Source organism: Aestuariicoccus sp. MJ-SS9 (assembly GCF_032586235.1).
GTDB lineage: Bacteria > Pseudomonadota > Alphaproteobacteria > Rhodobacterales > Rhodobacteraceae > Aestuariicoccus.
Genome location: NZ_JAWHTD010000003.1, coordinates 54,669 through 166,019 on the forward strand (window position 1 = coordinate 54,669; position 111,351 = coordinate 166,019).

The following is a 111,351-nucleotide window of genomic DNA, read 5'->3' on the forward strand; positions in this document are numbered from 1 at the left end:
GGGCGCTGCTCGATTACACGCTCGAACAGACCGGGCCGCGCCCGCTGCTGATCGAGTGGGACACCGACGTGCCCGACTGGCCCACGCTCGCCGCCGAGGCAAGGCGCGCCGAGACCGCGCTGAACCGGGTGACCGCATGACCGACCAGACCGCCTTTCGCGCCGCGCTGCTGGACGCGGCCCGGCCGGTGCCCGAGGGGCTGACCGATGGCGCGGGCCGCCCCGCCGGGCGGCGCTATGCGGTCTATCGCAACAACGTCGCCGTGTCGCTGCGCGAGGCGCTGGCCACCGGCTTTCCCGCCGTCGAAAAGCTGATCGGACCCGAGAATTTCGCCAATCTGGCCGGGCTCTACCTGCGCAACGCGCCGCCGGTGTCGCCGCTGATGATGCACTATGGCGAAGGCTTCGGCGATTTCATCGCCGATTTCCAGCCGCTGGCGCATATCGGCTATCTGGCCGACGTGGCACGGCTGGAGATGGCGCTGCGCCGATCCTATCACGCCGCCGACGCCGCACCCGCGGATGCCGCCATCCTTGCCGACCTGACCGAGCCGCAGCTTATGGCAGCGCGCCTGACGCTGGCGCCTTGGGTCGAGGTGCTGCGCTCGCCCTGGCCGGTCGTGTCGGTCTACGCCTTCACGCTGCAGCCCGGCGCGCCGAAACCCCAGGCGGTGGCCGAGGACGCGCTGATCCTGCGGCCCGAGTTCGACCCCGCGCCGCATGTCCTGCCCCAGGGCGGGGCGGATTTCATCGAAGCGCTGCAACGGGGCGAGACCTTCGGTGCGGCGCTGACAGCGGCAGGCGAGGGCTTTGACCTCGCCCAGACGCTCAACCTGATCCTCGCCAATGGCGCCGTGACAGACATCATCCCGGGAGACACCTGATGGACCGCCTGATCGACCTGCATAACGGAATTTTCGACCAAGTGGCCAAGCTTGACGGGCTGATCCCGCTGCTGGCCCGGCTGGTCTTCGCCGGAACGCTGCTGGGCTATTTCTGGGCCTCTGGGATGACCAAGCTCGGCGATGGATTTTTCGGGTTTCTTGCCCTCTCCACCGGGGCCTATGCGCAGATCTTCCCGCGCCAGATGGAGGCGGTGCTTTACGACACCTCCCAGCTGGGCGTCTTTCACTGGGCCGTCGTCACGGCGGGCACCTGGGCCGAATTCATCCTGCCGCTGCTGATCGTGCTCGGGCTGCTGACACGGTTGGCGTCGCTCGGCATGATCGGTTTTGTCATCGTGCAGAGCCTGACCGACCTTTACGGCCACGGTGGCATTCAGCACCCCGAAACGCTGGGCGCGTGGTTCGACAAGGTGCCCGACAGCGCGATCCTCGATCAGCGCGCATTCTGGGTGCTGGTGCTGGCCATCCTTGTGATCAAGGGCGCGGGCGCACTGTCGCTCGACCGCATTCTGGGGCGGCAGGTTCTGGGCCAGACCGCCCCGGTCTGAGGCCTCAGAAATGCGCCTTGGGCTCGTCCGGCTTTCCGGCGGCCAGCGCCACGATCCCGCCCAGCCCGGCAAAGACGATGGGGAACATCGTGAAGACGTTGAAGCCGAAGGCGAAATACATGCCCCCGGCGGACAGGATCAGCAGGATGCCCCCCCACAGCGCTCGCGCCTTTGCCATGGCCCCGCCCGCAATCGCCAGCACCGGCGACAGGATCGAGGCGACGCGTACCGCCTGGGGGTCGTCGAACATGCCGAAAAGCTCTTCGACCTCTGTGACGTTGCGGGCAAGCTCGGTGTAACCGTAGCCGAAGAAGCCGACGATCATCCCGATCACGCCGGCGATGATGCCAAGGGTCAGCGCCGCGTTACGCATCGCTCACCCCCAGCGCGGCCTGCGTTTTCGCATCCCAGCCCAGATAAATCCGGTCGCTGTCCCGGATCAGCGGGCGCTTCATCAGCGTGGGATAGGCCGCCAGCAATTCCATCGGCGCGCGGGTCTTTTCGTCATCCGACAGCCCGCGCCACGTGGTCGAGCGGGTGTTGAGCAGCATCGGCCCGAACCGCGCAGAGGCGGCGCTCATGATTTCGGGCGGGACACCGTCGTCGCGCACGTCGACAAATTGCGCCTGCGGAAGCGCACGGCGGGCCTTCTTGCAGGTGTCGCAGCTCTTCAAACCATAGAGGATCATGGGCACTCCTTTCGCTTCGTGCTCAAATAATCGCCAAATTCGCCGATTGCGAGAGGTGCCGCTTGCTTTTTGCGCCGGTCGTGCAATCCTGACTTGCGTGACCTTCGACATTTCAGATCCGGCCCGGCCCTTTTCGACCGCCAGCCCGCCCTGAACGCCGAAAGTGACGGGGCGCCGCCCTGGCGGTGTCAGGACGCAAGACACGAAAAGGAGCACGGGGACTATGCCGACAGGCACCGTGAAATGGTTCAACACCACCAAAGGCTATGGCTTCATCGCGCCGGAAGACGGCGGCAAGGATGTGTTCGTTCATATCTCGGCCGTGGAACGCTCGGGCATGACCGGACTGGCCGACAATCAGAAAGTCAGCTTCGAGTTGCAAGAGGGGCGTGACGGCCGAATGATGGCGTCCGATCTCAAGGCACTTTAGAAAACGGGGCGCTCAGGCCGATTGCAGCTTGCGCGCCTCCTGCCCGGCAAGGCGGATCAGCTCCGTCACAAAGGGCTTTTCCAGATCCTCCGTCCGCGTCGCCGCATAAAGGCGGCGCGTAAGCCCCTTTGCCGTCAAAGGCCGGGTGACATAGTCGGAACTGTACTTGACCTCGCGCACGACCCAGTCGGGCAAGACTGACACGCCGCGGTTCGAGGCCACCAGAAGCAGGATCACCGCCGTCAGCTCGACCTGACGAATCGCGGCAGGTTCGACCTTGGCCGGGGTCAGAAGCTGGCTGAAGACATCCAGCCGCGAGCGTTCCACCGGATAGGTGATCAGCGTCTCGCCCCGGAAATCGGCCGCCTCGACATAGGGTTTCGCCGCCAGCGGATGGCTGGCAGAGGCCACAAAGACCGGCGCATAATCGAAAAGATGGGTGAAGGTGACGCCGGGGATATCCTCGGGGTCGGAGGAGACCACGAGGTCGACCTCTTCCTTGACCAGCGCGGGCAGCGCGTCGAAGGCGAGGCCCGGGCGAATGTCCACATCCACATCGGGCCAGCTTTTGCGGAAGGCCTCGAGCACCGGAAACAGCCATTCGAAACAGGCGTGGCATTCGATGGCGATATGCATCCGTCCGCTCGAGCCCTCGCGCAGACCTTCGAATTCGGCCTGCAAGGCCTCGACCTGCGGCAGCACCTGTTCGGCCAGGCGTAGCAGGCGCATTCCCGCAGCAGACAGCCGCATCGGCTTTGACCGGCGCACGAACAATTCCACGCCAGCCTGATCCTCTAGCCCCTTGATCTGGTGGCTGAGCGCGGATTGGGTGATGTTGAGCTGCTCGGCCGCGCGGGCCACTCCGCCCGCATCGTGGATCGCCTTGATCGTGCGGAGATGACGGAATTCGATGTGCATACTACGGTCGGGCTCATGTTGTTGATGAGAATTATGAGTTTGTCTCACATTGGACTTCGTGAGACAAGCAGGCAAACCACATCACAGGATTGCGCTTCATGGCACGCCCCGACATCTCGTTTGAGTTTTTCCCGCCTAAGAACATCGAAGCGACGTTTCGGCTTTGGGACACGGTTCAGGTTCTGGCGCCGCTGGCGCCGCGCTTTGTGTCGGTGACCTATGGCGCCGGTGGGACGACGCGGGATCTGACGCGAGAGGTGGTCGCGACGCTGAACAAGCATTCGGGCCTGCGCACCGCGGCGCATCTGACATGTGTCGAGGCGACGCGCGAGGAAACGCTGAAGATCGCGCAGGATTTCGCAGCCGCCGGCGTGCGGGACATCGTGGCGCTGCGGGGCGATCCGCCGAAAGGGGCCGACGGCTTCACCCCGCATCCCGACGGTTTTGCCAGCAGCGTCGATCTGATCGAGGCGCTGAGCGACGCGGGCGATTTCAACATCCGCGTGGGCGCCTACCCGGATGTCCATCCCGAGGCGCGCGACATGGCGGCGGATGTGGAATACCTCAAGCGCAAGTTCGATGCGGGCGCGTCCGAGGCGCTGACCCAGTTCTTTTTCGAGGCCGAGACTTTTTTCCGGTTCCGCGACGCCTGCGAAAAGGCCGGGATCGACAAGCCGATCGTGCCGGGGATCCTGCCGATCGAGAACTGGAAAGGCGCGCGGCGTTTTGCGCAGGGCTGCGGGGCCACGATCCCCGCCTGGGTCGCGGACGCCTTCGAGAAGGCCGAGCGCGACGGGCGCGAGGATCTGCTGGCCACGGCGATCTGTACCGAGCTCTGTTCGGACCTGATCGACGGCGGGGTCGACAGCCTGCATTTCTACACGCTCAACCGACCCGAACTGACGCGCGACGTCTGCTTCGCGCTTGGCGTCACGCCTGAGGTCCGGCTGGAGAAGGTGGCCTGATCCGAGTCTGATCCAAAGGCGCGCTGACGCGCACAGTCTTGATTGCGTTCAGGCCACGCGGGCCTTGAGGGGCGCTGCCCCTCAAACTCCCCGGGATATTTCCGGATCGGTGAAAGCAGGGGGTGTGCCGCCTATGGCGATGGTCAGGCTTTCTGCGGCGGCGGCGACCTTTGCGCCGAACGCCGGGATCGCCGCATCGGGGATGCGGGCCGCGGGGCCCGAGATCGAGAGGCCTGCCACCGCCTCGCCGTGCATGTCGAAGACCGAGGCCGCGATGCATCGCATGCCGAGGTTCTTTTCCTCGTAGTCGATGGCGTAGCCGCGCGCCCGGGCGGCGGCCAGATCGGCGAACAGCCGGTCGCGGTCTGTCAGCGTGTGCTCGGTGAACCGCTCGAGCCCGTGGCGGCCGGCGACGGCGGCGACCTCGGGTTCGGTCATCTGCGCCAGCAGCGCCTTGCCGATGCCCGACGCGTGCATGGGCGACATCGTGCCCGGCGGAAAGAAGGCCCGGATCGAGGCGTGGGTTTCGACCTGGCTGATGAAGAGCACCTTGCCGTCGCGCGCGACGCCGAGGTTGGCGGTTTCGCCGGTCTGGCCCATCAGATGGCGCAGAACCGGGCGCGCGCGCTCGACCAGCGAGGTGCGGCGGAGGAATTGCGAGCCGATCCGGAACGCGCCCGCGCCGATGTCCCAGGTCTGTGCGGTGGCGTCGAAATCGACGATACCGCGCGCCTCGAGCGTGTAGAGCACGCGGTAGACGCTGGCCGGGGGCTGGCCGAGGTCCGCAGCCAGATCGCTGAGCGTCGCGCCGCCCAGCTCGCTCAGCCGCTCGAGCACCTGCATGGCGCGGTCGAGCGACTTGATCGTGTTCTGATCGGAGGTGTCGCCCCAGGCGCGCGGACGGCCCCGCGCCCGGCGCCCGGGGGGCGATTCTTGTGGTTGTTCAGCCATGCCGCTTCCTTTTCGAAAAATTTTTCCGCATCGTGAAAAACTCAAGTATCTGATGATATTGAATTTTTATCAGTAGCCTATTTCTGGAAAAACATTTCAAAAAAATTGCCCGGGCGTCAAGCGCTCTGTAGAACCGCTCGCAGAGTGAGGAGACACGCCGATGAGCATCCAGAACCCCGTTTTCATCCCCGGGCCGACCAATATCCCCGAGGCGATCCGCAAGGCCTGCGACATGCCGACGATCGACCACCGGTCGCCGCTGTTCGCCACGATCCTGCATCCCGCGCTGGACGGCGTGCGGCAGGTTCTGCGTCAGACACGGGGCGAGACCTTTATCTTTCCCGCGTCGGGCACCGGCGGCTGGGAGACGGCCATCAGCAACACGCTGAACCCGGGCGACGGCGTGCTGGCGGCGCGCAACGGGATGTTCAGCCACAAGTGGATCGACATGTGCCAGCGCTTTGGGCTGGACGTCACGCAGGTGGACGTGCCCTGGGGCGAGGGTCTGCCGGTCGCGCGGTTCGAAGAGATCCTGCGCGCCGACACCGCCGGCAAGATCAAGGCGGTTCTGGCCACCCATAACGAAACCGCGACCGGCGTCGTGTCGGACATCGCCGGGCTGCGCCGGGCGATGGATGCGGCGGGGCATGGCGCGCTCTTGCTGGTCGACGGGGTGAGCTCGATCGGATCGATGGACTTCCGGTTCGACGATTGGGGGGTCGATGTGGCCGTGACCGGTTCGCAGAAGGGCTTTATGCTGCCTGCCGGCCTGGCCATCGTGGGCTTCAGCGAAAAGGCGGTTGCGGCGTCCAAGGCCAACACCCTGCCCCGCACCTTCTGGAGCATCGACGACATGCGCAACGGCTATGCCGCGAATGCCTATCCCTACACGCCGTCGGTCGGGTTGATGAACGGGCTGAAGCTGGCCACCGAAATGCTGCTGGACGAGGGGTTGGAGAACGTCTTTGCCCGCCATGCCCGCATCGCCGACGGTGTTCGCGCGGCCACTTTCGCCTGGGGCATGACCCCCTGCGCGGTGTCGCCGGACCTCTATTCCAACACGGTCACGGCGATCCGCACGCCCGAAGGCTTCAACGCGTCGGACGTCGTCAGCCACGCAGCGACAGCCTATGGCATGGCCTTCGGCACCGGGCTGGGCGACGTGGCGGGCAAGGTGTTCCGCATCGGCCACCTGGGCATGCTGACGGATGCGATGGCGCTGTCGGGCATTGCCACGGCGGAAATGGTCATGGCCGATCTCGGCCTGCCGATCACGCTGGGCAGCGGCGTCGCGGCCGCGCAGGAAGTCTATCGTCAAGGCAACGCAAACGCACGGATGGCAGCACAATGAAGGACGTGACAACCCAGATCCCCACCTATGAGGACATGCTGGCCGCCCACGAGCGGATCAAGCCCTATATTCACCGGACGCCGGTTCTGACGTCGTCCTTCCTGAACGAGCTGACCGGGGCCGAGCTGTTCTTCAAATGCGAGAACTTCCAGAAGGCCGGGGCCTTCAAGGTGCGCGGCGCGTCGAACGCGGTGTTCGGCCTCTCGGACGAGATGGCGAAGAAGGGCGTGGCGACCCATTCCTCGGGCAACCACGCGCTGTCGCTGAGCTATGCGGCGGGGCGCCGGGGCATCCCGTGCAACGTGGTCATGCCGCGCACGGCGCCGCAGGCCAAGAAGGACGCGGTGCGCGGCTATGGCGGGATCATCACCGAATGCGAGCCCTCGACCTCGAGCCGCGAGGCGGTGTTTGCCGAGGTGCAGGAGCGGACGGGCGCGGAATTCGTGCATCCCTACAACGATCCGCGTGTCATCGCGGGCCAGGGGACGTGCTCGAAGGAGCTGATGGAGCAGACCGACGGGCTGGATGCGGTGATCGCGCCGATCGGCGGTGGCGGGATGGTGTCGGGCACCTGCCTTACGCTGTCGACGCTGGCCCCGGAGGTGAAGATCTATGCCGCCGAGCCGGAACAGGCCGACGACGCCTACCGCAGCTTCAAGGCCGGGCATATCATCGCCGACGACGCGCCGGTCACCATCGCCGACGGGTTGAAAGTGCCGCTGAAAGAGAACACCTGGCATTTTGTGTCGAATTACGTAACCGATATTCTGACCACGTCGGAAGACGAGATCGTCGATGCGATGAAGCTGACCTGGAAGCGTATGAAGATCGTTATGGAGGCCAGCTGCGCGCCGCCGCTGGCGGCGATCCTCAAGAACCCGGAGGTGTTCCGCGGCAAGCGTGTCGGCGTGATCATCACCGGCGGCAATGTCGATCTGGACAATCTGCCCTGGGTGTGACGCCCGGACGAACGGTGCGCGGGAACCGCGCACCCTACACGACACGCCAACATCCGTAGGGTGCGCGGTTTCCGCGCACCGCAAGCAAGACTTGGGAGCGAAACGATGAAAGACATGACCAATTACGACGACCTGGAAGTCGGCTATGACGTCCCTGCCCTGCCCGGGATGGACGAGGCCGAGATCCAGACGCCCTGCCTCGTGCTGGACCTCGATGCGCTGGAGCGCAACGTCAAGAAGATGGGCGATTACGCCAAGGCACATGGGATGCGGCACCGCGTCCACGGCAAGATGCACAAATCGGTCGACGTGGCCAAGCTGCAGATCGAGCTGGGCGGGGCCTGCGGCGTCTGCTGCCAGAAGGTCAGCGAGGCCGAAGTTTTTGCCCGCGGCGGCATCAAGGACGTGCTGGTCTCCAACCAGGTGCGCGAGCCCGCCAAGATCGACCGGCTGGCCCGCATGCCCAAGCTGGGCGCGCGCACGATCTGCTGCGTGGACGATGTGGCCAATGTCGCCGATCTTTCGGCGGCGGCGCAAAAGCACGGCACCGAGATCGAGTGCCTTGTTGAGATCGACTGCGGCGCGGGGCGCTGCGGCGTGACAACCACGCCAGCGGTGATCGAGATCGCCAAGGCCATCGACGCGGCCCCGGGGCTCAAGTTCGCCGGCATCCAGGCCTATCAGGGCGCGATGCAGCACATGGACAGCTACGAGGATCGCAAGGCCAAGGTCGATATCGCCATCGGCATGGTGCGCGACGCGGTGGACGGGCTCAAGGCCGAGGGCATCGAGTGCGACATCGTCGGTGGCGGCGGCACGGGGTCGTATTACTTTGAATCGAACTCGGGCGTGTACAACGAGCTTCAGTGCGGCTCTTACGCCTTCATGGACGCCGATTACGGCCGTATCCTCGACAAGGACGGCAAGCGCATCGACCAGGGCGAATGGGAGAACGCGCTGTTCCTCCTGACCTCGGTGATGAGCCACGCCAAGGCCGACAAGGCCATCGTGGACGCCGGGCTGAAGGCGCAGTCGGTGGACAGCGGCCTGCCGTTCATCTTCGGCCGGGACGACGTTGAATACGTCAAATGCTCGGACGAGCATGGCGTGGTCGCGGACCCCAAGGGTGCGTTGAAGGTCAATGACAAGCTCAAGCTGGTGCCGGGGCATTGCGACCCGACCTGTAACGTTCACGACTGGTATGTCGGTGTGCGCGGCGGCAAGGTCGAGACGCTCTGGCCGGTGTCGGCGCGCGGCAAGGCCTATTGATCCGGGTTTCGGACCGGCTGACGCCGGTCCGACCCGCGGGGGCTTTGCCCCCGCACCCCCAGAGTATTTCGACCAAGAAGAAGCAGGGGCCACGGGCCCGGGAAGGAGACGTCATGGCGGACGGACAAGGCGCTATGGAAAATTTCGTCACGGTGGTGCCGGAGAAAGAGATCGCGGGGCTTATGGGCGCGGCCGATGCCTTTGACGCGGTCGAGGCGACCTTTGCCGCGATGGCCAAGCGCACCGCCTACAATTTTCCCGTCATTCGCGAGGCAATCGGCCATGCGGATGCGCTCTACGGGTTCAAGTCGGGCTTTGACCGCGAGTCGCTGGCGCTGGGGCTGAAGTCGGGCGGCTATTGGCCCGGGAACGAGGCCAAGGGGCTGACCAACCACCAATCCACCGTGATCCTTTTTGACGCCGACACCGGGCGCGTAAAGGCGCTGGTGGGCGGCAACCTGCTGACGGCACTTCGGACCGCGGCGGCCAGTGCCGTGTCGATCAAGCATCTGGCACGCAAGGACGCCAAGGTGCTGGGCATGATCGGCGCCGGTCACCAATCCGCCTTCCAGATGCGCGCGGCGGTGGCCCAACGCGATTTCGAGAAGGTGGTGGGCTGGAACTATCATCCCGAGATGCTCTCGCGGCTGGAGGACACCGCCAAGGAGCTGGGCCTGCCCTTCGAGGCCGTGAGCCTCGAGGAGATGGGCGCGCAATCCGATGTCATCATCTCGATCACGTCGAGCTTTGCACCCTCGCTGCTGGATGCGCATGTGAAACCCGGCACGCATATCGCCTGCATGGGCACCGACACCAAGGGCAAGCAGGAGGTCGAGGCGAGCCTGCTTAAGCGCGCCACGGTCTTTACCGACGAGGTGGCGCAGAGCGTCACCATCGGCGAGGCGCAGCACGCCATCGCCGAGGGGTTGATCGCCGAGACCGACATCATCGAGATCGGCGCGGTGATCAACGGGGCGCATCCCGGACGCGGCTCGGACGAAGAGATCACTCTTTTTGACGGCACCGGCGTCGGCCTGCAGGACCTTGCGGTCGCCGCGAAAGTGGTTGAACTGGCGCGTGACAAAGGGGTGGCGCAATCCATCCCGTTCTGACGGGAGCCGTGAAACACCCCATGCGCATCGCCATCAACGGGTTCGGCCGGATCGGCCGGACGATTGTCCGCCAGCTTCTGACCGACCCGGCGCATGACGATATCGAGGTGGCGGCGATCAACGACATCGCCGCCATCGACACGCTTGCCTATCTGTTGAAATACGACAGCGTCTACGGCCCTCTGCCTGTGGACGTGGCGGTCGAGGACGGCGGTTTGCGGATCGGCGCGCGATGGGTCCCCGTCACGCATGAACCGGACCTGGCCAAGCTGCGGCTGGAGGGCGTGGAACTTTTGCTTGAATGCACTGGCAAGGTGAAATCGCGGGCCGATGCCGAAAGGTATCAAACGACCGGCGCGGGGCAGATGCTGGTCTCTGGCCCGACCGAAGGCGCCGATGTGACCTGCGTTCTGGGGGCCAACGAAGAGGCCTTGGGCGAGGCGCGCATCGTGTCGAATGCCTCTTGCACCACCAACGCGCTGGCGCCGTTGCTGCGCGCGCTCGACGCGCGGTTCGGGATCGTGCAGGGCCATATGACCACGGTGCATTGTTATACCGGCAGCCAGCCCATGGTGGACGCGCCGCGTGGCGACACGCTGGCCCGGTCGCGCGCCGGGGGCGTGTCGATGGTGCCGACGACCACCAGCGCCACGCGGCTGATCGACCGGGTTTTGCCGGAGATCCGCGGGCGCGTCACCGGTGCGGCCGTCAGGGTGCCGTCGATCTCGGTTTCGGCCATCGACCTGACGGCGACCCTGCGCGATGCCCCCCGGGACCTGGCCGCAGCTCTGACGGATATCGCGGCGCGGTCCGCCGTGATCGGCGCGACCGGCGATCCCTGCGTGTCGACCGATATGCGCGGGCGGCCCGAAAGCCTGATCCTGGCCCTGCCCGAGGCGATGGCCGTGGGCGACCAGGTCCGCATCTTCGGCTGGTACGACAACGAATGGGGCTTTTCGGCGCGCATGATCGACATGGCGCGGCTGATGCAGCGGCGCGCTTTGCCCGACGCGTGATCGCCGAGCGTGATCGCCGAGCCAGTCCTAAGCCCTTGGATGCAAAAGAATCACAGGTTGCGGAGCGCGTACGGCGGCGGATTGCCTGAGCAATACTTTTGCGTCATGCTCTATTTATGGGCAGTTTGAAAACTTTTTCATATGCCAGCCTGATCGCCGCGGCCCTGGCCGGACCGGCGGCGGCAGAGGACAAGCTGCTGCGCGAAATCGCCACATGCGCGGGCCGTCTTTCGGCCACGCTGGAACACCAATGGCTGGTGATGGACCCCGCAAGCGACGCCACCCAAGCGCAGCGCGACCGCATGGTCGAGCTGCTGGCCGCCGTCCAGACCCGCGACAGCGCATCCCGGGCCCTCGCCCGGCGGATCGAGGCGAAATATGCCCATGCGGCTCTCTTGCAGCGCGCGACCTTCGGTCAGGACACACGGGAGGCCGAGTGGGCGCGGCAACGGGCAAAGCGGCAGATGACTGCCTGCAGCGCCCTGATTCTGACTGCGCCACCGACGCAGACCGCATCGAACAGCCGCGCTGAATCGGTGAGCGGCACACCCGGGTTGCACAAAAATACATCCTGGACGGGGCGGCATTGACCAAACGCGGGCACAAATAAACGCCTAGATTTAGGGCTGAACGCCGCTTTGCGTCCAAAAATTAATCATTTCAGCCGGAATTCAAGGCGCCAGACCGCGTTTTTGTTCCGCTGAACGGACGTAACGCCCCCTGATAACCGCGTCGTCACACGTTTGTGGGCGATGAGCGTGCGATGGTGCTGGCGCTTCACTTCCTGCACCACCGCACTCCGCAATGGAAATTGCGTGGGGGATATCTGGGTGCCAAGGCTGCTTTTGGCAAGCTTCTCCGCGCGACACGCTTGAAGGAAAATCGCGATGTCGATGAAACTCTTGACCACCACGGCGGCCGCGGCGCTGCTTACCACCACGCTGCCCGCCTTTGCCCAGGATGTCAGCTGTCCGATCAAGGTGGGCGTGCTGCACTCGCTGTCCGGCACGATGGCCATCTCCGAGACCACGCTGAAGGACACCATGGAGATGCTGATCGAGCAGCAGAACGAGGCCGGCGGCCTTTTGGGCTGCGAGCTGGAGGCGGTCGTCGTCGACCCCGCATCCGACTGGCCGCTCTTTGCCGAAAAGGCGCGCGAGCTGCTCACCGTGCACGATGTCGACGTGATCTTCGGCAACTGGACCTCGGTCAGCCGCAAGTCGGTGCTGCCTGTGATCGAAGAGCTGAACGGTCTGCTGTTCTACCCGGTGCAGTACGAAGGCGAGGAAAGCTCGAAGAACGTTTTCTACACCGGCGCCGCGCCGAACCAGCAGGCGATCCCGGCCACGGATTACTTCCTCGAGGAGCTGGGCGTCGAGAAATTCGCGCTGCTGGGCACCGACTATGTGTACCCGCGTACCACGAACAACATCCTTGAAAGCTATCTGCAGCAAAAGGGCATTCCGGCGGAGGACATCTTTGTCAACTACACGCCCTTCGGTCATTCCGACTGGTCCAAGATCGTGGCCGACGTGGTCGCCCTTGGCGCGGACGGCAAGAAGGTCGGCGTGATCAGCACGATCAACGGCGACGCCAACGTGGGCTTCTACAAGGAACTGGCCGCCGCGGGCGTCAGCGCCGATGACATCCCGGTCGTCGCCTTCTCGGTCGGTGAGGAAGAGCTTTCGGGTCTCGACACCACCAACCTCGTGGGTCACCTGGCCGCCTGGAACTACTTCCAGACCGCCGACACCGAGGCCAATGAGGCCTGGGTCGCCGCCTGGAAAGAGCGCATGGGCGAAGAGCGCGTGACCAACGATCCGATGGAGGCGCATTACATCGGCTTCAACATGTGGCTGAACGCGGCCGCGGATGCCGGCACGACAGACGTCGACGCGGTGCGCACCGCCATGTACGGGCAGGAATTCCCGAACCTGACCGGCGGCACGGCGGTGATGCTGCCCAACCACCATCTGGCCAAGCCGGTGCTGATCGGCGAAATCCAGGAGGACGGGCAGTTCGACATCATCAGCCAGACCGAAGAAGTGCCGGGCGACGCCTGGACCGACTTCCTGCCGGAATCGGCGGTTCTGGTCAGCGACTGGCAGGAACTGGGCTGCGGTATGTACAACACCGAGACCGCGACCTGCGTGCAGATCAAGTCGAACTACTGACGACGATTGCGGGAGGGGCGGCCACCGCCCCTCTCTCTGATCCCGGCCGGTGCGAAGCCGCGACGCGCGGACGCCTCCGGCGGGAGTATTTTTGCCAAGAAGAAGCAGGGGTTCCGACTTGACCCGAATGATCAGATCCCTGATCGCGCGCTGCCTTGCGGTGACGATGCTCTGGTGCGCGGGCACCGGCGTCATGGCGCAGGACGTCGGCGCGCCGATCCAGGAGCTTCTGCAGGAGCATGGCGAGATCATCGCCAAGAGCTCGCGCCGTACCATCGCACCCGCCATCGACGCGCTGGCCGCCAGCGGCCTGCCCGAGGCGCAGGTGGTGCTGGACCGCTGGCAGGACAAGGCGATGTGGCGGCACGAGGAAAGCGGTCTTTTCGTCTATGCCGAAGAGATCGACCGCGACACGCTGCGCATCTTCGATTTCGCCGACGGCTCCGAGATCGGGACGGTGGCCGAGGACGATTACAAGCAATTGAAGCCGAACTCGGGGATCCGCGGCATGATCGGTGCGGCGCTGGTGCAGTTCCAGCTGACCGACAGCGACCCGCAGGAACGAGAGCGCGCGCTGGACGCGATCGAGCGGAGCGCGGAAGAATCGCACCTGGCGGCATTGCGCGCGAGCCTCGGGATGGAGAGCGAGCCCGGGATCCTGGCGCGGAAGGCGCGGCTGGAGCGGCTGCTGACCATCCGCTTCGATGCCGACGAGGCGGCGCGGATCACAGCCATCGAGAGCTTTGCGGGCGATCTGGGCGTCGACGTGCGCGCGGCGCTGAACCCGCTTGTATCGACGCGGCTCGAGACCGCCGAGGCGCTGCCCGGGACGCCGGACATCCTGCGCGCGCTGAAGCCGGGAAGCGAGGCGCTGCCGCGGGACGAGGCCTATGATCTGCTGGTCGAGGCCGATCTGGCGAAGCCGCGGATCAGCCGCGCGGACAAGCGCGCCGCATTGGTCGAAAACATCGAAGGCGGCGCCGTTGCGGGCATTCAGGTCGCCACGCTGGACAGCGAGGCGGCGCGCGACATCGCCTATGCGGCGCTGGCCGACGCGGGAAGGGTGCGGCCCGTGGCCACCGAAGCCGAGATCGACGCGGCGCTGGACGCCTTTGTCTTTTTCGAACGCTACATCGGCGCGCCGCCGCCGGTGGCGCTGGCGGCCGAGGCGGTGCTGACCGGGATCGAGAACAAGGTCGCGCTGAACCAGGCGGCCGATCTGGGGCTGGACGCGCTGTCGCTGGCGTCGATCTATTTCCTGGCGGCCATCGGGCTGGCGATCACCTTTGGTGTGATGGGCGTGATCAACATGGCGCATGGCGAGTTCATCATGATGGGCGCCTACACCGGCTATGTGGTGCAGCTTTTCGTGCCGGATTACACGCTCTCGATCCTGGTGGCGCTGCCGCTGGCCTTTGCGGTGACCTTCCTGGCGGGCGTGGCGATGGAGCGGCTGGTGATCCGGTATCTTTATCACCGTCCGCTGGAGACGCTGCTGGCCACCTTCGGCATTTCCATCGCGCTGCAGCAGATCGCCAAGAACATATTCGGCACGCAGGCGCGGCCGCTGACCTCACCTGGTTGGCTCGATGGGTCGTGGATCATCAACGACATCGTGTCGATCAGCTATATCCGCATCGCGATCTTCGTGCTGGCGCTGCTGTTTCTGGGGCTGTTTCTGTTTGTGATGAACCGCACAAGGCTGGGGCTGGAGGTGCGGGCGGTCACGCAGAACCCGCGCATGGCGGCGTCGATGGGGATCAACCCCGACCGCATCAACATGCTGACCTTCGGCTTCGGGTCCGGCATCGCCGGGATCGCCGGCGTGGCGATCGGGCTTTACGCCAAGGTCACATCCGAGATGGGCGCGGATTACATCGTGCAGAGCTTCATGACCGTGGTCGTGGGCGGGGTCGGCAACATCTGGGGGACCCTGCTGGGGGCCACGATGGTCGGTGGCCTGCAGAAGGGAATCGAATGGCTGAACCCGTCGAACACGCTGGCGGCGCAGACCTACATGATCCTTTTCATCATCCTCTTCATCCAGTTCCGGCCCAAGGGCATCATTGCGCTCAAGGGACGCGCGGCGGAGGCATGATCATGCGTTTCGAATGGGGGCTCTGCCCCCAAACCCCCGGAGTATTTATGCCAAGAAGAAGCAGGGGCGTGGTGCGATGAGCGATGTGGCGATGAATGCCGGGGTGCGGCGGCCTTTCGTCATGCGCTATCCGTCGGTGATGGTGTTTCTGGCGGTCCTGGCGCTTTTCACCGTCGGGGTGACGCTCTTGGCCGAGGGGACGGGGGCGGGCGTGATCTCGACCTCGTTCGTCAAGACGCTGGGCAAGACGCTGTGTCTGTGCCTGGTGGCGCTGGCGATGGATCTGGTCTGGGGCTATTGCGGGATCCTGTCGCTGGGGCACATGGCGTTCTTTGGCCTCGGGGGCTATGCGATCGGCATGTGGCTGATGTACGAGCGGACCCGGCTGATCGTCGTCGACAGCCTGGTCGCCGCCGATCTGCCACCCACCCCGCAAGAGATATCGGACGGCATCGCCACGCAGATCTTCGGCGTGGTGGGCGCATCGGAATTCCCGCCGATCTGGGCCTTTGCCCATTCGCTGCCGCTGCAGTTGGCGGCGGTGGTGCTGGTGCCGGGGCTCTTGGCGCTGGTCTTTGGCTGGCTGGCGTTCCGCAGCCGGGTGACCGGGGTCTACCTGTCGATCCTGACGCAGGCGATGACGTTGGCGCTGTCGCTGCATCTTTTCCAGAACGACAGCGGGCTCAGGGGCAATAACGGGCTGTCGGGACTGCAGAACCTGCCGGGGCTGAGCGACGTGCCGCAGGCCACCGTGTCGCTGTGGTTCTTCTGGGGCTCGGCGCTGGCGCTGGCGGGGGGATATGTGCTCTGCGCCTGGGTGGTGTCGGGCAAATTCGGATCGGTGATCCGCGCCATCCGCGACGACGAGGCGCGGGTGCGGTTCCTGGGCTACCCGGTCGAGGGCTTCAAGCTCTTTATCTTCACGCTGACGGCGGTTCTGGCGGGGATCGCGGGCGCGCTTTACTATCCGCAGGCGGGCATCGTGAACCCGGCCGAGCTGGCGCCGATCGCGTCGATCTACCTTGCGGTCTGGGTCGCCATCGGCGGGCGCGGGCGGCTTTACGGCGCGGTCATCGGCGCGGCCTTCGTATCGCTCTTGTCGACATGGTTCACCGGCGGGCAGGCGCCTGACATCAACCTCGGGTTCGCCACCATCCAGTGGGTGAACTGGTGGACCGTTCTGCTGGGCCTGTCGTTCGTCTGCGTGACGCTTTTCGCGCCCAAGGGCATCGGCGGGCTGGTCGACCTGATCGCGCATCGCAAGAGCCCCAACCGGCATGGTGCCGATCTTGGCCCCGATCCCGGCGCGCTGCGCGAGAAGGAGGCCGATCAATGAGCACGCTGCTGGAGGTGTCGGGCGTTTCGGTGTCCTTCGACGGGTTCAAGGCGATCAACAACCTGTCGTTCCAGATCGCCGAGCGCGAGCTGCGCGCGGTGATCGGGCCCAATGGTGCGGGCAAGACCACTTTCATGGACATCATCACCGGCAAGACCCGGCCCGATTCCGGCCGTGTGCTGTACGGCGACAAGGGGGTGTCGCTGCTGAAGATGTCCGAGAACCGCATCGCCCAGGCCGGGATCGGGCGCAAGTTCCAGCGCCCCACGGTCTTCGAGGATCAGAGCGTCGCCGACAACCTGATGATGGCGCTGCGCAAGACGCGCGGGCCTTTCGCGGTGCTGGTGTTCCGTCCCGGCCCCGAGGATCATGCGCGGATAACCGAACTGGCGGGCGAGATCGGCCTCTCCGACGCGCTCGACCGCAAGGCGGGCGAGCTGAGCCACGGGCAGAAGCAATGGCTGGAGATCGGGATGCTGCTGGCGCAGGACCCCAAGCTCTTGCTGGTGGACGAACCCGCCGCAGGCATGACCCTGGCCGAGCGCGAACACACCACCGACATCCTGCGCGAGGCGGCGAAATCGCGCGCCGTCGTGGTGGTGGAACACGATATGGATTTCGTGCGCCGGCTGGATTGCAAGGTGACGGTGCTGCACGAAGGGTCGGTCCTGGCCGAAGGCACGCTCGATCACGTCACCCGGAACGAAGAAGTCATCGAGGTTTATCTTGGGCGCTGAAACACTCCGAACCGAGGGGCTGACCCTGCATTACGGCGGCAGCCGGATCCTCAACGGCATCGACATGGCCGCGCGGACCGGCGAGATCACCTGCGTGATGGGCACCAACGGGGTGGGCAAGACCAGCCTGCTCAAGGCGATATCCGGCACTCATCCGCATTCCGGCGGCACGATGACGCTGGACGGCAAGACGATAGGCCCCCTGCCCGCTCATGTGCTGGCGCACAAAGGCGTCGGATACGTGCCGCAGGGGCGCGACATCTTTCCGCTGCTGACGGTGCGCGAGAATCTGGAAACCGGGTTCGCCTGCCTGCCCAAGTCCGAACACCGCATCCCCGACGAGATCTTCGAGCTGTTCCCGATCCTCAAGGATTTCCTCAACCGGCGCGGCGGCGATCTGTCGGGCGGCCAGCAGCAGCAGCTGGCCATCGCGCGCGCCCTCATCGCCAAGCCGAAACTGCTCTTGCTGGACGAGCCGACCGAGGGCATCCAGCCCAACATCATCCAGCAGATCGGCCGGGTGATCGCGCATCTGCGCGAGCAGGCGGATATGGCGATCATCCTGGTCGAGCAGTATTTCAGCTTTGCCTACGATCTGGGCGACGCGTTCTACGTGCTCGAACGCGGATCTGTGCGCATGAGCGGACGCAAGGGCGAGCTGTCGCGTGACGCGCTGATGCAGAGCGTGTCGGTCTGACCGACACTCAGAGGCCGGTTCGCCGCCACATACCGGCTTTTGCCGCCTGGCGAAAATTTATCTCACAGATGTCTGAAACGCTCGTATAGTCGAGCGTGTACTTTAGTCATTTTTGCCGCGCCACGTCGCGCTGTCGCGACGTCACCTATAGGTCGAACGATTGAATTACCCCGAAGTGGGGTCACGTGTCGTGGCATTGACATGAACAGCTGCGAAGCAAACGCGGCGGCATTTGACATGGGAGTTCGCAGATGGGGTTTTCAAAGGGCCGTTTCACGTTCGGCACATTCGGCGACGACGTTATCACCGGCACCGAGCGCGGCGAGCGAATCTTCACCTTTTTCGGCGATGACGAGGTGTCGGCGGGCGGCGGCAACGACAGCGTCTTCGCGGGCTTCGGCGACGACACCGTCAGCGGCGGGGCGGGGAACGACGACCTGCGCGGCGGCCAGGGCTTCGACACGGCGGTGTTCGCGGGCGTTTCGGCGGATTACGAGATCACACTGCGCGGGCGGTTCTTGCAGCGGGTCTTTGTCGAAAGCGAGGAAGAGGGGCGCGACACCCTGCGCGGGTTCGAGGCGCTTTATTTCGAGGGTGAGGACCGCACGATTTACGTGGACGGCCGCAACAACGACCCCTTCGCGCGCGACGACGCGGTCACGGCCCCAGAGGATGGCAGCACCACATTCCTGGCCACGTCGCTGCTGGCCAACGACAGCGATTTTGAAGGCGACGCGCTGACGATCACCGCCGTTTCCGGCGATTACGTGACGTTGGTGGGCGGCGACGTGGTCTTCGATCCGGGCGACGCGTTCCAGTCGCTGGGCGCGACCGACGAGGGCACCGCCAGCTTTAGCTACACCGTGTCGGACGGGCGCGGCGGCAGCGACACCGCCACCGTCACCGTAACCGTCCAAGGCGAGAACGACGCGCCCGAGATCGCGGCAAACGCCAGCGTCACGGTGGACGAGAACACCACCGCGGTCCCCGCGGGCATCAGCGCGACGGATATCGACGGCGACACCCTGACCTTCGGGATCGCGGGCGGCGCGGATGCGGCGCTGTTCCAGATCGACGCGGCAAGCGGTGCGCTCAGCTTCATCGACGCCCCCGATTACGAGAACCCGCAGGACGACGACGGCGACAATGTCTATGACGTGACAGTCGGGGTCAACGACGGCAATAGCGGCAGTGCTGCGGCCAACATCGCGGTCACCGTGGCCGATGTGATCGAAGTGCCGCCGCCCGACGCGCGGGTGAACGAATTTCACTACGACAATGCCGGGCCGGACACCGGCGAGTTCATCGAGATCCGCGTCGCCGCCGGAACCGATCCCTCGCGCCTGTCGGTCGAGCTTTACAACGGCAATGGCGGCGGTCTCTATGCCACGCGTCCGCTGCCGGGAACGCCCGCCAGCAGCGACGGCGCCTTTGATTACTACGTGATCGACACGCCCGGACTGCAGAACGGCGCGCCCGACGGGTTGGCGCTGATCGGCGATGGCGCGGTGCTGGAATTCCTAAGCTACGAAGGGTCGCTCACCGCCTCAAACGGCACCGCCGCCGGGTTGACCTCGACCGATGTGGGCGTCTTCGAGCCCGGCGACACGCCGATCGGCTTTTCGATCCAGCGCAACGACGACGGCACCTGGCGCGCGCCCGAGGAAGAGACCCGCGGGCTGGACAACAACTTCGTGCCCGCGCCGCAGCTGGTGATTTCCGAGATCATGCAGAACCCCAGCGCGGTGTCGGACAGTGATGGCGAGTATTTCGAGATCCACAACGCCGGCGATCAGGACGTCGACATCAACGGCTGGACCGTGTCGGACAACGATTTCGACAGCTTCTTGATCGACAACGGCGGGCCTCTGATCGTGCCCGCGGGCGGCTATCTGGTGCTGGGCCGCAATGGCGACACGGCCACCAACGGCGGCGTGCCGGTGGACTACGAATACAGCGGCATGTTCCTGGGAAACAGCGGGGACGAGATCATCCTGACCTCGCCGGATTTCGGCGAGGTGGACCGCGTCGAATACGACGGCGGGCCGGACTTCCCCGATCCCAACGGCGCATCGATGGAACTGATCGACCTCACCTCCGACAACAATGTCGGGGCCAACTGGACCACCGCCGTCGCGGAGTTCGGCGCGGGCGATCTGGGCACGCCCGGCGCACCCAACGGCGATCCCTCGGAAGCCTTCGTCGGGCGGATCAACGAATTCCATTATGACAACGGCGGATCGGACACCGGCGAATTCGTCGAAATCCGGGTCGCTGCCGGAACCGACGTCTCGCAGACAGAGATCACGCTTTACAACGGCAACGGCGGCGCGTCTTACGCCACCTACTCGCTGCCCGCCGCGCCAAGCTCGTCGGACGACGATTTCGATTACTACGTGGTCGACACGCCCAATATGCAGAACGGCGCGCCTGACGGGCTGGCGCTGTCGAACGACGACACGCTGATCGAATTCCTCAGCTACGAGGGCAGCTTTACCGCAGTGGGCGGCCCGGCGGACGGGGTGACCTCGACCGATATCGGCGTGCGCGAAACCGGCAGCAACCCGGTGGGTGAATCCCTTCAGCGCAACGACGACGGCACCTGGCGCACCTCCGAGCCCGAAACCCGCGGGGTCGCCAACGACGGCGCCCCGCCACCGCCGCCCCCGCCCCCGCCAGAGACGGTGCTGATCTCGTCGGTTCAGGGCAGCGGCCCGGTCGCCGCGCGCTTCGGCGAAATCGTCAAGGTCGAGGCGGTGGTGACCTATGTGGTGTCGAACGGCTTTTTCCTGCAGGAAGAGGATGCCGACGCCGACGCCGATGCGGCCACCTCCGAGGGCATCTTCGTCTTCACCGACGGCACCAGTCTGCCATCGCTCGGACAGCAGGTGTCTGTCACCGGGACGGTGGACGAATTCTTCGACCTGACCCAGATCGACACGGTGACCGACATCACCGTCCTGTCGGACGGCAACCCGATGCCGACCGCCGTTCAGATCGGGCTGGACCCGGCGGTGTCGCAGGATTTCGAGGCCATCGAAGGGATGCGCGTCGAGCTGAACAGCGGCACCGCCGATGCGCTGACGGTCATCGAGAACTTCAACTTCGACCGGTTCGGCCAGATCACCGTCAGCGCGGGCACCCAGACCCAGCCCACGCAGCTTTACGACGCGCAGACCGAACTGGCAGAGGTCCTCGCCCTGCAAGAGGCCAACCTGAACAACCGCCTTCTGCTCGACGATGGACAGTCCAACCAGAACCCCGACGAATTCCGCTTTGTGCCCGCCAGCGTGGGCGACAACGGCAACGGCTATCTCGATGTCGGGGATACGTTCTCGGCTGACGGTCCGACGCTGCGGCTGGGGTCAGAGATCCTGAACACGCCCACGGGCGTGCTCAGCTATGCCTTTGGCGAGTTTCAGCTGCTGATGGAAAATCAGTTGCAGATCGACCCCGCCACCAACGAAGGCGCGCGGCCCGCGACGCCGGGGAATGTGGGCGGCGATCTTCAGGTCGCCGGGTTCAACGTACTGAACTATTTCACCACGCTCAGCGGCAACACCGGACCCACGGACAGCGTGGGCGTGCGCGGCGCCAGAACGGCGCTCGATCTGGAACGCCAGACCGTCAAGCTGGTCGATGCGATACTGGGCACGGGCGCCGAGGTGCTGGCGCTGCAGGAGATCGAGAACAACGGCTTTGGCGCCGGCAGCGCCATCGCAGCACTGGTCGATGCACTGAACGCCGAGGCCACGCTACTGGGCACCGGGCAGGTCTTCGCCTTCGTCGACCCCACCGATCCCTCCGATCCCGGCGAGGACGGCTTTATCGGCACCGACGCCATCACCACGGGCCTGATCTATGATCAGACCGCCGTGACCTTGGTCGAGGCCGACTACCACGTCTTCGACGAAACCTCGGCCGCCGACACGCTGGCCGTAGCCACCGTGCTGAGCGACGAGATCGGCAATGCGATCAATGACTTGCAGCGCAACCGCCCGGTCGTCGCCGCCACGTTCGAGGACGCGGTCACCGGCACGGCCTTCACCGTCGCCTCGGTGCATTTCAAATCCAAGGGCGACAGCGGGTTGGAGAATCTGGCCGATGCCGCCGCGGATGCCCTTGCCGCGGGCGGCGCCACCATCACGCAGTCCCAGCTGGATGCGCTTCTGGCCGATCCGAACTACGATCAGGGCGACGGTCAGGGCTTCTGGAACGCGGTCCGCGCGGATGCGGCGGTGGAAACGGACGCCTGGCTGCGCAGCGACTTCGGCGGCGCGGGGACCGACAGCTTCGTCATTCTGGGCGATTACAACGCATACACGCGCGAGGACCCGGTGCAGGTGCTGTCAGACGATCCGTTCTACACCGATCTGCTGGACACCTTCGTCGGGGCCGACACCGCCTATAGTTTCGTCTTCGACGGCCAGCAGGGCGCGCTCGATCAGGCCATGGCGTCGGATGTGTTCGCCGACAGGGTCACCGGTCTGACCGAGTGGCACATCAACGCCGACGAACCGGACCTGCTGAATTACAACTCGAGCTTCAACGACCCTGGGTTCTACAGCGAGGATGTCTTTGCGGCCTCGGACCACGATCCGATCATTCTAGGGCTCGACACCTCGGATTTGATCGTCGTCTGACCGGCGCGGCGCGCGGTCACCACGCGGGCACCCCGATCAGAGCGGGGTGCAGCGCGACCAGCGTCGCGTAAAGCCCCAGGGCGCAACCCGTGCGCAGCAGCACACCGCGCGCGGGACGCGGGCGCGGCAGGGCCGGTGTCGCGGCCACCGCGCGCCGCAGGTCCTGCCAGCGCGCAGCGCCCATCTCGCGCCGCTTGCGGCGGTCGACAAGCGGCATTCCGGCCAGCGCAAAGACCCCCAACACGGCAAAGAGCAGCACATGCGCCAGCGCCCCGTTGGCCAGCAGATGCACCCCGGCCCAAAGCGCCAGCGCCGCCAGCACCGGGTGCCGCGTCCAGCGCAGGAGGCCCGGGCGCGCAGGGTCGAAGCGCTCGTTGCCCGCGCCGCCGAAGGAGAACGGGTTGGGCCGCGCCACTCCAAAGGCCAGGATCGCGCAGACCGCCGCCATGCCCGCCTGTGCGGCGGTCCTGTGCCACGGCTCCTGCGGCCAGAGCGGCACAAAGGGCGCCAGCCCCGCCGCGCGGATCAGCAGCGCCAGCATGACGAGCGATAACGCCGAGTAGCCAAGCGCAAAGCCCCCGCGGCCCATCCGGCCCACCATCCATTGCCGGACCCGTGGGCGCAGAGGGATGGAATGGCTGGCGAGAAAGGCCACAAAGACCGCGCCGTAAGCCAGCCAGTTCATGACCGCCCCGCGCTCTCGACGATCCAGTCGCGGACCTGCGCCGCGGCCTCGCCCAGCGGGCGCGCGCGCGACCACACGAGGTAGAACCCAAGCCTGGTCTCCCACGACCAGTCGCGTCGCGCGGCCAGCAGGCCCTGCCGGATCAGCGGCTCGGTGACATGCCGCCAACCAAAGGCGATGCCTTCGCCCGCGATGGCCGCCTGCAGCACCAGCGCGTAATCGTTCAGCCGCAGCCCGGCCTCTGGCGCTTGCCCGTTGATGCCGAAGGCGGCGAACCAGTCGCGCCAGCCGGGGCGCTCGCGCACCGGCTCCTCCAGATGGATCAGCCGCGCCGACAAGAGGTCAGAGGGCATGCGCAGCCCGGCGGCCTCCAGCACCCGGGGGCTGGCGACAGGGCAGATCACCTCGGACGCGATGCGCACCGCGTGGCAATCGGGCCAGTCCCCCCGCCCCCGCCGCACCGCAAGGCTGATGTGCTCGGCGTCGATCTCGGGCTCGCGGTCGCTCGATTGCAGGCGCAGGTCGATGTCGGGATGCCGGTCGTGCAGGTCGCGCAGGCGCGGCATCATCCAGTAATGCGTGAAGGCGGTCGATGCGTTCAGCGTGACATGTTCGTTGTGCGTCAACTGCCGCACCGCGCGGGCAGAGGACAGAACCTGATCAAGCGCGCGGGTCACGTCGCTGGCCAGCCGCGTGCCCGCCGCCGTCAGCGTAACCCTGCGATGCGCGCGGTGAAACAGCATCACGCCAAGCGATGCTTCCAGCTCTTTGATCGCGGCGCTGACGGCGGGCTGCTGAACATTCAACTCTGCCGCGGCACGGGTGAACGACCCATGGCGTGCAGCCGCCTCAAAGACGATGAGGTGACGGGGGGAGGATACAAGGCGCCAGAGTTCTTGCATAACCCACGCTTATCCAAACCATGGGTTTTTTCAAGCGTCACGCGGCGCGCCATGCCCGCTAACCTGCCCCAAAGCCCCCGAACCGAAAGCCCCTGCCATGCCCGAGATCCAATCCGCCGAGACCCCGAACGGCAAACACCTGCCGTCCCATGCCAAAGTCGTCATCATCGGCGGCGGCGTGGTGGGCTGCTCGATCCTCTTTCACCTGGCGAAATTCGGCTGGAAGGATGCGGTGCTGCTGGAGCGAAACGAGTTGACCAGCGGGTCGAGCTGGCACGCGGCCGGGCAGATCCACACAATCAGCTCGGACCCCAACATCAGCCGCCTGCAAAGCTACACGATCGACCTTTACCGCGAGATCGAAGAGACCTCGGGCCACAGCGTCGGGCTGCACATCACCGGCGGGTTCTATCTGGCCTCCAACAAGACGTGGTACGATTACCTCAAGCGCGAGCGGTCCAAGGCGCGCTACATGGGGCTGCATCAGGAATTCATCTCGCCGCAGGAAGTGGCTGACCGGCACCCGCTGATCGACCCCAAGCATTATCTGGCGGCCCTCTGGGACGATCAGGACGGCGATCTGGACCCCTCGGGCGCGACCTATGCCTTCGCCAAGTCCGCCCGTCACCACGGCGCGCAATACTTCACCCACACGCCCGTCACCGCCACCACCCAGCGCGCCGACGGCAGCTGGGACGTGACCACGCCCCGTGGCGTCATCAACGCCGAGCACATCGTCAATTGCGGCGGGCTCTGGGCGCGTGAGGTCGGGCATATGCAGGGCGTGCACCTGCCCGTCCAGCCGATGGAGCATCACTACCTGCTGACCGAGGATATCCCCGAGGTGGCGGCCGCCGAAAGCCGCCTGCCCTGCGGCATCGACTACGAGGCGAACATCTATTTCCGGCAGGAACGCAAGGGGCTGCTGCTGGGCACCTACGAACAGAAAGGCACGCCCTGGAAGGTCGGCGGCACGCCCTGGGATTTCGGGCACGAGCTGCTGCCGCCCAACCTCGACCAGATCGCCGACCGGCTGGAGTTCGCCTTCGACCGCATCCCGGTGCTGGGCGAGGTGGGCATCAGGCAGGCGATCAACGGCCCCTTCACCTTTGGCCCCGACGGCAACCCGATGATCGGCCCAGTGCCGGGAATGCGCAATTACTGGTGCGCGGTGGGGGTGATGGCCGGGTTCTGCCAGGGCGGCGGGGTCGGGCTGACGATGGCCGAATGGATGATCGACGGCGAACCGGGGATCGACGTCTGGGCGATGGATGTCGCGCGCTTCGGCGACTGGGCCACGCCCGACTGGGGCACGGTCAAATCGACCGAGAATTACGAGCGGCGCTTCGTGATGACCTTCCCGAACGAGACCCTGCCCAAGGGCCGGCTGCAAAAGACCACCGCGCTTTACGACCGGCTGGTGGCGAAGGGCGCGCGCATGGGGCAAAGCTTTGGTCTGGAACACGCGCTGTGGTTCGCCGACGGGCCCGAGGATGCGCACGAGGAGCCGACGTTCGAGCGCAACCGGAGCCACGATTACGTCGCCCGCGAGGTGGCCGCGGTGCAGAACGCCGTGGGCGGGATCGAGATCGCGAATTTCGCCAAGCACGACTTCCGCGGCCCCGGCGCGCGTGCCTTCCTGGAAAGGGTGTTGGCCGGGCGTCTGCCCGCGCCGGGGCGCCTGTCGCTGACGCCGATGCTGACCGAGAAAGGCAAGCTTTACGGCGATCTGACCGTTGGCTGTCTGGCCGAGGATCACTTCATGCTCTTCGGCTCGGGCGCGATGCAAGAGGCCCACCGGCGCTGGTTTACCCGCGCCCTGCCCGATGATGTGACCTATGCCAATGTCAGCGACGACTGGCACGGCGTGGCCCTGTCCGGCCCACAGTCGCGCGCGCTGCTGGCGCGGATCACCCGCGACGACGTCAGCGCCGACGCTCTGCGGTTCCGCGACATCCGCCGGACATTCGTGGGCGGCGTGCCGGTGATCCTGAACCGCCTGTCGTTCTCGGGCGAACTGGGGTTCGAGATCTATTGCCGCCCGCATCACCTGCTGCGTCTGGCCGAGGCCGTCGAAGAGGCGGGTGCGGTTCTGGGCTATCGCTGGTACGGTGCGCGGGCGCTGATGTCGCTGCGGCTCGAGAAAGGCTGGGGCGCCTGGGGGCTGGAATACCGGCCCGATTTCGATGCGGTGGCGGCGGGGCTGGACGGGTTCATCGACTTCTCCAAGGAGTTCACCGGCAAAGCCGCGACCGAGGCCCTGCGCGCCAAAGGCCCGGCGTCGCGGCTGGTGACGCTGACCATCGACGTGGACGGCATCGACGTGTCGGGCGACGAGGCGATCCTGAAGGACGGCGCGGCGATTGGCTATGTGTCCTCGGGCGGCTATGCGCACCGGGTCGGCCGGTCGATGGCGATGGGCTATGTCACCGCCGAGAGCGCCGCACCGGGGACGGCGGTGCAGGTGGAGACCCTGGGCGAGATGTACGGCGCCGTGGTCGAAGGCGGCCCGGTCTACGATCCGGGCGGCGCGAGGATGCGGGGGTGAGGGGTTTCTGACCCATCCTTTTCATTGCACCAGAAGTCGCGGAATTAAGGCCGAAGGCCGCCGCGACCAGCGCCTGCCCGTCCCGGCGGGCTGGCGCTGGTCGCGGCTTGCGCCCGACGGAAAGACCCGGCCCACGCTCAAGCCTAAACCTCGATCTCCCACGCCGGGCCAGCATCCAGCCGGCGGATGTGCCCAGCGGGGCCTTCGGGGAACACCGCACTGACAATTGGGTCGTGCCCCGGCACGACCAGCTTGCGGTCAGACGCCAGCGCCTCGAGCCGGGTGTAGCCCTCCAGCATCCGTTCGACATCGACGACGATGGGAAACGGCTTGTGCCGCCAGAGGTTTTCGTAGAAATGCGCGGCGTCCGAGGCCAGTACCAGCCAGCCCGCCTTGGTCCGCACCCGCACCGCCTGCAAGCCCCGGCTGTGACCGCCGATGCAATGGACGGTGACACCCTCGGCCACCTGCGCGTCGCCGTCGTAGAACACCACCTTGCCGGCATAAAGCCGCAGGACCGCCTCGCAGACATGCGCCGCCGTGAACGGCATCCGCAGGGTGTCGTGGCACATGCAGGGCCCGGTGGCATAGGCCATCTCGGCCGCCTGCCGATGCAGCCGCGCGTTGGGAAAAAGGTGCAGACCCCCGGCATGATCGTAATGCAGATGCGTCACGATCAGATCGGTGATGCGATCCGGCCGCACCCCGAGCGGCGCCAGCGCCGTCACCGGGTCGCTGCGGATCGGGCGGCCCCGAGCCTGCCCCTCGGCGGCGTCGTAACCGGTGTCCACCAGGATCGCCTCATCCCCCCGCCGCAAAAGCCACATGAAGTAATCCATCGGATGCGGCGCGTCATGCGCGTCGTCGAAGATAAAGCTGTCGGCCCGCGTGCGGTTGTTCCGGTCGGAGTATTTGACCGCGAAAACCTCCCACTCGCTCATGTCCAGACCTGTTCGTAAAGCGCGATGTGCTTGTCTTCGACCAGGTCGCCGATCGCGTCGTCGAAGCGGGCGAAATGGGGTGTGGCAAGATGCGCGTCGAAATCCGCCCGCGTCCCGTAAAGTTCGTAGAGGAACACCTCGTCGGGACGATCCTCTGCGTGGCAGACGTCGAACCGGTGGCACCCGGGTTCGTCCCTCAGCGACGCGGCGGCATTGGTCCGCACCAGCTCCAGAAAGCGCGGCGCGGTGCCGGGCCGGAGCTTGAAGGTGACCGTGACGGCATACATGGCATCTCTCCCGTTGTTGCATTTTTTAACGTATACATTATCAAGACCCCTGTCGATTCACGAATCCGGGGCCCTGCCATGCCGCAAACCTACGACATCGCCGTCTTTCACGGCGACGGCATCGGGCCCGAGATCATGCGCCCGACGCTCGACATTCTGAACGCTCTGGCGGCGGCGTCGGGCGGGTATCGCCTGCGTTTTACCGACGCGCCCGCCGGGGCCGCGCATTACGCCCGGACGGGCGATGCGCTGCCCGAAACGGCGCTCGCCCTGGCGCGCGGGGCCGATGCGATCCTTCTGTCGGCCATGGGCCTGCCCGACATCCGCTATCCCGACGGCACCGAGATTTCGCCGCAGATCGCGCTGCGCAAGGCGCTGACGCTCTTTGCAGGGGTGCGTCCGGTGACGGTGCGGGCGGGCCAGCGCACGCCGCTGAACCTGCCGCCGGACCGCGAGATCGACTTTGTCCTGATCCGCGAAAGCACCGAGGGGCTGTTTCACACCCAAGGCCGGGGCGAGGTCAGCGACACCGAGGCGCGCGAGACCCTTTTGATCACGCGGGACATCTCGGAACAGCTGTTTCGCTTTGCCTTCGACATGGCCCGCAGCCGCAAGGAAGACGGGCGCGGGCCGGGCCGGGTGACCTGCGTGGACAAGGCCAACGTCTTTCGCGCCTTCGCCTTTTTCCGCGGCATCTTTGATGAAGAGGCCGCCCGCCACCCGGATCTGACCGCCGATCACGCCTATGTCGACGCCACCGCGCTTTGGATGGTGACGCGGCCCTGGGACTTTGACGTGCTGGTGACGGAAAACATGTTCGGCGACATCCTGTCGGATCTGGGCGCGGGGCTGATGGGCGGGCTGGGGCTTGCGCCCTCGGCCGACATCGGCGCGGATCACGCCGTGTTCCAGCCTTGCCACGGATCGGCCCCCGACATTGCCGGGCAAGGGGTGGCAAATCCCTTTGCGATGATCCTCTCGGCGGCGATGATGCTGGACTGGCTGGGCACGCGCCACGGCAACGAAGCGCTTAATGCAGATGCGCGGCGGCTGCGCCGCGCGGTCGAGACGGTCGTGCGGGACAGCGCTGCGCTGACCCGCGACCTGGGCGGCACGGCCAGCACGCAACAGGCCGCCGCCGCCGTCGGCGCGGCGCTGGAGGCGGTATGAACCCCAAGCTGCGCATCGCCTGCGCCGGGGCGGGGTATTTCAGCCAGTTCCACATCGGCAGCTGGCAGCGGCTGGAGGGGGCAGAGATCGTCGGCCTCTGCGACCACGCGCCGGGGCGCGCGGCGGCGACCGGCCTGCCGGCCTTCACCGATCTGACCGCGATGCTCGCGGCCGCCGCGCCCGACCTGCTGGACATCATCCTGCCGCCGCCCGCCCATGCCCAGGCGATCCGTGCAGCGCTGGCCGCCGGGCTGCGCTGGATCGTCTGCCAAAAGCCCTTTTGCACCAGCCTCGACGAGGCGCGCGCGGTGACGCAAGAGGCCGAAGAGGCGGGCGCGACCCTGATCGTGCACGAGAATTTCCGCTTTCAGCCCTGGTATCGCGCGATCAAGACAGCGCTTGGGGACGGCCTTCTGGGACAGGTGCAGAACGCCACCTTCCGGCTGCGCCCCGGCGACGGGCGGGGCCCCGACGCCTATCTCGACCGGCAGCCCTATTTCCAGACCATGCCGCGCTTTCTGGTGCAGGAAACCGCGGTGCATTGGGTCGACACCTTCCGCTTTCTCTTTGGCCCGCCCAACGCGGTCTATGCCGATCTGCGCCGGCTCAACCCGGCGGTCGCGGGCGAGGATGCGGGCCATATCGTCTTTGATCACGACAGCGGGCTGCGCGCGGTCTTCGACGGCAACCGGCATCTCGACCACGCCGCCGAGAACCTGCGCCGCACCATGGGCGAGGCGCTGATCGAAGGCACCGAGGGCAGCCTGAGGCTGCTGGGGGACGGGTCGCTCTGGCATCGCCGGTTCGGCGCATTGGGGGAAATCCGCCTGCTGCCGCCCGACAGCTGGGAGGGGTTCGGCGGCGATTGTGTCCACGCCTTACAGGCGCATGTCCTGGCCGCATGGCGCGACGGCGCCCCGCCCGAGAACCGCGCCGCCGATTACCTGCCGGTACTGGAAACGGTCGAGGCGATCTATGCCTCGTCGGCCCAGGGCCGCAAGGTGGCGCTGGCATGACCGGGCCGGGTACGCGCGTGGATCAGGCCGTGGCCCGGCTGCGCGAGATGATCTTCAGCGGCGATCTGGCGCCGGGGTCGGACCATCTGGAGACCGAACTGGCCGCACGTCTGGGCATGTCGCGCACGCCGCTGCGCGAGGCCGCGCTGATCCTCGAGGCGCAGGGGCTGGTCGCGGTGCGGCCGCGGCGGGGAGTGCGAATCCAGCCGCTCCTGCCCGGGGACATGCGCGAGATCTACGAGATCCTGACCGAGCTCGAAAGCCTCGCCGCCGCCCGCGCCGCCGAGGCGCGGCAGCCCGAGGCCGAGCTGGCCGGGATGACGGCGGCGATCGACGACATGGACCTTGCGCTGGCCACGGGCGATCTGACCAGCTGGGCCGAAGCGGACGATCGGTTTCACGCCGAACTGGTGCGGCTTTCAGGCAGCAGGCGTATCGCGGGGATCGTCGGCATGTTGGCCGATCAGGTGCGCCGCGCGCGACGTCTGACGCTGCATATGCGGCCCCTGCCCACCGCGTCGAACGACGATCACCGCCGGGTGCTGGCCGCGATCCGCGCGGGCCGCCCCGACGAGGCGCGGCGGCTGCACCGCGCGCATCGGCAAGCGGCGGGCGAGATGCTGGTCGGCCTGCTGGAAAAGCACCACCTGCGCCAGGTCTGAGCCCGCGCCTACCCCATATCGCGCTGATAGATCCAATCGTGGTCTGGGTGGTTCTTGAACCGCCATTTGCGCAGCGGCCCGGCCATGACGTTGAGGTAATACATGTCATACCCATAAGGCGCGCCGCAGGGGTGGTGCCCGCGCGGCACCAGCACCACGTCGTGGTTCGACACGCTCATGGTCTCGTCCAGCGATCCGTCCTCGGTCCAGACCCGCTGGTGGCCATAACCCTGCGCCGGGTTCAGGCGGTGGTAATAGGTCTCTTCGAGATAGGTCATGTTGGGGTAATCGTCCTCGTCATGCCGGTGCGGCGGGTAGGAGGACCAGTTGCCCGCAGGCGTGAAGACCTCGGTCACCAGAAGGCTGTCGGCCACGTCGCGGCCCTCCATGGCGATGTTGTTGATGTAGCGGGTGTTGCCGCCCTTGCCGCGCTCTTCCAGCGAGATGCCCGCGGGGCCGATGATCTGCGCGTCATGGCCGCCGTGGCCCGGCGCGCTGCACACGGCAAGCGCGCACTCGGTCGTCGCCCGAGCCGACCAGCCGGTGCCGTTGGGCAGATAGACGCAATGCGGCGGGGTGCGGTCGAACACGTCCATCCGGTCGCCCAACTCGCCAAAGTCGCGGCCCGCGCCGGAGATGTCGGCCTTGCCCTCGACCAGCACCAGGATCACCTCGCGGTCGCCGGTGTCGTCCTGGGCCACCTCGCCCGGCCGCAGCCGGTAGAGATCGAAGCCGACATAGGACCAGCCAGCCGACAACGGGCCCTGCGCGCCCTCGACGGTGATGTGATGGACGCGCCCGGTGTCGCCCAGCGGTTTGCGCAGCAGATCGCTCATGTCACTTTCTCCTTCAGCTTGGCTGGCGCAGTCGGGCAATGAACGGGCCGCGTGCGAAGACCTTTTCGCGCGACGGCGCGGTTAACAGAATGCGGCATCGGCGGGCACCTCGCAAGAGTCTGGCAGGGCCCGGACGCGGGATCCCGGGCAAGCTCTGGCGCGGTGGAACACAGATCTGACGCCATTCGGCAACAAATTTCGATCCGTGGGGTTGACAGAACGCGGATGCAACGGCCCACTTAGGCGCGGTGTGTCGGGGGAAATCCGGCACAACTCAGGGAGGAAATAATGAACAAACGTCTTATCAAGGCGCTCGTGACGGGCGCCGTTCTCGGCATGAGCGGCGGGGCCGCCATGGCGGCGGAATGCATCGCACCGGCCAATCCGGGCGGCGGCTGGGATTTCACCTGCCGTCAGATCGGCAAGATTCTGTATGACATCGGACAGGTCGATCAGCCCGTGCAGGTCACCAACATGGCCGGCGCAGGTGGCGGTCTGGCCTATGCGCATGTGGTCACCGAGCGAAACGACGATCCGGATCTGATCGTCGCGGCCAGCTCGGCCACCTCGACCCGTCTGGCGCAGAACGCCTTTGCCGGCATGACCGCCGATCAGGTGCGGTTCGTCGGCGCTATCGGCGCCGATCCGGGCGTGATCGTCGTCGCGGCCGACAGCGAATTTCAGTCGCTGAACGACCTGGTCGAGGCGATCAAGGCCGATCCCGGTTCGGTGGCCTTTGCGGGCGGCTCGGCCGTGGGCGGGTTCGACCACCTCAAGCCGCTGATGATCCTGCAGCGCGCGGGCTTCACCGACATCACCAAGGTGAAATACATCGGCGTCGATGGCGGCGCGGACGCCATCACCCAGACCGTGGGCGGCTTTACCCAGGCGATGACCGGCGACATGTCCGAAATCGTGGGCTTTCTGAAATCCGGCGACGTGCGCGCCATCGCGGTTCTGACCGAAGAGCGCGTGCCGGGCTTCGAGGACATCCCCACCGCCAAGGAACAGGGCTATGACGTGGTCGCGGTGAACTGGCGCGGGCTTTACGTGCCCAAGGACATCAGCGACGAGCAGTTCGACGCATGGGCCGCCAAGCTGCAGGCGGTGGCCGACAGTGACGAGTGGAAAGAGGCCATGGCCGCGAACGGCCTCGCGCCCTTTACCAAGGTCGGGTCCGATTTCCAGGGCTATGTCGACCAGGTGGTCGCCGAGATCCGCCAGCTGTCGAAAGACATCGGGGTGATCCAGTAATGATCAGCGACCGGATCTTCGGTCTGGTCGTGACTCTGGTGGCGCTGGCCTATGTGGCCAGCGCCACGCAGATCCAGACAAGTTTCATGGCCGACCCGGTGGGACCCAAGACCTTTCCCATCCTCGTCGGATCAGTTGCCGCGTTCTGCGGTCTGGTGGTGGTGTTGCGCCCCGATCCCAGCCCCGACTGGCCCGGTCTGAAGACCCTGGGCGCGCTGGCGGCCTCGGTGATCGTGCTGGTGGGCTATGCCTATGCGCTCAAGCCGCTGGGCTTTCTCATCCCCACGGCCATCGCCGCCGCGATCCTGAGCTTTCAGATCGGCGGCCATGTGGGGCGCGCCGCCGTGGCGGGTATCGGCCTGTCCGTCGGTCTGTTCACGATCTTCAAATTCATTCTCGGGCTGAGCCTGGTCGGCCTGCCCGCCGCTCTCGGGGGGTAGGCAATGGAATTGCTGGCCAATCTCGCCACCGGTTTCAGCATCGCGCTGTCGCCGTTCACGCTGATGCTGGCCGTGCTGGGCTGTTTCCTCGGCACGATCATCGGCGCACTTCCGGGTCTCGGCCCGTCGAACGGCGTGGCGATCCTGATCCCGCTGACCTTCACGATGGGGCTCGATGCGACCTCGGCGCTGGTGCTGATGACCAGCGTCTATTACGGCGCGATGTATGGCGGGCGGATCAGCTCGATCCTGCTGAACATTCCCGGCGACGAACCGGCGCTGATGACCACTCTCGACGGCTATCCCATGGCCAAGGCGGGGCGCGCGGGCGATGCGCTGGTGCTGTCGGGCGTGGCGTCTTTCGTGGGTGCGTTCCTGGCCACCGTGGGGCTGATGCTGCTGGCGCCGATGCTGGCGCGGGTGGCCTTCCTCTTTGGCCCGGCGGAGTATTTCGCGCTTTACCTGCTGGCCTTCGCCACGCTGGGCGGCATCGCGTCGAACAACCAGGCCAAGGCGGCGATCGCCTCCTGTATCGGGCTGGGTATCGCCATGATCGGGGTCGACAACAACTCGGGCATGCCGCGCCTGACCGGCGGCAACATGCACCTCTTCGACGGGATCGACTTTCTGGTTGCCATCGTCGGGCTCTTTGCTGTGGCCGAAGTGTTCTTCTTCATCGAAAGCCACGGCAAGAACACCTCGATCGGGGTCAAGCTGGACAAGGTCACCGTCCCGGTCAAGGACATCGTGGAGTCGGGCTGGACCATGGTACGCTCGTCGGCCGTTGGCTTCGTGGCGGGCGTCCTGCCCGGCGCGGGGGCGTCGCTGGGGTCGTTCCTGGCCTATATGTCCGAAAAATCCATCGCCGGGGAAAAGGGCGGTTTCGGCACCGGCGTTCCCAAGGGCGTCGCCGCACCCGAGGCCGGCAACAACGCCGCCGCGGGCGGTGCGCTGGTGCCGATGCTGACGCTGGGCGTGCCCGGATCGGGCACGACCGCTGTTCTGCTGGCGCTGCTGATGACGCTCAACATCACCCCCGGCCCGACGCTTTTCACCGAACGCGCGGACGTGGTCTGGGGGCTGATCGCCTCGCTGCTGATCGCCAACGTGGTGCTGCTTTTGATGAACGTGCCGATGGTCAAGATCTTCGTGAAGATCCTGCAGGTCCCCGCCTGGGTGCTGCTGCCGGGGGTCACCATGATCAGCTTTGTGGGCATCTACTCGCTGTCGGGCAGCTATTTCGACCTGCTCTTGATGGTGGGCTTCGGGGTGCTGGGGTATGTCCTGCGCAAGCTTGACGTGCCCACGGTGCCGATCATCCTCGGCATCCTGTTGGGCGGCCATATGGAGGACGCTTTGCGCCGCGCGATGGTGCTGTCGGATGGCGACTGGACCTACCTCTTCTCGTCGGGAATCGCGGTCTCGCTCTGGGTCGTGGCGGTGCTGGGCTTTGTCGCGCCGATGTTCCTGCGCGGCGTTCTGACCAAACCGCAGCGGATTACCGACTGATGGTCAGGGTGCTGGTGCCCTCCGGGGCCCTGGGGCTGGGCTATGACCGCGCGGCGCTGGCGCGCGGCGTGGCGGCCCGGCCCGACATCATCGCCATCGACGGCGGCTCGACCGACAGCGGGCCGCATTACCTGGGCACCGGCACGTCGAAATATTCGCGCAGCGTGACCCGCGCGGAATGGGCCGAGCTGATGACCGCGCAGGCCGAGGCGGGTGTGCCGCTGGTCATCGGCACGGCAGGGACCTGCGGCGCGGACGACGCGGTGGACTGGCTGCTGGACATCACCCGTGAGGTGGTGGCTGAGACCGGCCGCGCCGTGCGCGTGGCGGTGCTGAAATCCGGGCAATCCCCCGCCGCCATGGCCGAGGCCTTGCAGGCGGGCGACATCGCCCCGCTGCCCCACGCGCCGCAGATCGACGCCAAACTGCTGGCGGGCTGCACCAACATCGTCGCGCTGGCCGGGGCCGAGCAGATCAACGCAGCCCTTGCGACCGGCGCCGATATCGTCATCGCCGGGCGCACCACCGACACCGCGATCATCGCCGCCCTGCCTTTGGCGCGCGGCTGCCATCCCGGCGCGGCCTGGCACGGGGCCAAAGTGGGCGAATGCGGCGCGCTGGCGACGACTCAGCCCGGCTCGGGCGTGATCCAGCTCGATTTCGACGAGACCGGGTTCGAGATGACGCCGATGGCCGAGGGCGTGCGCGCCACGCCGCGCACCGTTTCCGCCCATATGCTCTACGAGAACACCGACCCGTTCATCCTTTATGAGCCCGGCGGGCATCTCGACGTGACCGGCGCGCGCTATACCGCGCTCGACAAAAGGCGCGTCAGGGTCGAGGGCAGTCGCTGGGTGCCGTCCGACACCTACACCGTCAAGCTCGAGGGCGCGCGGCTGGCGGGCTACCAGACCGTGTCGCTCGTCACCCTGCGCGATCCGCGCTACGTGACCCACGTGCAGCAATGGTGCGACGACATCCGCACCCGCGCGCTGGCCAAGGTGTGCGACCGGCTGGGACGCGACGACATCGCCGTCGAGCTGCGGGTGATCGGCGCCAACGCGACGCTGGGGGCCTTGGAAGACGCGCCCATGACCGCGCCCGAGGTCGGCGTGATGGCCATCGTCACCGCCCCCACCGACGCGCTGTCGCGCGAAGTGGCAAAGATGCTGAACCCCTATCTGCTGCACCACCCGCTGACCCCGGACGAGGAAATGCCGACCTTCGCCTTTCCCTTCTCGCCGCCCGAGCTGCCGCGCGGGGCGGTTTATGAATTCTGCCTCAACCACGTTCTGCGGCTGGACGATCCGATGTCGGCCTTCCGCCTGACGGTCGAGGAGATCGCGCCATGACCGCGCTGGCAGAGGTCGCAGGCAAAATCCGCTCTAAGAACGCCGGGCCGTTCTGGCTGACCGTCGACATCTTTTGCGAGACCGAAGAGGCTTATACCCGGGTCTCGAACGGCCTCTCGACAGAGGCTGTCGCGACCCGGTTCGGCATTCCCGAGGACAGCCTGCGCCGCTTCGACATCGCCGATCTGCAGGTGGTCAAGTTCAGCCTGCCGCGCCCCGCCATCCAAGGCACGCCCGGCGACCGCGACATGCACGGCGCGTCCTTCGCCAATCTTCTGGCGGGGCTCGAGGTCTGAGGCATCGTCCGGCCCGGACAGGTCAGGGCCGGATCACCAACTTGCCCTTCACCTCGCCAAGGCCGGTACGGCGCAAGGCCTCGGGCACCTCCGCCAAAGGCAGCACGCCCTCCAGATGCGGCGCGATCCGGCCCTCCACCGCCATGCGCGCGACGCGCTCGGTCAACTCTCGTCCGCTCGGCACCATCAGCATTCCTATGGACTTGCCTTTAAGACGGTAGGCCAGACCGCCCAGCACCAGCGGCAAGAGAACCCGCACCTCGCCGCCCACCGCGCGGTACGCCCCGCCAAGCGACAGCGCCGCCGCGATTCGACCCGGGCCGCGGGTCGCGACCATGTCCAGAATGCGGTCCCAGCGGGCGCCCATGTCGGTGAACTCCTCGGCCCGGTAGTCGATCACCCGGTCCGCCCCGAGCGACCGCAGCCACTCGGCCTTTCCGGCGTTATCCACGGCGGTCACATGCGCCCCCGCGGCCTTGGCCAGTTGCAGCGCCATCGTGCCCGACCCGCCGCCCGCACCGTTGATCAGGAACCTCTCGCCCGGTTTCAGCCCCTCTGTGCCGGTCACGGCGATCCCTCCGGCCTGCGGCAGACAGGCGGCGAGCTCGTCCGACAGCGCATCGGGCACCGGGGTCATCTCGGCGGCAGCGACGCAGGCGTATTCGGCGAACCCGCCGCGCACCATTACGACGTCGCCCATCACCCTGTCGCCGAGGGCAAACCCCGCGACGCCGGGGCCGAGCGCATCGACCATTCCGACGATATCCGACCCCAGAACCGCGCGTTTCGGCCGCGTCAGCCCGCCCACGAGCCGCGCGTAGAACGGCGAACCGGTAAGATATTCCCAATCCGACAGATTCACCGCGCAGGCCAGCACCCGGACCCTGATCTGGCCCTTGCCCGGCTCCGGCACCTCAATCTCGGCCAGCCGCAAATGCTCTGGCCCGCCATATCTGTCCTGAACGACCGCCTTCATCCGCTCTGCCCTGCCTTGCACCGAACCTTACTTCGCGGGCAGATTGCGCGGTTTCCCGCCCCGGTTCAACCAGAGGCTTGGCCGGGCCCGAACGCATCGCGAAAACTGTCGTACTGCATCCGGAACCCGGCCTCGAAGTCGCCATCGCCGGGGTGATAGACGCTCTCGAAGCTGACCACGCCATCGTATCCGTCCTCGCGCAGCGCCCGCGCCATGTCGGCAAAGGCGGGGCCAAGCTGGCCCTGCCCCATCGGGCGGACCTCGAGCGTGGCGCGGGGTGTGTCGACCTGCACGTCCTTGATATGGACGTGGCCCAGATAGCCGTCGCGCAGCACCGCATATCCCGCCATCGGATCCTCGTGACACCAGCAGTTGTTGGCCGGATCCCAGAGCACCCCAAGCACATCCTTCGCCCCCAGATCGTCGATCAGGCGGCGGCCCGTCCAGGCCGAGTTCACCATCGTGCCGTTGCCCGTCTCGACCACCAGCCGCGTGCCTTCGGCGCGGGCGAGATCGACCGCCGGCGCGATCAGCGCCAGCGTCTTGTCCCACGCCCCTTTGGCAACGTTCCACTGTTCCGCGCCGTGGCGGCCCCAGAGGATCTGTTCCTTGCGGTTGGTCATGATCCGCACCAGCGGGCTGCCCACGACCTGCGCCATGCCGATCACGCGCCTCAGCGCCTCCATGTGGCGGGTGTGCTCGGCGTCGCCGGGGCTGTTGGCCGTTGTCAGCCCGGCAAAGACATGACGGCTGAGACAGGCGACCCGCTTGCCCCGGTCGCGCAGCAGGCTGTCGATCCGGCGGATGTCCTGCGCGCTGTGATCGCCCACCTCGGCATCCCAGACGAATTGCAGCTCGGCCATGTCGATGGCGAATTCGTCCATCACATCAAGCGTATGCGCCAGATCGCGGCTGATCCCATCGCAGATTACGCCCAGCCTCATCTGTGCAGCTCCGCGCCGACGATCTCCTCCATCACCCGGGTGCAGACCCAGTTGTCGCCGTTGGGATATTTCGTCCGCCCGGCGTGGAAGATCTGCATCGCGGCGGCTGCCGTGTGCAGCGGCACACCCAGTTCCTGCCCCAGCGCCATCGAGATGGTCAGATCCTTGTGCATGGTGTTGATATGGCTGCCAGTGCCCTCGAATTGCCGGTCGATGATCTTTTCCAGCGCGTTCGAGGTGATGCCGCAGCCGCCCGAGGACGTGCTGACCACGTCATAGATCACCTGTCCCGGAATGCCCGCCTTGGCCGCCAGCGACGCGGCCTCGAACGTGGCCGAGAACATCGCGCCCAAGAGCGATTGCAGCACCGCCTTGACGGTCTGCCCCTGCCCCGGTTCGGTGCCCACCCGGTGGATGCTGGCCGACACCGCATGCATCACCGGCGCGAAACGGTCGAGCACCTCGTCCGGGGCCGCCGCCATCATCGTCAGCGTGCCCGCCTGCGCGCCCGGATAACCGCCCGACACCGGCGTGTCGATCAGGTGCAGCCCGGTGCCCCCCAGCGCCGCACCGATCTCGCGCGCCTCGGACGGATGCACGGTGGCCGACAGGATCACCGCGCCGCCCGGGGCCATCGTCTGGACCAGGCCATCGGCGCCCAGAATGACCTCTTTCGCCTCGCAGCCCTTCATCACCATGACAAAGACCGCGTCCGCCGCCGCGCCGACCTCTGCCGCGCTTTCTGCGGTCTTGCCGCCCATGTCGCCAAAGGCCTGCATCCGTTGGTCGAGCAGATCGCGCCCCGTGGTCTGAAACCCGTTCGCGATCAGGTTCTTGGCCAGACCCGACCCCATGTCCCCCAATCCAATAACACCCGCGCGCATGTGCATTCCTCCTGTGCATGTGCTTGGGCGCGTCCGCGCCCGCTTTCGATCCGAGGGATTTCATACGCCGAAACCGGCGCCGGGCGGGTCCAGTAGACACCCCCTGCCCGTCACCGCGAATTAAGCCACAGCTTCGGCGCCCCGCCAAAGCTAAATCCGCGGGCGGGCGGCGGCTTGTCTGGTTGCGGGCTTGTTGCTAGGGGAGGTCGACCCTATCGGCGGACCGGCCCCATGCGCACAGCCATCGGCACCAGCGATTATCACGTCAGCGGCGAGACCTTCATCAACCGCCACATCGACCTGCTGTTCGGCGGCGATACCGTTGTGGTTTGCGGCCGGTTCAACGGCGACAACCCCTACGGCAAGCCGGTCTTCGCCCGCCGCGCCCGCCCAAGCGGCGCCGATATCCTGACCGCGCCGTTCTGGACCCTGTGGAACCGCATGGTCCACAGCACCACGCGGCTGCCCTACGGTCAGGCGAAGCGCGATCTTGCCACCTTTTTGCGCGACCAGAAGGTCGAGCTGGTGCTGGCCGAATTCGGCACCCAGGCGCTGGCGCTGGCGCCGCTGGCGAACGAGCTGGACATCCCGATCTTCACCTACTTTCGCGGCACCGATGCGTCGAAGGCGCTGCGGGCCGCGCGGATCCAGTCGGCCTATCGCAAGATGATGCCGCGGCTGGCGGGGGTGATCTCGGTCTCGCAATTCCTGCTGGACAACCTTGCGCGGCACGGCGTCACCCATCCCAACGCGCACGTGATCCCCTCGGGGGTGGACGTGCGGCGCTTTGTGCCCGGTGACAAGATCCCGTTGCGCTGCCTCGCGGTCGGGCGGTTCGTGGAAAAGAAAGCCCCGCTGGTGACGCTGCGCGCCTTCGCCGAGGCCACGCGCGACCGGCCCGAGGCGCATCTGGATTTCATCGGCGACGGCCCGCTGCTGGCCCCGGCGCAGACACTTGCGACCGAGCTTGGCGTGACCGGCAAGGTGACATTCCACGGCGCGCGGCCCCATGACGACGTGCGCGCGGCGCTGGCGCACGCGCAGTTCTTCCTGCAGCATTCCATCACCGCCGCCGATGGCAACACCGAAGGCCTGCCCACCGCCATCCAAGAAGCAATGGCCAGCGGCTGCGTCACCGTCTCGACCCGCCACGCCGGCATCCCCGAGGCCATCGACGAAGGCCAGACCGGCTTTCTGGTGGACGAGCACGACGCGGAAGGTTTCACTGCGGCGATTGCCGAGGCCATGAACCGGCCAGATGCAGACGAGATGGCCAGGCGGGCGCGGACGGTTGCCGAAAGTCGGTTTGATAACAATGCGTTGCTTGAGAAACTTGAAGCGACCATTCGGGGCAGCCTGAACTGAGAAAATTCCGGCAAGCTGGGAAACATAAACTTCTCCCCCCAAGCCTCTGTTTTTGTTTGAATCTGGGCGAATATGGGGATTTGGGCCTTTCTGGGAAAATGCGGTGCGCCGGATGGATCGACGGCAGCGTCAGCCGCCTGTGGGCGACCTTCAGGGATATCCATTTTATACAAAAGATTGACATGCGATCTGGGCAAATCTCAGTTTGATATTGATTCAGGACAAGTCAGTGAGCGCCGGATTCATCCCAATTCGGGTCCGTTTCACCATGCGCGCGAAGCTCGCACTCGACGTGAACAAATCACGCCAACCCCTTTCCAAAAAAGATTTTCCCAAGAGAAGCTGCATAATCGACACGCAGACGCCCGCAGGGCCGTCCTTTTCGCGAAAATCGCGGCAGTCTTGCCTTACATAGGCCTGCGGCCTAAGCCGCTTAAGAGCCCATCCGCCGGAGAAAGCCTTGCCCCTCTACCGCATCCTCGTCACGCTCTTTGCGCTGTGGGAATGCCTGCGCTGCAGTCTGACCGGACAGCTCGGTGCGCTGCGGCCGCGGCTGGGGTTTCATCGGCCGGGCTCGGACCATCCTCACATCTGGCTGCACGCCGCGTCGAACGGGGAACTGGCCTCGGCCAAACCGGTGGTCGAGCGGCTGCGCGACCTGCGACCGGACCTTCCCCTGCTGATCACCTGCAACACCGAAAGCGGTGTGGCGCTGGCGCGGTCCTGGGGGCTGGACGGGCTGACAGCCCATCTTGCGCCGCTCGATCTGGCCTGGGTGTCGCGGGGCGTCCATCGGCGCTGGCAGGTCGCCGCGCATATCACGATGGAATCGGAATTGTGGCCGCACCGCATCCTGAGCTGCCCCGGCCCGGTCGTCTTGCTGGGCGCGCGGCTGACGGCGCGGACGGCGAAAGGCTGGGCGCGGTTCGGCGGGCTGGCGCGCGCCATTCTGGCCCGCGTCGCGCTGCTGATCGCGCAGGACGCGGGCTCTGCCGGGCGGTTCGTCGACCTCGGCCTGAGCCCGCAGCATCTGGGCCCCGTCGTCGATCTGAAATCCTTTTACGCGCGGCCCGACCAGACCCCGTCCGACGCCCTGCGCGCGGCCTTTCCCCGCGCGGACACCTGGCTGGCGGCATCGACCCACGACGGCGAGGACGAGATCGTCCTCGACGCCCATCTGACCGCGCGCGCGGCGGACCCGGCCTTGCGGCTGATCCTCGCCCCGCGGCACCCCCGTCGGGCCGAGGCGATCCGGGCGCTGGCCGTGGCGCGCGGGCTGACCTGCGCCTTGCGCAGCCGGGACGAGCCTTTCGCGACGGCAGATGTCTATATCGCCGACACGATGGGCGAGATGGCGCTGTGGTATGCGCTGGCGGGGCGCGTCTTCGTCGCCGGCACGCTGACCGACCGCGGCGGCCACACGCCTTATGAACCTGCGGCCTTCGGCGCGGCGCTGATCCACGGCCCCGACGTGCGCAACTTTGCCGCCGCCTTCGCGCAGCTGGACCGCGCGCAGGCCGCGGTCGAGATAAGCGATGCCGGGGAGCTGGCGCAGGCGCTGTCGGACCTGCGCGCGCCGAAACGCATGGCTGAGGCCGACGCCCGGGCGAAACAGGCGCTGCGTCAGGACGCCGACCTGGACGGCGTGGTCGAGCGTATCGCCTCCCTCTTGCCCCCCGCGACATTAGCCATTCTTGAACCCTCGTCTGAATAGATTACATTACTTGAATACGGGGAATCGAGCAGCGACATGATCCACTACGCCCTCAAATGCGCCAACGACCATCAGTTCGAAAGCTGGTTTCAGTCGGCGGCGGCATTTGACAAGCTCAAATCGGCGGGCATGGTCACCTGTTCGGTCTGCGGCGCGACCGATGTGGAAAAGGCCGTAATGGCGCCGCGCGTCAACGCGCGGCCCAAGGACGAGGCGTCGCTGACCAAGCCGAAATCGCCCTCGGAACAGGCGCTTGCGCAGCTCAAACGCCATGTCGAGGAAAACACCGATTACGTCGGCGGCAATTTTGCGCAGGAGGCCCGCGCGATTCATTCCGGCGACGCGCCCGAGCGCCCGATCTGGGGTGAGACACGCGGCGACGAGGCCAAGAAACTGATCGAAGAGGGCGTGCCGGTCCTGCCCCTTCCCTTCACGCCCACGCGAAAGTCCAACTGAGCGATGCGCGTTCTGATCACCGGGGTCAATCGCGGGATCGGCGCGGCGCTGGACCGGCGCCTGAGCGATGACGGGCACGAAGTGATCGGCACCGCGCGCGGGCATCCCGAATATTTGAACCTCGACGTGACCCGGGCGGAGGATTTCCGCGCCCTGGCCGACCGGCTCGACGGTTGTGCGCTGGACGTCGTGGTGTGCAACGCGGGTGTTTACCTCGACAAGGGGCACAACCTCGCCGATGGCTATCCGCCGCAGATGTGGGCCGACACTTTCGCCGTGAACGTGGCCGGGGTCTTTCAGACGGTGCAGACGCTGCTTCCCAACCTGCAGGCGTCGGCGCAGCCGAGGGTGGCGATCATCAGCTCGCAGATGGCTTCCAGCGAACGGGCCCCGGGTGGCAGCTATATCTATCGCGCATCCAAGGCCGCCGTGCTGAATCTGGGGCGCAATCTGGCGGTTGACCTGCGGCCTCTGGATATCGCCGTCGGGATTTACCATCCCGGCTGGGTGCGCACCGATATGGGCGGCAGCGCCGCCGACATCTCGGACGACGAGGCGGCGCAGGGCATGGCCGAGCGCATCGCGGCGCTGGCGCTGGACAACACCGGCTGTTTCGAAACCTGGGACGGCCGCCCGCTGCCCTTCTGACATGGTAAACGCGCCAGAGGAGTTCCCCCGCGCCTTCGCCGAGGCCTGGGCCACGCGCGACGGCAACGCCATCGCAGCACTTTTCGCGCCGGATGCGGATTTCGTGAATGTCACCGGGCTCTGGTGGCATGACACCGGGCAGATCGCCAAGGCGCATGATTACGCGCTGAAATCCTTCTTTGCCGACAGCACCCTGCGGCCGGGGCGGATCGCCGTGCGACGGTTATCTGACAGGGTCGCCGTTGTGCACTGCCGCTTTCGACTGTCCGGTCAGCGCGGGCCCGACGGCAAGACGGCCGAGGATCGGCACACCATCCTGATCTGCGTGCTCGAGCGGCGCGAGGATGGCTGGCTTGCCGTCGCCGCGCAAAACACCGACGTGGTCCCCGGCAAGGAGACCTTCGTCAACACCGGCGGGCTGACCGCCGTCGACTACCGAAAACCGTAGCACAGACCGCACGAGGGCCCGCCGCCGATCAACCACCCCTTGCGCGCCCGCGCCCCCCCGCGTAAACCGCGCCACGACAATCCCAGCCGGAGGGGCGGCCATGCCCGTTTTGGTCATGAAATTCGGTGGCACCTCGGTGGCCACGCTGGACCGCATCCGCCGCGCCGCCAAGCGCGTGGGGGTCGAGGTCGCCAAGGGCTATGACGTCATCGTCATCGTGTCGGCCATGTCGGGCGAGACGAACAAGCTGGTGGGTTTTGTCAACGAAACCTCGCCGCTCTTCGATGCGCGCGAATACGACGCGGTCGTCAGCTCGGGCGAAAACGTGACCGCCGGGCTGATGGCGCTGACCCTGCAGGAGATGGACGTGCCCGCGCGCAGCTGGCAGGGCTGGCAGGTGCCGGTCATGACCACCTCGGCCCATTCCGCCGCCCGGATCGAGGAAATCCCCACCGACAACATCCTGCGCAAATTCGATGAGGGCATGAAAGTGGCCGTGGTCGCGGGCTTTCAGGGCCTCAGCCCCGAGGGCCGCATCACCACGCTGGGCCGGGGCGGCAGCGACACCACCGCGGTGGCCTTTGCCGCCGCTTTCGACGCCGAGCGCTGCGACATCTACACCGATGTGGACGGCGTCTATACGACCGATCCGAGGATCTGCGCCAAGGCGCGCAAACTGGACCGCATCGCGTTCGAGGAGATGCTCGAGCTGGCTTCGCTTGGGGCCAAGGTGCTGCAGACCCGCTCGGTCGAGCTGGCGATGCGCTATCATGTGAAGCTGCGCGTGCTGTCGAGCTTCGAGGAACAGTCGGACGAGGCTGGCACGCTGGTCTGCGACGAGGAGGATATCATGGAAAGCAACGTAGTCGCCGGTGTCGCCTATAGCCGCGACGAGGCCAAGATGACCCTGGTCAGCGTCGCCGACCGGCCCGGCATCGCCGCAGCGATCTTTACCCCGCTGTCCGAGGCGGGCGTCAACGTCGACATGATCGTACAGAACATCAGCGACGACGGCCGCACCGACATGACGTTTTCCTGCCCGGTCGATCAGGTCAAACGCGCCGAAAAGGCGCTGGCCGACGCGGCGGCGGCGGACCACATCAACTATCGCGAACTGGTGGCGGATACCGATGTCGCCAAGGTTTCGGTGGTGGGGATCGGCATGCGCAGCCACACCGGCGTGGCCGCCAAGATGTTCAAGGTGCTCAGCCAGGAGGGCATCAACATCAAGGTCATCGCCACATCCGAGATCAAGATTTCCGTCTTGATCGACCGGAAATACATGGAACTTGCGGTGCAAGCCCTGCATGATGCCTTCGAGCTGGAAAAAGCGGCCTGAGGTGCGACGCGCCCTGGCCTGACGAAGCAGGAAGGGCGAATGTCGGATCGTGCGGAAAGCGAAAGCCGCAAGCTGCTTGGGCGGCTGCGCGACACCATGGCCGAAGAGGCCGCGGGTCAGGAGCGGCTTGACAAAATCACGCATCTGACCGCGGATTCGATGGGCACCGAGGTGTGCTCGATCTATCTCTTCCGCGACGAAAACACGCTCGAGCTTTGCGCGACGCAGGGGCTCAACCCCGATGCCGTGCACGAAACGCGGATGAAGCTGGGCGAGGGTCTGGTGGGCCGCGTGGCGCGCAGCGGCAAGGTGATCAACACCGCCGACGCCCCGTCAGAGGCCGGGTTCCGCTACATGCCGGAAACCGGCGAAGAGGTGTTTTCCAGTTTCCTCGGCGTGCCGATCCAGCGGCTGGGCGAAAAGCTGGGCGTGCTGGTCGTGCAGTCGCGCGAGGCGCGCGAATTCACCGCCGACGAGGTCTATGCCATCGAGGTCGTGGCGATGGTTCTGGCCGAAATGGCCGAACTGGGCGCCTTTGTCGGCGAGGGCGCCGCGCTCACCCGGCGGCACACCCAGCCCGTTCTTCTGCGCGGCACCACCGGGCAGGAAGGCACAGCCGAGGGCCATGTCTGGCTGCACGAGCCGCGCGTTGTGGTGACCAACCTCGTCGCCGACGACCCCGCGCGTGAACGCGAACGGCTGCAACAGGCGGTCGAAACCCTGCGGGTGAGCGTCGACGAATTGCTCGCCGGGGCCAGCGGCGACGCGGATCAGGTGCAGGTTCTCGAGGCCTACCGCATGTTCGCCAATTCCAAAGGCTGGATGCGCCGGATGGAAGAGGACATCGCCCGCGGCCTCTCGGCCGAGGCGGCGGTCGAAAAGGAACAGAGCGCCGCGCGCGCCCGGATGAGCCAGGTCACCGACGCCTATCTGCGCGAACGCCTGCAGGATCTGGACGACCTGTCGAACCGGCTGTTGCGCATCCTGACCGGTCAGGGCAATGCGACCGGGTCGGAAATGCCCGCCGATCCGATCCTCGTGGCGCGCAACATCGGCCCGGGCGAACTGCTGGAATACGGGCGCAAGCTGCGCGGCATCGTGCTCGAGGAAGGATCGGTCGGCAGCCATGCGGCGATCGTGGCGCGGGCGCTGGCCATTCCGCTGGTCATTCACGCCCCGCGCGTCACCAACGAGGCGCTGAACGGCGATCACATCATGGTGGACGGCGATCAGGGCATCGCGCATCTGCGCCCCGACGACACCGTCGTCACCGCCTTCCGCGACAAGATCGCGATGCAGGAAAAGGCGCTCGAGCGTTACGCCTCGATCCGCGACCGGCCCGCAATGTCGGCCTGCGGCACGCGGGTCACGCTGCTGATGAACGCCGGTCTGATGGCCGATCTGCCCTCTCTCGAAGGCTCGGGCGCCGAAGGCGTTGGGCTTTTCCGGACCGAGCTGCAGTTTCTGGTGCGCAACCAGATGCCGCGCCGCACCGAGCTGGCCGATATCTACGCCCGCGTCATCGACGCGGCCAAGGGCAAGCGGGTGGTCTTTCGCACGCTCGACATCGGGTCGGACAAGGTGCTGCCCTACATGAAGCCCAACGACGAACCCAACCCCGCGCTGGGGTGGCGGGCGATCCGCGTGGGGCTCGACAAGCCGGGTGTCATGCGGATGCAACTGCAGGCGCTGATCCGCGCCGCCAACGGCCAGGCGCTGTCGATCATGTTCCCGTTCATCGCGCAATACGACGAATTCCGCCTCGCCCGGGTCGAGGTCGACAAGGCAATCGCGCGCGAAAAGCGGCTAGGGCACAAGATACCCTCCAAGCTCGAGATCGGCGCCATGCTCGAGACGCCGTCGCTGGCCTATGCCTCGCGCAAGTTCTTCGAAGAGGTCGAATTTCTGTCCATCGGCGGCAACGATCTCAAGCAGTTCTTCTTTGCCGCCGACCGCGAGAATGAGCGCGTCCGGCGGCGCTACGACACGCTGAACGTATCGTTCCTGAGCTTTCTCGAGGGCATCGTTCAGCGCTGCGAAGAAACCGGCACGCCGCTGTCGTTCTGCGGCGAAGACGCGGGCCGTCCGATCGAGGCGCTGTGTCTGGCGGCCATCGGGCTGCGCACGCTGTCCATGCGGCCCGCCTCGATCGGTCCGGTCAAGAGCCTGCTGATCCGCTGCCGGCTCGACGAGGTCCGCGCGGTCATCCACGACGCCCGTGACCGCGGCGAGCAGTCGGTGCGCCCTGCGGTGATGGATTATCTGCAAAACCTGCCCTGAGCGCCCAGACGGAAAACCCGGCCGCAGCGTTTTGTCTGCGACCGGGTCAGCCAGGTTTTCGTGCCTCGCCCACCGCAAATCCCGGCGGCGGGACACATTCCGCACGTTTTGCGCGGGGGCGGCCTGAACCGCCTCATGGGCCCGGGTGTGAGGGGGATCACACCGCCAAAACCGTCCGGCCGGATTTTCCGGCCTGCGCGGTTTCAAGAAATCCCTTGGGGGATAAGCGGCCCACGCGCCGGCGGCTTTACACCGGCCCTTTTGTGATAGTGTGTTAACCCTAACAAAAGGTTACCAATATCCGCTCAATTGCGGGCAGTCACCGTCTGGCGGAATTCGTCGATCAGGGCGGCGTGGGTCCGGCCGCTGCGGTCGGAGAGGTGCAACAGCCCGAAATGCACATGCGCCATCTGCTGGTAATAGCTGGTATAGGCGTAATTCGTCGCGGCCCCCGCCGCCGCGCCGATCAGCGGCACCGTCTGCGTGGCCAGTTTCTGGCCCAGAACAGTGGCCAGGCGCGGCGCGACTCGCGCGATGATGCCATGCACCGTCGCCCCCGTCAGCGTCACCCGCGCCGACAGAAAGCCCAAATCCGCGCCGTCGTCATCCGCCAGCGGCCCGGCAGAGGCGAACACCGTCAGGCAGTGCTTCTGCACCTCCGGATCGCCGGGATCAAAGCCGTATTCCGCCGCGATCCCCTGAATGGCGCGCAACAGCACCGTCGTTGTGACAGGCAGTTCCGCCAGCGCCGTGGGCAGGCCGCCGGCCCCGCCCATCGCACCCATGGCGGTGGCCATGGCGGTGTTCAGCCAGCCCTTCTGGTCCGGGACAACCCCGCGCGATTGCGACGCCGCCCGCATCGCCACCTCAAGCGCGCGTGTCGTCGCCTCTTCAAGCCGCTGCTTGGCCTGATCCGGCAGCCGCTCGAGCAGGTTCTCGGCCTGCGACCCGACGAGGTTGAGCACCTGAATCCCCACGCCGCGCGCCGCCCTGTGCCGCTGGGCAAGCGCCCTGAGTTCCCTGTCGATGTCGACGGGCATCACCTCGGTTCCGGTCATGGACGCGCCTCCGCGCTTATCGGGTTTACTGGGTATTAGATCGGGTCAATCCCGCCATTTATCAACCGTTCCGCGCACGCCGTCCCAGGCCGACGGGGTCAGCGCATGACCAAGCACGCGGTCGGGGTTGGTGGGGGGCGGCATCTTCACACCCGTCAGACGGGCGAATCCGAAACGCCGATAATAGGGCAGATCCCCCACCAGCAGCACCCTCTCCCAGCCCAGATCCGCCGCCCGGGCCAGCGAATCGCGGATCAGCGCCCCGCCCAGCCCTTCGCCCTGCGCGGTCGGGTGCACAGCCACCGGCCCCAGCAAAAGCGCCGGCCACCGGCCGATTCGGATCGGCCAGTAGCGAATCGCGCCGCCCAGGATGCCGCCCTCGTCCCGTGCGATGCGGCACAGCTCGGCCACGGGCGGCACGTCCTCGCGCAGCCGATACGATGACAGCGCCCCCCGCCCCGGCGCAAAGGAGGTATCGAAAAGCGCCTCGACCTCCCACCAATCGTCGGGAGTTTCCTTGGACAGGGTGAACACTGAATACTGCCTCGTGCATTTCGCCGCGAACCGGCGTATCACGGCCCAAGCCCTTGGGCAAATGAAGGAAATGTTCGCAATGTTTTATCGTCCCGAAGACGGCCACGGCCTGCCGCACAACCCGTTCAACGCCATCGTCACCCCCCGCCCCATCGGCTGGATCTCGACACGCGGCGCGGACGGGTCGGAAAACCTGGCCCCCTATTCGTTCTTCAACGCCGTGGCCTATGTGCCACCGCAGGTGATGTTCGCCTCGACCAGCGCCAAGGCCGACCGGGGCGACACCAAGGACAGCGTCGCCAATATCCGCGACACCGGCGTTTTTTGCGTCAACGTCGTCGAATACGCGATGCGCGATGTGATGAACCAGACCTCGGGCGCGTGGGACCGCGAGGTGGACGAATTCGAACTTGCGGGCATCGAACGCGCCGAGTGCGAAACCATCGCCTGTTCGCGCGTAGCCAAGGCGCCGGCCAACCTGGAATGCAAGCTGACGCAGATCGTGCAACTGCCCGGAGAGGCCAATTTCGCCGTCTTCGGCGAGGTCACCGGCGTGCACATGCGCGACGATTGCGTGGTGGACGGTATCTTCGACGTGCTGCGCTTCAACCCGCTCAGCCGCATGGGATACCGCGATTACACGGTCGTGCGCGAGAAATTCAGCCTTAAGCGCCCGGGGGAGTGACAGCGGCGGCATTCCCCGCTATGAACGCGCCGAAACCGATGGAGGGAGCCATGAACAAGCACCTGTAACCACATATCCAATTGTGACCACAGGAGGCCCCATGGCTTATTCTCTGCCGGACGCGGATTGCGTCCATCCCATCACCCTGCCCGACGGATCGGCGCATCCCGGCACGGTGTTTCTTAGAAACGTGATCGACATGCCCAATGTCGAGATCGGGGCATATACCTACGCCTCGGATTTCGATCCGCCGGACGAATATGGCTGGGCCGCGCGGTTGGCGCCCTACCTTTTCGGCTTTTCGCAGGAACGGCTGATCATCGGCAAGTTTTGCCAGATCGCCCACGGCGTGCGCTTCATCGGCGCGTCGGCCAATCACGAAACGCGTGGGCTCAGCACCTTTCCGTTTGCCGTCTTCAACCCCGAGACGATGCTGGGCTACCAGCCCGACACGCGCGACACGGTGATCGGCCACGACGTCTGGCTGGGATACGGCGCCAAGGTCCTGCCCGGCGCGCGGATCGGCAACGGCGTGATCGTCGGGGCCGGGGCGGTGGTGCGCGGGGACATCCCCGACTACGCCATCGTCACCGGCAACCCCGCGCAGGTCGTGCGCATGCGGTTCGCCCCGAAGGTCATCGCCCGGCTGAACGCGCTGGCCTGGTGGGACTGGCCCATCGACCGGATCGTGGCGTCCCGCGCGGCGCTCGAGGCCGGCGACATCGACGCGCTGACCGGGTGACCGACCAGACCTTTGCGCTACAGAGCGCCAGAAGAATGACGGGGCTTTTTCCTCTGTGCGCGCCAGGTTGATCGACCGGGTGGCTGCTGCTTTTGTGCCAAAAGCAGCCTTGCCACTCCCACAAAAAGACGGGGCTTTTCCACCGCCTGCGCAGGTCGATCGACCGGGTGGCTGCTGCTTTTGTGCCAAAAGCAGCCTTGCCACTCCCACAAAAAGACGGGGCTTTTTGTGGGGTCAGTGCCCGCCGATAATGCCGGTGCGGACGCCGTAGTTCACCGCCAGCGCGTAATCGGGGTCGTCGTCGCTGTCGACCATCAGATGGCCCGCCTTGGTCAGCAGTTTGTGGCAGTCGCGGCTGAGGTGGCGGAGCTGGATCTTCTTGCCGGCCTCTTCGTATTTGCCCGCCACGGCCTCGATCGCCTGCAAGGCGGATTGGTCGACGACGCGACTGTCGGCGAAATCCACGATCACCAGCGACGGATCGCTTTCGGCGTCGAAAAGCTCGGCAAAGCCGTCGGCCGAGCCGAAGAAGAGCGGCCCCTGAATCTGGTAGACCTTGGCGCCCTCGGGCGTGGAATAGGTGCGCGCATGAATGCGGCGGGCGTTGTTCCAGGCATAGGCCAGCGCCGACACGATCACGCCGACGACCACCGCCACGGCGAGGTCCTCCATCACCGTGACCACAGTGACCAGCACGATCACGAAGGCGTCGGTCAGCGGCACCTTGGCCAGGATCTTGAGCGAATTCCACGCAAAGGTCCCGATCACCACCATGAACATCACCCCCACCAGCGCGGCCAGCGGGATAAGCTCGATCAGCGGCGCGGCGAAGAGGATGAAGGACAGCAGAAAGAGCGCCGCCGCGATGCCCGCGACCCGCGTCCGGCCGCCCGATTTCACGTTGATCATCGACTGGCCGATCATCGCGCAGCCACCCATGCCGCCGAAGAAGCCGGTCACGGTGTTGGCGGCGCCCTGCGCGATGCATTCCTGCGACGCGCCGCCGCGCTGGCCGGTCATCTCGCCCACGAGGTTCAGGGTCAGCAGGCTCTCGATCAGGCCGATGGCCGCGAGGATCACCGCGTAGGGCAGAATGATCTCGAACGTCTCGAGCGTCAGCGGCACCATCGGGATGTGGAACGCCGGCAGGCCGCCCTCGATCGAGGCCAGGTCGCCCACCCGCGGCACATCCAGCCCCAGGCCGATCACGATGGCCGCGACGATGGCGATGCCCGCCAGCGGTGCGGGAATCGCCTTGGTCAGGCGCGGCAAGAGCCAGATGATCGCCATGGTCAGCGCCACAAGCCCAAGCATAATGTAAAGCCGCAGGCCCGACAGCCATTCGCCGCCGCCCATGCCGTGCCCGGTCGCTTCCATCGTGCCGGGCACCTTGAATTGCGACATCTGCGCCAGGAAGATCACGATGGCCAGCCCGTTGACGAAGCCCAGCATCACCGGGTGCGGCACCAGCCGGATGAACTTGCCCCATTGCAGGACCCCGGCCATGATCTGAAAGAGCCCCATCAGCACCACCGTGGCGAAGAGGTATTCGACCCCGTGCTGCGCCACCAGCGCCACCATGACCACCGCCAGCGCGCCCGTCGCGCCCGAGATCATGCCCGGCCGCCCGCCGATAAGCGCGGTGATCAGCCCGACGATGAACGCAGCATAAAGCCCGACCAGCGGATGCACCCCGGCCACGAAGGCGAAGGCCACCGCCTCTGGCACCAGCGCAAGCGCGACGGTCAGACCGGACAGCAATTCGATCCGCAGACGCGCCGGCGTCAGCTTTTCCGTCGGCGCGAGGCTGAGATCGGGCAAATCGATACGTTTGGCGAAACTCGCCAGAAGGGCGCGGGCCATGGGTCGTCCAATATATTGTTCTGTTCGCTGTGCCGCGGCGGATAGAGCAACGCGACCGGAAAGGCCACCCCGCGGGGCGAGATGCCGGCTTGATCTAACGACATAGCAAGATTGCCCACAAAATCACGGTATTCTTGGGTATACCTTTGCGCGCATGATGTTTTGGCGGCTCCGCGCTTGCCATGGTTGGGGCGGGGCGGCACTGTGCCCGCGGAATTTGTGTGGAGTGAATGGCATGACAGAGACGGTGATCGGCGTAATCGGCGGATCGGGGATTTACGACATCGACGGGCTGGACGGGGCCGAGTGGGTTGCGGTCGACACGCCCTGGGGCGCGCCGTCGGACCGGATCCTGACGGGCACGCTGGAGGGGGTGAAGATGGCCTTCCTGCCGCGCCACGGCCGCGGCCATGTGCATTCGCCCACCACCGTACCCTACCGCGCCAATATCGACGCGCTGAAGCGGCTGGGTGTGACGGATGTGATCAGCGTCTCGGCCTGCGGGTCGTTCCGCGAGGAAATGGCCCCGGGCGATTTCGTCATCGTGGATCAGTTCATCGACCGGACCTTTGCGCGGGAAAAGTCTTTCTTTGGAACCGGTTGTGTGGCGCATGTGTCGGTGGCCCATCCCACCTGCCCGCGCCTCGGGGCGGCCTGTTTCGACGCCGCGACGGACGCGGGGATCACGGTGCACCGGGGGGGCACCTATCTGGCGATGGAGGGCCCGCAATTCTCGACCCTGGCGGAATCCAGGATGTACCGTGAGCAGTGGGGCGCGGATGTGATTGGCATGACCAACATGCCCGAGGCCAAGCTCGCCCGCGAGGCAGAGCTTTGCTATGCCTCGGTCGCCATGGTCACCGATTACGACAGCTGGCACCCGCATCATGGCGAGGTGGATGTGAGCGAGATCATCAAGGTGCTGATGGGCAACGCCGAGAAGGGGCGCAGCCTCGTCGGGCGCTTGCCCGCCCTTCTCGGCGCGGACCGGGCGCCCTGTCCGCACGGCTGCGACCGAGCGCTGGAATATGCCATCCTGACCGCGCCCGACGCGCGCGACCCCGCGCTGTTGGCCAAGCTGGACGCGGTGGCCGGGAGGGTGCTGGGATGAGTTTCGAGATCTGGCTGGCCTTTGCCGCCGCATCGGCCGCGCTGCTGGCGCTTCCGGGGCCGACGCTGTTCTTGGTGCTGAGCTACGCGCTGACCCAGGGGCGGCGCGTGGCGGTGGCCTCGGCCCTCGGCGTGGCGACCGGCGATCTGATCGCGATGACCGCATCGGTGATCGGGCTGGGGGCGGTGTTCCTGACCTCGGCGCTGGCCTTTACCGTGCTCAAATGGCTGGGCGCGGCCTATCTGCTGTACCTCGGGATCCGGATGCTGCGCAGCCGTGGCGCGGCCGCACCGCTGCTGGACCGGCCCGCAGGCGAGACACCCGGCAAGGTGTTCCGCGATCTAGTGACGGTGACCGCGCTGAACCCGAAGTCGAACACGTTCTTTATCGCCTTCGTGCCGCAGTTCATCACGCCCGGCGCGCCCTTTGCCCCGCAGGCCGCCATCCTGATCGCGACGTTCGTCGGACTGGCCGCCATCAACGCGCTGATCTTTGCACTGGTCGCCAACGGGATGCGCGGGCGCATCACACGCCCCGCCGTGCAGACCTGGCTGACCCGGGCGGGCGGGGCGACGCTGATCGCCATGGCCGCTGCAACCGCCACACTCAAAAGGGCCCCGACATGAAAGAGGTCAAGGACTACATCCGCACGATCGTCGATTTCCCCCACGAGGGGATCATGTTCCGCGACGTGACCACGCTTTTCGCCGATCCGCGCGGCTTTCGCATGGCGATCGACCAGTTGCTGCACCCCTATGCCGGTGTGCGCTTTGACAAGGTCGTGGGGCTGGAGGCGCGCGGCTTTATCCTCGGCGGGGCGGTGGCGCATCAGCTGAGCGCCGGTTTCGTGCCGATCCGCAAGAAGGGCAAACTGCCCGGCACGGTGATTTCCGAGGAATACACGCTGGAATACGGCGAGGCGGTGGTCGAGATCCACGACGACGCCATAACCGCCGGCGAACGCGTTCTGCTGGTCGACGATTTGCTGGCCACGGGCGGCACCGCCGAGGCCGGGATCAAGCTGATCGAGCGTCTGGGCGGCGAGATCATCGGCTGCGCTTTCATCGTCGATCTGCCCGACCTGGGCGGCCGCAAAAAGCTCGAGGCGATGGGGATGGACGTGCACGCGCTTTGCGCGTTCGACGGGCTGTAATCCTTGGAAAATCGGGCGGCGCATCGCACCGCCCAACTTGGTCAAATTGAGCGCCGCTTATCCGGTCGCGGCGGTGTAGCTGGCGCGCAGACTTTGCGCCTTTTGCATCGCTCCCATGGCTTCGGACGAGGTCATCAGATGCGTGGTCGCCATGCAGCCGAATGCCCCCGAGGCCCCGAGCGTCAGCAGGCAAGAGGCCATCGTCTGGTCATCAGGCGCGTCGACGATGCACAGGACGTCTTCGCGCCCGAAGCAGAAGTAGAACGCCAGCATCTTGATCCCGGCCGCGTCGAACAGTTTCTTCGCGCTTGCCTCGCGGTCCTGCGGTGTTTCGACCATGGCGTTGATGGCGTTGGCCGTATACCGGCCCTGCAACATGTAATGTGGCATGAAAAATCCCCCGAAAAGCTGTTGTGAAAAAGGTCCGATATCTGGATCGGACTCAGATTTCTTAACATAAATCGAGGAGAATTTGGGAAATACTTGTCAGGGGACCGGCGGCCCGGCTGCCCGGGCCGCCCCTGTTCGGATCAGTCTACGATGGTCGCCTCGGTCGCGGCGCGCATTTCTTCCTCGGTCACGCCGTCGGCCAACTGGACGATCCTGAGCCCGCCCTCGACCACGTCGAGCACGCCGAGGTTGGTGATGATGCGGTCGACCACGCCCGCGCCGGTCAGCGGCAGGGTGCAGGATTTCAGCACCTTGGACTGGCCGTGCTTGTTGGTGTGGTCCATCACCACGATCACACGGCCGACGCCAGCCACCAGATCCATCGCGCCGCCCATGCCCTTGACCAGCTTGCCGGGGATCATCCAGTTCGCCAGATCGCCGTTTTCAGCCACCTCCATCGCGCCCAGGATCGCCGCTGCGATCTTGCCGCCACGGATCATGCCAAAGGACATGGCGCTGTCGAAATACGAGGTCCGCGCCAGTTCGGTAATGGTCTGCTTGCCTGCGTTGATGAGGTCGGGGTCCTCTTCACCCTCGTAAGGGAACGGCCCCATGCCCAGCATACCGTTTTCGGATTGCAGCGTGATGTCCTTGTCGCCGACGTAATTGGCCACCAGCGTCGGGATGCCGATCCCGAGGTTCACATACATGCCGTCTTCAAGCTCTTCCGCCGCGCGTGCGGCCATCTGATTGCGATCCCAGGGCATCAGGCTTCCTCCTGCTTGCGCGTCGCCCCATCGGGGCGTGGGCGCGTTGTGCGCTGTTCGATCCGTTTCTCGTGCTCACCTTCGACCAGGCGGTGCACGTAGATGCCGGGCAGATGGATCATGTCGGGGTCGAGCGAGCCGCGCGGCACGATCTCTTCGACCTCGGCGACGCAGACCTTGCCGCACATCGCCGCCGGCGGATTGAAGTTGCGCGAGGTCTTGCGGAACACCAGGTTGCCGGTGTCATCGGCCTTCCAGGCCTTGACGATGGCGAGGTCGGCGAAAATCCCGCGTTCGAGGATATAGGTCTCGCCGTCGAAATCCTTGTGCTCCTTGCCCTCGGCGATCACGGTGCCGACGCCGGTCTTGGTATAAAAGCCCGGGATGCCCGCGCCGCCGGCGCGCATGCGCTCGGCCAGCGTGCCCTGCGGATTGAATTCAAGCTCAAGCTCGCCGCTGAGGTACTGGCGCATGAATTCGGCGTTTTCACCGACATAGGACGACATCATCTTCTTGACCTGCTTGCTTTCCAGCAGCAGCCCAAGCCCGAAGCCGTCGACGCCCGCGTTGTTCGAGGCCACGGTCAGATCCTTGGTGCCCGCATCGCGGATCGCCTGGATCAGCAATTCGGGGATGCCGCACAGGCCGAAGCCGCCCGATGCGATCAGCATTCCGTCGAACAGAAGGCCATCCAGTGCCTCTGCCGCGGTCCCGTAGACTTTTTTCATGGGCCCTTCCCCTCGTCATTCCGAATGCCCGGTTTGTGGCCGCTGACCCGTCCGGTGTCAACGTTCCGCACCTGCAAAAGGACGATGGGGCGCTCTGTTCAGATCATCCGGACTTGCGTGCCGATGGGCGTCAGCGCGAACAGCTCTTCGATCTTTTCGTTGTAAAGCCCGATGCAGCCATCCGACGACGGCCGCCCGATCTTGCGCGTGTCGTGGGTTCCGTGGATCAGGTAGGCGGGCCAGTCAAGATACATGGCGTGGGTGCCCAGCGGGTTGTCGGGCCCGGGGCCGATGGGTTTCCAGTCGGGGAAGCGTTCCAGCTGCGACGGCGTCGGGGTCCAGGACGGACCGACCTTCTTGCGCACCACGCGGGTATAGCCGCGGCGGGTCAGTTCGTCGGTCTTGGGCACCGAGGTGGGATAGACCCGGTAATCCTGGCCGTCACCGGACCAGAAATGCAGCGCGCGCGATGCGGTGTCGCAAACGATCGCTCCGGCGCCCAGGGTGTCGAAATGATCGCGCCAGTCCTGCGCGACAAAGCTCGATGTGTTGCGGGTCACGCGCTCGGACGTGCGCGGGGTTTCCTGTGCCCGGGCGCTGGCGGGAAGGATCAGTGTCGCGGCGGCGCCTGCCAGCAGGTGCCTGCGGGATACATTCTGTGTCATGTGGCTTGCTCGATTTTCCGACGTATTTCGGTGCTATTTGCCCGATCGCGCGGGAAAACCCTAATCAAATCGCCGCGACCGGACCGGGCGATGCGGAAAATCGCCGAGTTCCGGACGCGACCCGATCATTTCTTGGGCGCGGCCTTCTTTGCGGTCTTCTTGGCAGGCGCTTTCTTCTTGGCGCCGCCTTTCTTCGATTGCTTGGCCGCGATCAGTTCGAGCGCCATGTCGATATTGACGTCCTCGGGCTCGGTGCCCTTGGGCAAGGTCGCGTTGACCTTTTCCCATTTGACATAAGGCCCATAGCGCCCGTCCATCACGGCAATCGGACCGCCTTCCGGGTGTTCGCCCAGCTCTTTCAACGGCTTGGCCGCCGCGCGCCCGCGTCCGCCCGGATTGGCGCGCTTTTCCGCCAAAAGCTCGACCGCGCGGTTCATGCCGATCTCGAACACATCCGTCGGGTCCTTGAGATTGGCATAGACCGGCTTGGCCTCGTCCGGCAGCTGGTGCATCAGGTAAGGGCCGAACCGGCCGAAGTTCGACTTGATCACGCCACCGTCGGGATGCATCCCGATCTCGCGCGGCAGCGACAGCAGCGTCAGCGCCTTTTCCAGCGTCATCTCATCGGCCAGCCAGCCCTTGGGCAGGCTGGCGCGATCCGGTTTCTTGTTGTCCTCGGTCACCTCGCCGCGCTGCACGTATGGCCCGAACCGACCGGAGCGGAGCGAGATTTCCTCGCCGTTCTCATCGACGCCCAGCACTCGGTCGCCAGCCTCGGCCGCCTCGCCGCCGATAGGGCGGGTGTAGCGGCATTCGGGATAGCGCCCGCAGCCGACGAACCCGCCCGACCGCGAGGTCTTCAGATGCAGACGCCCCTCGCCGCAAAGCGGGCAGATCCGCGGGTCGCTGCCGTCCTCGCGCGGCGGATAGAGCTGCGGCGCCAGCGCGTCGTCGAGAACGTCCAGCACCTCGGTGATCCGCAGTTCCGAGGTTTCCGCGATGGCCGCGTTGAAATCGCGCCAGAAGCGGCTGAGCAGGTCCTTGTAATCCTTCTGACCCGCGCTGACATCGTCCAGCTCGTCCTCAAGCGCGGCGGTGAAATCGTATTCCACGTAGCGTTTGAAGAAATTCAGAAGGAAGATCGTCACGATCCGCCCCTTGTCCTCGGGGAAAAGACGGTTCTTTTCCTTGCGGACGTATTCGCGGTCCTGGATCGTGCCGATCACGCTGGCGTAGGTCGATGGGCGGCCGATCCCCAGCTCTTCCATCTTCTTGACCAGCGTCGCCTCGGTGTAGCGCGGCGGCGGCTGGGTAAAGCTTTGGGTGGCCAGAACCGCGTCGTTGGCCGACAGAACGGCCTGACCGTTCTTGCGCATGCCGTCGCCCTGGCCGCCGCCCTCACCCGACTTGACGAACTGGTCGCGCAGACCCGCCTTTCCGAAGTTGGCCGGTTCGCCCTGCATGATCTGCGGCAGGCGCTTGTCGTCATCCTCGACCGGTTCGTCGCGCCCTTCTTCGTAGACCTTCAGGAACCCGTCGAAGAGCACCACCTGACCGGTCGCGCGCAGGCCCACCTGACCGTCGTCGCTGCCGATCTCGACCGTGGTGCGTTCCAGCCGCGCGGCCTCCATCTGGCAGGCCAGCGTGCGCTTCCAGATCAGATCGTAGAGCTTGCGCTGGTCTGCATCCTTGAGCCGCAGCTTTTCCGCATCCGCCGTCATGTCGGTGGGGCGGATGCATTCGTGCGCTTCCTGGGCGTTCTTGGCTTTATTCTTGTAAATCCGGGGCTTGCCCGGCACGTATTTGTCGCCATAGCGGTCGGCGATGGCGGCGCGGGCCTGCTCCACCGCCTCGGGGGCCATGTCGATCCCGTCGGTCCGCATATAGGTGATGTGCCCGGCCTCGTAGAGCCGCTGGGCGGTGCTCATGCACATCTTGGCGCCCATGCCGAACTTGCGGCTGGCCTCTTGCTGCAGGGTCGAGGTCATGAAGGGGGCCGAGGGGTTGCGGCTGGTGGGCTTGGCCTCGACGCTGGTGACCTTGAGCGCGCGGCTGGTGACCGCCTGCACGGCCATCTCGGCCTGGGTTTCGTTTTCAAGATCGTAGCGGTCGAGCTTTTTTCCCGCGAGCAAGGTCAGCCGCGCCTCGTATTCCTGGCCGCGCGGGGTGCAGAGCAGCGCTTTGACCTGCCAGTATTCGCGCGGCTTGAAGGCCTCGATCTCCATCTCGCGCTCGACGATCAGGCGCAGGCAGACCGACTGGACCCGCCCGGCGCTGCGCGCGCCGGGCAGCTTGCGCCAGAGCACCGGCGACAGGTTGAAGCCGACCAGATAATCGAGCGCGCGGCGCGCCAGATAGGCCTCGACCAGCGGCGCGTCGATCTCACGCGGGTTGCGCATCGCCTCGGTCACGGCGTCCTTGGTGATCGCGTTGAAGGTCACGCGGCTGACCGCGGTGTCCTTCTTGATCGAGCGCCGTTTGGTCAGCGCCTCTTTCAGGTGCCAGCTGATCGCCTCGCCCTCGCGGTCGGGGTCGGTGGCGAGGATCAGGGCGTTGTCGGATTTCAGCGCCTGGGCGATCGCGGCGACATGCTTGCGCGAGTCGTTGGCGACCTCCCATTTCATGTCGAAATCGTGTTCGGGGTCGACCGAGCCATCCTTCGGCGGCAGGTCGCGCACATGGCCGTAAGACGCCAGAACCGTGTAGTTGGGCCCGAGATACTTGTTGATTGTCTTGGCTTTAGCCGGGGATTCGACAACGACGACGGGCATGAATCGGCAACCTCATTTCAGCAATGCATCAGGGCCTGCGCGGGCCGCGTATGGCCGGGCAGGATGTGGGGTGCAAGGGGGAATTGTCAATCGAGGCGCTGTGAAAGGCCGTGGCGGCGGGTCGGTCTTGCCCGATTTCCGGCGCGGATCCGGAGGCCGGCGGAGGCATGGATTTCCCTTTGGCGCCCTGCTCCGGGGTTACACCGCCAGTGACAAAAGCCCGCCCGGGCGGCGCTCGATCCGGCCGTCGAGCTCCAGATCGGTGAGCACGGGCGCGACCCGCGCGGTCGGCGCGCCGAGATCGCGGATCAGCTGATCCTCCGCCATCGGCGAGGGGCCGAGGCGCGACAGGATCAGGCTGTGCAGCTCGGCGGTTTCGCGCAGGCTGCGCTGCGGGGGCTGGGCGTCTGCGGGCGCGGTTGCGGCAACCGACAGGTCGAGTTCCGGCTGGGTGGCCATCTGCGGCGGCGCCTCGGGGAGGTCGTCGATCACATCCTCGGCGCTGCGCACCAGAAGCGCGCCATCGCGAATCAGGATGTTGCAGCCGCTGGCGCGCGCATCCATCGGGTGGCCGGGCACCGCCAGCACCTCACGCCCCTGATCCAACGCGCATCGCGCGGTGATCAGCGATCCGGATTTCGCCGCCGCCTCGACAATCACCACGGCCTGGGAAAGCCCCGAGATGATCCTGTTGCGCATCGGGAAATGCCGCGCCTGCGGTTGCAGCCCCATCATCTGCTCGCTGATCCGCACACCGCCCTTGGCGACGATGTCGTCGGCCAGCCGGGCGTTTTCGGCCGGGTAAAGCACGTCCACACCACCGGCCAGCACGGCGACGGTTCCGGTGTCGAGGCTGGCGGCATGGGCCGCCGCGTCGATCCCGCGCGCCAGACCCGAAACCACGACATAGCCTTTCTCGGCCAGCCCGCCCGCCAGGAACCGCGCCATGCGCGTGCCCAGCGACGACGCGTTCCGCGCGCCGACCAGCGCCACCATGGGCCGGGTCAGAGCGGCCTGGTTGCCCAGCGCCCAGAATAGCGGCGGCGCGTCGGCAATATCGGCAAGCCGCGCGGGATAAGCCGTCTCGCCACGGCAGACGAGACGCGCACCGGCAAGGCGCGCCGCCCTTACCTCGGCCAGCACGACGGCTTCGGGGCAGACGGCGTAATCGGTCACACCGGCGGCGGCGGCCACGTCCGGCAGCGCATCAAGCGCCGCGCGAGCGCTGCCGTGTTCGTCCAGCAGCCGGTAGAATGTCGTCGCGCCAACCCGGCGCGAGCGCAAGAGACGGAGCCAGCACAGTCGATCGTCTTCCGTGGTGGGTGGGAGTGGGGGGTGAGTGGAAGAAGTGGTGTAGCCGGTCATCCTGACCCCGTCTCGTTGCAGAATCAGGTATAGCGCGCGGTTGGTTAAGCCGCCGTAAAGATCGCAGATCAAACCGCGAACATCTGCAAAACCGGCCTTAGGCCTGTGCCCCGCCCACGGTCAATCCGCCAATCATCACAGTGGGTTGCCCCACCCCGACCGGCACCCATTGCCCCTGCTTGCCGCAATTTCCCATGCCCGGGTCCAGCGCCATGTCGTTGCCCAGAGCGCGAATCTGCTGCAGCGCCGTGGCGCCGTCGCCGATCAGCGTGGCCCCCTTGACCGGCGCGCCAACCTTGCCGTCCTTGACCCGGTAGGCCTCGGTGCAGGAAAAGACGAACTTGCCGTTGGTGATGTCGACCTGCCCGCCGCCGAAGCCCACGGCCCAGATGCCGTCCTTCAGATCGGCCACGATGTCCTGAGGATCGGCGTCACCGCCCAGCATGTAGGTGTTGGTCATCCGCGGCATGGGAATATGCGCATAGCTTTCGCGCCGCCCGTTGCCGGTGGGTTCCACCCCCATCAGCCGGGCGTTCTGCCGGTCCTGCATGTAACCCACCAGCACGCCGTCCTCGATCAGCACGTTCTTGCCCGAGGGCGTGCCCTCGTCATCCACGGTGATCGAGCCGCGCCGGTCGGGAATGGTGCCGTCGTCCAGAACGGTCACGCCGGGCGCGGCCACGCGTTGGCCCATGAGCCCGGCAAAGGCCGAGCTGCCCTTGCGGTTGAAATCGCCCTCCAGCCCGTGACCGATGGCCTCGTGCAGCAGGATGCCCGGCCAGCCGGGCCCCAGCACGATGTCCATGACGCCGGCCGGGGCCGGTTCGGCGCGCAGGTTGACCAGCGCGATGCGCAACGCCTCGCGCGCCTTCGACTGCCAGTCCTGCGGATCGAGCAAACCATCGAGCGTCACCCGCCCGCCGCCGCCCGCCGTGCCGGATTCGCGGCGTCCTTCCTCTTCGACGATGACGCTGACATTGACCCGGGTCATGGGGCGTACATCGGTGACCAGAGTGCCCTCGGGGCGCAGAATCGCCACCTCTTGCAATGACGCGGCAATGGTCGCGGTCACCTGCACGACGCGCGGGTCGAGATCGCGGGCGAAGGCGTCGATCTCGCGCAGGGTCTCGACCTTCACAGGGAAGGCCTGCCCGGCGATGGGATCGGCATCGGTGTAGAGCTTGCGATTCGTGCCGGTCGGCGCATCGGCCAGCGTGCCGCCGCCCTCGCCCACCGCCAGCCGCGCGGTTTCGGCGGCACGGCGAATCGCCTGCTCGCTGATATCGGTGGAATGGGCGTACCCGGCCACGTCATCACGCACCGCACGCAGGCCGAATCCCTCGGCGGCATCATAGCTGGCGGTCTTGACGCGGCCGTCGTCAAAGACCAGAACCTCGCCCCGCCGCCGTTCAAGGAACAATTCGCCGTCGTCGGCACCGGCAACGGCATCGCGCAGCACTTTCAGTGCGCGGTCGCGGTCCAGATGGGTGTCGAAAGGGCGAAACGCGGAGTCGGTCATGAGGAATCCTCGGGCTTGGTTGTGATCACAAGCGGAAAAAGCGCCGTTTTGCCGCAAGCATGTTCCTTTATCTGTCGATCAGAATATGGTTTTAAGCGTCGACAACTCAATGGGGGGACGCAAAGCGCCGGCGCCGTGCGCTTATCCGCTGCCACCCGGCGACAGACCACGCAACCGACCAAGGTGACACATGCGACTGAATTCGATGATGACCGGCCTCATGGCCAGCCTTCTTGCCACCCCGACGCTGGCGCAGGAGGGTCTCGAGATCGTGGGCAGGCCGAGCGACGCCGGAACCGGCTTTCAGCCGGCGGCAACGGAACTGGCGCGCGAGCTGCAATGGCTGGACGGCATGGTTCTGGTGATCATCACCGCCATCGTTCTGTTCGTGACCGCGCTGCTGATCTACTGCATCGTGCGGTTCAACGAGCGCGCCAACCCCAAGGCGGCAAGCTTTACCCACAACACCCCGATCGAGATCGCCTGGACGGTGGTGCCCATCGTGATCCTGGTCTTTATCGGCGCGTTCTCGCTGCCGGTGCTGTTCAACCAGCAGGAAATTCCCGAAGGCGACGTGACGATCAAGGTGACAGGCTATCAGTGGTACTGGGGCTATGAATACGTCGGCGAGGACCTGGTCTATGACAGCTACATGATCGGCTCGCCCTTCACCGGCGGCGACAACAGCCTGACCCCTGAGGTGCGCGAGCAACTGGTCGAGGCGGGCTACAGCGAAGAAGAATTCTTGCTGGCGACCGACACGTCGGTCGTGGTGCCCGTCGGCAAGACCGTGGTCATGCAGGTCACCGGCGGCGACGTGATCCACAGCTGGACGATCCCGGCCTTCGGCGTCAAGCAGGACGGCGTTCCCGGTCGCCTGGCCGAGTTGTGGTTCAACGCGGACCGGGAGGGCGTGTATTTCGGCCAGTGTTCGGAGCTTTGCGGGCAGGCGCATGCCTACATGCCGATCACGGTCAAAGTGGTCAGCGAAGAGGCATACGAGGCGTGGCTGGCCGCGTCGAAGGAAGCGGGCGAATACACCGACGTCCGCCAGGTCCTGACCAACTGAGCTAACGAGCGGTGCGCAATGAATGCGCACCCTACTACCCCGGCCACGTAGGGTGCGCATTCATTGCGCACCGCCCCGACGAGGACAAAGATGAGCGACGCAAGCATCAACGGCGCGGCAACGCAGACGCAAGAGGCGGAATTCGGCGATTACTTCGCCCTGCTCAAGCCGCGCGTGATGTCGCTTGTGGTGTTTACGGCGCTGGTCGGGCTGCTGGCCGCCCCGGTGTCCGTGCATCCTTTCGTCGGGTTCTGCGCCATCCTCTTCATCGCGGTCGGCGGCGGCGCATCGGGCGCGCTGAACATGTGGTGGGACGCGGATATCGACGCGGTGATGAAGCGCACCGCCCGGCGGCCCATCCCCGCCGGCAAGGTCACCGGGGACGAGGCGCTGGCCATCGGGCTTGCGCTTTCGGGTTTCTCGGTCGTCTTCCTCGGCCTCGCGTCGAACTGGTTCGCGGCCGGGCTGCTGGCCTTCACCATCTTCTTTTACGTCGTCATCTACACCATGTGGCTCAAGCGCTGGACGCCGCAGAACATCGTGATCGGCGGCGCGGCGGGCGCCTTCCCTCCGATGATCGGCTGGGCCGTCGCCACCGGCGGCGTCAGCATCGAATCGGTGCTTATGTTCTGTCTGACATTCATGTGGACCCCACCGCATTTCTGGGCGCTCGCGCTTTTCATGCGCAAGGATTACGACAATGCCGACGTGCCCATGCTGACGGTCACCCACGGGCGGCGCGTCACGCGGGTACACATCCTCGCCTACACCGTCCTGCTGGCCGTTCTGGCCATCGGCGCGGGTTTCACCTCGATCGGCGGTCCGGTCTATCTGGCGGTGGCCCTGGTGCTGAACGCGCTCTTCCTCAAGGGCGCCTGGGACATCTTCCGCCGTGACGAGGACATGTCCGAAGAGGACAACTTCCTTGTCGAGCGCAAGTTCTTCAAACTCTCGCTGCTCTATCTCTTCGCCCATTTCGGCGCGATCCTGATCGAGGCCGGTCTGGACCGCATCGGGGGTCTGGCATGAGCTTTGGCCGCGAACACGAGCTTCACAAGCGCCGGTTCGGCCGCAACCTTGGACTGGGCCTGGTGTTGGTGGCGTTCATCGCCATCATCTTCGGCCTCACGGTCGTCAAGGTGACGCGGGGCGATTACGATCCGGCAATCGCAGGAGGACAGGTCAGCAATGGCAATTGAGGGAAAGAACAAGACCGTGGTTCAGACCGTCGGCGTCGTTCTCTTCATGGGGGCGATGGCGTGGGCCTCGGTTCCGCTTTACGACTGGTTCTGCCGTGTGACCGGCTATGGCGGCGCGACCGGCGTTGCCGAGGCGGCCGGGGACCGGATCCTCGACAAGACCATCAAGATCAAGTTCGACGCCTCGCTCGAACGCGGCATGCCGTGGGAATTCAAGCCCGTCGAACACGAGATCGAGCTGCGCATCGGCGAAGAGGGGCTGGCCTTCTACGAGGCCTATAACCCGACCGACAAACCCATCGCAGGCTCTGCCAGCTACAACGTCGCGCCCTTCAGCGCCGGCGCTTATTTCAACAAGATCGCCTGCTTCTGTTTCGAGGAACAGGTGCTGATGCCCGGTGAACGCGTGCAGATGCCGGTCAGCTTCTTCGTCGACCCCGAGATCGTCGAGGATTCGGACGCCAAATACGCCAAGCATATCACGCTGTCCTACACCTTTTACGAAATCGACCTGCCCGAGGACGTGCAGGCCGCCTTGACCCCGCAAACAGACGGCACGTCTGTCAACTAACGACCAACGAGGGATTCGACATGGCACATGCCAAGAACCATGACTACCACATTCTAAACCCCTCCATCTGGCCCCTGCTGGGCGCGGCGGCCGGCTTTACCATGCTGTTCGGCGCCGTCCTGTGGATGCACGACAGCGGCCCCTGGGTGTTCCTGATCGGCCTTGTGGGTGTGCTTTATACCATGTTCGGCTGGTGGGCCGACGTCGTCGCGGAAAGCCAGGTGGGCGATCACACGCCTGTGGTGCGGATCGGCCTGAAGTACGGCTTCATCCTCTTCATCATGTCCGAGGTGATGTTCTTCTTCGCCTGGTTCTGGTCGTTCTTCAAACACGCCATGTACCCCATGGGCCCGCTGAGCCCCGCGGTCGACGGCGTCTGGCCGCCCGTGGGGATCGAGACCTTCGACCCCTGGCACCTGCCGCTGATCAACACGCTGATCCTGCTCTGCTCGGGCGCGGCCGCGACCTGGGCGCACCATGCGCTGGTGCATGAGAACAACCGCGAGGACATGAAGAACGGCCTGATCCTGGCGATCGTGCTGGGTGTGCTCTTCACCATGCTGCAGGCCTATGAATACAGCCACGCGGCCTTTGGTTTCTCAGGCAACATCTATGGCGCCAACTTCTACATGGCCACGGGCTTTCACGGCGCGCATGTGATCATCGGGACGATCTTCCTCTTCATCTGCCTGCTGCGCCTGATGAAGGGCCATTTCACGCCGGAAAAGCACATCGGCTTCGAGGCCGCCGCTTGGTACTGGCACTTCGTCGACGTGGTTTGGCTGTTCCTCTTCGCCGCTGTCTACGTTTGGGGCGGCTGAGCCTGCGGCGGGTTGCAGCGCCCTGCCAAAGGCGGTTTGAACCCCGCCTTGGATCGGTCTAAGAGAGGCGCGCCCCCGGCGCGCCTTTTCCTTGTAACGGAGCCTTCGTGAAACGCCCCATCGCCACCCTTCTGCTGGGCCTCATCGGTGCCGGTATCCTGCTGTCTCTGGGCGTCTGGCAGATGCAGCGTCTGGCGTGGAAAGAAGGCATCCTGGACGAGATCGAAAGCACCATCGCGGGTCCAGCCCAGCCGCTGCCGCAGGTCGTGTCGCCGGACGAGCAGCGCTACCAGCCGTTGGCGCTGAGCGGCACCATCGAGGAGGGCGAGCTGCACGTGCTGGTGTCGGTCAAGCGCGTGGGCGCGGGTTACCGGGTGATCGCACCTTTCCAGACCAATGACGGGCGGCGGGTGCTGCTGGACCGGGGTTTTGTGCCCGTGGCCAAAAAGGGCACCCCGCGCCGGACCGGCCCGGCGGAGGTGACCGGCAACCTGCACTGGCCCGACGACCGCAATTCCTCGACCCCAGAAAACGACGTGGCGGGCAACACCTGGTTCGCCCGCGACATCGGGCCGATGTCCGAGGCGCTGCAGACCGAACCCCTGCTGGTGATCGCGCGCGAGGTTACCCCTGCCGATCCCGGCCTCACCCCCCTGCCCGTCGACACCAGCGGCATTCCCAACGATCACTTGCAATATGCCGTCACCTGGTTCTCTCTGGCGGCGATCTGGCTGGCGATGACGGCGACACTCATCTGGCGGCAACGCCGCGATACGAAAGGCGGACGCTGATGCGTTACATCTCGACCCGGGGGCAGGCCCCGGCGCTGACATTCGAAGAGGCGATGCTGTCCGGGCTCGCGCGCGATGGCGGGCTTTACGTGCCCGAGACCATCCCGCAGATGAGCGACGCCGACATCCGCGCGCTGCATGGCCTGCCCTATGAAGAGGTGGCCTTTCGCGTGATGCGGCCTTTCGTCGGCGACGGCTTCACCGACGAGGTCTTTGCCGACCTGATCGCCAAGGCCTATGCCGGGTTCGGCCACAACGCCCGCGCGCCGCTGGTGCAGCTGGCCCCCGGGCATTTCCTGCTCGAGCTCTTCCACGGCCCGACGCTGGCCTTCAAGGACTTCGCGATGCAGCTGATCGGCCAGCTGTTCGAAGAAGCGATGACGCGGCGCGGCGAGCGGGTGACTATCGTGGGCGCCACCAGCGGCGACACCGGGTCGGCCGCGATCGAGGCGTTCCGGGGTCTGGATGCGGTAGACGTCTTCATCCTCTACCCGCATGGCCGTGTGTCCGAGGTGCAGCGCCGCCAGATGACCACGCCGGTGGAAAGCAACGTGCACGCGCTGGCGCTGCACGGGCATTTCGACGATTGCCAGGCGCGGCTGAAGGACATGTTCAACCATTTCGAGTTCCGCGACAGCGTCCGGCTGGCGGGTGTGAACAGCATCAACTGGGCGCGGGTGCTGGCGCAGGTGGTCTATTTCTTTTCCTCGGCCGTGTCGTTGGGTGCGCCGGAGCGCAAGGTCAGCTTTACGGTGCCCACCGGCAATTTCGGCGACATTTTCGCGGGCTACATCGCCAAACGCATGGGGCTGCCCATTGACCGGCTGGTGGTCGCCACCAACCAGAACGACATTCTGCACCGGTGCCTCTCATCGGGCGCTTACGAAACGGATGAGGTCGTCCCGTCGATCAGCCCGAGCATGGACATCCAGGTCAGCTCGAACTTCGAACGCGCCCTCTTCGACGCTTACGACCGCGATGGCGCCGCCGTGGCCCAGCTGATGGACGAGCTCAAGCAGGGCGGGTTCCGCGTCAGCCAGGGCGCGCTTCAGGCGCTGCGCGAGCATTTCGACAGCGGCCGCGTCAGCGAAGACGAGACCATGGCCACCATCGCCGAGGCCAACCGCAGCATGGGCGAATTGCTCTGCCCGCATTCGGCCATCGGGGTCCGCGTCGCCGAGGCCGGGCGCGATCCCGCCGTGCCGATGATCACGCTGGCGACCGCGCATCCCGCGAAATTCCCCGATGCGGTGGAAGAGGCCAGCGGCATCCGTCCGCCGCTTCCCCAGCGCATGGCCGATCTTTACGACCGCGCCGAGCGCGTGACCGAGGTCGAGAACGACCTTGCCGCGCTAGAGGCCCTTATTCAGGAGCGTATCGCCCAGTGAGTGTTCAGCTAGCCACCCTGTCCAACGGCTTTCGCATCGTCACCGAACATATGCCCGGGCTGCAATCGACCGCGCTGGGTATCTGGGTCACGGCGGGCGGCCGCCACGAACGGCCCGAGCAGAACGGCATCGCGCATTTCCTCGAACACATGGCGTTCAAGGGCACGGCCACGCGCAGCGCGCTGCAGATCGCCGAGGCGATTGAGGATGTGGGCGGCTATATCAACGCCTATACCAGCCGCGAGGTGACGGCCTATTACGCGCGGGTGCTGGAGGCCGATACGGGCCTGGCGCTCGACGTGATCTCGGACATTCTGCTGAACCCCGTGTTCGACGCCTCGGAAATCGAGGTCGAGCGCGGCGTGATCCTGCAGGAGATCGGACAGGCGCATGACACGCCCGACGACGTGATCTTCGACTGGCTGCAGGCCGAGGCCTATCCCGGCCAGGCCATGGGCCGCACCATCCTGGGCGAGACGGCGAACATCCGGCGCTTCGGGCGCGAGGACCTGGCGGGTTTCGTGACCGAGCATTACGGGCCGGACCAGATGATCCTGTCGGCGGCAGGCGCGGTCGACCACGACACGCTTGTGCGCGCGGCAGAGAAACTGTTCGGCGGCCTGCCAGCGCGCAAAGCCGCGCCGGCGGACCCGGCCAGCTTTGCCGGAGGCGAGGCGCGCCACGACAAGGCGCTGGAACAGGCGCATCTGGCGCTGGCCTTTGAATCCTCGGGCTACCGCGATCCGCAATTCTATACCGCGCAGGTCTATGCCATCGCGCTGGGGGGCGGCATGTCGAGCCGCCTGTTCCAGGAAATCCGCGAGAAGCGAGGGCTGTGCTATACGATCTTCGCCCAGAACGGGGCCTATGCCGATACCGGCATGACCACGATCTACGCCGGCACCAGCGGTGACCAGATCGGCGCGCTGGCCGATCTGACCATCGACGAGATGAAGCGCGCCGCCGAGGACATGAGCCCCGAAGAGGTCGCCCGCGCCCGCGCGCAGATGAAGGCGGGCCTGCTGATGGGTCTGGAGAGTCCGGCCAGCCGGGCCGAGCGCATCGCGCGGATGGTGCAGATCTGGGGCAAGGTGCCCGAGTTGTCGGAAACCGTGGCACGCATCGACAGTGTAACCACCGGCGACGTGCGCGCGCTGGCCGAAACGCTGGCCGAGAAGGCCCCGGCGGCCATGGCGCTTTACGGCCCGGTGTCGGACGCGCCGACGCTGGCGCAAGTGCAGGCGCGACGGGCCGCCTGATGCTGGCCCTGCGGCGAAAATTCCGCATCGAGACCGAGCGCATGACCCTGCGCCCGCCGCAGCACGGCGATTTCAACAGCTGGACCGCTCTGCGGCAGGACAGCGAGGATTTCCTCACCCCGTGGGAGCCCAACTGGGCCGACGATCACCTGTCGCGGCGCGCCTTTACCAACCGGGTCTATTGGGCCAGCCGGTCGATCTCGAACGGGACGGCGGTTCCGGTGTTCCTGATCCGCCGCAGCGACCAGACGCTGCTGGGGGCGATCACGCTGGACAACATCCGCCGCGGCCCCGCGCAATGCGGGACGCTGGGCTACTGGATCGGCCAGCCCTTCGCCCGGCAGGGCTATATGGGCGAGGCGATCCGCGCGATGGTGCATCACGCCTTCGAGCGGCAGGATCTGAGCCGGATCGAGGCCGCCTGTCTGCCCGAGAACGTGGCGTCGCGCGGGCTGCTGGAGCGGTCGGGGTTCAAGTACGAGGGTGTGGCGCAGAGCTATCTGCAGATCAACGGGCGCTGGCGGACGCATGTGCTTTATGCGGCGCTGCGCGCGGACCGGCGCGGGCGCACCCAAATCGGTTAGACTTTCGGCAAATGTCGGGCGGCGCCGCTCCTCCGCCCTTGCGGGCGTCCTCGCTTGCTCTACCCTTCTGAGCACAGGAGGATTTGTCATGCGTCTGATCGCCCTTGTTCTTATCCTGCTGGCCGGCGCCGCAAGCGCGCAGGACCAGCGCCGTCCCAGCCATTGCATCGCCGTGGCCGATGCAGCGCCCGGTTTGGAATTCATCCACAAGGCCAGCTGGACCGAGGCGGTGCCGGACTACAGCGTGCGCCTGCATTACATCGCCCATGCCTCGTTCCTGCTGCAGACGCAGGGCGGGCTGAATGCGATCACCGATTTCACCGGGTTTTACGGCAGCACCACGATGATTCCCGACGTGGTGACCATGAACCATGCGCACGACACCCACTGGACGGCCAATCCCGACCCCGCCATCCCCCATGCCCTGCCCGGCTGGGGCCCCTTCGGCGAGGGGATCGACCATTATCTCGATCTGGGCGAGATGCTGGTGCGCAATGTCTCGACCGATATCCGCAGCCAGTTCGGCGGGCGCGAGGACAACGGCAATTCGATCTTTGTGTTCGAGGTCGAGGGGCTCTGCATCGGCCACCTTGGCCACCTGCATCATGAGCCCAACGACGAGCAATACGCGGCCCTGGGGCGGCTCGACGTGGTGATGGTGCCGGTCGATGGCGGCTATACGATGGAACTGCCGGCGATGATCCGCGTGGTCGAGCGGCTGAAATCCTCGATCGTGATCCCGATGCACTGGTTTTCGGGCTATTCGCTCGAGGCGTTTCTGGAGGGCGTGTCGGACCGCTGGGCCATCGACCGGCGCTCTGGCAGTTCGATCGAGGTCAGCCTGCGCGATCTGCCGCCGCGCCCGACCGTGGTGGTGTTGCGCCCATCGTGGTTGCGTGATGAATAGGGTCTGACCCCGAGGCAGACCCAACCAAAGGCGCATCATGCCCCATTCCCCCGCTGACGACCGCTTTGCCGAGACGCTGGCACAGGCGCTGCCCGAGGGCCGTCTGCGCCGGGCCGAGCCGCGGTATCTGGAGGAACCGAGGGGGCTCTGGACCGGGGCGCCCGCCTGGGTGGCGCGGCCCGAAAGCGCCGAAGAGGTCGCGGCGATCCTGCGCGCCTGCAATGCGGCGCGTGTGGGCGTGGTGCCCTATGGTGGCGGGACCGGGCTGGTCGGCGGGCAGATCGTCGAGGCCGGGCAGCCCTCGGCGCTGATTCTGTCGCTGGAAAAGATGAATGCGATCCGGGCCGTTTACCCCGAAGAAAACGTGCTGATCGCCGAGGCGGGTGCGATCCTGGCGGATGTGCAGGCGGCGGCCCGGGACGTCGACCGGCTTTTTCCGCTGTCGCTGGCGTCGGAAGGCTCGGCGCGGATCGGCGGGCTTCTGGCGACCAATGCGGGCGGTGTGAACGTTCTGCGCTATGGCAACACCCGCGATCTGGTGCTGGGGCTGGAGGCGGTTCTGCCCGACGGGCAGATCTGGCACGGGCTGCGGCGGCTGCGCAAGGACAACACCGGTTACGATCTGCGGCATCTGCTGATCGGGGCCGAGGGCACGCTGGGTGTCATCACGGCGGCCAGCCTGAAACTGTCGCCGATCCCGGCGGGCACCGGCACCGCGCTGATGGTCGTCGACGGCCCCGGGGCGGCGCTGAAGCTGCTGTCGCTGGCCCGCTCGCAGATGGGCGAGGCGATCAGCGCCTTTGAGCTGATGCAGCGCACCGGGCTCGACTTTCTGGCCGAGACGGTGCCGGACGTGCGCCAGCCCTTTGCCGAAAGGCCCGACTGGTTCGTGCTGATCGAGGTCGGCCTGGCCAAGGGGCTCGATCCGGCGGAGGCGCTGGAACAGCTCTTTGCCGAGGCGCTCGAGCAGGGGCTGGTCAGCGACGGGCTGATCGCGCAGTCGCAGGCGCAGGCCGACGACTTTTGGGCGGTGCGCGAACGCATCCCCGAGGCCAACCGCCTGATCGGCGCGATCGCGAGCCACGACATCTCGCTGCCGCTGGGGGCGATCCCCGACTTCGTCATTCGCGGCCGCGAGGTGATCGCCGGACTTGGGGCGTTCCGGATCAATTGCTTTGGGCATCTGGGTGACGGCAATCTGCATTACAACATCTTCCCCGCGCCCGGCCGCAGCCGCAAAGAGCACGCCAAACAGCGCGAGGACATCAAGCGCGCCCTGCACGATCTGGTGCACGAGATGGGCGGCTCGGTCAGCGCGGAACATGGGATCGGGCGCCTGAAAGTCGGCGATATGGAACGCTATGGCGATCCGGCCAAGCTTTGGGCGATGCGGTCCATCAAGGACGCGCTCGACCCGAATGGCATCATGAACCCCGGCGCGGTGGTGCCCCCGGTCAGCGGGTGACGCGGAACACGCAGCCGTCCGAGATCAGCTGCGGTGGCGTCAGGCAGAGCCCCTTGGCGGTCTGAAAGGCCGACAGCACCTTGGGCACGTAATCGCGCGTCTCGGCATAGGGCGGCACGCCGTCGTTCTGCCCGATGCTGTTTTCCCCGGCGTTGTATCCCGCCAGAACGAGGATCGGATCGCTGTCGAATTTCTTCATCAGGAAATCCAGAAAGACCACGCCGCCCTTGATGTTCTCGACCGGGTCCAGCGCGTCGGCCACGCCAAAGCGCTCTGCCGTGGCCGGCATAAGCTGCATCAGCCCCTGCGCGCCTGCGGTGCTGACCGCCTCGGCGCGGCCGCCGGATTCCACCGCCATAACCGCCAGCGCCAGCGCCGGGGACACGCGGGTTCCGATGGTGGCCTTGAGGATCTCGATCCCGTAGGCCTGCGCGATGTCCTGAAGATCCTGCAGGCGCGGCGCCGCCACGCCCTGCCCCTGCGGCGGGTTCTGCAGCCGGACCAGCGCCGGTTCAAGCCGCCCCGGACCGGAAGCGTCGAGCTTGGGCGACACCGCCTCCCAGAACCAGGCATAGCTGCCATCGCCCCCGGCACGCCCGCCGGGCGACGGGGACTTGGCCGCTGGTGCCGGAACCGCGGACGCCGGGCGCGGGGCGATCTGAACGGTGATGCGTTTGCGCGTGCCGGGCTTGGGCGGCGTCACCCGCTTGGCCGAAAATTCCGGGAACGGCGCCGGGGCTTCGGCCCGCACCTCGAAAGTCAGGACCGCGGCACAGACCACGGTTAAAAGACAGAGTTTTCTCATCACGGCGCCTGTAACTGCTTTTCGCTTTTTTCCGATCTTCGCACAAAAGCGAAAAATCTCCAACATCGGCGACGGAAATTGAACGGGACCGCCATTTTAAGCCCTCTCGGGCCTCATTTCCCAGACGGCTAGAGCCCGTTCATACTATTTAAACGTTTAAATACATATACTTCTCAGTTTTTCGGCGATGCCGCCGTTATACTGCAAAAACAAACCAATCGCGCCAAACTCCTGCCCCAATGTGAGGGCTTATTCTACACATACCGCAACGGGACAGGTCGTGTGAGAGACGCCCAAGCAAGTGCCGGAGCGGTGAGATCGAGAGCAAGCAAACATACACTACGGAGAGACAACATGCTTAAGTTCATCAACACCTTCCGCAAGGACGAAGACGGTGCAGTGACGGTTGACTGGGTCGTTCTGACCGCAGCTGTCGTGGGTCTGGCCATCGCCGCCTACTCGACCATCGAGACCAACGCCAACACGCTGATCACCGCTGCCGGTGGCGCTGTCGCGGCAGAAAACGACTTCTAAGTCGTAGGCGGCCCCATGAACGGGGCCGCCACCCGGTTTCCCTGCAATTCAGCAACCCTGCAGCGCGACCGCGTCCCCCCCCGGCCAACTGGCCATATCTGGAGAATTCCAATGTTCAAGTTCATCAATACCTTCCGCAAGGACGAAGACGGTGCTGTGACGGTTGACTGGGTCGTGCTGACCGCAGCTGTTGTGGGCATGGCCATCGCCGCCTACTCGACCATCGAGACCAACGCCAACACGCTGATCACCGCTGCCGGTGGCGCCGTGGCGGCAGAGAACGACTTCTAAGTCTTTCTCGAACGAGTTCCCCAAGCCGGGCTTGATCCGGCTTGGGCCTTTCCCACGTAGAGCAGAAGCGGAGGATCCGTGATGTTGAACTTCCTTGAAGCCTTTCGTGACGACGAGTCAGGCGCGGTCACCGTCGATTGGGTCGTGATCACGGCCGCTGTCGTCGGCCTGTCGGCCATTTCGTTCTTCACGATCGAAGACAGCGCGAACGATCTGATGTCTTCTGCAGGCGGCGCGATTGCGGCTGAAAACGACTTCTGATCAGACGATCAGGTCAGACAAGCGAGAAAGGCTGTACCCGCGCGGTTCGGCCTTTTCTTTATTTTTCAGCATATTATCCGCACAAACGCCCGACAAGAACCGCTGGTTCGGCAAATTTCGGACACAATCCCCGGCTAGTTTTGGAAACAATGGTCCGCGTGCGGCGCGGGCCGACATGAGGCACATACGCGAGAGGATACACTATGCGACTGGTTTTCGGACTAGTGCTGATCGCGGGGCTCGGCCTGGCCGGGTTCGCGGTATACATGGCGCAAAATTACATCGGGGCCTATCAGAGCGCCCTTGAACAGGAACGCGCAAAGTCGACGACGGCGGTTCCGACCCGGCCGATCTATGTCGCCAACCGCGCCATAACGCAGGGCGAGACGATCAATCCCGAGGACATCCGCCTGGCGCCCTGGCCGGTGGAGCTCCTGCCCGAAGAGTATTTCGACGAGAAGACCCCCTTTACCAAGGAAGGCGAGCAGCCCCGCGTCGCCATCCGGGGGCTCGACAAGAACGAGGCCGTGACCGCGGTAAAGGTCAGCGAGCCCGGCGGCGATGCCGGTCTTACCTCGCGGCTGGATCGTGGTCAGCGCGCCTTTGCGATCAAGGTCGATGTGGCGAGCGGCGTTTCGGGCTTTCTGCGCCCGGGCGACCGGGTCGACGTCTACTGGACCGGACGGGTGCCCGGCAACGACCCGAACCTGCCTCAGGGCGACGTCACCAAGCTGATCGAAACCGCCGTGCGGCTGATCGCCATCGACCAGATGTCGGAAACCGAAAACGCCTCGACCACCATCGCGCGCACTGTCACCGTCGCTGCCAGCCCGCAGCAGGTCGCGGCGCTGGCGCAGGCCCAATCGACCGGACGTCTGTCGCTGTCGCTGATGGCCGCGAACGACGACACCGTGGCCGAAGCGATCGAGGTCGACCAGCGTTCCCTGCTGGGCATCGCGGCCAAGAAACAGGAGACCCAGGCCCAGGCGCTGGAGGTCTGCACCATCCGCACCCGCCGCGGCGCCGAGGTGGTCGAGATCCCGATCCCCTGCACAAACTGACGACAATTCAGACTGTTGCCTCTTCAGAGGGCGCGCGAACTGCGCGCCCTCTTTTGGTTTTTTCGCGAGCTGTTGCGCTTTATCCACATAAGCAATCGGGCCGAAGCCTTTGATTCTTGCAAAAAAACTGAAATTGACGCACAGTCGCCCGAAGGGCAGGCGAAAAGACCTGCGATTTGAGGCGTGATCGGAAAGGCAGGTCACATGAAATATGACGGTTTTCTCAAGGCAGCCCTGCTGGGGCTGACGCTGGGCTTTGCGCCTGCCGCGCAGGTCGCGCAGGCGGATTCGTTGCGCATTGTCCGTGGCAGCACGGAATCGACGCTTAACGTGCCGATGAACCGCGCGGTCGTCGTCGAAAGCGAAATGCCCTTCGCCGAGCTATCGATCGCCAACCCGGCAATTGCCGACATCTCTTCGTTGTCCGACCGGACGATCTATGTGCTGGGCAAGTCGCCGGGCACCACCACGCTGACGATCCTCGACCCCAGCGGCCAGCTGATCACCAATGTCGACGTGCGCGTGGCCGCGGATGTCACCGAATTCAAGGAACGGCTGCGCCAGATCCTGCCCGACGAAAAGATCGAGGTGCGCACCGCCAACGATGGCATCGTGCTGTCGGGCACGGTCAGCAGCACGCAACGCATGACCCGCGCGCTGGACCTAGCAGAACGCTATGCCCCGGAACGGGTGTCGAACCTGATGAGCGTCGGCGGCGTGCAGCAGGTCATGCTCAAGGTGCGCTTTGCAGAGATGCAGCGCTCGGTGGCCAAGACGCTCCGGTCCTCGGTGTCGCTGGGCGGCAACGTGGCCGACGACGCACTTGGGATCGCCAGTGAGAGCGGCACCTGGCTCGACGGTGATAACGGCCTCGGCAACCCGGTCGAAGTGACCCAGGGCACCGAGGGTGCTATTCTCTTCGGCTTCAACGCCGGCGGCCTCGAAGTGGGCATCCTGCTGGAAGCCCTTGAAACCAAAGGCGTTGTCCGCACGCTGGCCGAACCGAACCTGACCGCCTTGTCGGGGCAGGAGGCCAAGTTCCTCGCCGGTGGCGAATATCCCGTCCCGGTCAACCAGGACGACGGCAAGGTCACGGTCGAGTTCAAGCCTTTCGGTATCTCGCTTAACTTCATCCCGCGCGTCGTGGATGGCGACATCATCAACCTCGAGCTCGAGGCCGAAGTGTCCTCTATCGACAGCACGAACGGGATCGACCTTGAAAACGTCCGGATCGACGGCTTCCGCACCCGCCGCACCGCCACGACGGTGGAAATGCGCGACGGCGAAAGCTTTGCCATCGCGGGCCTGCTGCAGGACGATTTCCGCGACCTGAACGGTCAGGTGCCGTGGCTGGGCGACATTCCGGTGCTGGGCGCGCTGTTCCGCAGCGCGGAATATGCCCGCGAACAATCCGAACTGGTGATCCTCGTCACCCCTCACCTTGTGACCCCGACCAAGGGCGAAGCGCTGGCGCTGCCCACCGACCGGGTCACGGCGCCGACGGAAAAGGACCTTTTCCTCTTCGGCCGCGTGTCGGGTGAATCGCGCAAGGCCAAGGGCCCGGCGGCCGAGGTTGCCAAACAGGACTTCACCGGTTCTTATGGCTATGTGATGGATTAAGCGCATGCGGGATCAGATGTTTCGAAAAATCAGCATTGCCCTCGGGTGCCTCGTCGGCGTCACAGGGTGCTCAAGCCACGATCCCGTCTATACAGCCTTTCATCGAGAGGCGGGGTCGCTGATCGACACCGGCGATTTCGGCGAAGCGACGATGAACAACGTCGCGGTGATGTCGGGCGAAAAGCAATATACCTTCGATCTGTCGCAACGGTTTGCGAACGAGGTGATGACGACGGTGAACTTCGCCTTCAACAGCGCCGAGCTCGATACCGGCGCGCGCGACACGCTGCGCGAACAGGCCGATTTCATCCGCCAGTTCCCCGAACTGACCTTCCGCGTCTATGGCCACACCGACAAGGTCGGATCGGAAGCCTATAACAAGCGTCTCGGCCTGCGCCGGGCGCGCGCGGTGGTGAACCACCTCGCGACGCTGGGGATCAGCACCTCGCGGCTCGAGGCGGTGGTGTCCTACGGCGAAACCCAGCCGCTGATCGTCACCCAGGGCCGCGAACGGCGCAATCGCCGCACCGTGACCGAGGTGTCGGGCTTCGTGCAGGATCATCCGATGGTTCTGGACGGCAAATACGCCCAGGTGATCTATCGCGAATACATTCGCAGCGCCCAGCCGGCGACCGTTCTTTCCGGCGTCAGCACCACCGAGGGCAGCACCGAGTAAGTCCGCCAATCGTCTGCCGATTTCGTACAATTTCGGTTTTTTGGCCCTAATGTTGCCCCGTTTCTAAGCGACCTTGCAGTCAAGGGACCACGTCCGGCGATCCGAATCGCGGCGTGGGTCCATACGGCACTGGGATGGGTTGGCGGAATTGTCTGCGCTCCTCGTGCTGAAGAAGCAAAGGACGCAAGGCACATGACCAGTACGACAGATCTGCCGAAAGACCCCGCCCCCATCGTGGCCTGCACGATAAGCCGGGATGTGCAGAACTTCGATCTGCTCATCGAAGACATGGAATCGATCCTCGGCGAAAGCTGGGGGGATCTGGGCTTCGACGAGGCGCTGGCGTTTCTGACCCAGCCGGACGCGAAATCGCTCGAATTCGTGGCGATGGCGATAGACGTCGAGGACGAGGACTCCCTGCCGCAGCTGAGCGACATCATCGCCGCCGCCAAGGGCAACGACGTCAAGGTGGTTCTGATCGCCGAAGACGTGACCCCCGCCGCGCTGCACCAGCTTTTACGCCGCGGCGCCAACGAATTCGTTCCCTACCCCCTGCCGGAAGGCGAGCTCGCGGCGGCGGTCGCGCGCCTGCGCGCACCGGCACCTGTCGCGACGCTTCCGCAGGCCGACGGCAAGGTTTCCGGCCTGAAGCCAAAGGGCGAAGGCGATGGCGTACTGATCGCCGTGCAGGGCCTGTCGGGTGGATGCGGGGCGACCACCTTTGCCGTGAACCTGGCCTGGGAACTTGCGACCATCGGCAAGAACGACCATCCCAGCGTCTGCCTGATCGACCTCGGGCTGCAATTCGGATCGGTGTCGACCTTTCTCGACCTGCCCCGCCGCGAGGCGGTGCTGGAGCTGTTGTCCGACGTCGATTCGATGGACGGCGACAGTTTCGCCCAATCGCTCGTCGCGTTCGAGGACAGGCTTCAGGTGCTGACGTCTCCGCCGGATATCCTGCCGCTCGACATGCTGGCGCCGGGCGATGTGGAAAAGCTTTTGAACACCGCGCGCGATCACTTCGACTATGTGGTCGTCGATATGCCGCCGACGCTGGTGCAGTGGTCCGAGACCGTTCTGATGGATTCGCAGGTCTATTTCGCGCTGGTCGAACTGGACATGCGGTCGGCGCAGAACACGCTGCGACTGAAACGCGCGCTGCAGAACGAGGACCTGCCGTTCGGCAAACTGCGGTTCGTCCTGAACCGCGCCCCGAAATTCACCGACCTGCAGGGCAAGAGCCGCGTCAAGCGCATGGCCGAGAGCCTTGGCATATCGCTCGATGTGCAACTGCCCGACGGCGGTCGCGCCGTGACGCAGGCCTGTGACCACGGCCTGCCGCTGGCCCACCATTCCCCCAAAAGCCCGCTCCGCAAGGAAATCGCCAAGCTGGCGGTGTCGTTGCACGAGGTCGGCAAAACCGACGCCGAAGCCGCCTGAAGGATTTGATCCATGTTTTCGCGCTACAAGAAATCCCAGACCGAAAAGGCCATGCCGGTCGGGGCCCCCGACCCCGCCGAGGCCGCACCCGCCCCCGAGGCCCCCAAGCCGTCGATGCGCAAGCCGCAGCCCAACCGGAGCGCGCAGGTCGCGCCGATGGACAAGGAAAAGAAACGCAAGGAGCGTCTCGGCGAGATCAAGCTGGAACTGCACCGCGCGCTTCTCGACAACCTCAACCTTGCCGCCATCGACCAGGCAAGCGAATCCGAGCTGCGCCAGGAAATCAGCCTGATCGCCACGGAGACGCTGCAGGAAAAGGGCATCGTCCTCAACCGCGACGAACGCCAGACCCTCAACCAAGAGCTTTACGACGAGGTCAAGGGGCTGGGCCCGCTCGAGACGCTTCTGAAGGACGAGAGCGTTTCGGATATCCTGGTCAACGGCCCGCACCAGATCTTTGTGGAACAGAGCGGCAAGCTGAAACTCAGCGACGTGACGTTCAAGGACGAACGCCACCTGATGCGGATCATCGACAAGATCGTGTCCGCGGTGGGCCGGCGGGTCGATGAAAGCAACCCCTACGTCGACGCCCGTCTGGCCGACGGGTCGCGTTTCAACGCGATGGTGCCGCCGATTGCGGTGGACGGCAGCCTGGTGTCCATCCGGAAGTTCAAGAAGGACAAGCTGGGCATCGACGACCTGGTGCAATTCGGCGCCTTCACCGAGGAAATGGCCGTCTATCTGCAGGCGGCCGTGGCCACGCGGCTGAACATCATCGTCTCGGGCGGTACGGGTTCGGGCAAGACGACCACGCTCAACGCCCTGTCGTCGTTCATCGACGACAGCGAACGCATCCTGACGATCGAGGATACGGCGGAACTTCAGCTGCAGCAGAGCCATGTCGGCCGGATGGAAAGCCGCCCGCCCAACGTCGAGGGCAAGGGCGCCGTCACCCCGCGCGATTGCCTCAAGAACGCGCTGCGGATGCGTCCCGACCGCATTATCGTCGGCGAGACGCGCGGCGAGGAAGTGATCGACATGCTGCAGGCCATGAACACCGGCCACGACGGTTCGATGACCACGATCCACGCCAACTCTGCCCGCGACGGTGTCAGCCGTCTGGAGAACATGATCGCCATGGCCGGGATCGAGATGCCGCTGAAAGCCATGCGCTCGCAGATCTCGTCGGCGGTGAACCTGATCGTGCAGGCCAGCCGTCTGCAGGACGGCTCGCGCCGGATGACCTCGATCACCGAGATCACCGGCATGGAGGGCGAGGTGATCTCGATGCAGGAGATCTTTCGCTTCCAACGCGTCGGTCTGACGCCCGAAAACAAGATCATCGGCCATTTCACGGCGACCGGCGTGCGCAGCCACTTTTCCGAACGCTTCAAGATGTGGGGCTACGATCTGCCCCCGTCGATCTACGAACCCTTCCGCGGAGACTGATCCATGCTGAGTGCAGAACCAATCATCTACGGCATGATCTTCGTCGCCGTGCTCGTCCTGGTCGAGGGCGTGTATCTGCTGGTCTTCGGCAAGTCGATCAGCCTGAACAACAAGGTCAACCGCCGGCTGCAGATGCTGGACAAGGGCACGCACCGCGAAGCGGTGCTGGCCAAGCTCCGCAAGGAGATGGACCAGCACATGGAAAGCCGGTCCATTCCGCTTTATTCGCTGCTGGCCGACCGGGCGCAGAAAGCCGCCATCGCCTTTACGCCCAAACAGCTGATCCTGATCATGGTCGGCGTCAGCGTCGTCGCCTTTCTGGGGCTTACCATCGGCACCGAGGCCGCGCTGCCCGTGCGCATCGTCATGGGCATCGGAATGGGCGTCGGCGGGGTGTTCATGTGGGTCAACCACAAGGCCAACAAGCGCCTCGGCATGATCGAGGAACAGCTGCCTGACGCGGTCGAGCTTATGGTGCGCAGCCTGCGCGTGGGCCATCCCTTCAGCTCGGCCATTTCCATCGTGTCCAAGGAAATCAAGGACCCGCTGGCGACCGAGTTTGGCATCATCGCCGACGAATCGACCTATGGCCGCGACATCGGCGAGGCGCTCAAGCACATGGCCGAACGGCTCGACATGCAGGATTTGCGCTTTCTGGCCGTGGCCGTGGCGATCCAGCAGCAATCGGGCGGCAACCTGGCCGAGATCCTCGACGGTCTTGCCAAGGTGATCCGCGCGCGGTTCCGTCTGTTCCGCAAGGTCAAGGCGATCACCGCCGAGGCGCAATGGTCAGGCAAGTTCCTGTCGGGCTTCCCCGTGGCCGCGCTGATCGTGATCCAGGTCACCGACCCGCATTACTACGACGACGTGCTGGATCACCCGTGGTTCATCCCCGCCTGTTTCATCGTCGGCATCTTTCTGGTTCTGAACCTGATCGTGATGCGCATTCTGACCAACATCAAAGTCTGAGGGGCCTGGCACATGCTCGACACACTCAACACGCTGCTCGTCGATCTGCTGGGGCCCGCCGGACCCTTGATGGCGATCGGAGGGCTCGCCTTCCTGCTGATCCTCGCCGCCATCCCGATGATGCTGTGGCAGCGCCCCGATCCGATGGAAAAGCTCAAGAACACTTCGGGCCGCGCCAAGCTGGACGCCGAGACCAGGGAAGTGCTGCGCGACACGCGCCGCAACGAAAAGCTCAACAAATACGCCCAGTTCCTCGAACCGCAGGACGCGCAGGAACTGACGAAGATGCGCATGACGCTGCTTCAGGCCGGTTACCGGACCAAGGATGCGGTGCGCTATTACTACTTTGCGCAATTCGCGCTGGGGATCGGCCTCTTGGTCGCGGGCGTGGCCTATTTCCTGGTCTTCGTGGATGGCGCGTCGGCGACGATGCAGCAAAAGATCATGTATATCCTCGGCCCCGGCGCCGCGGGCTACATGTTCCCGAAATACTGGATCAACAAGCGCGTCGAAAAGCGCAAGGACGAAATCCAGTCCGGTTTCCCCGATGCGCTGGACATGATGCTGGTCTGCGTCGAGGCCGGTCAGTCGCTGGACCAGTCCATCGTGCGCGTCGCCGGGGAATTGCGTGCCTCCTACCCGTCGCTGGCCGACGAGTTCGAAATCATCAGCCACGAGATGAAGGCCGGCAAAGACAAAAGCCAGGTGCTGGACGACATGGGCGAACGCTGCGGCGTGCAGGACGTGTCGTCCTTCGTGACCGTGCTGAACCAGGCCGCCAGTTTCGGCACGTCGATTTCGGACGCGCTCCGGGTCTATGCGTCGGAAATGCGTGACAAAAGGGTCATGCGCGCCGAAGAAAAGGCAAACCAGTTGCCAACCAAGATGACCTTGACCACTATGATGCTGACGGTGCCGCCGCTGCTGATCATTCTGGTCGGACCCTCCGCCGTGAGCATCACCGAGATGGGCAACATAGGAAACTGACCTTTATGCGCCTGACCCTGGCGGGAAGCATGATCCTGGTCGCAACGCTGGCCGCCTGTTCATCGGGCGGCCTGTCTGCGTCGCGGGACACGCCCTTCGCCCCGCCGGTCGATCCGCGCGGCGAGGCGGTGGACGGGCTTTTGGTCGGGCACCGGCTGATGCAGGCGGGCGAATACGAGCTGGCGCTCGAGGCGTTCCAGCGGGCCGCCGCGACGCAGGGCCTGACCGGCGAGATCCTGACCGCCATGGGCAGCGCCAACCTCGCGCTTGGGCGGCTTAATCAGTCAGAGGCGCTCTTGCGGCGCGCCGTCAAGGTCGAGGCCGACTGGCCCGAGGCCTGGAACAACCTGGGCGTGGTGCTGATGGAATCCGGGCAAGAGGCCGAGGCGGCGGGCGTCTTCCGCAAGGCCTTTGCGCTGGACAATGGCGAAAGTGACGCAATCCGCGACAATTTGCGCTTGGCGCTCGCAAAAATCGAAAATCCGCTTTATGGTACGGACGAACAACAAGATTACAAACTGGTGCGGCGGGGCAGTTCTCAATATCTGATCCTGAACGCCACCTGATCGAGGCAAGAGCAGTAAAAGGACGCAGAAAAATGCGCCACCCCATCCTTGTTTCCCTCTGCGTTGCAGGGGCGTTTGGTCTTTCCGCCTGTGATTCCACCACCGGCGAGGAAGTGGACCGCAAGTTCCAGGACGTGAATGTTGTCGATGAAACCAACCTCAACGAGGTGATGCTGACGGTCGGGGACCCGAACGAGGCGGTCAATTACTTCCGCCGCGCTGCGTCCCAGAACCCCGATCGCATCGACCTCGAACGCGGGCTGGCCACGTCGCTGGTGCGCGCCAAGCGCACCAGCGAGGCCGTCGTCGCCTGGACCAAGGTCACCGAGCACGAAGACGCCACCGACAACGACGCGGTCGAGCTGGCCGATGCGTTGATCCGCTCCGGAGAATGGGACCGCGCCGAAGAGGTGCTGGACAAGATCCCGCCCACCTACGAGACCTACAAGCGTTACCGGCTCGAGGCGATGATCGCCGACGGCAACAAGGAATGGGACAAGGCCGACAGCTTTTACGAGATCGCCGTGGGCCTGACCACGAAACCGGCCTCGGTGATGAACAACTGGGGCTATTCCAAGCTGACGCGCGGCAATTTCAAAGAGGCCGAGCGGCTTTTCGTAGAAACCATCCGGCTGGATCAGACGCTGTTCACCGCCAAGAACAACCTCATCCTCGCGCGCGGGGCGCAGGGCAATTACACCATGCCCGTGATCCCCATGACGCAGGTCGAACGCGCCGAGCTGCTGCATTCGCTGGGACTGGCCGCCGTCAAGCGGGGCGATGTGCAGATCGGCAAGGGGCTCTTCAAAGAGGCGATCGACACCCATCCGCAGCATTTCGAGGCCGCGTCGCGCAGCCTTGCGGCGCTGGACGCCAGCGTCAAGCTCTGACCCGGGGCGTTCCATGGACATCTCTGCCACGGCAGCGCTCTGGTTCGCGCCTTTTGTGATCCCGATCTGCCTCTATGTCGGATTTTCCGACATGCGGGCGATGAAGATCCCCAACTACACCGTGGTGGCGCTCTTTGCCGTTTACGTGGTGGTCGGTCTGATCGCGCTGCCGCTGGACACCTATCTGTGGCGCTTCGTGCATCTGCTGGTCGTTCTGGTGGCCGGGATCGCGCTCAATGCGGGCGGCGTGATGGGGGCCGGCGACGCCAAGTTCGCCGCCGCCGCCGCGCCGATGATCCACATCGGCGATCTGCGGTTCCTGATGGCGCTGTTCGCGGCCACGCTGCTGGCGGCATTCGTCGCGCACCGGATCGGCAAATTCACCGGCCTGCGCCGGCTGGCGCCCGACTGGAAGAGCTGGCAGACCGGGTCGAAATTTCCCATGGGGCTGGCGCTTGGCGGGACGCTGGCGCTCTACCTGGGCCTGGGCGCGTATTTCGGCAAATAACCCCACTTCCCCCTGCCCCGTCAAAGCCAAGCGCTGGCCAAGCTCTCGCCACAAAGACCTTGCAGATTTGCGCCTAAACAAACCGTTGAGGCGACAATCGATGAATATGCAGACCAGCACCGTCATGGCACCGCCTCCGCCCAAGCGGCTGGAGGAATTGCAGCTTCCGCTGACCATGGTGCGCGACATTGTCCTGAAGACGCTGTTCCGCAAGAACACCAATGTCGTGACCGAGCTGGCCAAGGCCATCTGCCTGCCTGTACCGATCACCCAGGAACTGATCGACCTCGCGCGCAGCCAGGGCCTGCTCGAGGCGCTCGGCACGCTCAACGCCAATTCCGGCACGGAAATGGCCTATCAGCTGACCGACTCGGGCAAGGCCCGCTCGCTGGATGCGCTGTCGCAGTCGGAATATTTCGGGCCGATGCCCGTGCGCCTGAGCGTCTATGCCGAACAGGTCAAGCGCCAGTCGATCCGCAACATCCAGATCACCCGCGACCAGCTGACCAACGCCATGGGCCATCTGGTCCTGCCCAACAGCCTGATCGACAACCTTGGCCCGGCGGTCGGGTCCGGCCGGTCGATCCTGATGTACGGCCCGCCGGGCAACGGCAAATCCTCGATCTCGAACGGCATCCGCGACGCGATGGGCGACAAGATCTACGTCCCGCGCGCCATCGAATATTCCGGTCAGGTCATTTCGGTCTACGACCCGATCGTGCATTCCGCCGCCGAAAAGAACGAGGACGACCCGACCCGCCTGCGGCGCAACAACCGTTTCGATTCGCGTTACGTGATGTGCGCGCGCCCCACGGTGATCACCGGCGGTGAATTGTCGCTCGACATGCTGGACCTGGTCTACAACCCCACCGCGCGGACCTATCAGGCGCCGCTGCAGCTGAAATCCACCGGCGGCATCTTCATCGTCGACGACCTTGGCCGCCAGGCCGAACCGCCGCAAAAGCTGGTCAACCGATGGATCGTGCCGCTGGAGGAAAGCAAGGATATCCTCGCCCTGCAATCGGGCGAGAAATTCGAAGTGCCCTTCGACACGCTGGTCATCTTCTCGACCAACTTCCACCCGAACGAGATCTTCGACCAGGCCGCGCTGCGCCGGATCTTCTTCAAGATCAAGATCGACGGCCCCTGCCAGGAGGACTTTCTCAAGATCTTCTCGCTGGTCGCTCGCAAGAAGAAAATGCAGCTGGACGAGGCCTCTCTGATCCACCTGCTCAAAACGAAATATCCAACGATCAAGAACGTTTACGCCAATTACCAGCCGATCTTCCTGATCGACCAGATGATCGCCATCTGTGACTTTGAGGGGATGCCCTACAAGATGACGCCCGAGCTGGTGGACCGTGCCTGGAGCAACATGTTCGTCAAGGACGAGAAGATCGTCAAATGATCCGGGGGCGGGCCGCGAAAATCGCGGCCCGGTTTGCGTTTTTCGCTTGACGATGGGCGGACCCTGCCGTACCCAGCAGCCCGGTTTGGCGGAGTAGCTCAGTTGGTTAGAGCAGCGGAATCATAATCCGCGTGTCGGGGGTTCAAGTCCCTCCTCCGCTACCAAATTCCCTAAAAAATCTGCCGCTTCGAGACCGTTCCGGTCTTTGGAAAAGTTCCTTCGAATCCCTCGCGAGCGCGCCTCTCACCGCATTCTGACCCAGCTCGTTGCGTGGACCCTTGGCAGATACGGATGGGCCGTTTTTCTTGACGAAGGAGCATCCCGGCACTGCGTAAAAAAACCGGAATGGCTGCGGTCCTCGGATGGATCGGCCTGTCGGCGCCGTTGCATGCCGAAGAGCATTACGTGCTGATGATGGGGGTCGGGTATTTCCCCGATTACATTCACCGCGCCGTGGGGGCACGATCAGGTTCATCTATCAGAACGGCTGGCCGATGACGGCCACGGCCACCGACCAGTTCTGGTCGACCGGCGTCGTCCTGCCGGGGGCGAGGCCGTCGTCACCGTTGCCGAAGGCATGAAACAGACCTTTCGGAATGTGACCCCGGTGGTCACCGGATCCGGCGAAAGCGTCATCCATGATCGACTACTACAATGCGGCCGACGTGGCGCTGGCGGCCCGCCCGGCGCGACGTGAATCGACGACACCGACAACCGAGCAAGTCAGGCGCTGCCCGGTTCCCTGGCCGGTCACGCGATCCCGTCACCCGATCACGCCGTCAGCGGTTCGATCAGCTCTGCACCGCGCGCCCGGTTGGAGTTGACCGCCGTACCGACGCGGTGAAAGCTCAGCGCGTCCTCGGGCGGGGCCGTCATCAGCTTTGCGGCCCCGTGCCCCTGCTCGCCCAGCCAGAGCGGCCAGTCCTCGGGCGCCAGGATCACCGGCATGCGGTGATGGATCGCGGAAATGGCCGCGTTCGCCGCCGTCGTCACGATCGCACAGGTGCGCAGGTCCTGACCGTCGCGCGACCAATCCTGCCACACGGCGGCGAAGGCCAGAACCTCTTGCCGCTTCGGATAGATGTACCAGGGCAGCCGGTTGTCCTCGGCGTCCTTGGTCCATTCATAGAACCCTGTTGCCGGGACAAGGCAGCGCCGTTCACGGCAAGCGGTCTTGAAGGCGGGTTTCTCGGCGATGGTTTCGGCCCGCGCGTTGATCAGCAGCGGGCCACCGTTCGGGGCCTTGTACCAATGCGGGATGAACCCCCAGCGCATCGCCGACAGGCGGCGCTGACCGCCCTCGCTGCGCACGGTGTGCACCGCATTGGTCGGGCAGACGTTGTAATTGGGCACGACAGGCAAATCGTTGCCGGGCACCGAGTCGAAGAGCTGCGCCATGGCGTCGCTTGGCAGCGTTATCGAGAAACGGCCGCACATGGCGTCACCTCAGAAGATCCGAGTAAAGCAGAAGGCCCCAGGCAGTCAGCTCTTTTTCGATCTGCGCCCAGCGGGTGCCGAAGGTCAGCGGATCGAGCCTGAGCGCCTGCGCGATATCCGACAGCCTGCGCCGCCCGTCGATGCCCGCGATCAGCGGCGCTGTGGGCTTGGGCAAAGCCAGCTTGGCGCTGACACTGCCCTCGCGCACCGGGATCGGCTTGCCCTGCGCCACGGCCTGCGCCATGGCGCGGGCGCCGATGCCCTTGAGATGCGGGATCAGGCTGCGGTCCTTGGCCTGGGCGGGGCGGCGCGCATCGTCCCCCGGCACGGCATAGGCGACATGCATCCGGATAGTGCCGCGCAGCTTTTCCGCGATCTGCATGGCGAGAAGCGGGTTCATCCCTTCGGGCACTTCGGTAATACGCGCCAGATCGTACAGCGCCGGGGTGGTGTGGGACAAAAGCCGCCAGCCCGTGCGCGTCAGCACCTCGTCAAGTTGGGCCACATCGAAGGGCCGATCCTGCCCGTGCAGCAGAAGGTCATAAAATCCGGCGTCGCTGGCATGGTGATCGCTAAGGTTGGGATTGCAACGGAAGGGGTGCCCGTCGGGCAGCGCCTCGACAATCCGGCGCGCCCGGACCAGCCGCTCCTGCGGCGGCAGCCCCTCCAGCAGGCCGCCGAAGGCCTCCTGCAGCGGATAGACGCCGGACCGGCCGTAGGGCGCGTAGACCATGAACCCCATGCCTCCGCCAGGGGCCAATGCGGCGCGCAGTGCGGCAAAGCCCGCGGCGGGGTCAGGCAGATGATGCAGCACGCCGCAGCAGTCGATATAGTCGAAGGGCCCATGATCGGCCGCGTCGAGCAGCGAACCGCTCAGAAAGGTGATATCCGTCAGATTGCGCGCCTTGGCCCGGGCCTCGGCCACCGCGCGCGCGGCGCTGGAGAGGTCGAGATAGGTGATCCGGTAAGGCCTGCCCGCCTGCGCCAGCAGGGCGGCCAGCTGGATCAGACCGTCGCCGGTGCCGCCCCCCGCCACCAGGGCGCGCAGCGGCTGCGTCCAGTCGCGATGCCCGCCGAAAAGGTAGTGGTCGATTTCAAGCGGATGCGAGGGCGAGCCGGTGATGAGCCGGCGCGACTCGTCGGCCGGGTCGCGCTCGGGATAGGGATAGGCCTCGTAATGTTCCTTGGTGGTGACCATGGTCCTGCCGCCGGTATTTCCGCGTCAGGGTGTCATGCCGCCGGCCCAAAGCCAAGGCGCGGCGGCCTCGTTTTCTTTGAAAGAAAACGATCCGGAATTTTTGAAAAATTCCGGATCGCCGGATGGCGCGAGATGCGCCTTACTTCATCGTGATGCGCCCGTCGGTGTAGGGCTGGTAGGGGCCATCGCTGGCCAGGTATTCCGCCGTCACATCCGCCAGGTCGGGGCCGAAGTCATAGGCATCCTGCGCATCGCGGAACATGGAATAGCCGTCCCCGCCATTGCGCACGAAGTTGTTGCTGACCACCCCGTAGAGCTTGTCCATCTCGATGGGCGCACCGCCTACCATCACCTCGGACACGCGCGAGCCAGGCTCGGCCGCCGGATCGACGGTAAAGCTCATGCCCGACACCTGCGGGAAACGGCCGCCGCCGTCCTCGATCTGGCTGACGCCGTTTTCCAGCGCCTCGACCACGGTCGCCCCGGTCACGCGGAAGGTCGACAGCGTGTTCTGGAACGGCAGCACCGTCAGCACCTCGCCCATGGTCACCGGGCCTGCGTCGATCGACGCGCGCAGACCGCCGCCGTTGGCGATGGCGATCTCGATGCCCTGATCCTTGACCCGATCCAGCATGGCGTCGGCCACCAGGTTGCCCATCGGGCATTCCACGGCGCGGCAGACCGACCGGTCGCCTTCGATCGCCTCGGCGGCCTCGGCCACAACCCGGTTGCGGATTTCATCCAGCGGCGCGGCCGCCTCGGTGATGCGCGCCTTGGTGCCCCCGTCCTCGGTCACCGCCGCATCCAGCAGGATCGGCTCGCCCACCGCTTCGGTCACGTTGCCCGCGTCGTCGAAGGTGACGTTCAGCTCGCCCAGGAACTTGCCGTAGGCATAGGCCTGCACAATCGCCGTATCGCCCACCATCACCGGATAGGGGCCCTTGGCGCCTTCGATGGTGTTGGACAGCAGCGAGTTGTCATGCCCGCCGACGATCACATCGACGCCGGTGGTGTTCTCGGCCACGCGCATATCGACATTCAGCCCCGAATGCGACAGCACGATGATCTTGTTCACGCCCTCGGCGGTCAGCTTGTCGACCTCGCCCTGCACCGCGTCGACCGGATCGGTGAAGATCACGTTCGGCCCGGGGCTGGCTAGTTCGTCGGTGTCCTGCGGTGTCAGCCCGATCAGGCCCAGCTTTTCGCCGCCCTGCTCGAGGATCACCGATTTCCGGATCGCACCGGTCAGCAGATCCTCGCCGGAAATGTCGGCGTTCGACATCAGCACCGGAAACTCGACCGAATCGACGAAGCCGCGCAGCACCTCGGGGCCATCGTCGAATTCGTGGTTGCCCACGGTCATCGCTGTATAGCCCATCATGTTCATCATCTCGGCGGCCAGCTTGCCCTTGTAATAGGTGTAGAACAACGTGCCCTGGAACTGGTCGCCCCCGTCCACGAGGATGTAGTTGTTGGTGCGCGCCTTGGCCTCGTTGATCGCGGTCATCAGACGCGCCGATCCACCAAAGCATTTGCCCTCGGCGTTGTCCTCTTCCGAACAGCCCGAATCGAATCTGCTGATCGGCTCAAATCGGGCGTGAAAATCGTTGGTATGCAGGATCGTTAGCGAATATTCCGCGCTTGCGACACCTGCGGTCAGCGCAAGGGCGGCGGCGCTGGTCAGAAGGCGAAGGGACATGGGTTTACCTCTCTGTCATGTTTATGGCCGGATGGTGCGGTCTCTTTTGGGCAGAGTCAAAGGATACGCGAGGGCATCCTGCCTCCGCACCTTGGAAAAGCCGCGCAGCTGCCCGCAGAACGGGCCGGCGCGGGCGCCTCTCCGATGACCATCATGGCCCGCCCCAAAGACGGTCGGCCTGCGCAATGTCAATGCCGGGGCCGCTTTCGCGCGCGGCTTGGCTTGACCCCCGACGCCAGTCAGGGCAACACCTGCGCCATGCTGATCTACAAAATTCTCCGGGCCGACGAATGGGCGGCGCTTCAGACGCAGGGCGAAACCAGCGGCGCGCCGATCGACGTGGCCGACGGGTATGTGCATTTTTCGACCGCCGCGCAGGTCCGCGAAACCGCCGCCAAGCATTTCGCGGACGCGCCCGACCTGACGCTGCTGGCGCTTGACAGCGTTGCACTCGGCGATGCCCTGAAGTGGGAGCCATCGCGCGGCGGTCAGCTTTTCCCGCATCTCTACGGGCGGCTGCGGCTGGCCGATGTGCTCTGGTCGAAACCGCTCCCGGCCGGTCCGGACGGCCATGTCTTCCCCGAGGTACTCGAGTGACCGCAACCGCCCGCGAGGCCCAGTCATGTCGCTGATCGAACAGGCCGGCCTGACCCTCCTGCGTCGTTGCGACCCCGAACGCGCCCACGGTCTTGCGCTTTTGGCCCTTCGCGCGGGACTTGCGCCCGCAACCGGCCTCATAACCTCGGACCGGCTGCGCACCGAGGTTGCCGGCCTCAGGCTGCCCAACCCCGTCGGCCTCGCCGCCGGTTTCGACAAGAACGCCGAGGCGCTACTGGGCCTCAGCCGCGCGGGCTTCGGCTTTGTCGAGGTCGGCGCCGCCACGCCCCGCCCGCAATACGGCAACCCCAGGCCGCGCCTCTTCCGCCTGACCGAGGACGCGGCGGCGATCAACCGCTTCGGCTTCAACAACCAGGGGATGGAGCCCATCGCCGAACGTCTGGCCAAACGTCCCCGCGACATGGTGCTGGGCCTCAACCTCGGGGCCAACAAGGACAGCGCCGACCGCGCCGCCGACTTCTCCACGGTACTGGCCCATTGCGGCGCGCATCTGGATTTCGCGACCGTCAACGTCAGTTCCCCCAACACCGAACAACTGCGTGACCTGCAGGGCAAGGAGGCGCTCTCGGCGCTGTTGAACGGCGTGCTCGAGACCCGCGATACCCTGCCCCGTCCGATCCCGATCTTCCTGAAAATCGCGCCCGACCTCGACGCCGACGGCCTGCGCGACGTGGCCGAAGTGGCCCGCGCGACCGGCATAGACGGGATCATCGCGACCAACACCACGCTGTCCCGCGACGGGCTGCGCTCGTCCTTCGCGCACGAACAGGGCGGGCTGTCGGGCCAGCCGCTCTTCGACCGCTCGACCCGGGTTGTGGCGCATCTGTCGGACCTCACCGGCGGCGACATCCCGATCATCGGCGTCGGCGGCGTCGGTTCGGCTTTGCAGGCCTATGAAAAGATCCGCGCCGGCGCCTCGGCGGTGCAGCTTTACACCGCGCTGGTCTTCGGCGGGCTCAGCCTCGTGCGCGAAATCGCCGAAGGGCTCGACACGCTGCTGGCGCGCGACGGGTTTTCCAACGTGGCCGAGGCCACAGGCACGGGGAAGCACGCATGGCGATAAACTTCTGGCACAATCCGCGCTGTTCGAAATCGCGGCAGGCGCTGGCGCTTCTGGAAGAGGCCGGGGCCGAGATCGCGCTGCGCCGCTATCTCGACGACCCGCCCAGCGAGGAAGAGCTGCGCGCGGTGCTGGCGCTGCTGGGTCGTCCGGCAATCGACATCGTCCGCACCGAAGAGCCGGAATTCAAGGCGCAGGGCCTGACCAAGGACAGCCCCGAGGACACCCTTATCGCGGCGCTTGCCGCCACGCCCCGCCTGATCGAACGACCCATCGCCTTTACACCCGATGCCGCCGCGCTCGGTCGCCCGCCCGAGGCGGTGCTGGACCTGCTGAAAGACTGACCGCTCAGACCAGCCGCGGCACCGGATGCGCCGCATTCGCGGCCTCCACGAAGTGCCGGATCAGGCCCGCGTCCTTGACCCCTGGCCGCGCCTCGACCCCCGAGGACACGTCGACCTGCCGCGCGCCGGTCAGACGGATCGCGGCGCCCACGTTGTCGGGCGTCAGCCCCCCGGCCAGCATCCACGGCCCGGCCCAGCGGCGACCCTGGATCAGCCGCCAGTCGAAAGCCAGCCCGTTGCCACCCGGCAATTCGGCGTCCTGCGACGGCTTGGCGTCGACCAGGATCTGATCGGCCACACCCGCATAAAGATCGAGCTTCGGCAGGTCCGCTTCCGCGCCCACGCCGACCGCCTTCATCACCGGCAGACCGTAACGCGCCTTGATCTCGGCCACACGCCCGGGCGTCTCGGCGCCGTGCAATTGCAGCATGTCGAGCGGCACACGCCCGGTGATCTCATCGAGAAAGGCGTCGTCCGCATCGACCACCAGCGCCACCTTGGCCAGCCCCACCGGGGCCTCCAGCGCCAGCGCGCGCGCGGCCTCGGGCGACACGTGGCGCGGGCTCTTGGCAAAGAAGACAAAGCCGCCATAGCTCGCCCCGGCCGATGCCGCCGCCGCCACGTCCTCGGGCCGCGTCAGGCCGCATATTTTCACACGGACATCCGTCACGGGACCCCTGCTTCTTCTTGGGATAAAAACTCCGGGGGGCTGCGCAGCAGCGGGGGCAGCGCCCCCTCCCCGATCCGGTCCTAGCTGGCCTGGTCGAGCAGCGCCAGAACCTCGTCCTTGTCCTTGTCGCGCTCGGCCTGGGTGCGCTTGAGCTCGCGCTCCAGCTTCCTGACCTCGGACTTGCGGCGCGCCGCCTCGGCGCGGTGCTTGTGCTCGCGCAGCCATTCCCAGACGAACCCGATCAGCAGCCCCGCCACGATCCCGCCGAAGATCACCAGAAACAGCGGCAGCTCGACCGTGCGCTGGATCCCCAGCAGGTCCGCCACGTCGTCCGGCATCAGTTTCAGCATCACCGCCCCGCGATTGGCAAGCGCCACGGCGATCAGAACGATGGCGAGGGCGGCAAGGAAGGCATAGCGAATATAGCGCATGTCAGTTCATTTCCCGTTCAGACGGTCCCGAAGCAGCTTGCCGGTCTTGAAGAACGGCACGTGTTTCTCCTCGACCTCAACGGATTCGCCCGTGCGCGGGTTCCGTCCCACGCGCGCATCGCGTTTCTTGACCGAGAACGCGCCAAAGCCGCGCAGCTCCACCCGGTCGCCCCGGGACATCGCACTGGTGATTTCGTCAAAGATCGTATTCACGATCCGCTCCACGTCACGCTGGTACAAATGCGGATTTTCGTCCGCAATCTTCTGGATCAATTCAGACCTGATCATGGTCCCATCCCCCTGAGGCGTCTTGGTGCGCGTATCTTTATCAGGGAACTATACGCGGCGCGGTGCCATTGGGGAACCGCCCGAATGCGTGAAAAAACGATAAATCGCAGGACTTTGCGGGTCTGACACGCGGATGCCCGCCGATTTCTTGTACCTCGCGGGGGGCACGGCGGCGATTAGCGGGTCTGACGCCGGGCCCTCCCCATCCCGCGAAGGACCATGATTCGAGCCGCTGCAAATGGCCACTCGCGCGCCGGGCCCGGCGCGCAACGGACGGACATTCGCGGCCCGAAACGCACGAAGGCCCCGGAGCGTCTCCGGGGCCTTCGCTTTGTCGAATTGCCGGCTTGGGCCGATCAGTCGTCGCCACTCTTGAGCGCGGCGCCCAGGATGTCGCCCAGCGATGCGCCGGAATCGGAGGAACCGTACTGCTGGACGGCTTCCTTCTCTTCGGCGATCTCGCGCGCCTTGATCGACAGGCCCAGACGGCGGGTCTTGCTGTCGACATTGGTGACGCGGACGTCGACCTTGTCACCGACCGAGAACCGCTCGGGGCGCTGTTCGGCGCGGTCGCGCGACAGGTCCGAACGGCGGATGAAGGACTTCATGCCTTCGTATTCCACCTCGATGCCGCCGTCCTCGATGGCCGTCACGTTCACGGTGATGACCGAGCCGCGCTTCACGCCGCCGACGGCCTCGGCGAACTTGTCGCCGCCCAGCGCCTTGATCGAGAGCGAGATACGCTCTTTCTCGATGTCGACCTCGGACACCACCGCCTGGACGACGTCGCCCTTGCGGTAGCTCTGGATCGCATCCTCGCCACGCTCGTCCCAGCTGAGATCCGAAAGGTGCACCATGCCATCGATCTCGCCTTCGAGACCGATGAACAGACCGAATTCGGTGATGTTCTTGACCTCGCCCTCGACCTGCGTGCCCTCAGGATGCGTCTCGGCAAAGACTTCCCACGGGTTGCGCATGGTCTGCTTGAGACCCAGGCTGACCCGGCGCTTGGCCTGATCGATTTCCAGCACCATGACCTCGACCTCTTGCGAGGTGGACACGATCTTGCCGGGGTGCACGTTCTTCTTGGTCCAGGACATTTCCGAAACGTGAACCAGCCCCTCGACACCCGGCTCCAGCTCGACGAAGGCGCCGTAATCGGTGATGTTCGTCACGCGGCCGGTGTGCACCGAGGCCAGCGGGTACTTGGCGGCCACCAGATCCCAGGGATCTTCCTGCAGCTGCTTCATGCCCAGCGAAATACGGTGGGTTTCCTTGTTGATCTTGATGACCTGAACCTTGACCGTCTCGCCGATCGACAGGATCTCGGAGGGGTGGTTCACACGGCGCCAGGCCATGTCGGTCACGTGCAGCAGGCCGTCGACACCGCCCAGGTCCACGAAGGCCCCGTATTCGGTGATGTTCTTGACGACACCGTCAACCGCCTGACCTTCGGTGAGGTTGGCGATGACCTCGGCGCGCTGCTCGGCGCGGCTTTCTTCCAGGATGGCGCGGCGCGACACGACAATATTGCCGCGGCGGCGGTCCATTTTCAGGATCTGGAAGGGCTGCTTGAGACCCATCAGCGGGCCGGCGTCGCGCACCGGGCGCACATCGACCTGAGAGCCGGGCAGGAAGGCCACGGCGCCGCCCAGATCGACGGTAAAGCCACCCTTGACGCGGCCAAAGATCGCGCCTTCGACGCGGGCGTCGTCGGCATAGGCTTTTTCCAGACGGTCCCAGGCTTCTTCGCGGCGGGCCATCTCGCGGCTGATGACAGCCTCACCGCGGGCGTTCTCGGCCGCGCGCAGATAGACCTCGACCTCGTCGCCGACAGAGATGTCGGGCGCTTCGCCGGGGTTTGCGAATTCCTTGAGCTCGACGCGGCCTTCCATCTTGTAGCCGACGTCGATGATGGCCTGGCCCGCCTCGATGGCGATGACCTTGCCTTTGACAACAGACCCTTCGTCGGGCGTGTCCATTTCGAAGCTTTCGTTCAGGAGGGCTTCGAATTCCTCCATGGATGCGTTAGCGGACATATATACGTCGTTTCCTTTTTCACATTTTGCTGGCCGCGCGGTTGTCTCCGCCGGTCTGTAATTTCGCGTCAAGATGAACCGCAAAGCAAAGAGGGCCGGAGGTTCCGACCCTGCTCGATGTCTTTACGTTGCGGCGTTTACGCCTTGTCGACAGGGGGCGTATACGCAAAGCGGGCCTTGTAATCAAGGGCAATGATGCACCTGCGCGGCGAGCCGCCGAAACGCCCGCCCTGGCCCATCCCGCGCACCGCAGTCCCGGGGTTAGCCCGCGCCGGACGATGGCCGACGCCCGTCGATGGCGGCGATCGCCGCGGCGATGGCCGCTTCGATGTCCAGCGCGGAGGTGTCGATCGTTACCGCGTCCGGCGCGGGGCGCAGGGGCGCGTCGGCGCGATCCATGTCGCGCGCGTCGCGTTCGCGGACATCGGCCAGAACGCTGTCGAAATCGGTCTCGACGCCCTTGGCGCGCAGTTCGTCCAGGCGCCGCTGCGCGCGCACCTCGGCGCTGGCGGTGACGAAAAGCTTGGCCTCGGCCTCGGGGCAGATCACCGTTCCGATGTCGCGCCCGTCCAGCACCGCGCCCCCGGCGCGCGCCGCAAAGGCGCGCTGGAAATCCACCAGCGCCTCGCGCACCTCGGGCAGGACCGCCACCTTGCTTGCGGCCTGGGCCACCTCGGGGCTGCGCAGATCGTCAGCCTTCAGATCCTCGGCCACCAGGGCGCGGGCGGCCTCGAGCGGCGCGACCCCGTCCAGCGTCCGCCGCCCGACCGCACGATACAAAAGCCCCGTATCCAGATGCGCCACGCCGTAATGCGCCGCCACGGCGCGGCTGATCGTGCCCTTGCCCGCCGCCGCCGGCCCGTCGATTGCGATGGTGAATGCCATGATGTCTCCTCAGCTCCGGGTCCTGCTCGCGCGCCCTTGCCGCCGCCAGAGCATCATAATCGTCAGCGCGATTGTTCCCAATAGCGCGTATTTCGTCACCGTGAATTGCGAGGCGCGGATCGCGGTGACGGGGTCGAAGCCGGTCATCCCCGCCCGCAGCAGATCGGCCACCAGCGCGTTTTCCGCCAGATCCACGGCCAGATACCCCGCCACCGGCGCCAGCAGGGCCAAGCGGGTCCACCCGGCCCAACCTTTGGCCAGCGCCATCAGCCCCGCCCCCGCCGCGACACTGAAGGCCACCGGGAAGAGCGTGTCGAGCCAGCGCATCTCGAGCAGATAAAACGCCCGCCCCCGGTCCGAGAGCGCCGCGAGGTAGGCGCCCGCCTCCTCCGGACTGTAGCCCGGAACGCGGCTGTCGAAGGGTGTCAGACCGCCGGCCTCGGGGATCAGCACGGCGTGGCTGTGCCACAGCATCAGCGCCAGCGCCGCCGCCGCCAGCGCCGCGGATATCCTGCCCAGCCGCGTCATGCGCGCTGGATACGCGCCCCCAGAGCGGCCATCAACGGCTCGAAAATCGGAAAGGACGTGGCGATGGGGCCGCCGTCATCGACCGTCATGGGCGCATTGCTGGCCATGCCCAGCACGAGGAACGACATGGCGATACGGTGGTCGAGATGGCTCTGCACCGTTACGCCGCCCGGCACGTCGCCAAAGCCGCGGCCCTGCACCGTCCACCAATCCTCGCCTTCGTCGACGCTGACGCCGGCGGCGCGCAGGCCGGTGGCCATGGCGTCGATGCGGTCGGATTCCTTGACGCGCAGTTCCTTGACGCCGGGCATGTGGGTCTTGCCTTCGGCAAAGGCCGCGACGACCGACAGCACCGGGTATTCGTCGATCATGCTGGCGGCGCGCTCGGCGGGCACTTCGATGCCCTTCAGATCGGGCGAAAAGCGCGCGCGCAGGTCGGCCACGGGCTCGCCGCCCTCGGTGCGTTCGTTTTCATAGGTCAGGTCCGCGCCCATCTCGCGCAGGGTGGTAAAAAGCCCCGCCCGCGTCGGGTTGAGCCCGATGTTGGGCACCAGCACGTCCGACCCTTCGACGATCAGCGCGGCGCAGACCGGGAAGGCGGCCGAGCTGGGGTCGCGCGGCACGACGATGGTCTGGGGCTTCAGCTCGGGCTGGCCGGTCAAGGTGATCACATGACCCTCTTCGGTCTTCTCGGTGATCACGGTCGCGCCGAAGCCCTGCAGCATCCGCTCGGAGTGGTCGCGCGTCGCCTCGCGCTCGATCACAACGGTTTCGCCGGGGGCGTTCAGCCCGGCCAACAGCACCGCCGATTTCACCTGCGCCGAGGGCACCGGCGTCGTATACCGCACCGGCAACGGGTCGCGCGCGCCGAGTATGGTCATCGGCAGCCGCCCGCCCGAGCGCCCGCAGGCCCGCGCCCCGAAGAGCGCCAGCGGTTCGGTCACCCGCGCCATGGGCCGCTTGTTGAGGCTGGCGTCGCCGGTGAAGGTGGCCGCGATCGGCGTGGTCGCCATCGCCCCCATGATCAGCCGCACGCCGGTGCCGGAATTGCCGCAGTCGATCACCTGGTCGGGTTCGGCAAAGCCGCCGACGCCGACGCCCTGCACATGCCATGTGTCACCGCGCTTTTCGACCCCGGCCCCGAAGGCCTGCATCGCCTTGGCGGTGTCGAGCACGTCCTGCCCTTCCAGCAGGCCGGTCACTTTCGTCTCGCCGACGGCCATGGCGCCCAGGATCAGCGAGCGGTGCGAGATCGACTTGTCGCCCGGCACGTCCGCGGTGCCGCGCAGCGGTCCGGCGCGGTCGGATGTCATCGGGATCGGGGTGCCGTGGGCGGACATGCAAGCCTCCATTCAGGGTCCGGCGCGGGTGTAGCGCGACGTTGCGCCAAGGTCCATGCCGCTTGACGCGGGAATGCACAGTGCGGATGGCACAGAGCCTGGTGACGGCTGGCGGGCCGGGAGGCCCCGGATCGGGTCCGGGGCTGTGTCGCGCGCTCAGCCCTGGCGGCGGAAGGTCAGGTAATGCGGCACCCGGCCCTCGCGCAGCGCCTTCTGTTCGTAGCGGGTGGACAGCCAGTCGTCCCACGGCGTGCGCCAGTCGGACGGTCCCTCGGCCAGCCAGTCGAACCCGGCCCTGGGCACCTCGACCAGCGTCTGGCGGACGTAGTCGGGAATGTCGGTGGCGACGCGCAGCTCTGCCCCGGGTTTCATCACCCGCGCCAGCGGTTCGAGATGTTCGGGCGTGACGAACCGCCGCCTGTGGTGGCGCTTTTTCGGCCAGGGATCGGGGTAGAGCAGAAAAGCCTTGGATATACTCGCCTCGGGCAGCACGTCGAAAAGATCGCGCGCATCGCCCGGATGCACCCGCAGGTTGGTCACCCCCGCCTGGCGGATCTTGCCCAGCAGCATGGCGACGCCGTTGATGTAGGGCTCGCAGCCGATGATCCCGATGCCAGGATTCCGCGCGGCCTGGTGCACCAGATGCTCGCCCCCGCCAAAGCCGATCTCCAGCCAGACCGGCGCGCCGCCGAAGAGCGCGCCCAAATCCAGCGGCCGGCGTTCGGGGTTGCTGTCCCAATCCACCGGCCCGGGGCTGAGCGTGTCGAGGTCCTCTTGCAGATAGGCCTCTTGCGACGGGCGCAGACCCTTGCCCTTGAACCGGCCATAGAAGTTGCGCCAGGGCGCCTTGGGGTGTTTGGGTGCGTGGGTCATGGCGCGGGGATTAGACGAAGCCCCGGCGCAACACAATCCGCTTGCCGCGCGGCCGGTCAGGGGTCGATGAGGATCGCGCCCAACACCTCGAGCCCCTCGCCCGCGGCGCGCACCACCAGCACCTCGCCCGACCGTGTGGTGCGGCCCGTGAGGGCGCGGATGTTGACCTGATGCGTCACCACGAAGGGCCGGTCCCCGCGCCCCGAAAGCAACGCCAGAGCGTCGGTTGTCTGCGCCTCCCGACGCGAGAAATCGGCGAAGAACGAATTCAGCGCGGGGGCGTCTTCGACCGGGCCCAGCGCCAGCAGTTTGGCGGTGTCGCGGCAGCGGCACCATTGGCTGGTCAGCACCACGTCGAATTCCTGCCCGCGCGCCTTGAACGCGGTGCCGATGGCCCGGGCCTGCGCCCGCCCGCGCGCATCGAGATTGCGCTGCGTGGCGCAATCGCCGATCTCGAACACCGCCGGGTCGCCGGTGCCGGGCGCCAGCGCGTGGCGCATGATGGCAAAGGCCCCCGGTTGATCGAGCGCCGCCCAGTCGTTGGCCCAAAGCGGTCCGGGCAGAACCAGCACAAGCGCCAGCCAGAGCCGTTTCCAGAACATCAGATGTCCTCCGATCCTTGTCACGGGCGTGGACATAGCGCCACCGCGCGGATCAAAAAGGCTCGACGTAGAAAGAAAGCCGCCCCGCGACGATCCCCCGGACAAAGGCTGCGCCATGCCCGGGCGCGCTGAAATGCTGCCAGACGGCGCGCGCGAAAAGGTCCGGGTCCATCAGCACGATGAAATCGTTGATATGGGCGGGGTCGATCCTTTCTTCCCTCGAACCGTCCAGAACCAAAGCCCGGTCGGCGGGCGCCAGCGACGACAGCTGCGCCGCATAGGCGACATATTCGTGATCGGCCAGACAGGGGGCGGACGCGCGATCCGCCTGTTGCAAAAGCGCGTGGCTCAGCTCGTGGATCACCAGGCTGTCGAAGAGCGCCCAGGCGTCGATACGGTGCCAGAGGCTGCCAGGATTCACCGATCGGGCCAGCGTTGCGGGATCCGAGAGGCGGATCAGCCCCGCGCCGGCATCGAAGGAGCCCATGCAATCGGTATCGTGCAGCGCCCCTTGCGACCCGACTTGGATGCGGATGGTCTTGGACTGCACCAGCCCGAATTCGGCCAGCAGGTCCAGCCCGCTTTGGGCCGTGGCGCAGACGCGCGCGGCAAGATCGGGGTCGGGCACCTCGACCGTCAGGTCGGTCGCTTCGCAGGCCAAGGCCTGCTCCGCCCACACCGGCGCACCTGTCAGAAAGGCCAGAGCACCGGCGAGAGCCAACCGCAAGATCGCTTGCAAGATGCGTCCCCTTTCCGTTCGGTCTCGCCATTGAGCCTACGGCAGGTCCGGCGCGCGCCCAACCAAAAACGGGGAGCGCCGGTCGACGGGCCGCCTGTAAGCGCGGGCGCATTGCAGGCATTCCGGCGGTGTTCTTTCAGGCTTTCGGGAACATGCGCGCAAGAGGCCCCGGCACCTTGCGCCTCGTGACGTCGCCGTGACCGGCGCGGGCCGAGCTTCATCCAGCCGACCCGCGCGCGCCGCGTCAGACCGCCTTTTTCAGCGCCTCGGCGAGATCGGTCCGTTCCCAGCTAAAGCCGCCATCGGCATCGGGCGCGCGGCCGAAATGGCCATAGGCGGCGGTGCGCTGGAAGATCGGCTTGTTGAGGTCGAGATGCGTGCGAATGCCGCGCGGCGTCAGGTCCATCACCTTGGGGATCGCCCGTTCGATGGCGTCGGCCTCGACATCGCCAGTGCCGTGGGTGTCGACGTAGATCGACAGCGGCTTTGCCACGCCGATGGCGTAGCTTAGCTGGAGCGTGCAGCGCTCGGCCATGCCCGCCGCGACGATGTTCTTGGCCAGATAGCGCGCCGCATAGGCCGCCGAGCGGTCCACCTTGGTCGGGTCCTTGCCCGAGAACGCGCCGCCCCCGTGCGGGGCCGCGCCGCCGTAGGTGTCGACGATGATCTTGCGGCCCGTCAGGCCCGCGTCGCCATCCGGCCCGCCGATCACGAACTTGCCGGTGGGGTTCACATGCCAGACGGTGTCGGCATCCACCCAGCCCTCGGGCAGGGATTCGAGGATGTAGGGCTCGACCACCGCGCGCACGTCCTCGGAGGTCATGTTCTCGTCCAGATGCTGGGTCGACAGCACGATCGAGGTCACACCCACCGGCTTGCCGTTCACATAGCGCACCGACAGCTGCGACTTGGCATCCGGGCCGAGCACCGGTTCGGTGCCGTTCTTGCGCACCTCGGCCAGCCGCCGCAGGATCGCGTGGCTGAACTGGATCGGCGCGGGCATCAGCGCGTCGGTCTCGTTGGTGGCGTAACCGAACATGATGCCCTGGTCGCCCGCGCCCTCGTCGCCGCGCGCGCCGGTCACGCCTTGGGCGATATGGGCGGATTGCTCGTGCAGCAGGTTGGTGATTTCGCAGGTGGCGTGGTGGAACTTGTCCTGCTCATAGCCGATGTCCTTGATGCAGGCGCGCACGATGTCGGGCACGGCCTGCATGTATTCGGCCAGCTTGTCCTGATCGCTCAGGCCGATCTCGCCACCGATAACGACGCGGTTCGTGGTGGCGAATGTTTCGCAAGCGACCCGCGCCAGAGGGTCCTCGGCCAGCAGGGCGTCGAGGATCGCATCCGAGATCCGGTCGCAGACCTTATCGGGATGCCCTTCCGAGACGGACTCGGAGGTGAAGATATAGTTATTTCTGGACATGGGGTGCTCCGTTAGGGGTCTCCGTCACGCCAGGAAGCCGTTGTGACGGGTTCATAATTATTACTACCCTACCGCGTATCCCTACGCCGCATCAGCGTCAATCACTATCGGCGACGGCGGTGAAGGGTGAACCCACCCAGACAGAGCGCGAATAGCAGCGCCAGAACCGGCAAATCGCCGGTCCGGGCATAGGGCGTCGGCGGCAGCGGCGCGGGCAGCGGCGCGTCCACATGGCCGGTCTGCCCCAGCCCCAGCGACGCGAGGATCCGCCCACCCGGGTCGATCATCGCAGACACGCCGGTATTGGCGGCGCGCATCAAGGGCAGGCCCTGCTCGATGGCGCGGATGCGGGCCTGCGCGAGGTGCTGGTAAGGCCCCGACCAGTCGCCGAACCAGGCATCGTTGGTCAGCTGCATCAACACCGCGGGCCGCACCGGCGCACGGTGGACATCCTGGGGAAACACGGCCTCGTAACAGATGAGCGGCAGGGCGAGGCCGAGGGGGCCGAGGTCGATCACCTGCGGGCCGGGTCCGGCCGCATAGCCCGCCTCGGCCCGGGCGGCGAGCCCGGCGATGTTCCAGCGCGCAAACAGCCCCCGGGCCGGCATGTACTCGCCGAAGGGCACCAGGTGGTGCTTGTCATAGATCTGCCCCGGTCGCCCCACCTCGTCCAGCACGGTCAGCGAATTGTAGAACCGCCCGCCCTCGGCGCGCTGGATGCCCAGAACCACCGGTACCGGCCCCGCGGCCTCGGAGATCACGTCGAAGGCGGGGCCTGCGTTGTGCAGCAGCGTCGGCACCGCGGTTTCGGGCCAGACCACCAGATCGGGGCGCGGCAGGGCCGAGGTGGCGTCGATCTTGCGCTTGAAGAAGACCGGGATCATGGCCGGATCCCATTTCTGATGCTGCGGCGCGTTGGGCTGCACCAGCCGGACCACGGGACGGCCGGTCAGATCCTGCGCGGGCGGCAGCAGCGCCCGACCGCCCGCCAGCAGGGCCAGCGCGATCAGCAGCGCAGCACCGCCCCAGCGCGCCGACGTGCTGCGCAGCGGCCAAACCGCCGCCGCCGCGCCAGCCAAGGCCAGGGTCGCCAGCGACACCCCGTGCGGCCCGATCACCGACACCCACTGGATCGCCCATGTGGGCGCCCAGAGATAGCCGACGAGCGCCCAGGGAAAACCGGTGAAGACATAGGCCCGGGCCAGTTCGGCCGCGGCCCAGACCGGCACCAGCACCCAGGGGCGCCGCGCCAGCGCCGCCGCCCAGAAGGCCAGCGCCCAGAAGAGCGCCAAGCCCGCCGCAAGCCCGATCAGGCCGAAAGGCGCCATCCAGCCGGTGGCGGCCGCATCCACCTGGAACGGCTCGACGATCCAGCCGAGCGCCAGGCCGAAATAGCCCAGCCCAAAGGCCCATCCGACCCCCAGCGCGCGCATCGGACCGGGTTCGGCGCGGAACAGCAGGAACGCCGCCGCCAGCCCCGGCAAGGCAACGTACCACAGATCGTAAGGCGCCTGCCCCAGCGCGAAGAGACAGCCGAACCCGATGGACAGAGGCAGCCGGCCCCAGGCTGGCAGAGCCCCCCGCCTGTCAGGCGCGTCAGGACGATCGGGCATGATCCCCGGCCTGCGCCCCGGTCCCCGGGGCGGTCATCATCTTGCTGCCCGGCAGGCGCACGCGCAGACGCTTGATGCGGCGCGGATCGGCGTCGACCACTTCGAAATCGATCCCCTCGGGATGCGGCACGACCTCGCCCCGGGCGGGAACGTGGCCCGCCAGCATGAAGACGAGACCGCCAAGCGTGTCGATTTCCTCGGGGTCGATGTCGTCGTGGTCGGTCAGGCGGATGCCGATCTCGGCCTCGAACTCCTCAAGCGGGGTCTTGGACTGGGCAAGGTAGCAGCCGCTCTTTTCCTGCACCCAGAACTTGCCTTCCTCGGTGTCGTGCTCGTCCGCGATCTCGCCGATGACCTGTTCGATCAGGTCCTCGATGGTGACCAGACCGTCGGTGCCGCCGTATTCGTCGATCACCAGCGCCATATGCCGCCGTTCGGTCTGCATCTTGGTCAGCAGAACGCCGATGGGCATCGACGCCGGCACATAGAGCAGCGGCCGCAGCATCTTTTTCAGATTGAACCGCGTGCCCGAGCCGTTGAACCCGTGCATCAGCGCGAAATCCTTCAGGTGCGCCATGCCCACCGGCGTATCGAGCGTGCCCGAATAGACCGGCAGGCGCGTGAGCCCGCTGTCGCGGAACACCTTGACCAGATCGTCGCGGGTGATCGTGTCGGGCACGGCGATGATATCGGCCTTCGGGATGGCCACGTCCTCGACCCGCATGCGGCGCAGGTTGATCATGCCGTGGGTGGGTTGCGGAACCTGTGCGACATGCGTGCGGCCGGTATGGCCAGTGTCATCTGCCGCGGGGCGGAAAAGCCCGGCCAGGCGGCCCAGCACGCCCGGCGAATTTGAGCTGTCTTCTGACTGACGCGCGCTCTGCGCTGCGTTAGACGAGCCGTCGTTGTCGCCCATGTTCCCTTTTTTCATCCTGTACGGTTACGGGCCGTTCGGCCCCTCATTCATCCTATATGGGTCACCGATACCCAGCTTGCCAAGTATTACGACCTCGGTTGCCTCCATCAACGTGGCATCCGCGTCACGAATATGGTCATAGCCCAAGAGATGTAACACCCCGTGAACGAGCAAATGGGTGACATGGGCGGCAAATGGCTTGCCCTGTTCGGCGGCCTCTCGCTGGCAGGTGTCATAGGCAATGGCGATGTCGCCGAGGGGGCCGGGATCCTCTGTATCGCCGTGCGGGGGCGGCTCGGGCCGCGCGCCGGGAATGTCGGGCGACAGATCCTCGTCGGGCCAGCTGAGCACGTTGGTGGGTTGCGGCTTGCCCCGGAAATCGGCGTTGAGCGTGGCGATCCGCGCGTCATCGCAGCCCAGCACGGCGATTTCATACCCTTCGGGCGTCAGCCCCAGATGCGCCAGCGCCGCCACCGCCGCCCGCTCGGCCAGCGCGGGCAAATCGGCCGCCTCCCAGCGGTCGTCCTCGATGATCGTGTCGGTCAGCATCGCGCGGTCCCTTGCGTTCTGCGCGGCCTATAGAGCGGTGCGCGCGCGGAAGGCAAGCGGCGACGGGGAATTCAGCCCGCCGCGTCCTTTTCATAGGCCTCGATGATCGCCGCGACCAGCGGATGGCGCACCACGTCGGAGGAGGTGAAATAGTTGAAGCCGATCTTGGGAATGCTGCCCAGCAGACGCTCGGCGTCATGCAGCCCCGAGGGCACGCCGCGCGGCAGGTCGATCTGCGTGCGGTCGCCGGTGATGACCATGCGGCTGCCCTCGCCCAAACGGGTCAGGAACATCTTCATCTGCATCGACGTGGCGTTCTGCGCCTCGTCCAGCACCACAAAGGCGTTCGACAGCGTGCGCCCGCGCATAAAGGCCAGCGGCGCGATCTCGACGGTTTTCTCCTCCATCATCCGCGCCAGCTGCTTGCCGGGCAGGAAATCGTTCAGCGCGTCGTAGAGCGGCTGCATGTAAGGGTCGACCTTTTCCTTCATGTCGCCCGGCAGATACCCCAGCTTCTCGCCCGCCTCGACCGCCGGACGGCTGAGGATGATTCGGTCCACCTGCCCGGTGATGAACATGTTCACCCCGACGGCGACGGCCAGATAGGTCTTGCCGGTGCCCGCCGGGCCGATCCCGAAGGCCAGTTCGTTCTGAAACAGCGACCGGACATAGGCCTTCTGCGCCTCGGTGCGCGGCTCGACCAGCTTCTTGCGGGTCTTGATCTCGACCGGGCCGCCCGCGAACATCTCGAGCTGGCTGTCCACGCCTTCGTCTTCGGGGGCGAGGCGGAATTCACGGTCGATATCGCCGCGCCCGACGCTGCGGCCCTGTTCGAGCCGCTGGTAAAGCGCATTGAGCACCTCGGTCGCCTCGGCCTGCGCCTCGGGCGGGCCGTGAATGGCCAGCTGGTTGCCCCGCCGCAGGATCTGCACGCCCAGACGGGTCTCGATCTCGGTCAGGTTGCGGTCGTATTCACCGCACAGGTCAATAAGCAATCGGTTGTCGGGAAATTCGATAAGCGCTTCGGTCAGGGTGCCAGTTGTCACGCATGTCTCCGGATTCGCGGGTTTGAGGTAAGGGTGCCAAGCCGCCGGTCCCAAGGCAAGCGGGCCCGCGCGTAAAATGCAAAAGGGCCGCGCAGGTTTTTCTGCGCGGCCCCTATTTTGGTCAGCTCTGCCAACGGATCAGAGCGGGTCGCCGATGACAGAGGTCGAGCCCCCCTTGAAATCCCCGGTGACCATGGTCGGCGGGGCCGAGCCCGAGCAGACCGGCTTGCCGTATTTGTCGAGCCGGGCGGACAGATAGCCCTCGACACCGTCGTCGATGATCCAGTGGTCGCAGCCGTTCGGGTCGATCCAGACGCCGGCCTTGAGCTGGCTAAGGTCCTTGCGGTCGATCAGGTTGCGGTCGACGCTCTTGTCGGGGCCGATGGGAACGTCGACGCAGGCCGATACCGAAGCCGCCGCCGCCAACGCCATAAGAGTGCGTGCAAGTTTCATGGTCGTCTCCCAGGTCAGCGGATGCAGATGATTTCGACGCGGCGGTTCTTCGCCATGCCCTCGACGGTGCTGTTGGTCGCCGCCGGCATCCGCTCGCCATAACCGCGCACATCGGCGATGCGTGCCCCGGTCGCCCGCGCGACCTTGGCGACAGACGTGGCGCGATTAAAGCTCAGCCGCATGTTGTAGCTGTCCGAGGCGCGGCTGTCGGTATGTCCGGCGATGATGAAGGCCGTCGCAGTCGAGCTGCGAAAGAACTCTTCGAGCTTGGCGCGGCCAGCGGAGTGGATGCGGTAGCTGTCGGTGGCGAAATACTGGTCGGAATTCAGCACGCCGCAGGTGTTGCCCCGGCGGCAGACCGGGATGCCCTTACGGTCGACATGGGGGCTCATGTAGCCCTCGACGCCGTCATCCATCACCCAGTGTTCGCAGCCGTCGGGATCGACCCAGATGCCGGGAATATAGCGTTCCCCCTTTACGGTGCGCGTGTTCTGCGTCGAGATGACGGGCGCGTTCGCCCCGTCGGTTCCGGCCGCCACGGGTGCGGTCAACGCAATCCCGCCGAGCGCCGCCAGCACCGCCAGCACCGCTGCGCCCAATACGGCGCGTAGGGCATGTGTCATGCGTTTCGCCACAGCCTCTGTCCCCCTTCAACTGTCTTTATCTGACTTTATCCCTGCGCGCTCGCGCCGGATTCGCCACGGGCTGCGCAAAATTACTGTAATCAATACTTTAGCAAACATTCGCCTTCTGTGAAGCGAAAACCACCATATATTGTGTGATATCGGGAAACAGTGACTAGTCACCGCCCGGAATTACCGTTCAATCCGTGGCGAATTGGGGGAATTTCAGCGGCTTGCCGCCATAGTTCCACCAAAATTCTCTGGGTCAGACCAGCACGCCCGACAGCGAATTCGGCCCGCTCTCGACGATTCTGACCCGGCGCAGATCGCCCGGCAGGACATCGTCGGCGGCCACATGCACGGCATGCAGGTGATCGGATTTGCCGACCATCTGGCCCGGCAGACGGCCCGGCTTTTCGAAAAGAACGCCAACCTCGCGGCCCACCATCGCCTCTTGCGTGGCGCGCTGCTGGCGGGTCAGCAGCGCCTGAAGCCGCTGCAGCCGGTCGTCCTTGACGTCCTCGGCCACCTGGTCGCGCTCGGCGGCGGGGGTTCCCGGGCGGGTGGAATACTTGAAGCTGTAGGCCGTGCCGTAATGCACCGCCTCGATCAGATCGAGCGTGGCCTGGAAATCGGCCTCGGTCTCTTCGGGGAAGCCGACGATGAAATCGCCCGAGATCAGGATATCGGGCCGCGCGGCGCGCAGCCTTTCGATGATCGCCAGATAACTTTCGGCGGTGTGGCTGCGGTTCATGCGCTTGAGGATCCGGTCCGACCCGGCCTGCACCGGCAGATGCAGGTAGGGCATCAGCTTGGCACAGCTGCCATGCGCCTCGATCAGATCGTCGGTCATGTCGTTGGGATGGCTGGTGGTGAAGCGGATACGCTCGAGCCCGTCGATGTCACCCAGCGCCCAGATCAGCCGCGCGAGGCTCCAGTCGCCCCCCTCGCCCGCGCCGTGATACGCGTTGACGTTCTGTCCCAGCAGCGTGATCTCGCGCACTCCGCGCTCGACCAGATCGCGCGCCTCGTCGAGGATCCGCGCCGCCGGGCGGCTGACCTCGGCGCCGCGGGTGTAGGGCACGACGCAGAAGGCGCAGAACTTGTCGCAACCCTCCTGCACGGTCAGAAAGGCGGTCGGGCCGCGCTTGGCCTTGGGGCGGCGTTTCAGGACCTCGAACTTATCCTCCTCGGGAAAGTCGGTGTCGAGCGCCTTGGCCCCACCGCGTGCCTTGGCCTCGAGCTCGGGCAGGCGGTGATAGGATTGCGGGCCGACCACCAGATCGACCATCGGCTGACGGCGCATGATCTCGGCCCCTTCGGCCTGCGCCACGCAGCCCGCGACGCCGATCTTGAGGTCGGGCTTTTCCGCCTTCAGCCCCTTGTAGCGGCCCAGCTCGGAATACACCTTTTCTGCGGCCTTCTCGCGGATGTGGCAGGTGTTGAGCAGGATCATGTCCGCATCGTCGGGCGATTGCGTCTGGACATAGCCCTGCCCGCCCAGCGCCTCGGCCATACGCTCGCTGTCGTAAACATTCATCTGGCAACCATAGGTCTTGATGAAAAGCTTCTTGGGCGCGGTCATGGCGGTCTCCATCGGGGTACAGGCCGCGCAGATAACGCAGAATCCCCCCACCTTGCAATGCGGGTCGTTTTGACGGAGTCTTTGCCAAAACGTGCCACAGAGGCGGCGATGCGGTATTCCGACCTGAACGATTTTCTGGCCCGCGGCCGGGCGGCGCTGTCAAAAGGCCCCGTCGCTTTGATTTTTGCCGAGGACGATGTCGAGATCGACACGACCCTGCGGCACCATATGCAATGCGGTTTCGCCAGCATCGCGGTCTTCATGGACCCGATCTTTGCGCTTCCGCCCGACCTGCACGAGACGGTGCACCGGATCGATTACGACATGACCCGCGACGGTGCGCTGGAAACCGCGGTCAACGCGGTGATCGCGGCGGCGCCGGGTTTGTGGCTCTATTATTGCTACAACGCCGAATATCTCTTTTATCCCTTCGCCGAGACACGGACGGTGTCGGAGATGCTGGCCTTCCACACCGAAGAACGGCGTGACGCGATGCTGACCTATGTGATCGACCTTTACGCAGGCGATCTCGACCGGTTTCCGAACGCCGTGTCGCTGGACGACGCGCATCTCGACCGGTCGGGCTATTACGCGCTGGCCCGGCCCGACGCTACCAATCACAACCACCCCAAGGAGCGGCAGCTGGATTTCTACGGCGGCCTGCGCTGGCGGTATGAGGAGCACGTTCCGCAGGAACGGCGCAAGATCGACCGCATTGCGCTCTTCCGGTCACGAGCGGGTCTGAAGCTAAGGGCCGATCACACCTTCGAAGACGAGGAATACAACACCTACGCTTGTCCCTGGCACAACAATCTGACCGCCGCGATCGTGTCGTTCCGGACGGCGAAGGCGCTCAAGCGCAACCCCGGATCGACCTTCGATATCCGCACCTTCCGCTGGCACAATTCGACGCCGTTCGAATGGCATTCGCGCCAGTTGCTCGATCTGGGGCTGATGGAATCCGGGCAATGGTTCTGACGCCGACGCCGTTTTCTTGCAAAGAAAACGGACCGGAAATTTTGAAAATTTCCGGCCACCGTGTGGATCGAACGCGGCTTTGACGATCCGGGCGTGCGCCTCGCGGGGCTCAGAGGTTCTCGTATTGCGGCATCCCGAGCACGTGGAAGCCACCGTCCACGCGGACGATTTCGCCGGTCGTGCAGGCCCCCGCGTCCGAACACAGCCAGGCCGCCGTGCCGCCCACCGCCTCGAGCGTCGCGTTCGAGCGCAGCGGCGCGTTCATGTCGGTGTGCTTGTAGGTCTTGCGCGCCCCGCCGATGGCCGCGCCCGCAAGCGTCTTCATCGGGCCGGGGCTGATCGCGTTCACGCGGATGCCCTCGGGCCCAAGATCGTTGGCCAGATAGCGCACCGCCGCCTCGAGCGCGGCCTTGGCCACACCCATCACGTTGTAATTCGGGGTCACGCGGGTCGAGCCCATATAGGTCAGCGTGATCAGCGTCCCGCCATTCTCCACCATCAGCGGATGCGCCCGCCGGGCCACGTCGATGAAGGAATAGGCCGAGATATCCAGCGAATTCTTGAAATTCTCGCGGCTGGTGTTCAGGATCCGCCCCTGCAGTTCCGACTTGTCGGAAAAGGCGATGGCGTGGACCACGAAGTCGATCGTCGGCCAGCGCGCCGCCAGCTGTTCGAAGGCCGCGTCCAGCGAGGCGTCGTCCGTCACATCCACATCGACCATGAAATCTGATCCGACCGAGGCCGCCAGCGGCTCCAGCCGCTTGCCGAAGGCCTCGCCCTGATAGGTGAAGGCCA

General features: G+C 65.7%; 112 protein-coding genes, 1 tRNA gene, 1 pseudogene and 1 riboswitch (2 of these 115 running past the window's edge). Of the genes and pseudogenes, 68 read left to right on the plus strand and 46 right to left on the minus strand.

Annotated features, from left to right (window positions below; all coding sequences use genetic code 11):
• The 3 genes in view from RXV88_RS03270 to RXV88_RS03280 are tightly spaced (each overlapping or abutting the next) and all read left to right on the plus strand, a layout consistent with a single transcriptional unit that may run on beyond the window.
• A protein-coding gene (locus tag RXV88_RS03270; protein WP_316290667.1) for a DUF692 domain-containing protein crosses the window boundary here: on the plus strand, window positions 1-140 show its final stretch. It extends 709 nt beyond the left edge of the window; 140 of the gene's 849 nt are visible here — the last part of the coding sequence; the start codon falls outside the window, past its left edge; it ends in the stop codon at window positions 138-140.
• Complete coding sequence (locus tag RXV88_RS03275; protein ID WP_316290668.1) at window positions 137-883, plus strand: DNA-binding domain-containing protein; 747 nt, start codon at window positions 137-139, stop codon at window positions 881-883. The genes RXV88_RS03270 and RXV88_RS03275 overlap by 4 nt, the downstream gene beginning before the upstream one ends.
• Window positions 883-1,452 carry a DoxX family membrane protein gene (locus RXV88_RS03280; RefSeq protein ID WP_316290669.1) on the plus strand — a complete coding sequence of 190 codons (570 nt, stop codon included), beginning with the start codon at window positions 883-885 and terminating at the stop codon, window positions 1,450-1,452. The genes RXV88_RS03275 and RXV88_RS03280 overlap by 1 nt, the downstream gene beginning before the upstream one ends.
• A gap of 4 nt (window positions 1,453-1,456) precedes the next feature.
• Here RXV88_RS03280 and RXV88_RS03285 read toward each other — a convergent pair whose 3' ends face one another.
• A complete protein-coding gene (locus RXV88_RS03285) occupies window positions 1,457-1,825 on the minus strand; it encodes a hypothetical protein (RefSeq protein ID WP_316290670.1) in 369 nt (122 codons plus the stop codon).
• Entirely contained in the window at window positions 1,818-2,141 is a 324-nt protein-coding gene (locus tag RXV88_RS03290) for an ArsC/Spx/MgsR family protein (protein WP_316290671.1), read from the minus strand. Before RXV88_RS03290 ends, RXV88_RS03285 begins: the two co-directional genes overlap by 8 nt.
• Before the next feature lie 223 nt (window positions 2,142-2,364).
• On the opposite strand from RXV88_RS03290, the gene RXV88_RS03295 reads away from it, so the two are divergent.
• Complete coding sequence (locus RXV88_RS03295; protein WP_316290672.1) at window positions 2,365-2,571, plus strand: cold-shock protein; 207 nt, start codon at window positions 2,365-2,367, stop codon at window positions 2,569-2,571.
• A 12-nt stretch (window positions 2,572-2,583) separates the two neighbouring features.
• Here the strand turns inward: RXV88_RS03295 and RXV88_RS03300 are convergent, their stop codons facing one another.
• A complete protein-coding gene (locus tag RXV88_RS03300) occupies window positions 2,584-3,489 on the minus strand; it encodes a LysR family transcriptional regulator (protein WP_316290673.1) in 906 nt (301 codons plus the stop codon).
• Window positions 3,490-3,587: 98 nt separating this feature from the next.
• Between RXV88_RS03300 and metF the strand changes: the two genes are divergently transcribed.
• Window positions 3,588-4,454, plus strand: a complete 867-nt coding sequence (gene metF, locus RXV88_RS03305; RefSeq protein ID WP_316290674.1) for a methylenetetrahydrofolate reductase [NAD(P)H] — start codon at window positions 3,588-3,590, stop codon at window positions 4,452-4,454.
• A gap of 81 nt (window positions 4,455-4,535) precedes the next feature.
• Here metF and bhcR read toward each other — a convergent pair whose 3' ends face one another.
• On the minus strand, window positions 4,536-5,405 hold the full coding sequence (gene bhcR / locus RXV88_RS03310; RefSeq protein WP_316290675.1) for an HTH-type transcriptional regulator BhcR: 870 nt from the start codon (window positions 5,403-5,405) through the stop codon (window positions 4,536-4,538).
• A gap of 160 nt (window positions 5,406-5,565) precedes the next feature.
• Here bhcR and bhcA point away from each other — a divergent pair, with 160 nt between their 5' ends.
• From bhcA to RXV88_RS03370, 12 genes are all read left to right on the plus strand, one after another.
• The gene (gene bhcA / locus RXV88_RS03315; RefSeq protein ID WP_316290676.1) at window positions 5,566-6,756 is read left to right on the plus strand and encodes an L-aspartate--glyoxylate aminotransferase BhcA; all 1,191 of its coding nucleotides are present in this window, start codon (window positions 5,566-5,568) and stop codon (window positions 6,754-6,756) included.
• On the plus strand, window positions 6,753-7,715 hold the full coding sequence (gene bhcB, locus RXV88_RS03320; RefSeq protein ID WP_316290677.1) for a beta-hydroxyaspartate dehydratase BhcB: 963 nt from the start codon (window positions 6,753-6,755) through the stop codon (window positions 7,713-7,715). The genes bhcA and bhcB overlap by 4 nt, the downstream gene beginning before the upstream one ends.
• 105 nt (window positions 7,716-7,820) lie before the next feature.
• Entirely contained in the window at window positions 7,821-8,984 is a 1,164-nt protein-coding gene (gene bhcC, locus RXV88_RS03325) for a 3-hydroxy-D-aspartate aldolase BhcC (protein WP_316290678.1), read from the plus strand.
• Window positions 8,985-9,097: 113 nt separating this feature from the next.
• Window positions 9,098-10,096, plus strand: coding sequence for an iminosuccinate reductase BhcD (gene bhcD, locus RXV88_RS03330; protein ID WP_316290679.1), 999 nt, complete (start codon window positions 9,098-9,100; stop codon window positions 10,094-10,096).
• Window positions 10,097-10,116: 20 nt separating this feature from the next.
• Window positions 10,117-11,112 (plus strand): type I glyceraldehyde-3-phosphate dehydrogenase, encoded by a 996-nt coding sequence (locus RXV88_RS03335; RefSeq protein ID WP_316290680.1) that lies wholly within the window; start codon window positions 10,117-10,119, stop codon window positions 11,110-11,112.
• Between the two features lie 125 nt (window positions 11,113-11,237).
• Complete coding sequence (locus RXV88_RS03340) at window positions 11,238-11,702, plus strand: hypothetical protein (protein WP_316290681.1); 465 nt, start codon at window positions 11,238-11,240, stop codon at window positions 11,700-11,702.
• A 297-nt stretch (window positions 11,703-11,999) separates the two neighbouring features.
• Entirely contained in the window at window positions 12,000-13,286 is a 1,287-nt protein-coding gene (gene urtA / locus RXV88_RS03345) for an urea ABC transporter substrate-binding protein (protein ID WP_410468791.1), read from the plus strand.
• Window positions 13,287-13,413: 127 nt separating this feature from the next.
• Window positions 13,414-15,384 carry an urea ABC transporter permease subunit UrtB gene (gene urtB / locus RXV88_RS03350; RefSeq protein ID WP_410468792.1) on the plus strand — a complete coding sequence of 657 codons (1,971 nt, stop codon included), beginning with the start codon at window positions 13,414-13,416 and terminating at the stop codon, window positions 15,382-15,384.
• A 76-nt stretch (window positions 15,385-15,460) separates the two neighbouring features.
• Window positions 15,461-16,720, plus strand: coding sequence for an urea ABC transporter permease subunit UrtC (gene urtC / locus RXV88_RS03355; protein ID WP_410468793.1), 1,260 nt, complete (start codon window positions 15,461-15,463; stop codon window positions 16,718-16,720).
• Entirely contained in the window at window positions 16,717-17,457 is a 741-nt protein-coding gene (urtD, locus tag RXV88_RS03360) for an urea ABC transporter ATP-binding protein UrtD (protein ID WP_316290683.1), read from the plus strand. The genes urtC and urtD overlap by 4 nt, the downstream gene beginning before the upstream one ends.
• Complete coding sequence (gene urtE, locus RXV88_RS03365) at window positions 17,447-18,154, plus strand: urea ABC transporter ATP-binding subunit UrtE (RefSeq protein ID WP_316290684.1); 708 nt, start codon at window positions 17,447-17,449, stop codon at window positions 18,152-18,154. Before urtD ends, urtE begins: the two co-directional genes overlap by 11 nt.
• 251 nt (window positions 18,155-18,405) lie before the next feature.
• Window positions 18,406-22,797: an ExeM/NucH family extracellular endonuclease gene (locus RXV88_RS03370; RefSeq protein WP_316290685.1), complete on the plus strand. Its 4,392-nt coding sequence runs from the start codon at window positions 18,406-18,408 to the stop codon at window positions 22,795-22,797.
• A gap of 16 nt (window positions 22,798-22,813) precedes the next feature.
• On the opposite strand, the gene RXV88_RS03375 is transcribed toward RXV88_RS03370, so the two are convergent.
• Entirely contained in the window at window positions 22,814-23,482 is a 669-nt protein-coding gene (locus tag RXV88_RS03375; RefSeq protein ID WP_316290686.1) for an NnrU family protein, read from the minus strand.
• Window positions 23,479-24,384 carry a LysR substrate-binding domain-containing protein gene (locus RXV88_RS03380; RefSeq protein ID WP_316290687.1) on the minus strand — a complete coding sequence of 302 codons (906 nt, stop codon included), beginning with the start codon at window positions 24,382-24,384 and terminating at the stop codon, window positions 23,479-23,481. Before RXV88_RS03380 ends, RXV88_RS03375 begins: the two co-directional genes overlap by 4 nt.
• A gap of 97 nt (window positions 24,385-24,481) precedes the next feature.
• Between RXV88_RS03380 and RXV88_RS03385 the strand changes: the two genes are divergently transcribed.
• On the plus strand, window positions 24,482-26,932 hold the full coding sequence (locus RXV88_RS03385) for an FAD-dependent oxidoreductase (protein ID WP_316290688.1): 2,451 nt from the start codon (window positions 24,482-24,484) through the stop codon (window positions 26,930-26,932).
• A 143-nt stretch (window positions 26,933-27,075) separates the two neighbouring features.
• Here the strand turns inward: RXV88_RS03385 and RXV88_RS03390 are convergent, their stop codons facing one another.
• Window positions 27,076-27,873, minus strand: coding sequence for an N-acyl homoserine lactonase family protein (locus RXV88_RS03390; RefSeq protein WP_316290689.1), 798 nt, complete (start codon window positions 27,871-27,873; stop codon window positions 27,076-27,078).
• A complete protein-coding gene (locus RXV88_RS03395; protein WP_316290690.1) occupies window positions 27,870-28,160 on the minus strand; it encodes a putative quinol monooxygenase in 291 nt (96 codons plus the stop codon). Before RXV88_RS03395 ends, RXV88_RS03390 begins: the two co-directional genes overlap by 4 nt.
• 78 nt (window positions 28,161-28,238) lie before the next feature.
• Between RXV88_RS03395 and RXV88_RS03400 the strand changes: the two genes are divergently transcribed.
• From RXV88_RS03400 to RXV88_RS03410, 3 genes are read left to right on the plus strand one after another with little or no spacing between them, the layout of a single operon-like run.
• Window positions 28,239-29,330, plus strand: coding sequence for an isocitrate/isopropylmalate dehydrogenase family protein (locus tag RXV88_RS03400; protein WP_316290691.1), 1,092 nt, complete (start codon window positions 28,239-28,241; stop codon window positions 29,328-29,330).
• Window positions 29,327-30,346 carry a Gfo/Idh/MocA family oxidoreductase gene (locus RXV88_RS03405; RefSeq protein WP_316290692.1) on the plus strand — a complete coding sequence of 340 codons (1,020 nt, stop codon included), beginning with the start codon at window positions 29,327-29,329 and terminating at the stop codon, window positions 30,344-30,346. Before RXV88_RS03400 ends, RXV88_RS03405 begins: the two co-directional genes overlap by 4 nt.
• A complete protein-coding gene (locus tag RXV88_RS03410) occupies window positions 30,343-31,008 on the plus strand; it encodes a GntR family transcriptional regulator (RefSeq protein ID WP_316290693.1) in 666 nt (221 codons plus the stop codon). The genes RXV88_RS03405 and RXV88_RS03410 overlap by 4 nt, the downstream gene beginning before the upstream one ends.
• 8 nt (window positions 31,009-31,016) lie before the next feature.
• Here the strand turns inward: RXV88_RS03410 and iolB are convergent, their stop codons facing one another.
• Window positions 31,017-31,844 carry a 5-deoxy-glucuronate isomerase gene (gene iolB, locus RXV88_RS03415; RefSeq protein ID WP_316290694.1) on the minus strand — a complete coding sequence of 276 codons (828 nt, stop codon included), beginning with the start codon at window positions 31,842-31,844 and terminating at the stop codon, window positions 31,017-31,019.
• 288 nt (window positions 31,845-32,132) lie between these two features.
• On the opposite strand from iolB, the gene RXV88_RS03420 reads away from it, so the two are divergent.
• Genes RXV88_RS03420 through RXV88_RS03440 form a run of 5 tightly spaced genes read left to right on the plus strand, consistent with a single transcriptional unit; the run spans window position 32,133 to window position 36,695 of the window.
• Window positions 32,133-33,098, plus strand: a complete 966-nt coding sequence (locus RXV88_RS03420) for a Bug family tripartite tricarboxylate transporter substrate binding protein (protein WP_316290695.1) — start codon at window positions 32,133-32,135, stop codon at window positions 33,096-33,098.
• A complete protein-coding gene (locus RXV88_RS03425; protein ID WP_316290696.1) occupies window positions 33,098-33,538 on the plus strand; it encodes a tripartite tricarboxylate transporter TctB family protein in 441 nt (146 codons plus the stop codon). The genes RXV88_RS03420 and RXV88_RS03425 overlap by 1 nt, the downstream gene beginning before the upstream one ends.
• A gap of 3 nt (window positions 33,539-33,541) precedes the next feature.
• Window positions 33,542-35,047, plus strand: a complete 1,506-nt coding sequence (locus RXV88_RS03430) for a tripartite tricarboxylate transporter permease (RefSeq protein ID WP_316290697.1) — start codon at window positions 33,542-33,544, stop codon at window positions 35,045-35,047.
• Window positions 35,047-36,399 carry an acyclic terpene utilization AtuA family protein gene (locus RXV88_RS03435; RefSeq protein WP_316290698.1) on the plus strand — a complete coding sequence of 451 codons (1,353 nt, stop codon included), beginning with the start codon at window positions 35,047-35,049 and terminating at the stop codon, window positions 36,397-36,399. Before RXV88_RS03430 ends, RXV88_RS03435 begins: the two co-directional genes overlap by 1 nt.
• On the plus strand, window positions 36,396-36,695 hold the full coding sequence (locus tag RXV88_RS03440) for a DUF4387 domain-containing protein (RefSeq protein ID WP_316290699.1): 300 nt from the start codon (window positions 36,396-36,398) through the stop codon (window positions 36,693-36,695). Before RXV88_RS03435 ends, RXV88_RS03440 begins: the two co-directional genes overlap by 4 nt.
• A gap of 22 nt (window positions 36,696-36,717) precedes the next feature.
• Here RXV88_RS03440 and RXV88_RS03445 read toward each other — a convergent pair whose 3' ends face one another.
• The 3 genes from RXV88_RS03445 to RXV88_RS03455 form a co-directional block, all read right to left on the minus strand.
• A complete protein-coding gene (locus tag RXV88_RS03445) occupies window positions 36,718-37,671 on the minus strand; it encodes an NAD(P)-dependent alcohol dehydrogenase (protein ID WP_316290700.1) in 954 nt (317 codons plus the stop codon).
• A 65-nt stretch (window positions 37,672-37,736) separates the two neighbouring features.
• Window positions 37,737-38,615 carry a sugar phosphate isomerase/epimerase family protein gene (locus RXV88_RS03450; RefSeq protein ID WP_316290701.1) on the minus strand — a complete coding sequence of 293 codons (879 nt, stop codon included), beginning with the start codon at window positions 38,613-38,615 and terminating at the stop codon, window positions 37,737-37,739.
• Window positions 38,612-39,499 carry an NAD(P)-dependent oxidoreductase gene (locus RXV88_RS03455; protein WP_316290702.1) on the minus strand — a complete coding sequence of 296 codons (888 nt, stop codon included), beginning with the start codon at window positions 39,497-39,499 and terminating at the stop codon, window positions 38,612-38,614. The genes RXV88_RS03450 and RXV88_RS03455 overlap by 4 nt, the downstream gene beginning before the upstream one ends.
• Window positions 39,500-39,730: 231 nt before the next feature.
• On the opposite strand from RXV88_RS03455, the gene RXV88_RS03460 reads away from it, so the two are divergent.
• From RXV88_RS03460 to ptsP, 7 genes are all read left to right on the plus strand, one after another.
• A complete protein-coding gene (locus RXV88_RS03460) occupies window positions 39,731-40,864 on the plus strand; it encodes a glycosyltransferase (RefSeq protein ID WP_316290703.1) in 1,134 nt (377 codons plus the stop codon).
• A 460-nt stretch (window positions 40,865-41,324) separates the two neighbouring features.
• Complete coding sequence (locus tag RXV88_RS03465; RefSeq protein ID WP_316290704.1) at window positions 41,325-42,578, plus strand: 3-deoxy-D-manno-octulosonic acid transferase; 1,254 nt, start codon at window positions 41,325-41,327, stop codon at window positions 42,576-42,578.
• Window positions 42,579-42,614: 36 nt separating this feature from the next.
• Window positions 42,615-43,034 carry a DUF1178 family protein gene (locus RXV88_RS03470; RefSeq protein WP_316290705.1) on the plus strand — a complete coding sequence of 140 codons (420 nt, stop codon included), beginning with the start codon at window positions 42,615-42,617 and terminating at the stop codon, window positions 43,032-43,034.
• Window positions 43,035-43,037: 3 nt separating this feature from the next.
• Window positions 43,038-43,682: an SDR family NAD(P)-dependent oxidoreductase gene (locus RXV88_RS03475; protein ID WP_316290706.1), complete on the plus strand. Its 645-nt coding sequence runs from the start codon at window positions 43,038-43,040 to the stop codon at window positions 43,680-43,682.
• Window position 43,683: 1 nt separating this feature from the next.
• A complete protein-coding gene (locus RXV88_RS03480) occupies window positions 43,684-44,130 on the plus strand; it encodes an SgcJ/EcaC family oxidoreductase (RefSeq protein ID WP_316290707.1) in 447 nt (148 codons plus the stop codon).
• Window positions 44,131-44,230: 100 nt separating this feature from the next.
• Window positions 44,231-45,469, plus strand: coding sequence for an aspartate kinase (locus RXV88_RS03485; protein WP_316290708.1), 1,239 nt, complete (start codon window positions 44,231-44,233; stop codon window positions 45,467-45,469).
• 39 nt (window positions 45,470-45,508) lie between these two features.
• Window positions 45,509-47,749 carry a phosphoenolpyruvate--protein phosphotransferase gene (gene ptsP / locus RXV88_RS03490; RefSeq protein WP_316290709.1) on the plus strand — a complete coding sequence of 747 codons (2,241 nt, stop codon included), beginning with the start codon at window positions 45,509-45,511 and terminating at the stop codon, window positions 47,747-47,749.
• 305 nt (window positions 47,750-48,054) lie between these two features.
• Here ptsP and RXV88_RS03495 read toward each other — a convergent pair whose 3' ends face one another.
• Together RXV88_RS03495 and RXV88_RS03500 are read right to left on the minus strand one after the other, a co-directional pair.
• On the minus strand, window positions 48,055-48,807 hold the full coding sequence (locus tag RXV88_RS03495; protein ID WP_316290710.1) for an EcsC family protein: 753 nt from the start codon (window positions 48,805-48,807) through the stop codon (window positions 48,055-48,057).
• 45 nt (window positions 48,808-48,852) lie between these two features.
• Window positions 48,853-49,341, minus strand: coding sequence for an N-acetyltransferase (locus RXV88_RS03500; RefSeq protein ID WP_316290711.1), 489 nt, complete (start codon window positions 49,339-49,341; stop codon window positions 48,853-48,855).
• A 79-nt stretch (window positions 49,342-49,420) separates the two neighbouring features.
• Here RXV88_RS03500 and RXV88_RS03505 point away from each other — a divergent pair, with 79 nt between their 5' ends.
• Window positions 49,421-50,026 (plus strand): flavin reductase family protein, encoded by a 606-nt coding sequence (locus RXV88_RS03505; RefSeq protein WP_316290712.1) that lies wholly within the window; start codon window positions 49,421-49,423, stop codon window positions 50,024-50,026.
• Between the two features lie 100 nt (window positions 50,027-50,126).
• The gene (locus RXV88_RS03510) at window positions 50,127-50,768 is read left to right on the plus strand and encodes a CatB-related O-acetyltransferase (RefSeq protein WP_316290713.1); all 642 of its coding nucleotides are present in this window, start codon (window positions 50,127-50,129) and stop codon (window positions 50,766-50,768) included.
• Window positions 50,769-51,002: 234 nt separating this feature from the next.
• Here RXV88_RS03510 and RXV88_RS03515 read toward each other — a convergent pair whose 3' ends face one another.
• Window positions 51,003-52,631, minus strand: coding sequence for a SulP family inorganic anion transporter (locus tag RXV88_RS03515; RefSeq protein ID WP_316290714.1), 1,629 nt, complete (start codon window positions 52,629-52,631; stop codon window positions 51,003-51,005).
• 235 nt (window positions 52,632-52,866) lie between these two features.
• On the opposite strand from RXV88_RS03515, the gene RXV88_RS03520 reads away from it, so the two are divergent.
• Genes RXV88_RS03520 through RXV88_RS03530 form a run of 3 tightly spaced genes read left to right on the plus strand, consistent with a single transcriptional unit; the run spans window position 52,867 to window position 54,895 of the window.
• Window positions 52,867-53,742, plus strand: coding sequence for an S-methyl-5'-thioadenosine phosphorylase (locus RXV88_RS03520; protein WP_316290715.1), 876 nt, complete (start codon window positions 52,867-52,869; stop codon window positions 53,740-53,742).
• The gene (locus RXV88_RS03525; RefSeq protein WP_316290716.1) at window positions 53,739-54,368 is read left to right on the plus strand and encodes a LysE family translocator; all 630 of its coding nucleotides are present in this window, start codon (window positions 53,739-53,741) and stop codon (window positions 54,366-54,368) included. The genes RXV88_RS03520 and RXV88_RS03525 overlap by 4 nt, the downstream gene beginning before the upstream one ends.
• The gene (locus RXV88_RS03530) at window positions 54,365-54,895 is read left to right on the plus strand and encodes an adenine phosphoribosyltransferase (protein ID WP_316290717.1); all 531 of its coding nucleotides are present in this window, start codon (window positions 54,365-54,367) and stop codon (window positions 54,893-54,895) included. Before RXV88_RS03525 ends, RXV88_RS03530 begins: the two co-directional genes overlap by 4 nt.
• Before the next feature lie 57 nt (window positions 54,896-54,952).
• On the opposite strand, the gene RXV88_RS03535 is transcribed toward RXV88_RS03530, so the two are convergent.
• The 7 genes from RXV88_RS03535 to tldD form a co-directional block, all read right to left on the minus strand.
• Window positions 54,953-55,285, minus strand: a complete 333-nt coding sequence (locus RXV88_RS03535) for a GYD domain-containing protein (protein WP_316290718.1) — start codon at window positions 55,283-55,285, stop codon at window positions 54,953-54,955.
• A gap of 140 nt (window positions 55,286-55,425) precedes the next feature.
• Window positions 55,426-56,052 carry a CoA transferase subunit B gene (locus RXV88_RS03540; RefSeq protein WP_316290719.1) on the minus strand — a complete coding sequence of 209 codons (627 nt, stop codon included), beginning with the start codon at window positions 56,050-56,052 and terminating at the stop codon, window positions 55,426-55,428.
• On the minus strand, window positions 56,052-56,780 hold the full coding sequence (locus RXV88_RS03545) for a CoA transferase subunit A (protein WP_316290720.1): 729 nt from the start codon (window positions 56,778-56,780) through the stop codon (window positions 56,052-56,054). The genes RXV88_RS03540 and RXV88_RS03545 overlap by 1 nt, the downstream gene beginning before the upstream one ends.
• A 98-nt stretch (window positions 56,781-56,878) precedes the next feature.
• The gene (locus tag RXV88_RS03550) at window positions 56,879-57,445 is read right to left on the minus strand and encodes a L,D-transpeptidase (RefSeq protein ID WP_316290721.1); all 567 of its coding nucleotides are present in this window, start codon (window positions 57,443-57,445) and stop codon (window positions 56,879-56,881) included.
• Window positions 57,446-57,570: 125 nt separating this feature from the next.
• Window positions 57,571-60,216, minus strand: coding sequence for a type I DNA topoisomerase (gene topA / locus RXV88_RS03555; RefSeq protein ID WP_316290722.1), 2,646 nt, complete (start codon window positions 60,214-60,216; stop codon window positions 57,571-57,573).
• Window positions 60,217-60,414: 198 nt separating this feature from the next.
• The gene (gene dprA / locus RXV88_RS03560) at window positions 60,415-61,581 is read right to left on the minus strand and encodes a DNA-processing protein DprA (protein WP_410468794.1); all 1,167 of its coding nucleotides are present in this window, start codon (window positions 61,579-61,581) and stop codon (window positions 60,415-60,417) included.
• Between the two features lie 97 nt (window positions 61,582-61,678).
• Window positions 61,679-63,100, minus strand: a complete 1,422-nt coding sequence (tldD, locus tag RXV88_RS03565) for a metalloprotease TldD (RefSeq protein ID WP_316290724.1) — start codon at window positions 63,098-63,100, stop codon at window positions 61,679-61,681.
• A gap of 190 nt (window positions 63,101-63,290) precedes the next feature.
• Between tldD and coxB the strand changes: the two genes are divergently transcribed.
• The 11 genes from coxB (at window position 63,291) to RXV88_RS03620 (ending at window position 73,154) form a co-directional block, all read left to right on the plus strand.
• Window positions 63,291-64,169, plus strand: a complete 879-nt coding sequence (gene coxB, locus RXV88_RS03570) for a cytochrome c oxidase subunit II (protein WP_316290725.1) — start codon at window positions 63,291-63,293, stop codon at window positions 64,167-64,169.
• Between the two features lie 90 nt (window positions 64,170-64,259).
• Window positions 64,260-65,198, plus strand: coding sequence for a heme o synthase (gene cyoE / locus RXV88_RS03575; RefSeq protein ID WP_316290726.1), 939 nt, complete (start codon window positions 64,260-64,262; stop codon window positions 65,196-65,198).
• Window positions 65,195-65,368 (plus strand): hypothetical protein, encoded by a 174-nt coding sequence (locus RXV88_RS03580; protein ID WP_316290727.1) that lies wholly within the window; start codon window positions 65,195-65,197, stop codon window positions 65,366-65,368. Before cyoE ends, RXV88_RS03580 begins: the two co-directional genes overlap by 4 nt.
• Window positions 65,358-65,939 (plus strand): cytochrome c oxidase assembly protein, encoded by a 582-nt coding sequence (locus RXV88_RS03585; protein ID WP_316290728.1) that lies wholly within the window; start codon window positions 65,358-65,360, stop codon window positions 65,937-65,939. Before RXV88_RS03580 ends, RXV88_RS03585 begins: the two co-directional genes overlap by 11 nt.
• Before the next feature lie 20 nt (window positions 65,940-65,959).
• Window positions 65,960-66,760, plus strand: a complete 801-nt coding sequence (locus RXV88_RS03590) for a cytochrome c oxidase subunit 3 (protein ID WP_316290729.1) — start codon at window positions 65,960-65,962, stop codon at window positions 66,758-66,760.
• Between the two features lie 107 nt (window positions 66,761-66,867).
• Window positions 66,868-67,551, plus strand: coding sequence for an SURF1 family protein (locus RXV88_RS03595; RefSeq protein WP_316290730.1), 684 nt, complete (start codon window positions 66,868-66,870; stop codon window positions 67,549-67,551).
• Complete coding sequence (gene thrC / locus RXV88_RS03600) at window positions 67,551-68,939, plus strand: threonine synthase (RefSeq protein WP_316290731.1); 1,389 nt, start codon at window positions 67,551-67,553, stop codon at window positions 68,937-68,939. The genes RXV88_RS03595 and thrC overlap by 1 nt, the downstream gene beginning before the upstream one ends.
• The gene (locus tag RXV88_RS03605; RefSeq protein ID WP_316290732.1) at window positions 68,936-70,198 is read left to right on the plus strand and encodes a pitrilysin family protein; all 1,263 of its coding nucleotides are present in this window, start codon (window positions 68,936-68,938) and stop codon (window positions 70,196-70,198) included. The genes thrC and RXV88_RS03605 overlap by 4 nt, the downstream gene beginning before the upstream one ends.
• The gene (locus RXV88_RS03610; protein ID WP_316290733.1) at window positions 70,198-70,782 is read left to right on the plus strand and encodes a GNAT family protein; all 585 of its coding nucleotides are present in this window, start codon (window positions 70,198-70,200) and stop codon (window positions 70,780-70,782) included. Before RXV88_RS03605 ends, RXV88_RS03610 begins: the two co-directional genes overlap by 1 nt.
• 88 nt (window positions 70,783-70,870) lie before the next feature.
• Entirely contained in the window at window positions 70,871-71,689 is an 819-nt protein-coding gene (locus RXV88_RS03615; protein WP_316290734.1) for an MBL fold metallo-hydrolase, read from the plus strand.
• A 37-nt stretch (window positions 71,690-71,726) separates the two neighbouring features.
• Window positions 71,727-73,154 carry an FAD-binding oxidoreductase gene (locus RXV88_RS03620; RefSeq protein WP_316290735.1) on the plus strand — a complete coding sequence of 476 codons (1,428 nt, stop codon included), beginning with the start codon at window positions 71,727-71,729 and terminating at the stop codon, window positions 73,152-73,154.
• Here RXV88_RS03620 and RXV88_RS03625 read toward each other — a convergent pair.
• On the minus strand, window positions 73,144-73,959 hold the full coding sequence (locus RXV88_RS03625; RefSeq protein ID WP_316290736.1) for a lytic transglycosylase domain-containing protein: 816 nt from the start codon (window positions 73,957-73,959) through the stop codon (window positions 73,144-73,146). The two genes, RXV88_RS03620 and RXV88_RS03625, sit on opposite strands and share 11 nt — an antisense overlap.
• Before the next feature lie 354 nt (window positions 73,960-74,313).
• Here RXV88_RS03625 and RXV88_RS03630 point away from each other — a divergent pair, with 354 nt between their 5' ends.
• The 15 genes from RXV88_RS03630 to RXV88_RS03700 all read left to right on the plus strand — a co-directional run bounded on the left by RXV88_RS03630 (window position 74,314) and on the right by RXV88_RS03700 (window position 86,783).
• Entirely contained in the window at window positions 74,314-74,493 is a 180-nt protein-coding gene (locus tag RXV88_RS03630) for a Flp family type IVb pilin (protein WP_212538634.1), read from the plus strand.
• A 111-nt stretch (window positions 74,494-74,604) separates the two neighbouring features.
• Window positions 74,605-74,784: a hypothetical protein gene (locus RXV88_RS03635; RefSeq protein WP_316290737.1), complete on the plus strand. Its 180-nt coding sequence runs from the start codon at window positions 74,605-74,607 to the stop codon at window positions 74,782-74,784.
• Between the two features lie 81 nt (window positions 74,785-74,865).
• Window positions 74,866-75,045 (plus strand): hypothetical protein, encoded by a 180-nt coding sequence (locus RXV88_RS03640; protein ID WP_316290738.1) that lies wholly within the window; start codon window positions 74,866-74,868, stop codon window positions 75,043-75,045.
• Window positions 75,046-75,248: 203 nt separating this feature from the next.
• Entirely contained in the window at window positions 75,249-76,106 is an 858-nt protein-coding gene (gene cpaB, locus RXV88_RS03645; RefSeq protein WP_316290739.1) for a Flp pilus assembly protein CpaB, read from the plus strand.
• A gap of 204 nt (window positions 76,107-76,310) precedes the next feature.
• Complete coding sequence (locus RXV88_RS03650; protein WP_316290740.1) at window positions 76,311-77,726, plus strand: type II and III secretion system protein family protein; 1,416 nt, start codon at window positions 76,311-76,313, stop codon at window positions 77,724-77,726.
• Between the two features lie 16 nt (window positions 77,727-77,742).
• Window positions 77,743-78,402, plus strand: a complete 660-nt coding sequence (locus RXV88_RS03655) for an OmpA family protein (RefSeq protein WP_316290741.1) — start codon at window positions 77,743-77,745, stop codon at window positions 78,400-78,402.
• Window positions 78,403-78,594: 192 nt separating this feature from the next.
• Window positions 78,595-79,842: a CpaE family protein gene (locus RXV88_RS03660; RefSeq protein WP_316290742.1), complete on the plus strand. Its 1,248-nt coding sequence runs from the start codon at window positions 78,595-78,597 to the stop codon at window positions 79,840-79,842.
• Between the two features lie 12 nt (window positions 79,843-79,854).
• Window positions 79,855-81,291, plus strand: coding sequence for a CpaF family protein (locus tag RXV88_RS03665; protein ID WP_316290743.1), 1,437 nt, complete (start codon window positions 79,855-79,857; stop codon window positions 81,289-81,291).
• A gap of 3 nt (window positions 81,292-81,294) precedes the next feature.
• On the plus strand, window positions 81,295-82,260 hold the full coding sequence (locus RXV88_RS03670; RefSeq protein WP_316290744.1) for a type II secretion system F family protein: 966 nt from the start codon (window positions 81,295-81,297) through the stop codon (window positions 82,258-82,260).
• 12 nt (window positions 82,261-82,272) lie between these two features.
• On the plus strand, window positions 82,273-83,247 hold the full coding sequence (locus RXV88_RS03675) for a type II secretion system F family protein (RefSeq protein ID WP_316290745.1): 975 nt from the start codon (window positions 82,273-82,275) through the stop codon (window positions 83,245-83,247).
• 29 nt (window positions 83,248-83,276) lie between these two features.
• Entirely contained in the window at window positions 83,277-83,813 is a 537-nt protein-coding gene (locus RXV88_RS03680) for a tetratricopeptide repeat protein (protein WP_316290746.1), read from the plus strand.
• A gap of 32 nt (window positions 83,814-83,845) precedes the next feature.
• On the plus strand, window positions 83,846-84,703 hold the full coding sequence (locus RXV88_RS03685; protein ID WP_316290747.1) for a tetratricopeptide repeat protein: 858 nt from the start codon (window positions 83,846-83,848) through the stop codon (window positions 84,701-84,703).
• Between the two features lie 13 nt (window positions 84,704-84,716).
• Window positions 84,717-85,211: a prepilin peptidase gene (locus RXV88_RS03690; protein WP_316290748.1), complete on the plus strand. Its 495-nt coding sequence runs from the start codon at window positions 84,717-84,719 to the stop codon at window positions 85,209-85,211.
• Window positions 85,212-85,311: 100 nt separating this feature from the next.
• A complete protein-coding gene (locus tag RXV88_RS03695; protein ID WP_316290749.1) occupies window positions 85,312-86,619 on the plus strand; it encodes an ATPase in 1,308 nt (435 codons plus the stop codon).
• Between the two features lie 87 nt (window positions 86,620-86,706).
• Window positions 86,707-86,783 (plus strand) — tRNA-Met (locus RXV88_RS03700).
• Between the two features lie 314 nt (window positions 86,784-87,097).
• Here RXV88_RS03700 and RXV88_RS03705 read toward each other — a convergent pair.
• The 4 genes from RXV88_RS03705 to RXV88_RS03720 form a co-directional block, all read right to left on the minus strand.
• The gene (locus RXV88_RS03705) at window positions 87,098-87,259 is read right to left on the minus strand and encodes a hypothetical protein (RefSeq protein ID WP_316290750.1); all 162 of its coding nucleotides are present in this window, start codon (window positions 87,257-87,259) and stop codon (window positions 87,098-87,100) included.
• 131 nt (window positions 87,260-87,390) lie between these two features.
• Window positions 87,391-88,056 carry an SOS response-associated peptidase gene (locus tag RXV88_RS03710; RefSeq protein ID WP_316290751.1) on the minus strand — a complete coding sequence of 222 codons (666 nt, stop codon included), beginning with the start codon at window positions 88,054-88,056 and terminating at the stop codon, window positions 87,391-87,393.
• Between the two features lie 4 nt (window positions 88,057-88,060).
• Window positions 88,061-89,254 carry a class I SAM-dependent methyltransferase gene (locus RXV88_RS03715; RefSeq protein ID WP_316290752.1) on the minus strand — a complete coding sequence of 398 codons (1,194 nt, stop codon included), beginning with the start codon at window positions 89,252-89,254 and terminating at the stop codon, window positions 88,061-88,063.
• Window positions 89,255-89,393: 139 nt separating this feature from the next.
• A complete protein-coding gene (locus RXV88_RS03720) occupies window positions 89,394-90,953 on the minus strand; it encodes a bifunctional metallophosphatase/5'-nucleotidase (RefSeq protein ID WP_316290753.1) in 1,560 nt (519 codons plus the stop codon).
• A gap of 258 nt (window positions 90,954-91,211) precedes the next feature.
• Here RXV88_RS03720 and RXV88_RS03725 point away from each other — a divergent pair, with 258 nt between their 5' ends.
• The 3 genes from RXV88_RS03725 to arsC are packed head-to-tail and all read left to right on the plus strand — an operon-like array spanning window position 91,212 to window position 92,975.
• A complete protein-coding gene (locus RXV88_RS03725) occupies window positions 91,212-91,550 on the plus strand; it encodes a DUF952 domain-containing protein (RefSeq protein WP_316290754.1) in 339 nt (112 codons plus the stop codon).
• A gap of 25 nt (window positions 91,551-91,575) precedes the next feature.
• The gene (locus RXV88_RS03730) at window positions 91,576-92,634 is read left to right on the plus strand and encodes a quinone-dependent dihydroorotate dehydrogenase (protein WP_316290755.1); all 1,059 of its coding nucleotides are present in this window, start codon (window positions 91,576-91,578) and stop codon (window positions 92,632-92,634) included.
• Window positions 92,625-92,975, plus strand: coding sequence for an arsenate reductase (glutaredoxin) (gene arsC, locus RXV88_RS03735; protein ID WP_316290756.1), 351 nt, complete (start codon window positions 92,625-92,627; stop codon window positions 92,973-92,975). The genes RXV88_RS03730 and arsC overlap by 10 nt, the downstream gene beginning before the upstream one ends.
• 4 nt (window positions 92,976-92,979) lie before the next feature.
• On the opposite strand, the gene RXV88_RS03740 is transcribed toward arsC, so the two are convergent.
• The 18 genes and pseudogenes from RXV88_RS03740 to miaB form a co-directional block, all read right to left on the minus strand.
• Window positions 92,980-93,645 carry a phosphoribosylanthranilate isomerase gene (locus tag RXV88_RS03740; protein ID WP_316290757.1) on the minus strand — a complete coding sequence of 222 codons (666 nt, stop codon included), beginning with the start codon at window positions 93,643-93,645 and terminating at the stop codon, window positions 92,980-92,982.
• Between the two features lie 80 nt (window positions 93,646-93,725).
• On the minus strand, window positions 93,726-94,076 hold the full coding sequence (locus RXV88_RS03745; RefSeq protein WP_316290758.1) for a LapA family protein: 351 nt from the start codon (window positions 94,074-94,076) through the stop codon (window positions 93,726-93,728).
• Between the two features lie 6 nt (window positions 94,077-94,082).
• Window positions 94,083-94,376: pseudogene (gene ihfB / locus RXV88_RS03750) on the minus strand (integration host factor subunit beta); the annotation flags it as partial.
• A 344-nt stretch (window positions 94,377-94,720) separates the two neighbouring features.
• Window positions 94,721-96,403: a 30S ribosomal protein S1 gene (gene rpsA / locus RXV88_RS03755; RefSeq protein WP_316290760.1), complete on the minus strand. Its 1,683-nt coding sequence runs from the start codon at window positions 96,401-96,403 to the stop codon at window positions 94,721-94,723.
• Between the two features lie 261 nt (window positions 96,404-96,664).
• On the minus strand, window positions 96,665-97,288 hold the full coding sequence (locus RXV88_RS03760) for a d(CMP) kinase (RefSeq protein ID WP_316290761.1): 624 nt from the start codon (window positions 97,286-97,288) through the stop codon (window positions 96,665-96,667).
• Window positions 97,289-97,297: 9 nt separating this feature from the next.
• Window positions 97,298-97,816 (minus strand): hypothetical protein, encoded by a 519-nt coding sequence (locus RXV88_RS03765; RefSeq protein ID WP_316290762.1) that lies wholly within the window; start codon window positions 97,814-97,816, stop codon window positions 97,298-97,300.
• Window positions 97,813-99,156 carry a 3-phosphoshikimate 1-carboxyvinyltransferase gene (gene aroA / locus RXV88_RS03770; protein WP_316290763.1) on the minus strand — a complete coding sequence of 448 codons (1,344 nt, stop codon included), beginning with the start codon at window positions 99,154-99,156 and terminating at the stop codon, window positions 97,813-97,815. Before aroA ends, RXV88_RS03765 begins: the two co-directional genes overlap by 4 nt.
• 156 nt (window positions 99,157-99,312) lie before the next feature.
• Window positions 99,313-100,029 carry a tRNA (guanine(46)-N(7))-methyltransferase TrmB gene (gene trmB / locus RXV88_RS03775; RefSeq protein ID WP_316290764.1) on the minus strand — a complete coding sequence of 239 codons (717 nt, stop codon included), beginning with the start codon at window positions 100,027-100,029 and terminating at the stop codon, window positions 99,313-99,315.
• A gap of 56 nt (window positions 100,030-100,085) precedes the next feature.
• Window positions 100,086-100,631: a histidine phosphatase family protein gene (locus RXV88_RS03780; protein WP_316290765.1), complete on the minus strand. Its 546-nt coding sequence runs from the start codon at window positions 100,629-100,631 to the stop codon at window positions 100,086-100,088.
• Between the two features lie 52 nt (window positions 100,632-100,683).
• Window positions 100,684-101,370, minus strand: coding sequence for a DUF6639 family protein (locus tag RXV88_RS03785; protein ID WP_316290766.1), 687 nt, complete (start codon window positions 101,368-101,370; stop codon window positions 100,684-100,686).
• A 244-nt stretch (window positions 101,371-101,614) separates the two neighbouring features.
• A complete protein-coding gene (gene metK, locus RXV88_RS03790; RefSeq protein ID WP_316290767.1) occupies window positions 101,615-102,793 on the minus strand; it encodes a methionine adenosyltransferase in 1,179 nt (392 codons plus the stop codon).
• Window positions 102,794-102,797: 4 nt separating this feature from the next.
• A riboswitch (SAM-SAH riboswitch) is annotated at window positions 102,798-102,845 on the minus strand.
• Between the two features lie 52 nt (window positions 102,846-102,897).
• The gene (gene lnt / locus RXV88_RS03795) at window positions 102,898-104,406 is read right to left on the minus strand and encodes an apolipoprotein N-acyltransferase (RefSeq protein ID WP_316290768.1); all 1,509 of its coding nucleotides are present in this window, start codon (window positions 104,404-104,406) and stop codon (window positions 102,898-102,900) included.
• Entirely contained in the window at window positions 104,390-105,337 is a 948-nt protein-coding gene (locus tag RXV88_RS03800; protein ID WP_410468795.1) for a hemolysin family protein, read from the minus strand. Before RXV88_RS03800 ends, lnt begins: the two co-directional genes overlap by 17 nt.
• A 9-nt stretch (window positions 105,338-105,346) precedes the next feature.
• The gene (ybeY, locus tag RXV88_RS03805; protein ID WP_316290769.1) at window positions 105,347-105,871 is read right to left on the minus strand and encodes an rRNA maturation RNase YbeY; all 525 of its coding nucleotides are present in this window, start codon (window positions 105,869-105,871) and stop codon (window positions 105,347-105,349) included.
• A 71-nt stretch (window positions 105,872-105,942) separates the two neighbouring features.
• Complete coding sequence (locus tag RXV88_RS03810; RefSeq protein WP_316290770.1) at window positions 105,943-106,917, minus strand: PhoH family protein; 975 nt, start codon at window positions 106,915-106,917, stop codon at window positions 105,943-105,945.
• Window positions 106,918-107,055: 138 nt separating this feature from the next.
• Window positions 107,056-107,370 (minus strand): hypothetical protein, encoded by a 315-nt coding sequence (locus tag RXV88_RS03815; RefSeq protein ID WP_316290771.1) that lies wholly within the window; start codon window positions 107,368-107,370, stop codon window positions 107,056-107,058.
• Window positions 107,371-107,384: 14 nt separating this feature from the next.
• Entirely contained in the window at window positions 107,385-107,993 is a 609-nt protein-coding gene (locus tag RXV88_RS03820; RefSeq protein ID WP_316290772.1) for an OmpA family protein, read from the minus strand.
• Between the two features lie 265 nt (window positions 107,994-108,258).
• A complete protein-coding gene (miaB, locus tag RXV88_RS03825) occupies window positions 108,259-109,578 on the minus strand; it encodes a tRNA (N6-isopentenyl adenosine(37)-C2)-methylthiotransferase MiaB (protein ID WP_316290773.1) in 1,320 nt (439 codons plus the stop codon).
• A 108-nt stretch (window positions 109,579-109,686) separates the two neighbouring features.
• Between miaB and RXV88_RS03830 the strand changes: the two genes are divergently transcribed.
• A complete protein-coding gene (locus RXV88_RS03830) occupies window positions 109,687-110,556 on the plus strand; it encodes a hypothetical protein (RefSeq protein ID WP_316290774.1) in 870 nt (289 codons plus the stop codon).
• 109 nt (window positions 110,557-110,665) lie between these two features.
• On the opposite strand, the gene RXV88_RS03835 is transcribed toward RXV88_RS03830, so the two are convergent.
• Window positions 110,666-111,351: the 3' portion of an enoyl-ACP reductase gene (locus tag RXV88_RS03835; RefSeq protein WP_316290775.1), read on the minus strand. Its footprint extends 106 nt past the window's final position; only the last 686 of its 792 coding nucleotides appear in the window; its start codon lies beyond the right edge, outside the window — the gene reads right to left on this strand; it ends in the stop codon at window positions 110,666-110,668.

Bases quoted from the DNA above. Each gene is read 5' to 3' on its own strand.
- urtB (WP_410468792.1), top strand. From the start codon at position 13,414: ATGATCAGATCCCTGATCGCGCGCTGCCTTGCGGTGACGATGCTCTGG.
- topA (WP_316290722.1), bottom strand. From the start codon at position 60,216: ATGCCCGTCGTCGTTGTCGAATCCCCGGCTAAAGCCAAGACAATCAAC.
- RXV88_RS03400 (WP_316290691.1), top strand. From the start codon at position 28,239: ATGCCGCAAACCTACGACATCGCCGTCTTTCACGGCGACGGCATCGGG.
- RXV88_RS03450 (WP_316290701.1), bottom strand. From the start codon at position 38,615: ATGAGGCTGGGCGTAATCTGCGATGGGATCAGCCGCGATCTGGCGCAT.
- RXV88_RS03660 (WP_316290742.1), top strand. From the start codon at position 78,595: ATGACCAGTACGACAGATCTGCCGAAAGACCCCGCCCCCATCGTGGCC.
- RXV88_RS03690 (WP_316290748.1), top strand. From the start codon at position 84,717: ATGGACATCTCTGCCACGGCAGCGCTCTGGTTCGCGCCTTTTGTGATC.
- rpsA (WP_316290760.1), bottom strand. From the start codon at position 96,403: ATGTCCGCTAACGCATCCATGGAGGAATTCGAAGCCCTCCTGAACGAA.
- cpaB (WP_316290739.1), top strand. From the start codon at position 75,249: ATGCGACTGGTTTTCGGACTAGTGCTGATCGCGGGGCTCGGCCTGGCC.
- RXV88_RS03705 (WP_316290750.1), bottom strand. From the start codon at position 87,259: ATGGATGACGCTTTCGCCGGATCCGGTGACCACCGGGGTCACATTCCG.
- RXV88_RS03580 (WP_316290727.1), top strand. From the start codon at position 65,195: ATGAGCTTTGGCCGCGAACACGAGCTTCACAAGCGCCGGTTCGGCCGC.
- RXV88_RS03550 (WP_316290721.1), bottom strand. From the start codon at position 57,445: ATGACACAGAATGTATCCCGCAGGCACCTGCTGGCAGGCGCCGCCGCG.
- urtC (WP_410468793.1), top strand. From the start codon at position 15,461: ATGAGCGATGTGGCGATGAATGCCGGGGTGCGGCGGCCTTTCGTCATG.
- RXV88_RS03480 (WP_316290707.1), top strand. From the start codon at position 43,684: ATGGTAAACGCGCCAGAGGAGTTCCCCCGCGCCTTCGCCGAGGCCTGG.
- RXV88_RS03530 (WP_316290717.1), top strand. From the start codon at position 54,365: ATGAAAGAGGTCAAGGACTACATCCGCACGATCGTCGATTTCCCCCAC.
- urtA (WP_410468791.1), top strand. From the start codon at position 12,000: ATGTCGATGAAACTCTTGACCACCACGGCGGCCGCGGCGCTGCTTACC.
- RXV88_RS03410 (WP_316290693.1), top strand. From the start codon at position 30,343: ATGACCGGGCCGGGTACGCGCGTGGATCAGGCCGTGGCCCGGCTGCGC.
- bhcR (WP_316290675.1), bottom strand. From the start codon at position 5,405: ATGGCTGAACAACCACAAGAATCGCCCCCCGGGCGCCGGGCGCGGGGC.
- RXV88_RS03430 (WP_316290697.1), top strand. From the start codon at position 33,542: ATGGAATTGCTGGCCAATCTCGCCACCGGTTTCAGCATCGCGCTGTCG.
- RXV88_RS03395 (WP_316290690.1), bottom strand. From the start codon at position 28,160: ATGTATGCCGTCACGGTCACCTTCAAGCTCCGGCCCGGCACCGCGCCG.
- cyoE (WP_316290726.1), top strand. From the start codon at position 64,260: ATGAGCGACGCAAGCATCAACGGCGCGGCAACGCAGACGCAAGAGGCG.
- iolB (WP_316290694.1), bottom strand. From the start codon at position 31,844: ATGAGCGATCTGCTGCGCAAACCGCTGGGCGACACCGGGCGCGTCCAT.
- RXV88_RS03745 (WP_316290758.1), bottom strand. From the start codon at position 94,076: ATGCGCTATATTCGCTATGCCTTCCTTGCCGCCCTCGCCATCGTTCTG.
- RXV88_RS03780 (WP_316290765.1), bottom strand. From the start codon at position 100,631: ATGTTCTGGAAACGGCTCTGGCTGGCGCTTGTGCTGGTTCTGCCCGGA.
- RXV88_RS03610 (WP_316290733.1), top strand. From the start codon at position 70,198: ATGCTGGCCCTGCGGCGAAAATTCCGCATCGAGACCGAGCGCATGACC.
- RXV88_RS03455 (WP_316290702.1), bottom strand. From the start codon at position 39,499: ATGCGCGCGGGTGTTATTGGATTGGGGGACATGGGGTCGGGTCTGGCC.
- RXV88_RS03685 (WP_316290747.1), top strand. From the start codon at position 83,846: ATGCGCCACCCCATCCTTGTTTCCCTCTGCGTTGCAGGGGCGTTTGGT.
- RXV88_RS03710 (WP_316290751.1), bottom strand. From the start codon at position 88,056: ATGTGCGGCCGTTTCTCGATAACGCTGCCAAGCGACGCCATGGCGCAG.
- RXV88_RS03280 (WP_316290669.1), top strand. From the start codon at position 883: ATGGACCGCCTGATCGACCTGCATAACGGAATTTTCGACCAAGTGGCC.
- RXV88_RS03440 (WP_316290699.1), top strand. From the start codon at position 36,396: ATGACCGCGCTGGCAGAGGTCGCAGGCAAAATCCGCTCTAAGAACGCC.
- RXV88_RS03520 (WP_316290715.1), top strand. From the start codon at position 52,867: ATGACAGAGACGGTGATCGGCGTAATCGGCGGATCGGGGATTTACGAC.
- RXV88_RS03695 (WP_316290749.1), top strand. From the start codon at position 85,312: ATGAATATGCAGACCAGCACCGTCATGGCACCGCCTCCGCCCAAGCGG.
- trmB (WP_316290764.1), bottom strand. From the start codon at position 100,029: ATGACCCACGCACCCAAACACCCCAAGGCGCCCTGGCGCAACTTCTAT.
- RXV88_RS03670 (WP_316290744.1), top strand. From the start codon at position 81,295: ATGCTGAGTGCAGAACCAATCATCTACGGCATGATCTTCGTCGCCGTG.
- RXV88_RS03475 (WP_316290706.1), top strand. From the start codon at position 43,038: ATGCGCGTTCTGATCACCGGGGTCAATCGCGGGATCGGCGCGGCGCTG.
- RXV88_RS03615 (WP_316290734.1), top strand. From the start codon at position 70,871: ATGCGTCTGATCGCCCTTGTTCTTATCCTGCTGGCCGGCGCCGCAAGC.
- RXV88_RS03640 (WP_316290738.1), top strand. From the start codon at position 74,866: ATGTTGAACTTCCTTGAAGCCTTTCGTGACGACGAGTCAGGCGCGGTC.
- RXV88_RS03820 (WP_316290772.1), bottom strand. From the start codon at position 107,993: ATGACACATGCCCTACGCGCCGTATTGGGCGCAGCGGTGCTGGCGGTG.
- RXV88_RS03815 (WP_316290771.1), bottom strand. From the start codon at position 107,370: ATGAAACTTGCACGCACTCTTATGGCGTTGGCGGCGGCGGCTTCGGTA.
- RXV88_RS03290 (WP_316290671.1), bottom strand. From the start codon at position 2,141: ATGATCCTCTATGGTTTGAAGAGCTGCGACACCTGCAAGAAGGCCCGC.
- RXV88_RS03370 (WP_316290685.1), top strand. From the start codon at position 18,406: ATGGGGTTTTCAAAGGGCCGTTTCACGTTCGGCACATTCGGCGACGAC.
- RXV88_RS03295 (WP_316290672.1), top strand. From the start codon at position 2,365: ATGCCGACAGGCACCGTGAAATGGTTCAACACCACCAAAGGCTATGGC.
- bhcB (WP_316290677.1), top strand. From the start codon at position 6,753: ATGAAGGACGTGACAACCCAGATCCCCACCTATGAGGACATGCTGGCC.
- RXV88_RS03300 (WP_316290673.1), bottom strand. From the start codon at position 3,489: ATGCACATCGAATTCCGTCATCTCCGCACGATCAAGGCGATCCACGAT.
- RXV88_RS03620 (WP_316290735.1), top strand. From the start codon at position 71,727: ATGCCCCATTCCCCCGCTGACGACCGCTTTGCCGAGACGCTGGCACAG.
- miaB (WP_316290773.1), bottom strand. From the start codon at position 109,578: ATGACCGCGCCCAAGAAGCTTTTCATCAAGACCTATGGTTGCCAGATG.
- RXV88_RS03380 (WP_316290687.1), bottom strand. From the start codon at position 24,384: ATGCAAGAACTCTGGCGCCTTGTATCCTCCCCCCGTCACCTCATCGTC.
- RXV88_RS03800 (WP_410468795.1), bottom strand. From the start codon at position 105,337: ATGAAAAAAGGGAACATGGGCGACAACGACGGCTCGTCTAACGCAGCG.
- RXV88_RS03535 (WP_316290718.1), bottom strand. From the start codon at position 55,285: ATGCCACATTACATGTTGCAGGGCCGGTATACGGCCAACGCCATCAAC.
- RXV88_RS03830 (WP_316290774.1), top strand. From the start codon at position 109,687: ATGCGGTATTCCGACCTGAACGATTTTCTGGCCCGCGGCCGGGCGGCG.
- bhcC (WP_316290678.1), top strand. From the start codon at position 7,821: ATGAAAGACATGACCAATTACGACGACCTGGAAGTCGGCTATGACGTC.
- aroA (WP_316290763.1), bottom strand. From the start codon at position 99,156: ATGTCCGCCCACGGCACCCCGATCCCGATGACATCCGACCGCGCCGGA.
- RXV88_RS03470 (WP_316290705.1), top strand. From the start codon at position 42,615: ATGATCCACTACGCCCTCAAATGCGCCAACGACCATCAGTTCGAAAGC.
- RXV88_RS03590 (WP_316290729.1), top strand. From the start codon at position 65,960: ATGGCACATGCCAAGAACCATGACTACCACATTCTAAACCCCTCCATC.
- RXV88_RS03420 (WP_316290695.1), top strand. From the start codon at position 32,133: ATGAACAAACGTCTTATCAAGGCGCTCGTGACGGGCGCCGTTCTCGGC.
- RXV88_RS03665 (WP_316290743.1), top strand. From the start codon at position 79,855: ATGTTTTCGCGCTACAAGAAATCCCAGACCGAAAAGGCCATGCCGGTC.
- RXV88_RS03725 (WP_316290754.1), top strand. From the start codon at position 91,212: ATGCTGATCTACAAAATTCTCCGGGCCGACGAATGGGCGGCGCTTCAG.
- RXV88_RS03385 (WP_316290688.1), top strand. From the start codon at position 24,482: ATGCCCGAGATCCAATCCGCCGAGACCCCGAACGGCAAACACCTGCCG.
- ybeY (WP_316290769.1), bottom strand. From the start codon at position 105,871: ATGCTGACCGACACGATCATCGAGGACGACCGCTGGGAGGCGGCCGAT.
- RXV88_RS03675 (WP_316290745.1), top strand. From the start codon at position 82,273: ATGCTCGACACACTCAACACGCTGCTCGTCGATCTGCTGGGGCCCGCC.
- RXV88_RS03275 (WP_316290668.1), top strand. From the start codon at position 137: ATGACCGACCAGACCGCCTTTCGCGCCGCGCTGCTGGACGCGGCCCGG.
- RXV88_RS03515 (WP_316290714.1), bottom strand. From the start codon at position 52,631: ATGGCCCGCGCCCTTCTGGCGAGTTTCGCCAAACGTATCGATTTGCCC.
- RXV88_RS03505 (WP_316290712.1), top strand. From the start codon at position 49,421: ATGTTTTATCGTCCCGAAGACGGCCACGGCCTGCCGCACAACCCGTTC.
- RXV88_RS03720 (WP_316290753.1), bottom strand. From the start codon at position 90,953: ATGTCCCTTCGCCTTCTGACCAGCGCCGCCGCCCTTGCGCTGACCGCA.
- RXV88_RS03485 (WP_316290708.1), top strand. From the start codon at position 44,231: ATGCCCGTTTTGGTCATGAAATTCGGTGGCACCTCGGTGGCCACGCTG.
- RXV88_RS03585 (WP_316290728.1), top strand. From the start codon at position 65,358: ATGGCAATTGAGGGAAAGAACAAGACCGTGGTTCAGACCGTCGGCGTC.
- RXV88_RS03435 (WP_316290698.1), top strand. From the start codon at position 35,047: ATGGTCAGGGTGCTGGTGCCCTCCGGGGCCCTGGGGCTGGGCTATGAC.
- RXV88_RS03635 (WP_316290737.1), top strand. From the start codon at position 74,605: ATGTTCAAGTTCATCAATACCTTCCGCAAGGACGAAGACGGTGCTGTG.
- RXV88_RS03680 (WP_316290746.1), top strand. From the start codon at position 83,277: ATGATCCTGGTCGCAACGCTGGCCGCCTGTTCATCGGGCGGCCTGTCT.
- RXV88_RS03655 (WP_316290741.1), top strand. From the start codon at position 77,743: ATGTTTCGAAAAATCAGCATTGCCCTCGGGTGCCTCGTCGGCGTCACA.
- RXV88_RS03540 (WP_316290719.1), bottom strand. From the start codon at position 56,052: ATGCCCTGGGATCGCAATCAGATGGCCGCACGCGCGGCGGAAGAGCTT.
- bhcA (WP_316290676.1), top strand. From the start codon at position 5,566: ATGAGCATCCAGAACCCCGTTTTCATCCCCGGGCCGACCAATATCCCC.
- RXV88_RS03510 (WP_316290713.1), top strand. From the start codon at position 50,127: ATGGCTTATTCTCTGCCGGACGCGGATTGCGTCCATCCCATCACCCTG.
- RXV88_RS03425 (WP_316290696.1), top strand. From the start codon at position 33,098: ATGATCAGCGACCGGATCTTCGGTCTGGTCGTGACTCTGGTGGCGCTG.
- metK (WP_316290767.1), bottom strand. From the start codon at position 102,793: ATGTCCAGAAATAACTATATCTTCACCTCCGAGTCCGTCTCGGAAGGG.
- RXV88_RS03760 (WP_316290761.1), bottom strand. From the start codon at position 97,288: ATGGCATTCACCATCGCAATCGACGGGCCGGCGGCGGCGGGCAAGGGC.
- RXV88_RS03495 (WP_316290710.1), bottom strand. From the start codon at position 48,807: ATGACCGGAACCGAGGTGATGCCCGTCGACATCGACAGGGAACTCAGG.
- RXV88_RS03545 (WP_316290720.1), bottom strand. From the start codon at position 56,780: ATGAAAAAAGTCTACGGGACCGCGGCAGAGGCACTGGATGGCCTTCTG.
- dprA (WP_410468794.1), bottom strand. From the start codon at position 61,581: ATGACCGGCTACACCACTTCTTCCACTCACCCCCCACTCCCACCCACC.
- metF (WP_316290674.1), top strand. From the start codon at position 3,588: ATGGCACGCCCCGACATCTCGTTTGAGTTTTTCCCGCCTAAGAACATC.
- RXV88_RS03390 (WP_316290689.1), bottom strand. From the start codon at position 27,873: ATGAGCGAGTGGGAGGTTTTCGCGGTCAAATACTCCGACCGGAACAAC.
- RXV88_RS03445 (WP_316290700.1), bottom strand. From the start codon at position 37,671: ATGAAGGCGGTCGTTCAGGACAGATATGGCGGGCCAGAGCATTTGCGG.
- RXV88_RS03285 (WP_316290670.1), bottom strand. From the start codon at position 1,825: ATGCGTAACGCGGCGCTGACCCTTGGCATCATCGCCGGCGTGATCGGG.
- RXV88_RS03460 (WP_316290703.1), top strand. From the start codon at position 39,731: ATGCGCACAGCCATCGGCACCAGCGATTATCACGTCAGCGGCGAGACC.
- thrC (WP_316290731.1), top strand. From the start codon at position 67,551: ATGCGTTACATCTCGACCCGGGGGCAGGCCCCGGCGCTGACATTCGAA.
- coxB (WP_316290725.1), top strand. From the start codon at position 63,291: ATGCGACTGAATTCGATGATGACCGGCCTCATGGCCAGCCTTCTTGCC.
- lnt (WP_316290768.1), bottom strand. From the start codon at position 104,406: ATGCCCGATCGTCCTGACGCGCCTGACAGGCGGGGGGCTCTGCCAGCC.
- ptsP (WP_316290709.1), top strand. From the start codon at position 45,509: ATGTCGGATCGTGCGGAAAGCGAAAGCCGCAAGCTGCTTGGGCGGCTG.
- RXV88_RS03625 (WP_316290736.1), bottom strand. From the start codon at position 73,959: ATGAGAAAACTCTGTCTTTTAACCGTGGTCTGTGCCGCGGTCCTGACT.
- RXV88_RS03730 (WP_316290755.1), top strand. From the start codon at position 91,576: ATGTCGCTGATCGAACAGGCCGGCCTGACCCTCCTGCGTCGTTGCGAC.
- RXV88_RS03650 (WP_316290740.1), top strand. From the start codon at position 76,311: ATGAAATATGACGGTTTTCTCAAGGCAGCCCTGCTGGGGCTGACGCTG.
- tldD (WP_316290724.1), bottom strand. From the start codon at position 63,100: ATGACCGACTCCGCGTTTCGCCCTTTCGACACCCATCTGGACCGCGAC.
- RXV88_RS03335 (WP_316290680.1), top strand. From the start codon at position 10,117: ATGCGCATCGCCATCAACGGGTTCGGCCGGATCGGCCGGACGATTGTC.
- RXV88_RS03525 (WP_316290716.1), top strand. From the start codon at position 53,739: ATGAGTTTCGAGATCTGGCTGGCCTTTGCCGCCGCATCGGCCGCGCTG.
- bhcD (WP_316290679.1), top strand. From the start codon at position 9,098: ATGGCGGACGGACAAGGCGCTATGGAAAATTTCGTCACGGTGGTGCCG.
- urtD (WP_316290683.1), top strand. From the start codon at position 16,717: ATGAGCACGCTGCTGGAGGTGTCGGGCGTTTCGGTGTCCTTCGACGGG.
- RXV88_RS03375 (WP_316290686.1), bottom strand. From the start codon at position 23,482: ATGAACTGGCTGGCTTACGGCGCGGTCTTTGTGGCCTTTCTCGCCAGC.
- RXV88_RS03765 (WP_316290762.1), bottom strand. From the start codon at position 97,816: ATGACGCGGCTGGGCAGGATATCCGCGGCGCTGGCGGCGGCGGCGCTG.
- arsC (WP_316290756.1), top strand. From the start codon at position 92,625: ATGGCGATAAACTTCTGGCACAATCCGCGCTGTTCGAAATCGCGGCAG.
- RXV88_RS03715 (WP_316290752.1), bottom strand. From the start codon at position 89,254: ATGGTCACCACCAAGGAACATTACGAGGCCTATCCCTATCCCGAGCGC.
- RXV88_RS03405 (WP_316290692.1), top strand. From the start codon at position 29,327: ATGAACCCCAAGCTGCGCATCGCCTGCGCCGGGGCGGGGTATTTCAGC.
- RXV88_RS03630 (WP_212538634.1), top strand. From the start codon at position 74,314: ATGCTTAAGTTCATCAACACCTTCCGCAAGGACGAAGACGGTGCAGTG.